This is a genomic window from Arthrobacter sp. NPDC056691, from assembly GCF_042791415.1.
Taxonomy (GTDB): domain Bacteria; phylum Actinomycetota; class Actinomycetes; order Actinomycetales; family Micrococcaceae; genus Arthrobacter.
The window spans coordinates 1-97,100 of record NZ_JBHTXX010000022.1 but is presented as its reverse complement, the minus strand read 5'-3'; the positions used below and the strand labels follow the sequence as shown (position 1 = coordinate 97,100).

General features: G+C 63.6%; 83 protein-coding genes and 3 pseudogenes. 31 read left to right on the top strand and 55 right to left on the bottom strand.

The genetic code is table 11. The features are described 5' to 3' along the window. Together ACFRAU_RS17065 and ACFRAU_RS17060 are read right to left on the bottom strand one after the other, a co-directional pair. Window positions 1-704 (bottom strand): annotated as a pseudogene (locus tag ACFRAU_RS17065) (hypothetical protein); the annotation flags it as partial. Between the two features lie 2,061 nt (window positions 705-2,765). Next, window positions 2,766-3,455, bottom strand: a complete 690-nt coding sequence (locus tag ACFRAU_RS17060; RefSeq protein WP_378000825.1) for a TetR/AcrR family transcriptional regulator C-terminal domain-containing protein — start codon at window positions 3,453-3,455, stop codon at window positions 2,766-2,768. A 216-nt stretch (window positions 3,456-3,671) separates the two neighbouring features. On the opposite strand from ACFRAU_RS17060, the gene ACFRAU_RS17055 reads away from it, so the two are divergent. Both ACFRAU_RS17055 and ACFRAU_RS17050 read left to right on the top strand, forming a co-directional pair. Further along, window positions 3,672-3,926: a hypothetical protein gene (locus tag ACFRAU_RS17055; protein ID WP_378000824.1), complete on the top strand. Its 255-nt coding sequence runs from the start codon at window positions 3,672-3,674 to the stop codon at window positions 3,924-3,926. 150 nt (window positions 3,927-4,076) lie between these two features. Further along, the gene (locus ACFRAU_RS17050) at window positions 4,077-4,361 is read left to right on the top strand and encodes a hypothetical protein (protein ID WP_378000823.1); all 285 of its coding nucleotides are present in this window, start codon (window positions 4,077-4,079) and stop codon (window positions 4,359-4,361) included. A 290-nt stretch (window positions 4,362-4,651) separates the two neighbouring features. Here ACFRAU_RS17050 and ACFRAU_RS17045 read toward each other — a convergent pair whose 3' ends face one another. The 7 genes from ACFRAU_RS17045 to ACFRAU_RS17015 all read right to left on the bottom strand — a co-directional run bounded on the left by ACFRAU_RS17045 (window position 4,652) and on the right by ACFRAU_RS17015 (window position 12,694). Beyond that, window positions 4,652-5,275, bottom strand: coding sequence for a TetR/AcrR family transcriptional regulator (locus ACFRAU_RS17045; RefSeq protein WP_378000822.1), 624 nt, complete (start codon window positions 5,273-5,275; stop codon window positions 4,652-4,654). 96 nt (window positions 5,276-5,371) lie between these two features. Then, entirely contained in the window at window positions 5,372-6,127 is a 756-nt protein-coding gene (locus ACFRAU_RS17040) for an SDR family NAD(P)-dependent oxidoreductase (RefSeq protein ID WP_378000821.1), read from the bottom strand. 86 nt (window positions 6,128-6,213) lie between these two features. After that, entirely contained in the window at window positions 6,214-8,007 is a 1,794-nt protein-coding gene (locus tag ACFRAU_RS17035; RefSeq protein ID WP_378000820.1) for a DUF5605 domain-containing protein, read from the bottom strand. A gap of 184 nt (window positions 8,008-8,191) precedes the next feature. Next, entirely contained in the window at window positions 8,192-9,169 is a 978-nt protein-coding gene (locus tag ACFRAU_RS17030; RefSeq protein WP_378000828.1) for a glycoside hydrolase family 43 protein, read from the bottom strand. 150 nt (window positions 9,170-9,319) lie between these two features. Next, window positions 9,320-10,723: a glycoside hydrolase family 43 protein gene (locus ACFRAU_RS17025; protein WP_378000819.1), complete on the bottom strand. Its 1,404-nt coding sequence runs from the start codon at window positions 10,721-10,723 to the stop codon at window positions 9,320-9,322. Between the two features lie 69 nt (window positions 10,724-10,792). Continuing rightward, on the bottom strand, window positions 10,793-12,109 hold the full coding sequence (locus ACFRAU_RS17020) for an MFS transporter (protein WP_378000818.1): 1,317 nt from the start codon (window positions 12,107-12,109) through the stop codon (window positions 10,793-10,795). Between the two features lie 201 nt (window positions 12,110-12,310). Further along, window positions 12,311-12,694, bottom strand: coding sequence for a hypothetical protein (locus ACFRAU_RS17015; protein ID WP_378000817.1), 384 nt, complete (start codon window positions 12,692-12,694; stop codon window positions 12,311-12,313). Window positions 12,695-13,460: 766 nt separating this feature from the next. On the opposite strand from ACFRAU_RS17015, the gene ACFRAU_RS17010 reads away from it, so the two are divergent. Continuing rightward, window positions 13,461-13,751 carry a Fic family protein gene (locus tag ACFRAU_RS17010; RefSeq protein WP_378000816.1) on the top strand — a complete coding sequence of 97 codons (291 nt, stop codon included), beginning with the start codon at window positions 13,461-13,463 and terminating at the stop codon, window positions 13,749-13,751. Beyond that, on the top strand, window positions 13,748-14,035 hold the full coding sequence (locus tag ACFRAU_RS17005; protein ID WP_378000815.1) for a hypothetical protein: 288 nt from the start codon (window positions 13,748-13,750) through the stop codon (window positions 14,033-14,035). Before ACFRAU_RS17010 ends, ACFRAU_RS17005 begins: the two co-directional genes overlap by 4 nt. Window positions 14,036-14,290: 255 nt before the next feature. Here ACFRAU_RS17005 and ACFRAU_RS17000 read toward each other — a convergent pair whose 3' ends face one another. From ACFRAU_RS17000 to ACFRAU_RS16960, 9 genes are all read right to left on the bottom strand, one after another. Beyond that, window positions 14,291-15,415: a Gfo/Idh/MocA family oxidoreductase gene (locus tag ACFRAU_RS17000; protein ID WP_378000814.1), complete on the bottom strand. Its 1,125-nt coding sequence runs from the start codon at window positions 15,413-15,415 to the stop codon at window positions 14,291-14,293. Between the two features lie 221 nt (window positions 15,416-15,636). Then, window positions 15,637-16,728 (bottom strand): nitrilase-related carbon-nitrogen hydrolase, encoded by a 1,092-nt coding sequence (locus ACFRAU_RS16995; RefSeq protein WP_377995589.1) that lies wholly within the window; start codon window positions 16,726-16,728, stop codon window positions 15,637-15,639. A 178-nt stretch (window positions 16,729-16,906) separates the two neighbouring features. Beyond that, window positions 16,907-17,899 carry a LacI family DNA-binding transcriptional regulator gene (locus ACFRAU_RS16990; protein WP_377995588.1) on the bottom strand — a complete coding sequence of 331 codons (993 nt, stop codon included), beginning with the start codon at window positions 17,897-17,899 and terminating at the stop codon, window positions 16,907-16,909. 149 nt (window positions 17,900-18,048) lie between these two features. Beyond that, window positions 18,049-18,762 carry a gluconate 2-dehydrogenase subunit 3 family protein gene (locus ACFRAU_RS16985; protein ID WP_378000813.1) on the bottom strand — a complete coding sequence of 238 codons (714 nt, stop codon included), beginning with the start codon at window positions 18,760-18,762 and terminating at the stop codon, window positions 18,049-18,051. Between the two features lie 36 nt (window positions 18,763-18,798). Then, window positions 18,799-20,451, bottom strand: coding sequence for a GMC family oxidoreductase (locus ACFRAU_RS16980; RefSeq protein ID WP_377995586.1), 1,653 nt, complete (start codon window positions 20,449-20,451; stop codon window positions 18,799-18,801). A 43-nt stretch (window positions 20,452-20,494) separates the two neighbouring features. Further along, window positions 20,495-21,445: an aldo/keto reductase gene (locus ACFRAU_RS16975; RefSeq protein ID WP_378000812.1), complete on the bottom strand. Its 951-nt coding sequence runs from the start codon at window positions 21,443-21,445 to the stop codon at window positions 20,495-20,497. A 62-nt stretch (window positions 21,446-21,507) separates the two neighbouring features. After that, entirely contained in the window at window positions 21,508-22,566 is a 1,059-nt protein-coding gene (locus tag ACFRAU_RS16970; RefSeq protein WP_378000811.1) for an ABC transporter permease, read from the bottom strand. A 39-nt stretch (window positions 22,567-22,605) separates the two neighbouring features. After that, window positions 22,606-24,183: a sugar ABC transporter ATP-binding protein gene (locus ACFRAU_RS16965; protein ID WP_378000810.1), complete on the bottom strand. Its 1,578-nt coding sequence runs from the start codon at window positions 24,181-24,183 to the stop codon at window positions 22,606-22,608. Window positions 24,184-24,252: 69 nt separating this feature from the next. Beyond that, complete coding sequence (locus ACFRAU_RS16960; protein WP_378000809.1) at window positions 24,253-25,344, bottom strand: sugar ABC transporter substrate-binding protein; 1,092 nt, start codon at window positions 25,342-25,344, stop codon at window positions 24,253-24,255. 366 nt (window positions 25,345-25,710) lie between these two features. Here ACFRAU_RS16960 and ACFRAU_RS16955 point away from each other — a divergent pair, with 366 nt between their 5' ends. Continuing rightward, window positions 25,711-26,748 (top strand): LacI family DNA-binding transcriptional regulator, encoded by a 1,038-nt coding sequence (locus tag ACFRAU_RS16955; protein WP_378000808.1) that lies wholly within the window; start codon window positions 25,711-25,713, stop codon window positions 26,746-26,748. Window positions 26,749-26,865: 117 nt separating this feature from the next. Here the strand turns inward: ACFRAU_RS16955 and ACFRAU_RS16950 are convergent, their stop codons facing one another. After that, window positions 26,866-27,651 (bottom strand): IclR family transcriptional regulator, encoded by a 786-nt coding sequence (locus tag ACFRAU_RS16950; protein WP_378000807.1) that lies wholly within the window; start codon window positions 27,649-27,651, stop codon window positions 26,866-26,868. A 188-nt stretch (window positions 27,652-27,839) separates the two neighbouring features. Here ACFRAU_RS16950 and ACFRAU_RS16945 point away from each other — a divergent pair, with 188 nt between their 5' ends. After that, a complete protein-coding gene (locus ACFRAU_RS16945; RefSeq protein ID WP_377995579.1) occupies window positions 27,840-28,658 on the top strand; it encodes an Asp/Glu racemase in 819 nt (272 codons plus the stop codon). A 10-nt stretch (window positions 28,659-28,668) separates the two neighbouring features. Then, entirely contained in the window at window positions 28,669-30,051 is a 1,383-nt protein-coding gene (locus ACFRAU_RS16940) for an SLC13 family permease (protein WP_378000806.1), read from the top strand. 54 nt (window positions 30,052-30,105) lie between these two features. Here the strand turns inward: ACFRAU_RS16940 and ACFRAU_RS16935 are convergent, their stop codons facing one another. The 8 genes from ACFRAU_RS16935 to ACFRAU_RS16900 all read right to left on the bottom strand — a co-directional run bounded on the left by ACFRAU_RS16935 (window position 30,106) and on the right by ACFRAU_RS16900 (window position 39,939). Beyond that, on the bottom strand, window positions 30,106-30,738 hold the full coding sequence (locus ACFRAU_RS16935; RefSeq protein ID WP_378000805.1) for a flavin reductase family protein: 633 nt from the start codon (window positions 30,736-30,738) through the stop codon (window positions 30,106-30,108). A gap of 183 nt (window positions 30,739-30,921) precedes the next feature. Next, entirely contained in the window at window positions 30,922-32,403 is a 1,482-nt protein-coding gene (locus tag ACFRAU_RS16930; RefSeq protein ID WP_378000804.1) for an NAD-dependent succinate-semialdehyde dehydrogenase, read from the bottom strand. A 346-nt stretch (window positions 32,404-32,749) separates the two neighbouring features. Next, window positions 32,750-33,349, bottom strand: coding sequence for a helix-turn-helix domain-containing protein (locus tag ACFRAU_RS16925; protein ID WP_377998082.1), 600 nt, complete (start codon window positions 33,347-33,349; stop codon window positions 32,750-32,752). A gap of 93 nt (window positions 33,350-33,442) precedes the next feature. Continuing rightward, on the bottom strand, window positions 33,443-34,438 hold the full coding sequence (locus tag ACFRAU_RS16920) for an ABC transporter permease (protein ID WP_377998081.1): 996 nt from the start codon (window positions 34,436-34,438) through the stop codon (window positions 33,443-33,445). Window positions 34,439-34,473: 35 nt separating this feature from the next. Continuing rightward, entirely contained in the window at window positions 34,474-35,970 is a 1,497-nt protein-coding gene (locus ACFRAU_RS16915) for a sugar ABC transporter ATP-binding protein (RefSeq protein ID WP_377998079.1), read from the bottom strand. Then, window positions 35,967-37,622, bottom strand: a complete 1,656-nt coding sequence (locus ACFRAU_RS16910; RefSeq protein WP_378000803.1) for an amidohydrolase — start codon at window positions 37,620-37,622, stop codon at window positions 35,967-35,969. The genes ACFRAU_RS16915 and ACFRAU_RS16910 overlap by 4 nt, the downstream gene beginning before the upstream one ends. Next, window positions 37,622-38,770, bottom strand: a complete 1,149-nt coding sequence (gene torT, locus ACFRAU_RS16905) for a TMAO reductase system periplasmic protein TorT (protein WP_378000802.1) — start codon at window positions 38,768-38,770, stop codon at window positions 37,622-37,624. Before torT ends, ACFRAU_RS16910 begins: the two co-directional genes overlap by 1 nt. Further along, window positions 38,767-39,939: an FAD-dependent oxidoreductase gene (locus tag ACFRAU_RS16900; RefSeq protein WP_378000801.1), complete on the bottom strand. Its 1,173-nt coding sequence runs from the start codon at window positions 39,937-39,939 to the stop codon at window positions 38,767-38,769. The genes torT and ACFRAU_RS16900 overlap by 4 nt, the downstream gene beginning before the upstream one ends. Window positions 39,940-41,541: 1,602 nt before the next feature. Here ACFRAU_RS16900 and ACFRAU_RS16895 point away from each other — a divergent pair. From ACFRAU_RS16895 to ACFRAU_RS16880, 4 genes are all read left to right on the top strand, one after another. Next, window positions 41,542-42,690, top strand: a complete 1,149-nt coding sequence (locus tag ACFRAU_RS16895; RefSeq protein ID WP_378000800.1) for a glutathione-independent formaldehyde dehydrogenase — start codon at window positions 41,542-41,544, stop codon at window positions 42,688-42,690. A 60-nt stretch (window positions 42,691-42,750) separates the two neighbouring features. Beyond that, window positions 42,751-43,899, top strand: a complete 1,149-nt coding sequence (locus tag ACFRAU_RS16890) for a zinc-dependent alcohol dehydrogenase (RefSeq protein WP_377998223.1) — start codon at window positions 42,751-42,753, stop codon at window positions 43,897-43,899. A gap of 14 nt (window positions 43,900-43,913) precedes the next feature. Continuing rightward, the gene (locus tag ACFRAU_RS16885; protein WP_378000799.1) at window positions 43,914-44,498 is read left to right on the top strand and encodes a hypothetical protein; all 585 of its coding nucleotides are present in this window, start codon (window positions 43,914-43,916) and stop codon (window positions 44,496-44,498) included. Between the two features lie 223 nt (window positions 44,499-44,721). Continuing rightward, a complete protein-coding gene (locus tag ACFRAU_RS16880) occupies window positions 44,722-45,351 on the top strand; it encodes a DUF1345 domain-containing protein (protein WP_377997956.1) in 630 nt (209 codons plus the stop codon). A gap of 769 nt (window positions 45,352-46,120) precedes the next feature. Here ACFRAU_RS16880 and ACFRAU_RS16875 read toward each other — a convergent pair. From ACFRAU_RS16875 to ACFRAU_RS16840, 8 genes and pseudogenes are all read right to left on the bottom strand, one after another. Continuing rightward, a complete protein-coding gene (locus ACFRAU_RS16875) occupies window positions 46,121-46,522 on the bottom strand; it encodes a hypothetical protein (protein WP_378000798.1) in 402 nt (133 codons plus the stop codon). A 324-nt stretch (window positions 46,523-46,846) separates the two neighbouring features. Further along, a complete protein-coding gene (locus ACFRAU_RS16870) occupies window positions 46,847-47,671 on the bottom strand; it encodes an EAL domain-containing protein (RefSeq protein ID WP_378000827.1) in 825 nt (274 codons plus the stop codon). A gap of 120 nt (window positions 47,672-47,791) precedes the next feature. Further along, window positions 47,792-47,842: pseudogene (locus ACFRAU_RS16865) on the bottom strand (hypothetical protein); the annotation flags it as partial. Window positions 47,843-47,858: 16 nt separating this feature from the next. After that, window positions 47,859-49,181: a diguanylate cyclase domain-containing protein gene (locus ACFRAU_RS16860; protein WP_378000797.1), complete on the bottom strand. Its 1,323-nt coding sequence runs from the start codon at window positions 49,179-49,181 to the stop codon at window positions 47,859-47,861. Window positions 49,182-50,608: 1,427 nt separating this feature from the next. Beyond that, window positions 50,609-51,661: a helix-turn-helix domain-containing protein gene (locus ACFRAU_RS16855; protein WP_378000796.1), complete on the bottom strand. Its 1,053-nt coding sequence runs from the start codon at window positions 51,659-51,661 to the stop codon at window positions 50,609-50,611. 260 nt (window positions 51,662-51,921) lie between these two features. Then, window positions 51,922-52,746, bottom strand: coding sequence for a TerC family protein (locus tag ACFRAU_RS16850; protein ID WP_378000795.1), 825 nt, complete (start codon window positions 52,744-52,746; stop codon window positions 51,922-51,924). Window positions 52,747-53,086: 340 nt separating this feature from the next. Continuing rightward, window positions 53,087-54,370: an MFS transporter gene (locus ACFRAU_RS16845; RefSeq protein ID WP_378000794.1), complete on the bottom strand. Its 1,284-nt coding sequence runs from the start codon at window positions 54,368-54,370 to the stop codon at window positions 53,087-53,089. A gap of 142 nt (window positions 54,371-54,512) precedes the next feature. After that, complete coding sequence (locus ACFRAU_RS16840; protein WP_378000793.1) at window positions 54,513-56,096, bottom strand: IclR family transcriptional regulator C-terminal domain-containing protein; 1,584 nt, start codon at window positions 56,094-56,096, stop codon at window positions 54,513-54,515. A gap of 176 nt (window positions 56,097-56,272) precedes the next feature. Between ACFRAU_RS16840 and ACFRAU_RS16835 the strand changes: the two genes are divergently transcribed. Genes ACFRAU_RS16835 through ACFRAU_RS16820 form a run of 4 tightly spaced genes read left to right on the top strand, consistent with a single transcriptional unit; the run spans window position 56,273 to window position 60,273 of the window. Next, on the top strand, window positions 56,273-57,556 hold the full coding sequence (locus ACFRAU_RS16835; RefSeq protein ID WP_378000792.1) for a Rieske 2Fe-2S domain-containing protein: 1,284 nt from the start codon (window positions 56,273-56,275) through the stop codon (window positions 57,554-57,556). A 23-nt stretch (window positions 57,557-57,579) separates the two neighbouring features. Further along, window positions 57,580-58,749, top strand: a complete 1,170-nt coding sequence (locus ACFRAU_RS16830) for a zinc-binding dehydrogenase (RefSeq protein ID WP_378000791.1) — start codon at window positions 57,580-57,582, stop codon at window positions 58,747-58,749. 29 nt (window positions 58,750-58,778) lie between these two features. Further along, window positions 58,779-59,306: a hypothetical protein gene (locus ACFRAU_RS16825; protein WP_377997966.1), complete on the top strand. Its 528-nt coding sequence runs from the start codon at window positions 58,779-58,781 to the stop codon at window positions 59,304-59,306. Next, complete coding sequence (locus ACFRAU_RS16820) at window positions 59,296-60,273, top strand: PDR/VanB family oxidoreductase (RefSeq protein ID WP_377997967.1); 978 nt, start codon at window positions 59,296-59,298, stop codon at window positions 60,271-60,273. The genes ACFRAU_RS16825 and ACFRAU_RS16820 overlap by 11 nt, the downstream gene beginning before the upstream one ends. A gap of 392 nt (window positions 60,274-60,665) precedes the next feature. On the opposite strand, the gene ACFRAU_RS16815 is transcribed toward ACFRAU_RS16820, so the two are convergent. Next, window positions 60,666-61,457: an SDR family NAD(P)-dependent oxidoreductase gene (locus tag ACFRAU_RS16815; protein WP_378000790.1), complete on the bottom strand. Its 792-nt coding sequence runs from the start codon at window positions 61,455-61,457 to the stop codon at window positions 60,666-60,668. Window positions 61,458-61,545: 88 nt separating this feature from the next. Between ACFRAU_RS16815 and ACFRAU_RS16810 the strand changes: the two genes are divergently transcribed. Continuing rightward, window positions 61,546-62,055 carry a MarR family winged helix-turn-helix transcriptional regulator gene (locus ACFRAU_RS16810; RefSeq protein ID WP_378000789.1) on the top strand — a complete coding sequence of 170 codons (510 nt, stop codon included), beginning with the start codon at window positions 61,546-61,548 and terminating at the stop codon, window positions 62,053-62,055. Between the two features lie 948 nt (window positions 62,056-63,003). On the opposite strand, the gene ACFRAU_RS16805 is transcribed toward ACFRAU_RS16810, so the two are convergent. Beyond that, window positions 63,004-63,411: a VOC family protein gene (locus tag ACFRAU_RS16805; protein ID WP_378000788.1), complete on the bottom strand. Its 408-nt coding sequence runs from the start codon at window positions 63,409-63,411 to the stop codon at window positions 63,004-63,006. 31 nt (window positions 63,412-63,442) lie between these two features. After that, the gene (locus ACFRAU_RS16800) at window positions 63,443-64,045 is read right to left on the bottom strand and encodes a TetR/AcrR family transcriptional regulator (RefSeq protein WP_378000787.1); all 603 of its coding nucleotides are present in this window, start codon (window positions 64,043-64,045) and stop codon (window positions 63,443-63,445) included. 699 nt (window positions 64,046-64,744) lie between these two features. Between ACFRAU_RS16800 and ACFRAU_RS16795 the strand changes: the two genes are divergently transcribed. The 6 genes from ACFRAU_RS16795 to ACFRAU_RS16770 all read left to right on the top strand — a co-directional run bounded on the left by ACFRAU_RS16795 (window position 64,745) and on the right by ACFRAU_RS16770 (window position 67,502). Next, the gene (locus ACFRAU_RS16795; RefSeq protein ID WP_378000786.1) at window positions 64,745-64,921 is read left to right on the top strand and encodes a hypothetical protein; all 177 of its coding nucleotides are present in this window, start codon (window positions 64,745-64,747) and stop codon (window positions 64,919-64,921) included. Window positions 64,922-65,019: 98 nt separating this feature from the next. Further along, on the top strand, window positions 65,020-65,157 hold the full coding sequence (locus ACFRAU_RS16790; RefSeq protein WP_378000785.1) for a hypothetical protein: 138 nt from the start codon (window positions 65,020-65,022) through the stop codon (window positions 65,155-65,157). Window positions 65,158-65,337: 180 nt separating this feature from the next. Beyond that, complete coding sequence (locus ACFRAU_RS16785) at window positions 65,338-66,411, top strand: LLM class flavin-dependent oxidoreductase (RefSeq protein ID WP_378000784.1); 1,074 nt, start codon at window positions 65,338-65,340, stop codon at window positions 66,409-66,411. Window positions 66,412-66,579: 168 nt separating this feature from the next. Next, on the top strand, window positions 66,580-66,864 hold the full coding sequence (locus tag ACFRAU_RS16780) for a hypothetical protein (RefSeq protein ID WP_378000783.1): 285 nt from the start codon (window positions 66,580-66,582) through the stop codon (window positions 66,862-66,864). Beyond that, window positions 66,846-67,058: a hypothetical protein gene (locus tag ACFRAU_RS16775; RefSeq protein ID WP_378000782.1), complete on the top strand. Its 213-nt coding sequence runs from the start codon at window positions 66,846-66,848 to the stop codon at window positions 67,056-67,058. The genes ACFRAU_RS16780 and ACFRAU_RS16775 overlap by 19 nt, the downstream gene beginning before the upstream one ends. Window positions 67,059-67,343: 285 nt before the next feature. After that, entirely contained in the window at window positions 67,344-67,502 is a 159-nt protein-coding gene (locus ACFRAU_RS16770) for a hypothetical protein (RefSeq protein ID WP_378000781.1), read from the top strand. 376 nt (window positions 67,503-67,878) lie between these two features. Here the strand turns inward: ACFRAU_RS16770 and ACFRAU_RS16765 are convergent, their stop codons facing one another. The 4 genes from ACFRAU_RS16765 to ACFRAU_RS16750 form a co-directional block, all read right to left on the bottom strand. After that, a complete protein-coding gene (locus ACFRAU_RS16765) occupies window positions 67,879-68,646 on the bottom strand; it encodes an ATP-binding protein (RefSeq protein WP_378000780.1) in 768 nt (255 codons plus the stop codon). Then, window positions 68,646-70,259, bottom strand: coding sequence for an IS21 family transposase (istA, locus tag ACFRAU_RS16760; protein WP_378000779.1), 1,614 nt, complete (start codon window positions 70,257-70,259; stop codon window positions 68,646-68,648). Before istA ends, ACFRAU_RS16765 begins: the two co-directional genes overlap by 1 nt. 358 nt (window positions 70,260-70,617) lie before the next feature. Next, window positions 70,618-71,607: an NAD(P)-dependent oxidoreductase gene (locus ACFRAU_RS16755; RefSeq protein ID WP_378000778.1), complete on the bottom strand. Its 990-nt coding sequence runs from the start codon at window positions 71,605-71,607 to the stop codon at window positions 70,618-70,620. 132 nt (window positions 71,608-71,739) lie between these two features. Continuing rightward, window positions 71,740-72,810: an isocitrate/isopropylmalate dehydrogenase family protein gene (locus ACFRAU_RS16750; protein WP_378000777.1), complete on the bottom strand. Its 1,071-nt coding sequence runs from the start codon at window positions 72,808-72,810 to the stop codon at window positions 71,740-71,742. Window positions 72,811-73,100: 290 nt separating this feature from the next. Here ACFRAU_RS16750 and ACFRAU_RS16745 point away from each other — a divergent pair, with 290 nt between their 5' ends. The 5 genes from ACFRAU_RS16745 to ACFRAU_RS16725 all read left to right on the top strand — a co-directional run bounded on the left by ACFRAU_RS16745 (window position 73,101) and on the right by ACFRAU_RS16725 (window position 79,155). Beyond that, window positions 73,101-74,336 carry a CaiB/BaiF CoA transferase family protein gene (locus ACFRAU_RS16745; protein ID WP_378000776.1) on the top strand — a complete coding sequence of 412 codons (1,236 nt, stop codon included), beginning with the start codon at window positions 73,101-73,103 and terminating at the stop codon, window positions 74,334-74,336. Then, window positions 74,336-75,208, top strand: a complete 873-nt coding sequence (locus tag ACFRAU_RS16740) for a hydroxymethylglutaryl-CoA lyase (protein ID WP_378000775.1) — start codon at window positions 74,336-74,338, stop codon at window positions 75,206-75,208. Before ACFRAU_RS16745 ends, ACFRAU_RS16740 begins: the two co-directional genes overlap by 1 nt. A gap of 60 nt (window positions 75,209-75,268) precedes the next feature. Further along, on the top strand, window positions 75,269-76,702 hold the full coding sequence (locus tag ACFRAU_RS16735; protein WP_378000774.1) for a 2-hydroxycarboxylate transporter family protein: 1,434 nt from the start codon (window positions 75,269-75,271) through the stop codon (window positions 76,700-76,702). Window positions 76,703-76,790: 88 nt separating this feature from the next. Next, window positions 76,791-78,482, top strand: coding sequence for a thiamine pyrophosphate-binding protein (locus ACFRAU_RS16730; RefSeq protein WP_378000773.1), 1,692 nt, complete (start codon window positions 76,791-76,793; stop codon window positions 78,480-78,482). Between the two features lie 22 nt (window positions 78,483-78,504). After that, complete coding sequence (locus ACFRAU_RS16725; protein ID WP_378000772.1) at window positions 78,505-79,155, top strand: IclR family transcriptional regulator; 651 nt, start codon at window positions 78,505-78,507, stop codon at window positions 79,153-79,155. A gap of 124 nt (window positions 79,156-79,279) precedes the next feature. On the opposite strand, the gene ACFRAU_RS16720 is transcribed toward ACFRAU_RS16725, so the two are convergent. Continuing rightward, window positions 79,280-79,450, bottom strand: a complete 171-nt coding sequence (locus ACFRAU_RS16720; protein ID WP_378000771.1) for a hypothetical protein — start codon at window positions 79,448-79,450, stop codon at window positions 79,280-79,282. Window positions 79,451-79,570: 120 nt separating this feature from the next. Further along, window positions 79,571-80,371 (bottom strand): YsnF/AvaK domain-containing protein, encoded by an 801-nt coding sequence (locus ACFRAU_RS16715; protein WP_378000770.1) that lies wholly within the window; start codon window positions 80,369-80,371, stop codon window positions 79,571-79,573. 572 nt (window positions 80,372-80,943) lie between these two features. On the opposite strand from ACFRAU_RS16715, the pseudogene ACFRAU_RS16710 reads away from it, so the two are divergent. Then, window positions 80,944-81,505, top strand: a pseudogene (locus tag ACFRAU_RS16710) (recombinase family protein); the annotation flags it as partial. Window positions 81,506-81,707: 202 nt separating this feature from the next. Here ACFRAU_RS16710 and ACFRAU_RS16705 read toward each other — a convergent pair. The 4 genes from ACFRAU_RS16705 to hisD form a co-directional block, all read right to left on the bottom strand. Continuing rightward, entirely contained in the window at window positions 81,708-82,010 is a 303-nt protein-coding gene (locus tag ACFRAU_RS16705) for a YciI-like protein (protein WP_378000769.1), read from the bottom strand. A gap of 421 nt (window positions 82,011-82,431) precedes the next feature. After that, on the bottom strand, window positions 82,432-83,397 hold the full coding sequence (locus ACFRAU_RS16700) for a 3-hydroxyacyl-CoA dehydrogenase family protein (RefSeq protein ID WP_378000768.1): 966 nt from the start codon (window positions 83,395-83,397) through the stop codon (window positions 82,432-82,434). A 54-nt stretch (window positions 83,398-83,451) separates the two neighbouring features. After that, entirely contained in the window at window positions 83,452-84,198 is a 747-nt protein-coding gene (locus ACFRAU_RS16695; protein WP_378000767.1) for an SDR family NAD(P)-dependent oxidoreductase, read from the bottom strand. 9 nt (window positions 84,199-84,207) lie between these two features. Then, the gene (gene hisD / locus ACFRAU_RS16690; protein ID WP_378000766.1) at window positions 84,208-85,554 is read right to left on the bottom strand and encodes a histidinol dehydrogenase; all 1,347 of its coding nucleotides are present in this window, start codon (window positions 85,552-85,554) and stop codon (window positions 84,208-84,210) included. A gap of 206 nt (window positions 85,555-85,760) precedes the next feature. On the opposite strand from hisD, the gene ACFRAU_RS16685 reads away from it, so the two are divergent. Continuing rightward, window positions 85,761-87,119 (top strand): MFS transporter, encoded by a 1,359-nt coding sequence (locus tag ACFRAU_RS16685; protein WP_378000765.1) that lies wholly within the window; start codon window positions 85,761-85,763, stop codon window positions 87,117-87,119. Window positions 87,120-87,269: 150 nt separating this feature from the next. Beyond that, complete coding sequence (locus tag ACFRAU_RS16680) at window positions 87,270-88,259, top strand: LacI family DNA-binding transcriptional regulator (protein ID WP_378000764.1); 990 nt, start codon at window positions 87,270-87,272, stop codon at window positions 88,257-88,259. A 189-nt stretch (window positions 88,260-88,448) separates the two neighbouring features. On the opposite strand, the gene ACFRAU_RS16675 is transcribed toward ACFRAU_RS16680, so the two are convergent. From ACFRAU_RS16675 to ACFRAU_RS16650, 6 genes are all read right to left on the bottom strand, one after another. Beyond that, on the bottom strand, window positions 88,449-89,393 hold the full coding sequence (locus ACFRAU_RS16675; protein WP_378000763.1) for an amidohydrolase family protein: 945 nt from the start codon (window positions 89,391-89,393) through the stop codon (window positions 88,449-88,451). A gap of 194 nt (window positions 89,394-89,587) precedes the next feature. After that, window positions 89,588-90,670 (bottom strand): ABC transporter permease, encoded by a 1,083-nt coding sequence (locus ACFRAU_RS16670; protein WP_378000762.1) that lies wholly within the window; start codon window positions 90,668-90,670, stop codon window positions 89,588-89,590. Next, window positions 90,667-92,172 carry a sugar ABC transporter ATP-binding protein gene (locus ACFRAU_RS16665; RefSeq protein WP_378000761.1) on the bottom strand — a complete coding sequence of 502 codons (1,506 nt, stop codon included), beginning with the start codon at window positions 92,170-92,172 and terminating at the stop codon, window positions 90,667-90,669. Before ACFRAU_RS16665 ends, ACFRAU_RS16670 begins: the two co-directional genes overlap by 4 nt. A gap of 14 nt (window positions 92,173-92,186) precedes the next feature. Then, window positions 92,187-93,245 carry a substrate-binding domain-containing protein gene (locus ACFRAU_RS16660; RefSeq protein WP_378000760.1) on the bottom strand — a complete coding sequence of 353 codons (1,059 nt, stop codon included), beginning with the start codon at window positions 93,243-93,245 and terminating at the stop codon, window positions 92,187-92,189. Window positions 93,246-93,432: 187 nt separating this feature from the next. Continuing rightward, window positions 93,433-94,368 (bottom strand): PfkB family carbohydrate kinase, encoded by a 936-nt coding sequence (locus ACFRAU_RS16655; protein WP_378000759.1) that lies wholly within the window; start codon window positions 94,366-94,368, stop codon window positions 93,433-93,435. Continuing rightward, a complete protein-coding gene (locus ACFRAU_RS16650; RefSeq protein WP_378000758.1) occupies window positions 94,369-95,331 on the bottom strand; it encodes a sugar phosphate isomerase/epimerase family protein in 963 nt (320 codons plus the stop codon). It abuts the gene before it with no gap. A 305-nt stretch (window positions 95,332-95,636) separates the two neighbouring features. Between ACFRAU_RS16650 and ACFRAU_RS16645 the strand changes: the two genes are divergently transcribed. Beyond that, a complete protein-coding gene (locus ACFRAU_RS16645) occupies window positions 95,637-96,626 on the top strand; it encodes a sugar-binding transcriptional regulator (RefSeq protein ID WP_378000757.1) in 990 nt (329 codons plus the stop codon). A 376-nt stretch (window positions 96,627-97,002) separates the two neighbouring features. Here the strand turns inward: ACFRAU_RS16645 and ACFRAU_RS16640 are convergent. Beyond that, a partial coding sequence (locus tag ACFRAU_RS16640) for a VOC family protein (RefSeq protein ID WP_378000826.1) occupies window positions 97,003-97,100 on the bottom strand: 98 nt, incomplete at its 5' end.

The following is a 97,100-nucleotide window of genomic DNA, read 5'->3' as shown; positions in this document are numbered from 1 at the left end:
GGTGTCGATGCCCTGTCAGCGTCGGAAAGACCATCGACACCCACGCCGGTCAGGCCCGTCCACGTTGCCGTCCAGGTGGTGAGGCCCGGCCCGTCATATGCCAGCGTGCCATCATCGCCTGCGGCGGCGCTGGCGCGCAACGTCCGCTTCCCGTTGAGCACGAACGATTGCTTCTTCGCCACAATCCGGGCCTGCAGCTGATCGATGGGGATCTGCCCGCCCCCGGGGGCGACGGCGGTCCCCTTCATGACGACGGTCCCGGGACCGGTCTTGGTCGCCTGCTGCGTCACCGTGACATTCGCCGTAAACGTTTCGTCACCGACACCGGGCGCCGTGAGAACCCTGACGACGTCCCCGGTGCGGATGTCCGGTGTGACGCCATCCCAGCATCCACCTCCGGGATGGTTGACTTCCACCAGACCGTCAAAGCCTGGTGTGGCCGGATCGTCCTGCGGGATGAGGTTGGCGGCCGAACCGATAACAGCGCCGCCCCGGAGCACCTGAACGGTGGCCACGTCGGTCCTGGCGTACCCGGACGCGGAAACGAAGTCCCTGACAGGAAAAACAAGGATGGAATGAGGTGCGGCCGGTACCGGGTTAATGGCGGCCGAGGCCGGCCCCGCGGCGGTTTGCACGACCGCGACGGCCAGAGCGCCGGCAGCGAGACCTGCCGCGACACGTTGACGACTTCTTTCAGATTTCATGGAAAGCTCCCCTACTAATATCCCCAGACTTCACCCGGACCGATTACCGGCCGGCCGGTGCACACCGGCTGGTGGCCCGCGGTGCAGTCAGTATCAGGACGCAACCCTGCGGAAACCTTGACGAAAACCCGGCGCATCGGCTAGGGCTTCTGCCGGGAGCAGGCGAACTCCTCGGACTTTTGGAGGCAATTCTCAGGATAAATTCTTAGCTTGGACGTCAGGCCCGCTGAACTCCAGACTTAGCGGTCCTGCCGCTAGGAAGGGCCCCCGTACCACCCTCAAAGGCCGCGGGGGCTTTTTCCTGCCCTCTTGCCGACGGATTTCAGCCCCAGCGGGTCGTGGGGGGCCGACGCTGCACTCACTGCAGGCGATCAGCGCTGACCCGGACAGTCCCGACCCAAGCGGCCCGGGCCTGCTGGCCGGCGCCGCTAACCTGGTCGGGAAGCCTGCAGAAATCTTGGCGATAGCCCGGGCGAGGGGGACCCGATCAGGCCGACTCCGCTGACAGTGGCTCGTGGCGGCAGGCCAGGTCGGTCCGACAGCCGGGCTCGGACGTGGGCCGGGTGGCGAGGGCGGCCTTCACTGGCGGACGCCAGTTCCGGGCCGCCTGTGGCCGGTCGATTTTTGAGTCCGCGCATGAAGCACGCTGCACCATTCGTTTGCTGCAGATGCAGCTGACCCGTCGTCTGCCGGATTCACCTCCACGATGTAAATGCCCACCCCAGCCACGGGAGAGGATTACGCCGAGGTGGCTAGCTGCTCCTGCGCACTCTACGGTCAGCCGGTTGCGCTACCGCAGCTCACCGGGCTGCCGGCAACCAGTGGCCCCGCCACAAAGCCTTCGTGGAAGGCCCCGCGCATGACCTCCCGTGTGTGGCAGCACTGCCAACGGAGCCAAACTCCACCGCGGCGACCCCGACGAGGCCAAAGCGACCGAATTGGACGGGGCGCCGTCCGGTTGGCGGGAGCGGCGTCGTGGACGTAAGCCGCACCAGAAGCGCGGACAAAGCTTGCGAAAACCCTGAACACCACACACTTCCCCTCAAGCAGGGGGGGTAGAACGAGGCTGCCTCCCTCACCTGGGCCCCGGATTTCACAACGTGTGCGCGGCACACTGGTCATATCACTGGAGCAAAGGTTGCCGCGAACCGCCGCTTCAGATCGCCGGGTCCGTAGCGCACTCCCCCCGTCGCAAGCGGGCCCGGCGTTGACGCTGACCCCTCGTTCGCTGTTTGAGGCGATGACACCGGCCGGCACCAGACGGAGCCGGTTTACGCCGGCGAACGGCAGTCGACCCTCCACGGCAGGCTGCATCTTAATGCTGGGCACCGCCGCCAAGTCCTCCGGCATCCACAGAACGTTGACGAACGAGTGTTCCCGGCGTACTACGGGCCGTATCAGGTCATTTGCGGGGCCGTTTCGTCACGGGCCGCCCGTTGTGAGGAGAAGGACATGGCCGTTGCAGTCATCATGGAGTTCCACGGCGCAACACTGGAGCGATACGACCAGGTCATTGAAAAATGGGACTCACGCGGGGAGGCCCGGGGCCGGCCGGCGCGCTGTCCCACTGGGTAGTCGGGACAGACTACGGAATACTCGTCACGGATGTTTGGAAGTCCCGAGAGCTCTACGATGCCTTCGCCCGGGACCAGATCGGCCCTTACAGCGCAGAAGGGGGATTCCCGACCGCCCAAAATCACTTATTACGACACCTCCAACTACTTCACTCAAGGCGCAGACGCCCGACCACCGGCCCCACCACCATCGTGCCGGGCCGACGCCGGGTTCGGCCACGCGCCGGACGGCGTGGGGGCAGTAGATGTGCACGATGAGGCGCGTCTACGTGGCGAGGCAGAGTACCGGAAGTTCGATGACAGACCCGACATGATTGACGTGCTTGGATCCGTCAATTACTGGTTTCCCGATCGAGCGCGTCCGGACTAGTCCCCCGATAGAGGCCGTCGCCAGCGGCCATCTATGTACCCGCCAGTGCTGAGGCCAGGGAACGCGCGAATCCCCCGGCATTCCGGAACGTCCCCAAAAGAGAATTTCCGAAAGCCGCTACCCGTCCTTTGGTGTCAGTCGTGCAGCGAGGCCGGAGAGTAGAATGCCCAGTCCTTCGTCCAGTTCCCGGGCTCCGTCATAGTCGGCCAGTTCCGGGGCCAGTGCCCTGAGCCACGGAAACTCCCTGGCCGGAAGGTGATACAGACCCAGCCGCAGGACCGCTTCGTTTTCATCCGGATCGACCACCAGTTCCTGCAACTCGTTGAGCAAGTGGCCGTTGAGGAATGCGTAGTACGCCCTGTACACGTGCAGGGCGTCCACGGGGGTGAAGCCGGCGTCAATCAGCAGGGCGAGGATCTGCTCCAGCGGCCGGACGCTGCCGGGCGGGCGCAGGCCCAGCGGGGTGGACAGTGGCCGGGTCACGAGCAGCGGCACGATGTTGGGGTGTTGGAGCGCGAGCCTGCGCAGGTCATGGGCCACGCCGCGCAGCGTGGCCTGCCACTCCTGTCCCTGCGGGACGGCCAGTTGGCCCAGGACGACTTCGGTCAGCCCATCCAGGAGCGCGGACCGGCTCTCGGCATACCGGTACAGGCTCATGGGGTCACGGCCGAGCTTCTGTCCCAGTCGGCGCATAGTGAGCGCCTCGAGCCCTTCAGCATCCACCAGTTCCAGGGCCGCGGAGAGCACCACCTCCCGGCTAAGCCGAGGTTTCCGGCCGGAACCGACGCTGTTGTTGTCGTTGTCCACGATGGCTGCCTGCCTCCCGGGACCGCGTCCAGAGCCGATGTTGCCCCTTACCTTCTCTACATATGAAGCCTACAATGTAGGTATACAGGCGCAAGCCCTGCCGGCCGTGTAGCGGCGATCCGGTGAACAGATTTCGGTGACACGTGCAGAGCGCCGAAGCCCGGCTGCTGTAGCCACATGGGAGCCCTACCTGCACCGGCACGAAAAGAGCCAGCCATGGCCGTTTCACAGTTCGACCAGTTCCTTCACGACGCCACCATCTGCGACCCTGACTCGGAGTCCACACTCGGGCGCGACCCGCTTTACGGGCTGTACATCAGCTGGTGCACCGTCACCCAAACCCGGCCGCGCAGGGAACGCTCATTCTGGGCGGCAATGCAGCAACGGATGGACCCCGGCCACAACAGCCTGCGCATGAGGGGGCCGGCCGCAGCAGACTACCTTCTGTCCAGCTACCCGAGCCTGGTCTGATGCCGGCGAAAATCCCGTCGGGCACCGACTACCCTGCTAACCGAAAACAGCCCCACGGGCCGCGCCCCTCGGGCACTTGGCTGCGGCACGGACGAGCACCTGCTCGCCGAATCCATCACGGTACTCGTTCAGCGCAGTGGCTCCCTGGCAGTGACCTTCAGCTGTTCCTCCTGCCGCGGCCCGCGCGTCCCGGCAACCACGGCAGAGCTCCTTGCACCGGTCCTGGCCCGCTACCTCTGTCCGGGCGACGACGTCGTTCACATCGGCGCCACCTACATTCACTGTGGAGAACCCATGACACCCTCGGACGTGGCGCGCAGGCAACTGGAGAGCCCGGTTCACACCCAACCTGGCCCGGCCGACTTCCTGGACGAGGACCTGCAAACCAAGGTTCTTCACTGCCGGTGCGGCTTCCAGATGGAACTGCCCCACTAACCAGCGCGCGCCGATACCCTGCCGGCCAACCCGGGCCCGCCGGCCGACATTGTGGGTGCGAAGCTGGTTACCTACAGCGGTTCCGCGAAGGAATCCCGCGCTGCGCGCCGGTAGAATGAGCTGGCCGCGCGCCGTCGGCAGAGTCGATACCCTGTCTGGGCCACATCGAGCCGCTTACTTGACGGAATCACGCTATCGGCGTCAAAGCTCGGGAGTGGAAGTTGTTGCGGGGGTACCTACCGCCTTCCCCGGGACGCAGGATGAATGTGCGCCGGCGGGGAGCCGCAATCTTATAGATCGACGTTTACGAAGAGCCGAAGATGGGAGCGGACTTCGGCTGCCAAACTAAAATCTGCCTCGGAGAGCAGCCACTGCGTGTGCGTTCCCTCGCGAAGCGCGTTGATGTATCGTGCGGCTTCGCGGGTCGACATCGGACCTCGAAAGAGGCCGCGGTGGTCGAGATCGTCCAGGGCTTCAGCAAGAAGGTCGAGTGCTTCAGCATGCCACTTGCGAAAGTAGCCATGAGCGGGGTGAGTGGGGCTTGTTGCTTCGGCTGTGAGTGTTGTCAGGAGGCGGACATTGGCCGGGTGCTGTTCGTCATTGGCGGCTATTGCCACGAGTCCGCGCACGAACCCCTCACCCCCTCCACTGTTGAGGTTGTGGAGGTCTCCGGCACCCTTGATCCGGTCATCGAGCAAGGCCTCAAGCAGCGCGTTCTTGTCCGGGTAGTGATGTAACAGCCCGGTGTGGGAGATCTTGGCCCGGGCTGCCACGTCCCGGAGTGACGTAGCGTTGAATCCCCGTTCGGAGAACGCTTCAGCCGCGGCCAGCAGGATTTGGGAACGTCTGAGTTCAGATGCTGCTTCCTGGATACCTCGGCGCCGTCGCACCTGTACATCGTCAGTTAAAGGCATGTCGCCCCCTTTCAAACCAATTCTATTTGTCTCTTACAGATGGTCGGCATTTCGCCGGGTGCAGAGAGCACCCAGGTTCGGCGCCAGACCAGAAACTCATAGCGCGGTGAGGCCTCCGTCGACGGTGAACAGGCCTCCGGTGGCGTAAGCGGAGTCGTCGCTTGCGAGGTAAACCATGATGCCTTCGACGTCCTGGGCGTTGCCTGGCCGGCGGAGCATGGTCGCTTCCACGAGCCCGGATCGCTGCTCAGGGTTTCTGGCGATGGTCTCCACGAGTGGGGTTTCGGTGTAGCCGGGGACTACGGTGTTCACACGGATACCGTCGGCGGCGTAGTCTGCGGCGACAACCCCGGCAAGTCCGCGCACTCCTGCCTTCGAACTGGTGTAGGCAGTGAACGTTTGTCCGCAGGCGACGACCGCGGTGGGGCTGCCGGTGCAGATGATCGAGCCGCCACGCCCCGCCATGGCTCTGACGGCGTACTTGAGCGTCAGGAACGCCCCGCGCTGATTGATTGCTACTGTCTTTTCCCACACGTCGAGGCTCAGGTCCCGCACGCGGGCGTCCCGGCCGAACAGCTGGATCCCGGCGTTGGCCACAACTATGTCTATGGGTCCCAATCGTGCGGCCTGGGCGTAGGCTGCCGCGACGCTGGCTTCATCGGCTATGTCCATGACGAGCGGGTGTGCTTCGGTGGAACCGGTATCCTCAGCAGCCTCAGTAACGCCGTGGGAGTTGATGTCCGCAAAGAAGACGGTCGCGCCCTCTGCGATGAAACGGGAAGCAACGGCACGGCCGATGCCGGATGCCGCGCCCGTGACGATCGCGGACTTGCCGTGCAGTCGCTGGACCATGGGAAACCTCCTGTTGTGTGACCCGGCACCCGGTGAGGTCGAGCGTTTGGGTTGGTCAGCCGCCGACTAGTATCAGCGGCGGGTTGCTAATTGAGAACGACGCGAAGGGCGACGAACGGCCGCCCCGGTAGATTGACTTTGGACGTTCCGGTGAATGTCTGGTCCAGTCTTTCGGTTGTCATGTTCCAGGTGTCAATCACGTCAATCGTTGCTGTCCTTCCGGGGGGGATGGCGACGGTTCGGAACACCGGCTGACTGGAACCGAAGTAGATGAGGAAGTGGTTCTCTGTCCCGCCCCATGGCGCATCCCAGTCGGAGGCCAGCGGGTTGATCCTTCCGCCGGGAACCTCACCGACGATGCGGCGGAGGAATTCCAGCCGGGCGGGGCTGGTCCCGTGGAGGGTGCCCCCCTTAGCCCACCAGATCACTTCGTCTTCCCGAAAGTAGGTTTCCCCGTGCGTGATGTAGCCGCCTCTGACGGTTGCCTCCCAGGCTCGGCGCACCAGCTCCTCTGCTGTGATATTTCCCCAGCCCTGGTCCAGGTTGCCTTCATACCCGGGCTCGTCGACGATGACCGGTTTACCCCACCGTTCGCGCCACTCGGAAACCTTCTCAGTTGACTGGCAGATATCCACTCGCTGGAGACTTGCGTGCGTCGCCCATGGGCTTTTGTAGTCCCACAGGCGCAAGCCATTGTGGATCGACAGGAGATGGTCGACGGGGTCGTTGCCCGTGACAACCTGTGCCAGCCGTTCCCAGTCGTGGTCTTCCTTGGACCACAGGAAGTCGTACTCGTTGGCAAGGGACCACCACACGTTCGGGAAGGCGGATAAGCGCCGGGTCAGGTAGGTCGCGTACCGGTCATCGGCGGAACGTCCCATGGTGGCGAACCCCCACCGCTCGTAAGGGTGGAACAGGATGACATCGGCTTGGATGCCACGCTGGCCCAGGGCGCCGATGCACTCTTCGAACCGCCGGAAGAATTCCGGGTCGAACCTTTCGAAGTCCCATCCGCCGTCCCCGTTGCGTTCAAAGGGGAAGAGCTCCGGTTCTTCGGTGTTGTACAGGTATGACTTGGGGAAAACGCCCATTCGTACCTTGTTGAAGGGCGCGTGGCTTAGGGTCTCGAGGGTAAGCGCCCGCAGGTCTGCGTGCTGATGGGTCCAGGCGTAGGCAGTGGTCCCGAGCGGTACGAAATTGCTGCCGTCCGCGTGCTCGAAATGGAAGGTGCCGGCGACGCGCACCGGGCCCGGGCTGCCGGCGGTTCCACTTACGTTGATGTCCCCTTTGATGCCGTCCAGAGTGGGCGTCGAGGAGGTGGTGGCAAAAGTCCACACGCCTTCTTCCGTGGGAAGGAACCGAATGACGTATTGTCCGTCTCCGTCGTAGAACCCGCCCACGGTCTGGGACAGGCCTGGACCGTTGACTGCGGCCGTCAGTTCGACATCGACGAAGGGGTTACCGTGGCTGGGGCCGTCGATGCGGATCTCCACCAGCTCCAAGGGCCGGACGTGGGTGGGCTGCGATACCCTGCCGGATGCCCGGGGCGTCCCAGGGCTTTCGTAGTGGGGGTCAGGAAGTACCGGAGGAACGGTGTCGCGGGGAGCGGGTTGCCGTTGGACGCTGGCAAGTGCTGCCCAGAAGTCATTGCTGTTCGAAGGATCCCGCAGTGCAGGGTTGCGCGCCGTCAGGAATGAAACCGGAAGACCCGACAGTGCGGTAAAGCCGGGGGAATCCTCGATGCCGGGGAAGGCAGACATGACGATCTCCCGCCCGGAGGGTGAGTCAAGAATTGCCCCGAGGCTGGTCTCTGGCCCGAATGCCTTGAGGAGTCCCGGGCTGCTGTGCTTGCTGGAGATGCCTTGTTCTTGCGCCGCCATCTACTCGGATCCTTGTCTTCAACTGGTCTTTATCTGTTGTGCCCATGCCTTTCATGGGCACTGGACGGTGGTCAATTGCCAGGGCTGGTGAGCGACGGGCATATGGCTTCCGACCGCACTGCCCCGGCCCCGGCTGTCGCTTGCCGGACCCTGGGCGCAAGCCCGGGCACCCGGGTGGGGTGCATCAGCGTGGTAGGCCGAACGGCCGAGGCGGCAGAGCCCCGGTTGTTGGGCCTTCGGGACTTTCACCGGCACCGCCGGACAAGGTGATGCCCTCTGAGGTGATATCGACCTCAACAAGGGTGACGCGTTCATGCGGGGTGTCATTGGGCGTGTGAAAGACGAGGCAGTTCCGCCCGCCCGCGGAAAGGATCATTCCGTGCCCGCCGTTACCGGCCCAGAGCACTTCGTCCTGCTGAACCCAGGGTCCGGTGATCAGGCCGGTGGTGGAAGTGGCGACACCGAGTGTGTAGCCGTTCTTCCCATGGCTGGACCACAGCATCCTCAGGGGTGTACCCGGCGACTGCACCACAAAGGGCCCGTCTGTGAAGCGCGGCTCCTTCGCGAGGTTCAGCCCCGGCGGCGGCTGGACTCCCTCGGGAAACCTCATCGGTTCGCTCCAGGAAGCTGACGACGCTCTAAAAAGCAGATAAGGCTCACCCGCCGGTGCCTTCAAATCGGAAGAGAGCTGCAGCGCGTACATTTCCCCATCCGAGATTCCCGCTTCTCCACCAGGGCTTCCTTCCGCGCCGCGGCCGTAGATAAGCCACGGATGACCGTCCGAATCAATGTGCAGGGTTCCATCGAGGCAGGGATCGGCGGAGGGAGTGACGGGACCGTCGCTCCAAGGCTCGAACGGTCCCGTCGGATCATCCGATACGAGCACCGCCACTCCCCGCGCACGTGCGCCTGCGGAGTCCGCGAAGGACGCGAACATGTAAAACCGGTCATCATGGGGGTGCACCTCGGGAGCCCAGAACTGGGTGTCTGACCAGAAACCGGCCGGTGGCCGGAAGGCAGGAACCGGCCCGCTCCACGTGAGGAGGTCCTCGCTGGTATAGCAATCGAACCCGGCAGCCGGCCCACCCCATGGATTTTCGTCGGTGGTTCCGTAGAGCACGAATTTCCCCGGGGGGCTTTCAAGAATGAAGGGGTCCCGCATCCGGATCTCTGCGAGGGTTATGCCCGGTGCGTGGTTCCGATGGAGTGTCTTCAGGGTCATGAGGTTCCTCGATAAGTGAAGTGGTGAAATTCGACATCGCCGCTGACGGCATACAGACCGACGACTCTGCCTGTGAAGGATTCCGTGGTCTCAAAGCACCAGTAACGGTCCGTCCAGCTCGGCAAGCTGGATCTCGTCGTGCCCGTTGGAGGCAAGGAGCCTGATGCGGTCGCCTCCCACAACAAGGGCGGCCATTGCGGCTGGGTCAGCTCCGGGGCTGCTGCTCTCAATGCGGAGTTCGATGTCGTTGCCATCAAGCTCGCCGTGCCACTCCGTGTCGATCCCCGCCAGGGCCGCCCGAGCCGTGAGGCGGGTCTTGGTGCCGTTGCCTTCGGCTTCCACGGCGAACCAGTGGGCTTCGGAGTGGCGGGCGGCCAGCCCGCCACGCCCGGCGGAAGCATTGACGCGCGTGGACACGGTTGCGTTGAGGTTGACCTGGCGACGGCCGACGAAAGTGGGCGAGGGGTCCTTGAGAGTGCTCCCGTCTCCTGTCAAAACCAGCGAACGGCCGGTGACCGGGGTCGCGATGATGTCTCGCGGATGCCGGCGCGCGCCGATCCAGCCGGGGTCGTGCAGTGCTTCCGGGTCACTGAGGTCAAAGTGTTCGGTATCGGCGGAGGCAGGCGGGTGCAGCACCGGGAGACTGGGCCGGATCCAGCCGTCGACCCACTTGGCGTCGGTGATAAAGGTTTCACGCCCCAACGGTGAGAATGACCGGGTGAATCCAAGCGGTCGTACGCCGAGCAACACCAGCGCAATGCCCCCGTCAGGAGTACTTGCGAGATCCGCGTGGCCGGTGTTTTGGATTGGACAGTCAGTGCTTCGCGCGCTAAGGATCGGGTTCGCGGTGTCCGCAACGAACGGTCCCCGCGCAGAAGAGCCACGGGCGATGCTGACGGCGTGTCCTCTCTCGGTGCCGCCTTCGGCGATGAGCAGATACCAGTACTCGCCGTGCTTGTAGAGGTGGGGACTCTCGGGGGCGTGCAGGCCGGTACCCGACCACATTGGTCGGGCCGCCTCGAGCGCTCGACCGGTGGTGAGGTCGACGGTCAGCTGCTGTATGCCGGCACCCATCTTCGCGAAGGTGACGTGAGCGACGCCCTCGTCGTCCCATGCAAGGTCCGGGTCGTATCCGTCGACGGCGGGAATTTCCACACCTTTCGACCAGGGCCCGGTCGGGCTGTCCGCGCTGTAGACGACGCAGCCGCGCGAGCCGAACATGATGGAGACGATCACGAAGAACGTTCCGTCGTGGTGGCGGATCGTGGGCGCCCACACGCCGCCCGGGGTACGCACCATCGAAAGGTCCGCTTGCTCGGCACGGGTGATCACGTGACCGATCGGTATCCAGCTGGTCAGGTCCGTGCTGCTGTACAGCGCGATGCCAGGTAAGTACTCGAACGTGGACGTCGCGAGGTAGTACAGGCCATCGGCCAGGACGACGCTCGGATCGGGATTGAATCCCGCTATGGCAGGGTTTGAAAAGTGTGACATTGCAAGGCTCTCGGTCGTAGTGGAACAGACTCGTATTGGGTTGGGGAGGAACGTCCGCCTCGAGAGGGCCTAGCGGGCCGTCCGGACGGGGAGGATCAGCAGCGCCCCGACCAGGGCCGAGACTGCTCCCGCCAGGAACAAAGACGTGAAATTTTTGGGGGTCTCAGCGGAAGCTCCAATAGTCAGGAGTGCCGGAGCCACGGCAGGGACGATAAACGAAGGCAGCTGGTTGGCGAGGTTCAGAATGCCCAAGTCTTTCGCCGGGGACTTGGGGTCCGGAAGAACCTGGGTGGCGAGAGAGATGTCTACCGCCAGGTAGACGCCCTGACCGACGGCAAGAACCGCGATAGCGATCAGGAATCCCGGGAAGGTGCTGGCCGTCGCAAGGATGCCCAGACCCGCCGCGAAGATGAGAGCCGAAACGATCACGAACGGCTTCCGTCGGCCGATGCGATCGGAGATTCTCGCCATGAGAGGGGCGAAGACCAGGGAAACACCGACCAGCACAGCAGTTCCCAGGAGAATCGCACCCCCCACTCCTTCCGGGCTGACGTGCAGATGGATGATGAGATAAAAGGCCTGATAGGCATTAATCGCCGCTATCCCGAGAAAAATGAGCAGCCGGCTGAACCAAACCCAGGCGTAGTCCGGTGCCTTAGCCGGGTTCACCCAGAAGGTGCCGAACAAATCAGAGCGGCGCAGTGCAGGCCGCTCTGAGGTCGAGATGGAACGGTCCTTCAATATGCACGCGAAGACTATTGCCCCGGCAACGCCAACAGCACCTGGCACGAGAATCATCAACGGCAGTGACCTGGAAACGGACTGGGCAAGAACGAGCCCCAGCAGTGCCCCGGCCGGCGTACCAAGGCCCAGTACCGCGGATGGGAGGCCCCGGCGCGAGGGTTCAAACTGTTCGGCAACTGTCGCGGTGGCCGCGACCACGACAGCAGAGGCACCGGTAGCCAGCACCACGTTGCCGATCGTCAGCATCGCGGTGTCCGATGCGAGCACCAGAAGCACGGATCCGCCTCCGATAAGGACCGCACCCAGGATGAGGAATGGGCGACGACGCCCAAGGCGGCCCGTGGTCCGGTCGCTGATACGGCCGAACAGCGGGTAGGCGATCAAGGTTACCAATCCGGCGGTTCCAACCGCGACCGACAAAACAGTTGTCGCATCATCCGGACTGATGCTCGCCGATTTCAGCGACAGCGTCAGGACGGCGGCCGTGAGGGCAGCCGCGAAAGTGCCGACAACTGCGAACGCCAGACCGAAAAGGTAGAGGCCGCCGGGATTTGACCAGTGCAGGGCCCGCGGGTTCTCTGCCGACAAAGTTTCAACAACGGCATCAGACTCACGTGAGCTCTGCCGGGGATAGGGGGACATCAATAAGCGCCTTTGCTGGGACGATGCGTGAGCGCCCGATTAGCGCTCTGTGCATGGACACTAGCAGGTTGCCGACCACTTGTTAAGTTAAATGCTTACAGATGTAAGATGAACCGCCAAGAGGGACGGCGCCGAAGCCGGGAGGTTGAGCGCATGGAGAAGCGTGACGGCTGAAATGGGTTCCTCTTTTCGGGGTTTAGGTCAGCTGAGCGGCCGGGTGAGGGCCGACCAGGCTGGCATATCGAGGGTCCGCGTTCGGCCGTCTTCACGTTTGACCGCGGTCTTCAGTGGCTGTGTTGTTAGGTCGGCGGTGAAGAGCAGCACCCTGAAGCCGGATGCCACCGGATAGAGCACGAGACCGGGAACGCCTCCTCCCACGTGCAGCACATCCGCACCGCGCAGTGTGGCCAGTTTTGCCAGGATCTCGAGCGCGGGCGTAGCGGCTCCTTCTGCCGTGACGAGACCTCTGGGCCCGCTGGCTTTGAAGCAGCAGATGGATTCGACGCCGGGTACCGCCAGGGCATTGATGCCGCCCAGCGGCCAGGCGGAAGTAATCTCCTCCGCCCGCAGCGGGTCAGGCGTCATTGCCTCCAGGGTAGCGGGGTCGTAGACGCCGTGGGTGGAGAGGCGTTGAAGCGTGCCTTGAGCGTCACGGGGCCGATGTGCAGTGGTTTCTGAGAAGAGGGGGTCGGAGTATACCGCCCCCCGGCAGGCGGCGTCACCGCTACTGTGGCGGCCACCGTCATCGTCATCATCGTCGGCGCTGAAGCGCGCAATCATCCATGAATAGGAGCAACAGTATTCATATTTGAGAGCTAAACCCTGAATATTAGCTTGCTTGTTCAGGGTTTCTGGAAGGACGTCATGAGCGATTGGCCGTCACACGGCAGCACGGTTATGCCATGGAAATCCCAGGGCAGGCCGCCGCGGGAGGACCGTGAATTTACCGAGGTTACGGCGTCTGTCCCTCCAAAAATCGCTGAGTGCTGGTTTGAGCCGGGCGCGAGACGATCGTTGCCCTGGAAGAGGCTGCTGTCGCTGTCGCTTCACTCGATGTAACGGCCGGTTCCAAGATGGCTGCCATCAGCGGCTTTCTTCTGCGCGGCGAGGCAGTGTCCTCCTCGAAAATCGAACAGTTGGACGCCAGCCGGAACGATTATGCCAAAGCAATGATCGGGCTCAAGGCAAGTGACAATGCCAAGTCCATGGTTGCCGCTGCCGAGGCTGTGCAGACGATGATTGCGGATGCGGGAACGACGGGCGGGATCAGGATGGAGGCCACACTCGCAGCCCATCATGCACTGATGAAGGACGACCGGTCGATGCGGTCCATGCGGGCAAGATCCGGGATGTGCAGAACTGGATCGGGGGCAGTGACTACTCCCCACACGGTGCCATCCACGTCCCGCCTCCACCAGAGCTGGTGCCGGATCTCATGGCCGATCTGATGGCCTTTTGCAACCGGACCGACGTTCCGATCATGGCCCAGGCAGCGATCGCCCACGCCCAATTCGAATCCATCCACCCCTTCACCGACGGCAATGGCCGCATCGGTCGGGCCCTGATCGGCGCGATCTCGCGGCGCCGAAGGCTGACCAAAAACACTGTCACACCTATTCCTCAGCCATGGTCGCCGACGTGAACAAGTACTTCAGCCTGGTCAATAACTACCGCGACGGGGAAGCTGATCCGTTCGTCCTGTGCCTGGCCCGATGTGCCGTCCACGCGTCCGAAGCGGCGGCGGAGTCCGTCAAAGCCCTGGACGCCCTGCCGGGTATGTGGCTGGAGCTTGCCCGCCCCAGAAAGAACTCCGCGGACGAGAAGATCATCCCGTGGCTGCTGGAAGGGCCCGTCTTCGAAGCGAAAAGTGCCGCGTACGTCGCCGGCGTCGAGGAGAGGTCCGTTACGGTGCCCTGGAGCGTTTGACCAAGGCCGGGGTCATCACCCAAATCACTACCTCGCAGAGGAACCGCGCCTGGGCGGCGACAGAGGTACTCGACGAGGTGGACAGGCTTTACGCTCGACTGGCACAAGCGGAGGTCGGCACCTGATCAAAGCGGTGAGCGCTGGCGCGCTGCCCCGCCGAAGACCCCCTTGCCCCAGTGGAAAGGACCGGAGTTGTGTCTACCCCTGGGAGCCGCTCACGTTCAGGGACGTGCAAATGCTGACCCACTCGAGCGGTTATTGGTTGACGAAATCTCCATATCGGCGAGCCTGCTCGATGATTTTGAGGACTTCAACAGCGTCGCTGGGATCAACAGGTGGAGCGCTCCCCGTTTGTAAGGCATGCGCCAGCTGCGCATAGAACTGCGGATAGTCGCCCCGGCGGGTCGGCTCATCCCGAAAGGATCCAGGCACGCCTAATGTCCCCCATGTTTCCGGGGATTCAAGACCGTATTCAGGATCGGTTGGGAGCATGCCCTCCCCCAGCGTCTTTTCCTGTCCGTCAAGTCCCCATTTCGTGTAGGCGGCCTGGGAGCCCAGGACGTGGAAACGGGGACCCAGCCGGGCAGCTCCACCGTTCATCCACAGACGGGATCGCGTTCCGGACCGGTGCAGAAGCGAGAGGAAGGCATCCTGGTCTGCATCGGACTTATCGGGACCGACATGACGGGCGGTTTCCCCGTAGACTTCGGCGACCGGGCCAAACAACTGGATGGCCTGGTCGATCAGGTGCGCGCCGAGGTCGTGGAGTATCCCCCCTCCCTCAGCCAGCAGGGCCGTGTCCCGCCAGTTCCGGAACCCATCCGGCATCCACCATTCGAAGCGGGATTCAAAGGTGCGGACGTTGCCGAGCGCTCCGTCGCGAATCAGCTGCTTGAGGGTAAGGAAATCACCATCCCACCGCCGATTCTGGAACACGGTCAGGCACCGGCCGGCCTCAGCCGCCGCGGCAATAAGCTCTTCACCATCTTCAGAGCACGGGACGAACGGTTTGTCGACGACGACATGCAGGCCCCGTTCCAGGGCTGCCTTGGCCAGCTGCTTGTGGTTGAGGGGAGGTGTGCCGATGACGACAACATCCAGGACCAGTTCCCCTTCATCTACCTTGGCAAACAGTTGCTCAGCGGTGGGAATGATCCGGGCACGCGGATAACTTGCCCGGGCAGCCATAGTCCTTTCTGGGTCTGAAGTGACGATGGCTTCCAGAACATAGGAATCGTCTGCCTGAATGAGCGGGGCATGGAAGACACGGCCGGATATCCCGAAGCCGAGAATAGCGGCCCGCAGTGAAAGCCTGTCACTTGCTGTTGCTTCTTTCGGCCCTGATTCGTGGTCTTCGCCGATCAGCGGCTGGCGGGTCATTGAGCATCCTCTTTCGGTCGGATGGTGAACACAGGCAAAGCCGCCTCCCCTTTGTCTCGGTCCGGCTTCGACCGGCGCCGGCTCCGGACGGCGAAGCCGCCGGCACGAGTGGCTTTGTATTCCATATCGTGGCGCCGCTTGCCCGGTCTCCAACGGGCATGGCCGCCATCGTGGAATTGGCCGGGGTCCACGCGACGTGTTCCCCGGCCAATTCCCCCACGTTAGGCCTTGTAGCCGGATGGCGGGGTGAGAACACCGCGTTCGATGAGCTTTTCGATATTGGCGGCCCGTGTTGAGTCTTCCCGGCCCAGCCAGCCTTCGCTCGGCGGTGCATCGAGGTACTGGTTCTTCGGGTAGATCGGGTTGTCGTAGATGACCCGGTACTGCTCGGTGCGCAGGTCCTTGAACTGGTTGTACAGGCCGTTCGCGACACGGGCGCGGCGGAGCGCCTCGATGTCGATCGTGGTGCAGACGAACGAGTCGCCCGAGGTCCAGCCCTGCTGCTTGGTCAGGATTTGCCCCCGCGGACCGACGATCATGGACTGGCCGCCGAACAGGTCCTGCATGCTTCCGTCCTCACGGACTTCGGGCCCCAGGTTCGGAGCGACGACGTACGCCGAGTTGAACATGGCGTGCGCCCGGTTCTGCAGTTCCCACATGCCGTTTTGGACGGCCGGCTCGATCAGCGTGCCCCGGATGATGATCTCGGCGCCGTTCATCGCGAGCCCACGCGGCACCTCGGGGTAGACACCCTCGTGGCAGATGGCGTAGCCGATGTTGCCGATCTCGGTCTTCGCCACCGGGAAGATGGCGTCCATTGCGTTGCCGTTTCCCTTCTTTTCAATCCACTCATCCCACACGTCGTGCGGGTTCATGTTGCCGAGCATGCCGCCTTCGTAGGCATCGCTGGTGGCCTTGTAGCGCTTGTAGATGATCTCGCCCTGCGGATCGATGATGAAGGCGACATTGAAGTGGCGGTCCGGGAAGTCCTCGTCCTTGACCATGTACAGCTCGGCAGCGATGTAGGTGTTGAGTTCCACCGCTTTTTTCGCCAGCTCGTCCGTCTCCGGCCCCGGGATCGTCACGGCAAAGTGGCGCTCCTTCTCCCGGTTCCCGGGCGTGTTGGCGATCATGCCCTGGATCGCCATTTCGGGCAGGACGACCAGCTTGACCGGAGAGCCCTCCCAGGCCCCGACCATGACTGCCGTGTCGATGAATTCGTTGATGCGTTTGACGTTGGCTACGCCGTCGCCGGGATTTTTCACATTGATGGTCCGCGGCGAAACCGCTACGACGACAAATGGATCGACCATTGTTTTTCTCTCTTTTCTCTTCTTCGAGTACCCGAGTTAGCGCTAACTCACGGTATTCCGGTTAGGTAGGGAATTGCAAGACCTGAGGTCTTTGCTTTTCAGGAGGTGGGCTAAAGCCCGTTTATGCAGGCGGGGTGTCCAGCCTGGGTATGGGTGTAGTCAGCCGGCGCGGTTGGTGTCAGCGCTGGCTTCGGGGTGATGCTGTGGTGTCGCGGAGTATGAGGCGCGGTTCCAGCAGGGGGATGTTTCCCTCTGCCTCTTCTTTGATCATGGCCAGAATGCGGGTTACAGCGATGTGGCCGATGGCTTCGAAATCGAGCTTCACCGTGGTTAATGCCGGCCGAAAGAACGGGGCCTCTTTGACATCATCGAAGCCCACAACGCTGACGTCGCCTGGTACATTGCGCCCGGCCTCGTCCATGGCCTTGATTACACCCAGCGCGAAGGGGTCGTTGGCGGCAAAGACCGCCGTAACGTCCTTCCGTGCGGCAAGTTCACGGCCGACGCGGTACCCCTCGGCGGCTGACCAGTCGGACGTTGGGAGCGGGGTCGGAACGAAGCGTCCAGCCGCCCCCAGTTCCGCTGCCCAGCCCTGGACGCGGGAGGATGTTGCCATCCAGCCCGGCGGGCCTTGGACGTGCCACACTGTTTCGTGCCCGAGGTCCAGCAGGTGGCGCACCACCATCCGTGCTCCCCGCACTTCGTCAACGGAGACGCTGGTCGGACTCGGCTGCGATCCTTGCTGGAATGTGACCACGGGAACGCCGATGTCGAGGCCCTCAAGAACCGTTATGGCATCGAGGAGAGGCGCGAGTACGATGACGCCGTCAACCGTGTCCGAGTTGATGGACTCGAAAGCGGCCCGGATATCGTCCCGGCGGAGACTTGCCAGCGTGACTAAACGCGTCGCATAGCCGTGTTGCCGGGCCTCCTCGGAAATACCGTATAAGGCCACCGTTGGCCCCAGGACCGACAGTTCGAAGCTGACAACGCCGATCGTCATGGTCCGGTTACTGGCGAGAGCCGCGGCCGCCGGGTTTCGCCGGTACCGCAGTTGTGCAATGGCCTGCTCGACCCGTTGGCGGATGTCCGGATCCACATTGGATGCCCCCCTGACAACCCGTGACACCGTCTGCTGCGACACGCCGGCGAGCCTGGCAACGTCGGACATCCGGGGGGCCTTTGACCTGGATGCCAGCCGCTCCCCACGACCGTTGGAGGTACGGGTTTCCGAGGGCGCTGGGGTCGTGGACACCACTCCATTATCCCCGGTCACCCTCGACCGGCCCCGCAGCGCGGCGCCGGTCGGCGCGTCAACTGTCACGGGCGCCGGTAGCGCAGGACTTCGGGATGCTGGTCGTATGGCCACTCTGCCCCCTCCACCATGTACTTCCGGGTCGTGTAGCTGCCGTCCATGGTTGATGCCAGCGACGGGGGCCCATCGAAGCCAATGACACCCCACCCGACGCGGTTCTCGTTGCCCCCGTACACCGGGTCGCCGTAGAACCCCTGACGGGTGTTGAGCACTAGCAGCGGGAAGAACTCCAGAAAGTCCTCGTTGACCGGTTGGTTTCCTGCCGGCGCGCCCCCAAGACCGGTCTCGGAGTGTTGCAGCGAGAATGCGTCTGGCTTCGCCGCACCCGATAGTGTCTCGAGCACCGCGTCCTGGTCCCCTGCCGGGAGTTCGATGAACTCGACGTCGGCGCGCTCCTTGGCCAGCCGGTCCAACTCCACGACGCCCTCGCGGTAAAACTCCCGGCGCTGCCTGATGCGTTCCTGCCACGCGGCCTCGTCGCGGCCCTCCATCCGGAGGAACCCGAGGCCGTCCGCGGCCGGGAAGATGAACTGCGTACCCGCCAGCATCCGGTCGATGAAGCGCACCACCGTGGCCTCACGCGCACCCGGGTGGTGGTCGGTGGGGATGATCCGGGCCGAAGCCGCTTCGATCGTCTTCCACTCGTGCTCGGTGAAGAAGACCGGGCCGTCGACGTCCCGGGTTGAGATGGGCACCGTAGCCCATTCCGCCTGTCCCATGTGAGATCTGTCCTTTCGTGTCCTGTGAAGGGTGAATCAGTTTTCGGACCAGCCGTGGCGGTCGACCTGAAGGATCCGGTCAGAGCACCGCCAGGCGTTCGCCATGATCGTCAGGGCCGGGTTGATACCGGTCGCGGTCGGGAAGAAACTCGCGTCGAAAACGTAAAGATTGGGTACCTCGTGGGAGCGGCACCAGCGGTCGACGACGGATGTTGCCGCATCATTGCCCATGCGGGCGGTGCCCAGTTCGTGGGAGGTGTTGCCCGTGATCCGCTCCATGTTGACCGGAATGACCTTCTTCGCCCCCGCGGCCTCGAGGATCTCCCCGTTTTTGGCAACCTGCCACCGTTCCTGGGCGAAGTCGTTGGAGTGGGGCGTGTGGGTAATACGGGCTACCGGCAGACCCCAGGCGTCCTTAACGTTCGGGTCAAGATCGACGCGGTTGTCCTCAACCGGCAAATCATGCAGCAAGACCCCGATCTTCATGCTGTGGTTGAAGAACTCACGGTCCGCGTCCTTGGCCGCCTGGCCCCAGGTCGGCCGGCCGGGGAAGCTCCAGTTCACGGGGTGGCCGATCATCGAAGGGAAGATCAGCGACCCCAGGATGTGGCCGCGGCTCTCATCCGTCTCGTAGAAGTCGAATGAGCACAGGCTCATGTAGTGGCCCGCCCACCCGTACAGCGGGTCGCTGACTTCACGGTCGAACAAGCCAACCGAGAAGGAGTACTGGTGGAAGGTCGCGTTCTTACCGACCATGCCGTTGCCGTTGCCGAGGCCGTCCGGGAAGAGCCCGGACTTCGACATGAGCAGCAGGCGCGGGGTCTCGATGCCGCCGCCACAGACGATCACGGCTTTCGCGTGCTGGACGAACTCGTCGCCGTCTTCGTCCTGGTAGCGGACACCGGTGGCGCGGCCGTCCTTGCCGACGAGGATCTCGCTGACATAGGAGTCGGAGCGGAGGTCATAGCGCCCGGTCGCGACCGCGTCCGGAATGAAGCTGATCAGCGTCGATGACTTGCCGCTGCCCGGGTCCGGGTACTGCTGCCAGAAGCCGTTCTCACTGAAGGGCTGGCGGCCCCGATAGGGTTCGGTCACCATGCCCTGCGGCATCGGGAAGGTGCCATGGCCGAGCTTGGACATCGCGGTGGCGAAGGTCCGCCCGATCTGGCTCAGCGGTGACGGCTTGGTCGGGTAGCCGCGGCTGCGCCAGGCCTCCCACTTGTTCGCCCCCGCCAGGCCCGACGTGCCGAACTCCCACTCAACGCGCGTGTAATACGGTTCCAGCTCGTCATAGGAGATTGGCCAGTCGACCAGGCTCGCGCCCGGAACATCACCGTGCAGGCTGCGCAGCTTGAAATCGCTCTCGGCCATGCGCGGAACCATGCCACCCCAGTGGGTGGTGCCGCCGCCGACGACCTGCGGCGTGGCGGAGAAGTTCGTGATTTCCGCCTCGACCTTATCGTTGGGGCGGTAGGTCCGCGGCTTGACCTTCGGGTCCTGCCAGATGAAGTTCCGGTTGAGGAACTTCAGCTCGTCTCCCGATGCGTGCTCGGGCTTCAGCCATGGCCCCCGTTCCAGGCCCACTACCTTCAGGCCGGCCTCGGACAGCACCTTTGCCGCGGTGGCCCCGCCGGCGCCGGCGCCGACGATGACGACATCGACCGGCTCGGGCTGCTTCTTCCTGGTCATTATTTTGGTTCCTTTCGTAAATTCCTGCTTCGCGCCCCGGCTGTCAGACCGTCACGGCTTCGATGCCGTTCCGGCCGGCGCCTGCAAGAGGCAGTAGCTGGTCCCAGAGTTCCTGCGGGATGTCATGGTTGAGCAGACCGAGGGTTTCTTCGATGCGGCTCGGGCGGGACATTCCGACGATGGTGGACGCCACGCGCTCGTCGCGCACAGAGAACTGCAGGGCAGCTGCGGCGAGTGGGACGCCGTGCTGCCCGCACAACGCTTCCATGCGCAGGACACGGTCGATGGTCGCTTGGTCGACAGGTGCGTAGCAGTAGCGCGGGACGGCCCGCGGTCCCTTGACGAGCATCCCGCCGCCGAACGGGGCGGCGTTGACAAAGGCGACGCCGCGGCGGGCTGCGTCCTCCAGGAGCGGCTCGGCGGTCTGTTCCACGAGGGTGTAGCGGTTGTGGCTGATCACGGCATCGAACGCGTCCGTCGCAAGGTACTGCAGTTCCAGATCGATGGGGCCCCCGGCGACGCCCAGGTACTGGATAACACCCTGGTCCCGGAGGTCGATGAGGGCTTCGAGCGGGCCTCCCTTGGCCACTCCCTCCTCGAACGGGATCTTCTCGGGATCGTGCAGGTAGACGAGCTGGAGCTGGTCGAGGCCGAGGCGCTCGAGGCTTTCCTCGACGGACCTGCGGACGCGGTCACCAGAGAAGTCGGTGCTGCCGGGAACCGGGTCAACCTTCGTGGCGACGACGTGTCCCTCGGGGATGCCGCCGCGCTCGGCGATCGCCCGGCCAATCCGCTCTTCACTTGCACCTCCGCCGTACTCGTTGGACGTGTCGATGAAGGTGAAGGGCCCGTCGAAGACGCGGTGGATCGTGGCGACGGCGGTGTCTTCATCGACCTCGTAACCGTACTGGGCGGGAAAGCTGCCGAGCGCACTCGTGCCGACACAGATATCGGAGACCGTCAGACCGGTGCGGCCGAAGGGGCGAATGGACATGATTCCTGCTTTCTGAAGCTGAATGGGTTGAAGGTGGGTAGGCGGGTAAATCGGCCCGGGTTCTAGGCGGCCTGGCTTCGCCGGAAATGCTTGGAGAAGAAGCCGGAGATCCTCTGGACGCCGCCTGCGCTGGAGAGGAAGACGGCGAGGATGATCACTGCGCCCTTAATCACCAGCTGCGGCTCGGAGGAGATCCCGACGAGGTTCATGATGTTGATGATGGTCGTCAGGATGAACACGCCGATCACTGCGTTCAGCGGATCGCCCTTGCCTCCCATCAGGGAGGCGCCGCCCACGACGACGGCTGCAATGGCGTCCAGTTCGTAACCTACGCCGATGAGGGAGCTTCCCTGCCGCAGCTGGGCGGCGGCGACCAGCCCTGCCAGGCCCGCCAGAACGCCGGAGATGGTGTAGGTGACGATCAGGTTCCGGGCGACCGGCAGGCCCGAAAGCCGTGAGGCCTCCGGGTTGCCGCCAATGGCGTAGAGCGAGCGGCCGAACGTCGTGTACTTGGCTACGAGGGCGGCGGCCACGGCAACGATGATGAAGATCAGAACCGGGTTGCGGATGCCGAGAAAGCTGCCGCGGGAGAAGGCCTCAATGAGCCCCTGGTCGCGGATCTCGATCAGGCTTGTTGACTGGATAATGTAGCTGAAGCCCTTGACGGCGCTCATCATGGCCAGCGTCGCGATGAACGGGGGAATATTCAACCACACGACGAGGACGCCGTTGATCAGTCCGGCAAGAGCGCAGCAGGCAAGCACGAACACGACAGACGCGCCGGCGGGCATTCCGGCCTGCAAGGTCAGTGCCGTAAGGACCGTGGACATCGCCAGGATCGAGCCTACGGAGAGGTCAATGCCGCCCGTGAGGATGACGAAGTATTGGCCGATCGCGAGCACGACGACGATCGCGGCGGCCGTAATCACGTTTTCGGCGTTGCGGAACGTCAGGAAGTCGTCCGATACGTAATAGCCGACCGCGATAATCACGAGGAGCACCAGGATGAGGTAGCTCTTTGGCAGGGCGCGCAGGGCGCTGCCCCGCAGGCGCGAGGCGATACTCGGGGATGGGGACGTGGTGTCACTGCGCTGAGGCAGGGGCGACAGGGTCCGGGACATGGTTGTTCTCCTGGATAGAAGTCTGGTGGATGGGCGCCGTCAGGCGAAGCGCTCGAGGATGGCGTTGCCGGAGGGGTCGATGTCGTCGTGGTCGAGTTCTGCGACGACTCGGCCACGGGCCAAGACGAGGACGCGATCGCACATCATCGCCTCGGTGATCTCCGAGCTCGCCACTACGACGGTTCCTCCGGCCTGCGCGAATTCGCGAATGAGCTCGTACATGTCTTCCTTAGCCCCGACGTCCACTCCGCGGGTCGGTTCGTCACACACGAGGATGCGTGATTGGCGGACAAGCCACCGGGCCAGGATGGCTTTCTGCTGGGTCCCGCCACTTAGTGTCTTCAGGGGCTGGGTCACCCCGGATACTTTCATGCCGAGGCGGTCGACCATGTCGGCCGCGGTGCTGCGTTCCCGCCGTGACTGGATCACGCTCAGCCGGCTGAACTGCGGCAGGCTGGCCAGGGTAATGTTGCCGGCCACACCCATGTCAGGGATGAAGCCGGCGGCCTTCCGGTCCTGCGGCAGCAGCCCGATCCCGCGGCGGATCGCGTCCCGCGGCGCACGGAAGTCCACCGTCCGCCCGTCGACGCTTATCTCTCCGGAGGTCCGCCGCCGCGCACCCGCAACGAGGCCAGCCAGTTCTGACTGGCCGCTGCCGATCAGCCCGGAGAGTCCGAGGACCTCGCCCTCGCGCAGTTCGAACGACACCTTGTCCACGTACCCCTGCTCCGAGAGGTCACGGGTGGAGAGGATGACCCTCTCCCGGGGGCCGGGACCGAGGCGCGGCGAGCGTTCTCCACGCAATGCCGCGTCGGCAATCGATCCTTCAAGGCTCTTCCCGACCATCGCGGTGACGACGTCGGAGGGCTTGGAGTCCGCCGTCTTCAGATCCGCGGCGTTCACACCGTCGCGCAGCACGGTCACTGCATCACAGAGCGAGAAGAGCTCATCCATACGGTGGGAAATGTACAGCAGCGTCACGCCCTGCTCCGACAGGGACCGCAGGACGGTGAAGAGCCGCTCGACATCGGGCATCGGCAACGTAGATGTCGGCTCGTCCAGCAGAAGGACCCGTGCGTCCTTGTGCAGCGCTTTGGCAAGTTCCACCGCCTGCTGCTCTGCCGTGGAGTAGCTGCCGACGGGGCGGCGCACGTCAAGGTCGAAACCCACCCGGTCCAGGGCCGCCCGTGCCTGCGCCTGCATCCGCTGCCAGTCCACCGCCGCCCCGCCGCGCAGTGGCAGCTGGCCCAGGAAAATGTTCTCGGCCACGGACAGGGAAGGAACGAGCGAGAGTTCCTGGTAGATGGTGTGAATACCAGCCTGCTGGGCATCCATTGGATCCCGGAAACGCTGGAGCTCACCACCCAGGCGGATGCCCCCGGAGTCCGGGGGTTCGGCGCCGGAAAGGATCTTGACGAGCGTGGACTTGCCGGCCCCGTTCTGCCCGGCCAACGCATGGATCGATCCGCGGCCGACGCTGAAGCTGACGCCCTTCAGCGCCTTCACGCCAGGGTAAGACTTGGTGATGCCCTCGAGTTCGAGCTCTGGGGCACTTGAAAGGGATTCTCCCGCGGTCCCGGTGGCTGATGTCACCGGTGCCTGATTGTTGGCGGACATAGATGTTCCTTATCTGGGACTTTCGGGGCCGAACGGGCCGGCTGTAGATTGCTGTCCGGGCCTGCAGGTTTAGTCCTTGGCGCGGACGTAGGTGTCGCCGGGGACGTAGTACTTGGCCGCGTCAGCGGGCGTGACCACGGTCGTATCGATGTACTTGGTCTTGCCCGGGCACTGGGACTGGTCACTCTGGGCAGCGGCAACTGCCATGCGCACGGCTGCAGCTCCCTGGTCCCACGGCTGGTTGGACGCGTCCGCCTGCAGAGGTCCCTTTGGGTTGTCCACCATCTCCTTGATGGCTCCCATGCCGCCGTCATAGCTGGCCATGATGATCCCATCCCCCCACAGGCCGGCCTGCTGCAGGCCCTGCACGATGCCGCCATGCATGACATCGCTCATGCTGTAGATGACCTTGAGGTCGGGATTGGCCGTGGCGACATCACGGATCGGCGCCAGGGCCTTGTCCGGCTTCCACTCCCCGTACTTGGTGTCAAGCTTCACGGTGGTGACGCCTGGATGCTTCTGCATGACGCTGTTCCAGCCCGTCAGGAAGCCATTGAACCGAAGGTCGCTCAGCACATCGCCCGGGAAGCCTCCAATCCCGACGATCTTGATCTTCCCCTTGTCCCCAAACTTCTCAAGTGCCCGCTGTGCAGCCACCTTGCCCGCGAGCGAACCGGTTTGCTCCTGGTCCTCCGCGACGTAGCAGAACATGTCCGGAACCAGAGACTTATCTACACTCGAATTGACTGTCACAACCGGGATGCCCGCGTCTTTCAATGCCTGAATTGACGGGCCGACCCCGATCGGGTCATTCGGATTCATGACGACGACGTCAACGCCCTTGGTGATCAGGGTTTGGACATCGGCATTTTGCCGCACAGTGTCGCCATTGGCGTCCAGGAGTTCAAGCCGCGCCCCGACCTTGCCGGCCTCAGCCTGGCCGCCCTCAACGAGGGTTTTCCACCAGTCGCTGCCGCTGATGCCGCGCTGGCTCCAGCCGATAACCAGCCCCTTGCCGGAGGCTTTCTCAGCCCCGCCGTCCGCGGCGGCGCCACCTTTGCAGCCGGCCAGCCCGAGCGTGCCGACCGTCAGGATGGAAGCACACAGTGCCGCTGTGGCAAGCCTTTTGTTTCGACGGCTTCCAGTTCCAATTCTCTGCATGAACAACACTCCCTCGTGTTCGTGACCGCCCCGACTGTGGGGCTTAGTGAGATAAGTTACAGGCTGAGTTAGCGCACTATCAAGACCTTTCCGAAAATTTGTTAGAAATAGATGGATCACTGGCTTTTCCTCCAAAAACCGCTCAAAATGGGGGAAGATCCGATGCGCTCGAGCGCGACACGCTTGGTTAAGGTGCTGATTTATCGCTAACTCGAATCACGGTTGTTCCCCTCGGTGCCGTCGAAGCGGCCCTGGCAACAAGGCAGGAAAGATGTGTTCAGATCCAGTTGGCATGACCCGGTTGAAGGAACAGGCCGGTCACGTACTGCCATGACGCCAAGCGACAGGCTTCCCGCGGAAACCGAAATGAAAAATGCAGGCAATAGCCGTGCTGAGGCACCCCACAACCGCGTATCGATTGTGGACGTCGCCGTGCTGGCAGGAGTCTCGACCCAGACCGTGTCGCGGGTTGCCAACGGGAGCCCCGAGGTGCGCGACGTCACCCGCCGGCACGTTATTGCGGCCATGAACGAGCTGGGCTACCGGCCCAACAGCGCGGCCCGGGCGCTTAAGCGCGGCAGCTTCCGGACCATCGGCGTGATCACGTTCTCGCTGTCCTCGCTGGGGAACATGCGCACCTTGGAGGCCATCGCGCTCCACGCGGCCCGGCAGGACTTCGCCATCACTCTCATCCCGGTCACCGCCCCCACCCAGGCCGGGATCCAGGGCGCGTTCTCCCGGATGGGGGAACTCGCCGTCGACGCAGTCATCGCCATCATGGAGGTCCACCTCCTGGACGCAGCGACAGTGACGCTGCCCCCGGGAGTGAAGGTCGTCGTCGTGGATTCCGACGCTGGCGAACAGTACAGCGTGGTGGACACCGACCAGGCCGACGGCGCCCACAAGGCCGTCCAGCACCTGCTGGACCTCGGGCACGAGACGGTCTGGCACGTCGCCGGCCCCGAAGAATCCTTCGCCAGCGAACGCCGCGCCGCCGCCTGGCGCACCACCCTCACCGCCGCGGGGAAGCCCGTCCCCCCGGTACTCCGCGGCGACTGGTCAGCCGACTCCGGCTACGCCGCCGGGCTCCGGCTCGCCGACGAACCCGGCTGCACCGCCGTCTTCGCCGCCAACGACCACATGGCCCTCGGCCTGCTCCGGGCCTTCCGCGAAAAAGGAAAATCCGTCCCCGAAGACATCAGCCTGGTCGGCTTCGACGACGTCCCCGAAGCCTCCTCCTACACTCCCCCGCTCACCACCGTCCACCAGAACTTCGCCGACATCGGCGAACGCTGCGTCGACAACATCCTCCAGGAACTCCGCACCCACACCACCGGACCCGGCATCACCCTCGTCCCGGCCCAACTCGTGGTCCGCCAAAGCACAGCCCACCCGAAGACATGAAATCTCGCAACCCTCGGCTTACGGGGCAGTACTTCCGCTTCCGCCAGCACCTTTGCCGGAGCAACGGCAGACAGTACACACCCAGGACAAACACCCGGGACGGCGGACAGACTGCCCCTAGTCCTTATGCGTCACATTTTGGTAGGCCAGCGCGTTGCTGGCGGCGGCGGCGGCACGCGCCACGATGGGACCCAGCCTGGGCACGTCACCGGGCGTTATGCGCTGAGTGGGAAATCCCAGTCCCAGCACACCGGCGAGCCGGCCGGTATGGTCAAAAACGGGTGCGCTGACCGATCCGACGTCTTCGTTGCGCTCACCGAAGGCTGCGTAGTAACCCTGCTCCCGGGCTGCCTGCGCCTGCGCCCGGAGTAGCTCGAGGGTGCCGGGGGTGGCAGGGGTGTAGCGGCTCAATTCCGCTTCCCCCAACGAACTCCAGGCGTCCGGGTCATACGCGAGAAAAATTTTGCCAGGAGCTCCGGCGTGAAGGGGCATCACCATTCCGACCATGAAAGGCCGCATTACCACGTGGCGGGTTTCTGCAACCGCGACCACCGTTCGGAATGCCCCGTCCCTGACGTAGAGGCATGCACTTTCGCCTGTCTCGTCGCGCAGTTGCTGCAGCACGGGCTTGACCAGCTTGACGAGGTCGAGCCCAAGGGTGCCGGGCGCGGCCCAGCGGACCATGCCGATCCCGATCCGGTACCGGTCTCCGTCCCGGTCCAGAAATCCTTCCCGGACCATGTTCTGAACGAGCCGCTGGCAGGTACTGGAGGGCAGTCCGGTCTGCCGGATGATCTGCTGGAGGGTCGGCTCGGGTTCGCCGACTGAGAAACAGTCCAGAATCTCGGCGACCTTGTGAAGCACCAGAAGAGGTGAGGAGCTTGAGCCCTGGTCCGATGACACGGTGATCCCTTCTGCCCTTATTCCGCACCCTGCGGGGATTCCATCCTAGACAGACCGGAAGCGATGATCCGGCGGCTCTCCCTGAGGCGCCGTGTGATCTGTTTGACATTCCGGCCGCTGAACCCACATCATGGGACATCAACCCGGATTGTGGGTTTTCCTGTCAGCACAACGTCGTGGAGAAAACGATGAGCACCCCTGAAGTCACCTGTGAAATTGCCGCCGAGCCCAAGCGTCCCGGCGCCTCCCGCGTCGGCCTGATCGTTCCCAGTTCGAACACCACCATGGAAACCGAGCTGCCCGAGCTCTTCCGCCGCCAGTCCGAGGCCACCGGGCACAAGTACACCTTCCACTCCGCCAGGGCGGGCATGAAGAACGTCAACCGTGAAGAGCTTCTGGCGATGGTGGGCAAGGCTGCGGGCTGCGCCGAAGCCGTGTCGGACGCCGACGTGGACGTCATCGCCTACGCCTGCCTCGTGGCTGTCATGGCGCAGGGGCCGGGAGCCCATGCCGGGTCCGAAGAGGTCATCGCCGCTGCTGCAGCCGGGAACGGGCATCCGGCACCGGTCACCAGCAGCGCCGGAGCGCTGGTACGAACCCTTCAGGAGATGGGCGTCCGGAAGGTTGCCATGATCACCCCGTACATGAAGCCGCTGACCCAGATGGTGGTCGAGTACATCGAGGGCGCCGGAATCACGGTCCTGGACGCAACCAGTCTCGAAGTAGCCGACAACCTGGCAGTCGGCTGCCTGGACCCGCAGAATCTGCCGGGTATCGCGCGTAACCTCAAGCGCGAAGGCGCGCAGGCCATTGTTCTTTCCGCCTGCGTCCAGATGCCTTCACTCCCGGCGGTCCAGGCTGTTGAAGATGAACTCGGTTTGCCGGTCATCACCGCGGCGACGGCAACGACGTACGAGATCCTGAAAGCCCTGGGGCACGCTCCGGCTATTGCGGGTGCCGGCAGCCTGCTCTCGGGAACGCGCGCCCTGACCGGCGCGACGATCTAAGCGGACCCCCATGTCCATCTCCCTTATCGCGTTCATTATCCTTGTGGCCGCCTTTGCCATCGGTTCGTTCACCAGGATCAATGCCGGACTGATTGCCCTAGTTGCCGCCTTCGGCGTCGGCACCATGCTCGTAGGCATGCCCATCAAGGAAGTCATCGGCCAGTTCCCGGCCGGCCTGTTCTTCATCCTCGTCGGCGCCACCTTGCTCTTCGCCATCGTGAGGATCAACGGCACCATCGACCTGCTCGCCTACTGGGCCGAGCGCCTCGCCGGCAACCGGAAGGTGCTCGTTCCCATCCTGATGTTCCTTCTGACCGCCGTTCTCGCCTCGGCAGGGGCCTTCACGCCGGCCGCCATCGCGATCGTCGCTCCGGTGGCCCTGGCGCTTGGTCTCCGGTTCGGCATCAGTACGCTGGCCATGGGCCTGGTCATCGTCCAGGGTGCAAACGCCGGCGCATTCTCACCGGTCAACCCCTTCGGCGTCCTCGCCAATGTCATGCTCGATGAGGCAGGAGCATCCGCCGATTCCCTGAAGCTGTACGTTTACTGCTTCGTGTTCAACGCCGTCCTCGCGGTCCTCGCTTACGTCCTTGTGCAGTGGATCATGAAACGCCGCGCTGCACGGGAAAGCGGTGATGAATCGGCCGCGACCGGAGCCGATGCCAGCCAGGACCCCGTACGTCCCGGGGCGGACCGGAGCACTGCCGGCGGCCCGGGGACCTCGGTGCTCACCGTTGCAGCACCGGCGCAGGTGGCCACCGACCCGGCTTCGCGTCAGGGCCCCATCAAGGTCGCCGCAACACCGATACGGGTCCTGACCCTGTTCGGCCTGGGAGGGTTGCTGGTATTGACGACGGTTATGGGCATCGACGTCGGAGTGGCTTCGCTCGTCGTCGCCCTGGTGCTGATCTGCGTGAAGCCAGGCGTGCAGAAGCCTGCCGTGGAGAGCATGCCCTGGTCCGCCATCATTCTGGTCACCGGTATCGTCACCTATGTGGGCCTGCTCGAAGAAATGGGAGCCCTGAAGGAACTGGAGGCAGGTATCGCCGGTTTGGGCGACAGTTCCCTTGCCGCCCTGATCGCCAGCTACGTGGTCGCGGTCGTCTCCGCCTTCGCCTCCACTACCGGCACTCTTGGAGTGATCAGTCCGATTGTCACTCCCATCGCAATGGATCCGGTGCTCTCCCCCATCGGCGTGATCACGGCGATCGCCATCAGTTCCTCCGTGGTGGACGTCAGCCCGATGTCCACCAGCGGGGCGCTGCTCATGGCCAGCGCCCAGCCCAAGGATGAGCGGATGTTCTTCCGGGCCCTGCTGCTCTGGGCGATCGCGATGATCGGTATGGTGCCGCTCCTCGTCTGGGTCATCTTCGTCCAGCTCGGCCTCGGCTAACCAACAAGCCCCGTTGCGGGGGTGCCCGGGACCATACAGGCACCCCGCAACGGCTCAGTCCTCCGAGCGGTCCTGCAGGCGGAATCCGCCAGGCCAATCGTCCCTGCGGATCCGCTTCATTTCCCTGACCGACCCCGTGGTGCCCCACTCATCGAGCCCTAACCGTGCCAGCGGCTCCAGCAGGTCGATCCGCGGGTGGCTGCCATCCAGAACGCCCGAATCAACCACGGCATGGGTGACCTCCCCGAACACCAAAACACAGTCACCGATCAGCAACGTACTGTGCAGCCGGCACTCCAGGGCCACCGGCGACTCAGCGACCCTGGCCACGCCGACAGTGCTCCCTGCTTCCCGTGTCAGGCCGGCCGCGTCGAACTCACTCACGTCCGGTGGAAAATTCGTGCCCGTGGCATTCACCTCGGCCATCAGCGCGGCAGGTGCCAGGTTCACCACAAACTCTCCCCGCGTGCGGATGTTACGCAGCGAATCCTTCTCCCCCACCGAGGTGAACTGGACGATCGGCGGATCCACTGATGCAACAGTAAAGAAGGAATGTGGAGCGAGATTGTCCACGCCCTCAGCCGACCTGCTCGAGACCCACGCAATCGGCCGGGGAACAACAACGGCTGTCAACAGCCGGTAAAAGTCCCGCGAAGACAGTTCGCCGGGATCAAAATCTTTTCGCATGACTTCAGCCTACGCAGGCAACACAACGGCGAAGGTATCCCGAAGACATTCGGGCTCGAGAGCATTCGGCTTTCCCGTCCACAGCCCATCCCGAGTCCCTCAAGGTTTGCCGAAGGTAAACGGTTGTCGGGTCGCCCCCTGCCGGAAGGTCTGCCCCCGCCGGCTGGCGGGGGCAGGGCGAAATCAGCCGGCGTAGGGGTCGGCGATGCCGATGTACTGCGTGTAGAGGTATTCCTCGATGCCCTCCAGGCCGCCTTCACGGCCCAGGCCGGACTGCTTGACGCCGCCGAAGGGTGCCGCGGCGTTGGAGACGACGCCGGCGTTCAGGCCGAGCATGCCGGTCTCGAGCCGCTCGCCCATCCGGATGCCGCGGTTCAGGTCCTTCGTGAAGACGTAGGCCACCAGCCCGTACTCCGTGTTGTTGGCCAGGCGGACGGCCTCGTCCTCGGAGGAGAAGGTGATGATGGGGGCGACGGGGCCGAAGATCTCCTCGGACAGGATCCGGGTTCCCTCGGTGACCCCCTTGAGGATGGTGGGCTGGTAGAAGTACCCGGGTCCCTCGACGGGGGCGCCGCCCACCACTGCCGTGGCGCCGGAGGCAACGGCATCGGTGACCAGCTCGTGCACCTTGTCCCGGCTCTTCGCGTCGATCAGCGGGCCGACCTTGGACTCGGGCTCGGTGCCGCGGGCGGTGGTCATCTCCTTCATCTTCGCGGCGAACTTCTCCGCGAATTCGTCGGCGACGGATTCGTGCACGATGAAGCGGTTCGCGGCGGTGCAGGCCTCACCCATGTTCCGCAGCTTAGCCAGCATGGCCCCGGCAACGGCCGCATCGACGTCGGCGTCCTCAAACACCACGAACGGGGCGTTGCCGCCCAGTTCCATCGAGGTCCGCAGGACCGTCTCGGAGGCGTCGGACAGCAGGCGGCGGCCCACCTCGGTGGAACCGGTGAAGGAGAGCTTCCGCAGCCGGGAATCCTTGACCAGCGGGCCGGTGGTGGCGCCTGCGCTGGTGGTGCTGATGACGTTCAGGACACCGGCCGGCAGGCCCGCTTCCTGCATCACGGCTGCGAACAGGTGGGAGGTCAGCGGCGTCAGGTTCGCGGGCTTGAGGACCATGGTGCAGCCGGCCGCCACCGCGGGGGCGATCTTGCGGGTGGCCATGGCCAGCGGGAAGTTCCACGGCGTGATCAGCAGGCACGGACCCACAGGCTTCTTGGTCACCAGCAGACGGGACTTGCCGTCCGGGGAGACCGAGTACCGGCCGAAGGCACGGACGGCTTCCTCAGAGAACCAGCGCAGGAACTCGGCGCCGTAGGTGACCTCGCCGCGGGCTTCGGCCAGCGGCTTGCCCATTTCCAGGGTCATCAGCAACGCGAAGTCCTCGGCGCGCTCGGTGACAAGTTCAAAAGCGCGGCGCAGGATCTCGCCACGCTCGCGCGGCGGCACCTTGGCCCAGGACTCCTGGGCGGCGGCGGCCGCGTCCAGGGCAGCGGCGCCGTCCTCGGCTGACGCGTCGGCGACGCACAGCAGGATCTTGCCAGTGGCAGGGTCCTCAACCTCAAAAGTTTCGCCCGAAACCGCCGGACGCCACTCGCCATTGATCAGCAGGCCGGTCGGAACAGCCGACAATATTTCATTTTCACGTTCTAAGGCCATGGTCATGTTTCTCCCTAATATGTCTTCTGTGGCGCCGCGTTGGCGCAGTATTTCGGTAGCAAGACCCAACGCCGGGATGGGGCAGGCCGCATGTGAAGCTCCTGCTGGATAAGATGGCGATCCCGCCGACGGGAGGGTCATGAGCCGCAGCTTCAGTACCCAAGCGTCATCTGCCCGCCGAAAACTTCACGCGGATCGCCAGCAAGGTTCCCAGCCCGGTCGGCCGCGGAGAGCCAGCCCAGTCAGCGACAGCGGATGAGGGTCGCTCCCGGCGGGAACCAGCCCAAACCCCCAGCCTGCACACACGTCAGGCACATCGTTGGTGGTCCGGGAACGGGGAACTCGCGGCAGCCTAGTGCCGGTGCGGGGCCTGTGTTGCCGAGATCCAGAGCCAGCGTGCCGGTACTGACGCCGGGTTCCGGTAAGAGTGCGGCGTTCCGGGGTCGATCAGGACGGATTCGCCCGCCTGCAGGTTGTAGACAGTTTCCCCTGATTGGAGCTCGAGTTGCCCGTCCAGCATGACGAGGCATTCCTCCTCGTCCGGGTGTGCATACGGTGCCACTCGTGAGCCCTCGCCCGGCTCCAGCACCGCCTCGATGACCTGGATCGTTTTAGCGTTCGCAGGGGTAACGAGACGGTCCCGGTAAACGCCGGACGGGTGGTTCACGAGGGTCCGGGGTGCGGGACTGGCAGCCAGATTTGTTTCATCAGATTCGGCGAGCAGCAGCGACATGGGAACATTCAGGGCCCCCGCTATCCGCAGCAGTGACGAGAAGGACGGGTTGGCCTTTTGCCGTTCGATCTGGGAGATAAACCCTTCGGAGAGCCCTGTCTGGCGCGCCAACTCGAGAAGGGTCACGTCCTTGGACCTGCGGATTCTGCGGATACTGGGGCCAGGGGACGTGGCGCCGGGGGTGCCTCCGGGGTTGACCGTCGGCTCCGCGTCTTCCATGCCGTTTACTCCTTCGCCGATTGTGCCTGCCCTGATGGCGGCTGGTCAGTATATGACCATATCAGTGGGATTGTGGTGGAACGGAGAGTGCCTTCACGCCACCCTCTTGAGCCTTTCAGCGGCTACGGCGGCGATCAGGACCATGCCAATGACCAGCTCCTGGATATAGCTGGAGACGTGGAGCAGGTTCATGCCGTTGCTGAGCACGCCCAGGAAGAGGACACCGAGTACGACACGCCACAGGACACCTTCGCCGCCGAAGAGCGACGTGCCGCCGAGCACGGCAGCGGCGATGGACAGCATCACAAAGCTTGCACCCAGCGACGCTTCTCCCGAGCCCACGCGGGCGGTGAGGAGGATGCCGGCCAGGGAAGCGAGGATGGAGCACAGGACGAAGGCCACGATGACCGTTTTCTTGACGTTGATTCCCGCCACCAGCGCCGCAGCCCGGTTGCCTCCGACGGCGTACATGTTGCGGCCCGGAGCGGTCCGGGACATAAAGACCCCTATTCCGATGGCGATTACGACACCCAGGAGCACCGGCACCGGAATCCCCAAAACGGAGGACGTGGCCAGCACGTCGGAAAAGATCATCGGAAGTCCGATGATGGGGGCGCCCTTGGAAATGATCAGGGCCAGGCCTGTCAGCACCGAGGTGGAACCGAGCGTGGCCATGAAGGATGGGACCTTCCAGAAGGCCACGATGCAGCCGTTCACCAGTCCAATCACTGCACCGAGCAGGAGCCCGGCCCCCAATCCCAGCAGGACGCTTTCGGGCCCGCCCGAGCTTGCCGCGGTCACGGAGGCCACCACCACGCTTGTCAGCGCGACGGTTGCACCGACTGACAGATCCAGCTGCGCATTGATCAGGACGATCATCTGCCCCATGGCGATGAGGAGAAGGAAAACGGACTGGCGGGCGACGTTCAGCAGATTTGAGCCGTCCACAAAGCGCGGCTCCACGATGGCAAAGACAACGCACATCAGGATCAGCAGGGCAGGCAGGAGGCCGGTGGTCAGGATGAACTGCAGGCTGCGCCGGGCGGTGGCGGGGGCTGCTGTGCGTTCTGGAGTAAGTGTTGTAGTCAAAGGTTCTGTCCTTTAAGTGATGGAAAGGGAGGAGCTCACGCCGGGGCTGCGGCGAAGAATGACCTCGCGATGTTTTCTTCGGTGATGTCGGTGCCGGCCAGGTGGGCGGCGATGCGGCCTTCGCGCATGACGTAGACCCTGTCGCTGATGCCGATGATCTCCGTCAGGTCGGAGGAGATCACCACCACGCCGTGGTCGGCGTCGGCGTAGTTGTCGATCAGGCGGTACACATCGGCCTTCGCCCCAACGTCAATTCCCACCGTCGGTTCATCGAACAGGTGGACTTTCGCCGGGCGCAGCCGGCCCCTGGCCAGAACGGCTTTTTGCTGGTTGCCACCCGAGAACTTCCCTGACGCCCGGTCAAGCTGCATGGGCCGCAGGTCCAACTCTTCGGCGATGCTGTGCGTCAGTTCATATTCCTTCTGCGTCCTCAGGAAGCCCTTCCGGGTGATCTGCGCGGGCCGGTGGGAACCCATGGTCATGGATTCGAAGAGCGGGCGGCCCAAAACAAGGCCTTCGGTCCGGCGGTCCGAAGGATAGTAGACGAGACCGCGCTCAAGCATTCCCGCCGGGGATGGCTTGGGGATCTGTTCGCCGTCGAGCTCAATGGCACCGTCCTGAACCGGGTGCAGCCCGAAACAGGCCCGGGCGAGGTCGGATTTCCCGCACCCGAGCAGGCCGGCGACGCCGACGACCTCGCCGGCGCGCACGGTCATTGAAACATCGTGCAGGGTTGCGCTTCCGAGCCCGGAAACCACGAGGAGTTCGCGGCCAGGTTCCCGTCTTGAGTGTTGGTAGAGCGAGCTCGCGGGGCGCCCGATCATTTTCTCGACGATAACGGCTTCCTCCATCGGGGCATCGAGAGTCTCGATGAATTTTCCATCTCTGAGGACCGAGACGCGGTCGGCAATGGCCTCCACTTCATGCATGCGGTGCGTGACATAGAGAATGGCGACACCTCGCCGGGCCAGCCCGGACACTATGTTCAGCAACTGCCGGCTCTCGTTCTCGCCCAACGAAGCCGTGGGTTCGTCCAGGATCAGGAGCCGTGCTTCACCCATCAGTGCCCGGGCGATCTCGATCAGCTGCTGGGAGGACCGCGGCAGGTCACCGGCACGGGCTTCCAGCGGCAGGTCTGCCCCCAATCCTGACAGGGCGTCGGCCGCGCGCTCAAGCATCTTCTTCCGGTCAACGAGGCCGGATTTAAGGGGAAGCGAACCCAGGGAGATGTTCTCGGCCACCGAAAGCTGCGGGACGATGTTCAGTTCCTGGAACACCGTCCGGATCCCGCCCTCCTCGGCGTCCCGTGGGCCGTCGAAGACTGTTTCGGTGCCGTCGAGGGCTATTGATCCTGTCGTAGCCTTGTGAACTCCGCAGAGAATCTTGATCAGCGTTGACTTGCCTGCGCCGTTCTCGCCCATGAGCGCATGGATTTCGCCGCGCCTGATCTCGAAGGAGACACCGCTGAGTGCCGTGACACCAGCAAACTTCTTGCCCACATTACGGATGGCCACTAACGGGTTGCCGGTCATGCCTTCTCACCTCCTGAATACGCCAGAACTCCATCGACATAGGTGCGTTCCACGCGGATGCTCCTCAACTCCGCTTCAGGAACGGTGTGCGGGTCCCTGTCCAGTACCACCAGGTCCGCGGCCTTTCCGGGCTCCAGGGAACCGGCCACATGGTCGAGCCCGATGGCCTTCGCCGCTTCGATGGTGTGCAGCCTGAGAGCTTGCGCCACCGAGATCGATTCCTCCGGTTCGATGTGGTTCCCCCAGTAGCTTCTTCGGGACACCGCCGACCAGATAGTGTGCAGGGGATTCGTCGCTCCCGGTTCTCCGCCCAGAGTGATGTCCGAGCTGATGACGGGCGATACGCCTTCGTGCAGCACAGTGCGCAGCGGAAGCCTTCCCGTGCTGCCCGTTGCGGGGAAAAGCATGGGCACGTAGTCACCGATGAAGTTGTGCAGGAAGCCAGGTTGCATCACGGGGATCACGTTGGCCGCGCGCCAGGACGCGATTTCTTCCACCGAGTCCAGCACGTTGCCCAGGTGCTCGATGCGCACCGGCGGGTGGTCGTGGGCGTCGCCCACGGCGAGAATTGCCTCGATCGCTTCGCGCTGCGCCCTGGTGCCATTGGTATGGATGGCGATCTGCACGTCTTTGTGGCGTGCAGTCCTGATGGCTTCCATCAGCGCGCCGCGGGAGAGATTGAGTTTGCCCCTGTATCCGGCGTGGGGGCTGTGGTCGCGGGAGTAGTCGTCGAGGCTGGCCGCATTCCGTGCCGAGTATCCCCCGTCCGCGAACACCTTGACTCCCCGGGCCCAGACCCGTCCGGGCCCGCTGCGTGAGGAAAAACCGGCCACCCAGTCGCAGGCGGCCGCGGCCGGGAGCAGCGACGGTGCCATGGCGTACAGCGCAATCCGTCCGTTGAGGCTGCCGTCCGCGACCGCCGCGTCCAGCGCCTCCACGTTGCGAGCTGATTCGGCCATTTCGCCGATTGCCGTAACGCCGTGCGCGAGGAAGTCGTTGTGGAAGGTAGCCGAATAGAAGCGCGCCAGTTCCTCGACGCTGCTTTCCGGGATCGGCAGCAGGCCGTCAATCTCCGCAACGACGCCGGTTGGCTGGCCGGCGTCGTCAAGGTGGACCACAGGGCTGCCCCACAGGCCTTCGCCGCCGGTGATGAAGCGCTCCACCTTGGCCAAGGCCAGGGCGGGGGTGTTGAGCACGGAGACGTGGCCGCCGCAGTGCAGGACAATGGGAGTCGTCTTGCTGACCGAATCCAGTTCCAGTCGGGTCGGCAGCCTGCGTTCGGCGATTTTTTGGTCGAAGAACAAGTTGCCGTAACCGATGAGCCAGTCACCCACTGCCCGGCCCGCGTTCAGCCCCGTCCGCAGGGCATCGAGAACGTCCGCGATGGTTTTGCACGCCGGTACGCGGCAGTCGATGCCCCGGTGGGTTCCGGCCGCGTACTGGGCGAAATGCACGTGCGGGTCAATGAATCCCGGAAGGATCGTGCGCCTGCCCAGGTCGTGGACGGTGACTCCGATCCGCTGCAGTTCGGCGGCATAGGCGTCGTCGCCGACGCCGGCGATCTTGCCGTTTTCGATGTAGACGACGCGCGCGTTGGGTGCCGCGGTCATGGTGACGACGTTGCCGGTCAGCGCAAAGGCAGTGGCGCCCATCACTTGCCCGCTTCAACGTTGAAAGCCGGTGACCATCCCTGAGGCGCGAAGCTTCCGGTGGCGTCGAATTCCGCGGTGTTGTCGTAACCGTCCTCCTTGGGTCCGCAGATCAGGAGGGGCTCCGGGGCGTAGCGCTGAATGTCCTTGTCCAGCGGTTTGTGCTCCAGCGTCCGCACCGCAAGGTCCACCGAGATCTTTCCGATCTGGCTGGACTGTTCCGACGGAGCGCATCTCGCCTGCCCGCGCTTGATGAGTTCAACTGCCTGCGGGGTCACGTACGTACCGTAGAGTCCGATGTCCCCGGCCTTGCCCTGCTCGGCCAGCAGCGTTGCGGCAACTTCCATGGTGATCGCCGTGCCGACAATTGCATCGATGCCAGAGTTGGCGGACAGGGTGTCCTCAACGAGCTTCAGCTGGACCTCTTTGCCGGTGTCTCCGTACTTGACATCCACGATTTCGACGGCCGAGCCTGCGACGGCTGCCTCGAAGCCCTTCCGGGACCGCTCCGTCCATCCCGCCCCGGCAGGTCCCGGCAGGAGCGCCACTTTCAGCGGCTTCTTCAGTGAAGCAAGATGGGTACCGATCATCTTGCCCATGTCCACGTAGTCCTGCAGCACGCGGGCGTCCACCTCTGCGGAGGAGACTCCGTTCCCGACGTCGACCACCGCCACACCCTTCTTCTTCGCCTTGGCGACGGCAGGGTTCAACGATTCGTTGCTGACCGCGCTCAACAGCACCGCGTTTGCGCCGGAGCTGACACAATCCTCGACTTGCGTGACCTGCTGGGCGACGTTCTCGTAGCCTCCCGCATCCGTGGTTGTGAGGGAGACGCCCAACTGCCGCGCCTGGGTGGCCTGACCATAGTTCATTCCCACCCAGGTCGGGTCCTTCAAATGGGGAAGCACGGAGCAGATGCGCCAGGGCTTGGTGACCTCGCTCCGGCTCAGGGACGTGTAGGTCCCGGGGGTGTTCGGCCCGGTGCAGCCACGGGGGTCCACTTTGGGGGACTTGCAGTTCGTCAGCAGCGCGGGTGCGGACCAGGATTCGCCGCTGACCGGCTCGGCCTCGGCGCCTGCCGTAGCGCATCCGGAGAGCAGGAGAAGTCCGGTGGCGGCCAGGGCAACAATTTTCAGTTTCTGGGTTTTCATGCGAGCACGTCTTCCCTCCGGCCGGCGGCCACGGTGTCGATGCGCTGGATCTGCCCGGCCGGAAAACGTTCGGCGGCGAAGTTGATGGATCCCTGCACCCGGCGGGACGCCGTGAGCTTCCTGACCAGGGCGGACCGCGCGTCCAGGAAACCCTTGGGCCACATGGTGCCGACCTTGCCGTAGACGCGGGAGTAGCGTTGGACTCCTTCGCTCATCTCGCGCTGGCCTTCCTGCCACGACTTGAGGGCGAAATCGATGCTGCTGCTGTTGGTAACCGAGATCGCCAGGGCGACGGCGTTGGTCATCGCAACGCAGGCCGCCTGACCCAGGTTCGGCGACATGGCGTGGGCGGCGTCCCCCACCAGTGCCGTCCGGCCGCTGTACCACTGGCTGACGTGAACGTCGTGGAAAGGCGCCCAGCGTCCTTCGGTGTCAAAGGGGATCCGCTCCAGCTGGGAGCGGAACTCCGGGAAGCTTTCGATCCACGTGGCAGCGTTGAACGGATTCTGTTCGCGGCCCGTCACGTCGTCTGCAGGGCAGCAGAGGAAAACATACGTTTCGTCCGGTGAGCACGGGATGATGCCGATGCGGCGCCCACCGTTCCACTGCTCGATGGTCTGGTGCACCGGATCGTCACCCGTCCGGGGAATAAGATGCCGCCCGCCGCCGTCACGCAGATCCACAAGTTTCCGGCGCAGGCCTAGCGAATCCCGGACCTTGGAGAACACGCCATCGGCTCCGATGGCAAGGTCAGCCTGGTACTCCTGGCCGGCGGCCGTCGTCAGCGTTCCGTTCGGAGTGGCCCATGTGACCGGCGAGTCGGTGACGATCTCAACACCCTGGCGACGGGCCGCGTTGAGAAGACTCTGGTAGAGGTGCCGCCTGCCGACGGTGTAAAGGCGGTGGTTCCGCAGCCACTCGTCCTGGAGGGTGCTGCCGTCGTGGTCCCGCAGGAACGGAACCTCAACCTTCTCGGCCCGGGAGACAACTTCCTCGTATGCCCCAATGGCTTCCAGCGCCCGCAGGCCGTTTTCCCACAGGTAGATTCCAGCCCCGATCTCCCGGAGGATGGAACCTTTTTCGTGTACCCGGACCGAACATCCGGCCGTGCCGAACGCAGCCGCGGCGGTCAGCCCCGCCAAGCCGGCACCTGCGATTTCGATATGCATGAAGATGGCTCCTTTGCCGTCCATAAGGGGTCTGCATTTCAGATCCCTTGGAGATGCTATTCACGAAAACTGTGATGAGCAATACTTTTCTTAGATCTCATCAAAGTTTCTTTAACTGCACCCGGTTGTCTTCGCGGATGAGTTGCTGTTGAACTGAGGCCGGAAACGGCTCGGCAGCGGAGCGTCTGACCGGGCGGTTCGTGTCGAGTGGGCCGCAGAAGAACCATGCCTTGCTGGTTCGGGCTGGATGACCAACCAGGGGCGCGGTTGGACACATGCACCCGGGAGTCGAATGCCGGAAATGGCCGAGTCGCCGAGTCGCCGAACCGCCGAGAAGCAACGCTCGGGCGGCCGCGGAGTGCAGGGCCATGGCCGACGGCCTCCGGATGAGTCGTTGGAGCGGCATTGTGGCAGTGAGGAGTGGCCGAAGACGTCCGGGACACTGGACGCGACTGCGTGGCGTTGGCTCGCTGGACCGCGGATACGTAAAGACCACTACGGTCCCCTAGGCGTGAGGCAGGGGCTCCGTAACGACCTCGACGCCGTCGCCCTCATGGATAAGACGCCGCCCTGCTCCGGCATCCAACCAGATCCAGAAAGCGGACCCATCGGGCATCCATTCATCGAGGACACCGTCAAGCGCGGGCCGGCCGCCGCTTTGGAGGCGGACGCGACTCCCGGCTGGCACGGTTTCCGGTCCCGCAATCCATGCGTCGCGACCCTGAAAGGTTTCGCCATCATCTGGGACGGATGCAGTGCGACCCGGAGAACCCGCAGGACTGCCTGGGAATCTTTCTCGTTCTGCCAACGGTTCGTCCTTCCTTCCGCCGATCGGTTGGACCGGAGGCGCCGGCCACTCCAAAAGAACTGTTTTGTGCGACTTGTCAGTTGACAGGCGCGGAATTGATGAGGCGGATCGAAGCCCGTCACGCGCCGCACGTTATGTTCCGCCCGGAGGGGATTGGGGGGCGCCACTCCGGGCGGAACTGAAACAAAGTATCAAACAGTTAGCCCACAAACAATTCGAGTACGAATCGAAAGGGGGTTCTGCCAAAAACCCCTGGGGTAGTAGGACGAGGCTTCCGGCCGGCACGGCTGACCGAGCCCGTCCGCACGGCGAAGCACAGCCGTGCTCATCTGCTTTCTGGCGCGGTAATTCGTGAACCGGGCCTGGGCGTTGCTTGCCCTCGACCCGGTCGTAATGGGTGGCTACCTCCACGTGTCGCTCGGCTATTGGGGCTTCGTCGTGCTGACCTGTCTCGCCCGCGGCGAACGGGGCGCCATCGGTCCCGGACAGCCCCAACCCAAGGGAGCCTTTGGGCGCGTTTTTCTGCAGCAGTTCATGCTGCCCCTCGACATTCTTAGTAAGGGTGCTTAGCATTGAGGCTCGGTAGCTACCTATTTCGCGACGGGGCTGGCCAGCCGGGTTTTCCAGGGCAGCCGGCCGCCTTAAATCCTCGGGCCTCCCGCCCCTTGGGGTGGACTCAGAGGTCCTATACGAATCCCACTACCCTGCGGCTCGCATACGCGTACCTCGACGACGTGCGCCCTGGCGGCACTTGTGCGTGGCCTGCAAGGTTGGCATAGGAAGAGAGCGGAACAATGAAGGCAGTAGTTTACAAAGGACCGAACGACGTCAGCGTCGAGGAGATCCCCGACGCCAAAATAGAGCACCCCGCCGACGTGCTGGTTCGCATAACCTCAGCGAACATTTGCGGCTCGGACCTGCACATGTACGAGGGCCGCACCAGTTTTGAACCCGGACGCTCCTTCGGACACGAAAACCTCGGCGAGGTGGTGGAGACTGGCCCCGCGGTGAGCAAAGTGAAAGTGGGCGATCGTGTGGTGCTGCCGTTCAACATCGCCTGCGGATTCTGCAAAAACTGCGATCGTGGCTTCACGAACTACTGTCTGACCATGCAGCCTGAACCCCAGCTCGCAGGCGCAGCCTACGGGTTCGCGGACATGGGCCCGTACCAGGGCGGACAGGCCGAGTACCTGCGCGTGCCGTACGCGGATTTCAACTGCCTGCGCCTGGGCGAGGACTCCGTGGAGAAAGAACTCGACTACGTCATGGTCGCCGATATCTTCCCCACCGGCTGGCATGCCACCGAGCTGGCCGGGGTGTACCCGGGGGACTCCGTGGTCATCTACGGTGCAGGACCGGTCGGACTCATGGCCGCCTACTCAGCGATTATCAAAGGCGCTGGAAAGGTCATGGTGGTGGACCGCCAGAATGACCGCCTGAAGCTGGCGGAACAGATCGGTGCCATCCCCGTGAATGACTCGGAGGTCGACCCGGTGGAGTTCGTCAAGGACCAGACCATGGGATTCGGCGCAGACCGCGGCTGCGAATGCGTCGGCTACCAGGCGCACGATCCAGGCGGTAACGAACATCCCAACATGACCCTGAACCGGCTCGTGGACTCCGTCCGTTTCGTCGGTGGCCTGGGCGTGGTTGGTGTCTTCCTGCCCCAGGACCCCGGAGCCCCCGACAAACTCGCCCAGCAGGGCCAGGTCGCCTTCGACTACGGAAACTACTGGTTCAAAGGACAAACGATGGGCTCAGGCCAATGCCCGGTCAAGAAGTACAACCGCGCCCTGCGCGATCTCATCGCCGGCGGAAAGGCCAGCCCCTCCTTCATCGTCAGCCACGAGCTGCCGCTGGATAAGGCCCCCGACGGCTACAGGAACTTCGACAACCGCGAAGACGGATGGACAAAAGTCGTCCTCCACCCGGCCGGGGTCTGAGCGAGCCCGGAGAGGAGAAATTTTCATGTCGAAACGAGCGACTTCCAGGACGTGGTCCTGATGCGCGCCATGGTGTACCGAGGCCCGTACAAAGTCCGGGTCGAAGAGAAAGACATTCCGATCATCGAGCACCCGAACGACGCGATCGTGCGGGTCAGCAAGGGCGCCATTTGCGGGTCCGACCTGCACCTCTACCACGGCATGATGCCCGACACGCGGGTCGGCATGACGTTTGGGCACGAGTTCGTGGGCACCGTGCATGAGGTGGGATCGTCCGTGCAGAACCTGGCGGCGGGCGACCGGGTGATGGTGCCGTTCAACGTGTACTGCGGTTCCTGCTACTTCTGCTCCCGCGGCCTGTACTCCAACTGCCACAACGTCAATCCGAACGCGACGGCGGTGGGCGGCATCTACGGTTACTCGCACACCTGCGGGGGTTACGACGGCGGCCAGGCCGAGTTCGTGCGCGTCCCGTTCGCCGACGTCGGACCCTCGAAGATTCCCGACTGGCTGGACGAAGAGGACGCGGTGCTACTCACAGATGCACTGCCCACCGGCTACTTCGGCGCCCAGCTCGGGGACATCGCCGAAGGCGACACCGTGGTGGTGTTCGGCGCCGGACCGGTGGGACTGTTCGCCGCCAAGTCCGCCTGGCTGATGGGCGCCGGGCGGGTGATCGTGATCGACCACCTGGAGTACAGGCTGGAAAAGGCAAGGTCCTTCGCGCACGCCGAAACGCACAACTTTACCGAGTACGACGACATCGTGGTGCACCTGAAGAAGGAGACCGACTACCTGGGCGCCGACGTCGTCATTGACGCCGTCGGAGCCGAAGCGGACGGCAATTTCCTCCAGCACGTCACCAGCAGCAAGTTCAAACTGCAGGGCGGCTCCCCTATCGCCCTGAACTGGGCCATCGACTCCGTCCGCAAGGGCGGCACCGTGTCCGTGGTGGGCGCCTACGGCCCGATCTTCAGCGCCGTGAAGTTCGGCGACGCCATGAATAAGGGCCTGACGCTGCGGATGAATCAATGCCCGGTCAAACGCCAGTGGCCGCGCCTCTTCGAGCACATCCGCAACGGCTACCTGAAACCCAGCGACATCGTCACGCACCGTATTCCGCTGGAACACATCGCCGAGGGCTACCACATCTTCTCGGCCAAGCTGGACAACATCATCAAGCCGCTCGTTGTTGCCGGCCATTCCTGAAGGGAGACCGCACCATGACTCAGACAGCCACACCATATATCTCCGGTAAACGTATCCCGCCGAAGTCCGCGGAAGAACTGCGGACCCAGATCCCGGGCTGGGGCGCGGACCTCGACCCGGCCGACCGGCCCTCCTACCCCCGCGAGCAACCCGGCATAGAAACCGGCGCGCGTTGGGACTTCCCCGAACGCCAGCCGGAGAAATGGCCGCGGGAACGGTCCGTCGAGCACGCCTTCCTCACCCCCGTTTTCGGGACTTCCACTCCTCCTGCCGGGGTCTCCGGCGCCATCAGGAAGTACGCCTACAAGTACAGCGAGGGCCGGGCCGCGCACTGGCTGCTGCTCATCGCCGCGGACCGGGTCGACGCCGGGGAACACCACCTGAAGTCCTTGGTCACCCTCCGCCCCGACAACCCCGTCACCGAAACCGGGGTCCTCACAGAGTTCTCCGCCCACGGTGTCCGCTCCCGGTTCGGACAAAAACGCGCGGACGTCAACCACCAGTGGATCGACCCGGTTGTCGTCGCCGGCCCCTGGGTACTGGCGGGCCTAGGGGCCGTAGCCGCATTCAGGGCCCTGCGAAAACACCGCACAGCCTGACACCCGTTCCGCCACCGCGGCGGAAGGCAGGCGTTAACAGCACCAACGTGCGCCGCAATTCCTGCCGCGGTGACCGATGCGAAGTGGGCACCGCGGCTGGAGTCCCTGAATACAAGGGAATCCGTAGGTCCTGAGATATTCCGTGATGTTGAGATTCGCTCTGACCCAAACAGCGGACCATCGGCCCGTCACGGTCAATCGAGTCTGGAGGGCAGCTTCTTCAATGTCGCACATTGATCACAAGGCTCTGATTTCGGCCATCATCGGTCTAGTTATCGCACTCGTTCCGGCGCTGCTCGGTGCTCCCGAACTCGCGCCCTTGATCGGATGGTCTGTCGCCGGCTGCGTCTTCCTGATCTGGGCGTGGACAAAGGCGTGGCCCGCTGGACCGGAGGCTACGGGTGAACTCGCCCGCCATGAAGGTCGATCTCGACGGCTCGTTGACTCCCTCATCATCGGCGCGACGTTCGTCAGTCTCGTGGCGGTCGTCTTTGCATTGATCCGCAGCCAGCAGAAGGATTTCATCGGCGTGGCCGCGGCGATCCTGGCGGCTCTCGGCGTGGTGCTCGCCTGGGCTCTGGTCAACACTGTCTACGCCTTCAAGTACGCTCGGATGTACTACCACGACGACCGCCATCGCTTCCGCTTCAACCAGGACGAGGACCCGTCGTACAGCGACTTTGCCTACGCAGCATTCTCAATCGGCATGTCATACAACGCGGGCAATGTGAACGAGTCATCCACTCCCTCCCGCAGGATCGCCTTGGGGCACGCTCTGCTCTCTTACTTCTTCGCCACCTTCGTCGTCGCAGTGGCGATCAACCTCGTCGTCAGCCTCGGCCAGTCCAGTTGACTAGGACACGGGCTGGGTTTCGGTCCTCACTCACGCTACCCCTATCCAGCGCGACTCTGCGTGCCACTACCCAGGAGACAGGTAGAGCGCGACCAATGATATTGGGGAATGCCAAATTACAGCTATCACCGGCTCGAAGTTGAGGGCTGGCGGGAACTGGTCGAAGCGACAGCATTACTTGCTCCACGCGGAAAACCACGATGACTCCATCCGAGGAACCGCCGCAGTCGTTGGTCAATACAGTGGCTCGTGCAGAAGGATCCCGACGGCCGCCGGATGTTCCAGCACAGCGATGGATACAAAACCCTGCTCGACGTGTTTGCCGCCAAGAACCCGTAACACCCCCATCAGAAGCAGCGCCGGTGCCTTCTTGCACTACTAACTTTGGGGTGCCCTGGCCAGGGAGGCAGCGACCTTCGCTTGGGTTTCTGCTCCCTTGGGGTAAACCCGATCGCTACCTGAAGGAATAACCATTATCGGCGTTGGAAAAAATTGGCGAACAGTGCCCGCAAAAGGGCCATTTCCTCTCTCGACGTCGCGGCGTTTCCTCAAACAGACTCCGGAAATCAGATTTGAACGACCAGTGCGGCGGAGCCGATTTCCTTTTCGGCCTGGACCCGGCCGGTATCTCGTTGCCGGGGAATACAATCAGGCCTGCAGCGAGGACCTAGCCCAGGTTGCCCAGGGCTGTGGCTGGAAGATGCGGATGACGGATCCGACCGCTGCGACGATGGCGGACAACCGGGTCAGCAAGGCGCCGTTTATTGACTCACCACGGCCTGTATTTTCTGGGAACCAGGCTCGCGAGCGAGGCCAGGCCGCTGATGTGGCACAGCACCCCCACGAAGCCGGCGATCCCGTCACTTATCGGGCCTGTTGTGAGAACGACGCCGACGCTGAGAGCGATTACGCCGCCGCCTAGGCGCCACGCGCGGTTCGCCTTCAGGTTCGATTCGTATCTCGAAACCCCATATTTCCGCCGCTCTCCACCACGGTTTCCCGACGGGTTGGGATCAGTCCGAGTGGGTCCCTCAACGACGCGGCCTACTTCGTCCACCCATCGGCCCGTTCCTACTTCCGGGCATTGCGCGTGCACGCTCTCGTCGACCGCGGCGAAGTCTGCCGGGTAGCCACGGTAGCTGATCTGCGAGAGGCTGACGTCGAAGTCCACCTAGCCATCCGCCCAGTATGCGTCATAACGGACCAGGCGCACCGGGCGGTGCAGCCACTTTGATGGTCTGATGAACGCCGTCGCGCGAACGGCGACGGGCTGATCTGCGGCTGCGGGCATGAATCGATAGTTACACATCTGCTTCCGGAGGCCTGTCCTGTAACCGTTGAGCAGGCGAGAGCGGTCCTAGGTCGGATGCAGCGTTTCATAACCCTTGTGTCCCGAAACCCTATCCTTCTGCGAGATGGAATTACCGCCCGCGGCGGGGGTAGACAGTTCCGGCGTACGTCGTGCCGTTCGGTGGCCCCACTCATTCTCCCCGCCTCAGCCGATGCTGTCGCTGATCTCCTGAGCCGGCCCGGCGTCTTGGAGCGCGTGGCCTCGGGGAAGGGGCCGCGGGGTCCGGTTGCTGAGCCAGGCGTCCATCTGCTCGGCAGGGATGGGTCGTGACATGAGGTAGCCCTGTGCCAGATCACAGCCGTAGTCCGTGAGTCTCCGGAGCGTTTCTTTGTCTTCCACGCCCTCTGCGGTCATTTCCAGGCCCAGGCTGTGTGCCATGTCGATGGTTGAGGCCACCAACGCCGTTGCGCGGGCGTCGTCCATCATGGTGAGGATGAAGGACTTGTCGAGTTTGAGCTCGTCGATGGGCAGTTCCCGCAGGTAGGACAAGGAGCTGTATCCCTTGCCGAAGTCATCCACGGCGATCCTGACGCCCATGTTCTTCAGGGCGGCAAGCACGGTGCGGGCCCGGTCGCGGTCGGCCACCAGGACGTCCTCGGTGATTTCGACGATGAGCGCGGACGGGGACAGCCCGCGGGCTATGGTCATAGCTGCGACCTGGTTCGGCAGTTTGGAGTCCATGATTGAGCTGGCTGAAAGATTGACTGCCACGGAAAGAGGCTGGTCCCGGGATGCCCAGACTGCGGCCTGGTCCAGAGCCTTCGCCAAGACGACGCCGGTCAGGGCCGGCATCAGGCCCGCTTCGTCAAAGCGTTTTAGGAAGGCGTCCGGCTGCAGCAGTCCCAGGACCGGATGTTCCCAGCGCACAAGCGCTTCCGCGCTGCGGACTTCTCCTGTTGCAAGGTTGATTTTCGGTTGGAAATGCAGGGTCAGCTGGTTGTCCCGGAGGGCCTCATTTAGTTCCTGCACCGTGTGGCACTGGCTGGATCCCGGTCCCGCGTCCCCATCCGAATACACTGCGTGCCCACTGCGCGTGGACTTAGCGGTGTACATTGCCATGTCAGCTTTGCGCAGCAGCAGGCTCAGGTCCCCTCCATGCCCCGGAAACAGCGAAATTCCTATGCTCGCGTTGACCTGCACGGTTATCCCGCCCAGGTCATACGGGTCTGCCAGTGTTTCGCGGAGCTTTTAACGCGACCGCTTGGGCTTCATGAGGCACGCAGTCGTTGATGTGGACGACAAACTCGTCACCGCCCATACGCGTCAGCAGATCGGCCGGCGCCAGTTGCCCGGACAGGCGCGAAGCTACCTGCTGCAGGAGCCGATCGCCCACGTCGTGGCCGAGCCCGTCGTTAATCTCCTTGAATTTATCCAGGTCCAGCAGCAGCACTGCGCTGGGCCGGCCGGCTGCGGTTGCCAGGCGTCCGGGCAGCTCACCGTACAGGGCACGCCGGTTGGGAAGCCCTGTCAGTTCATCCGTCCGTGCCTGACGGGTCGCGTCCAGCAACCGGATTCTCTGCCGGAATACCATCGGCAGCGCAGCCAGCGCCAGCGTGAGGCTTGCCAGGACCACGGCCAGCACCGTGACCTGCTGTTGTGTGGCCAGGATCAGGACTCCCAGACCCGCAAGTGTGGCAAGAGCCGGCACAGCCTGCACCGGTATCTCCCGGCTGCGTCTCATGGCTGGTGCGCCGCTTCGGCTCTGAACCACGGTCCAGCAGGCGATCAGCGCAGCGCCGAGCGCCCAAGCGGCGTCCAGCGGCGTCCCTACGACATAAAGATCGTTGAGTTCCAACAGGGCGTGCACGATGTCGGCCCCGGTGTGGATCAGGAGCCCCAGGACCAGCAGTCCCCACCCACGGCCCACGTTTCGTCCTGCCGTGGCCGCTATGGCGATAGTGGCGGCGACGAGCAGCAAATCCATCAAGGGGTACGCTGCGCCGAGGACCGCCGCACCAGAGTGTGGCCCCTCAAACGCCGAACTCAACACAGGGTCCAGAACGACCGCGAGAAAGGCCGCGGCCCCGGACCCTCCGACGACACTGTCCAGGATCACAGGGCCTGCCATGTCCCGCATTTGGCGCCTCACCGTAGCAACCAGGGCCGCGAACATCAGGAGATAAAACCCGACGTAGCCGATGTCCGCAGGGGAAGGCAGTGGTACGTTCTCACCGGCGGCCGAGACCACCACGTAGTAGATGGTCCCGGCAGCGTGGCACGACAGCGCGAAGGCTGCCAGGACGATCTCCGGCCGCTGGCCCTTCAAGCGGTGCACCATGAGCCACCCGACTGCCGCAGGCAGGACTACCGCCGGCAGGCCCAGCACCCCGTCAACAAAGAAGCTGAAATCTTTCGTGCCCCGGAGAATCACCCCTGCCGCGTATGCGGCGGCAGCGACAAGAAGGGCACCACATATGAACCAAACATCCCGGCCCCAGCTGCGCCGGCCGCGGGACCCCACGGCCGTGTCACCGTGCATCAACCCTCAACCCATCCATCCCGGCCTCCGCATATAGAGGTGTAAGGCCGCCTCCAGTCGCCACGGAGTCTGAGCCGGAATTAGTGCATCCAAGCACCGCGCAAGCAATCACATCTTGCGGAAAGCGGGACATCTGGCCATGGATGCAGCCAGTGAAAAGCCCCGGCCGCACACCCCGGTTGTCACGCACGCCTTGCCCAACTGTCACGGTCCGGGGCAGAAGCGACGATATTTACAACGTCACTCATATGTACACTGCGCCTGCCCGCTCCATTATCGAGCCAGATCCAAAACGATGAACCATCTGGCATCCACTCATCAATGACGCCACTCCCAATATGATGGCCGTGGCTGAACAGATCCACATGGCTTCCCTCCGGAATGAACTCAAATGCAGCTTTCATGGATTCAGGATCTTGGCTTCCAGTCACGAGTGAGGTATCCCCATCTCGCATGATTCCCGCGTCAGCCCATAGGGCACATCGGCGCTCACGGCCACGCTGAAGGACCCAGCAGAATGCCGCGTTACCAGGATGCCATGCCTGCCCTCATTCATGGCGTCCCCCTGGAGTAACTCGACGGCTCTTCCCAGGTCCTCGTTGACCAACCGCGGCTTGTCCCCCGTGACGTAGTACACACCGGTCTCCATGGCCATGATCACTCTGCCGTACCGCCCTCTCTCATGCTGGGGAGTTGGTGCCACGATGTCCGCCTCAATTCGAGGCCTTACCGAACCCGCGGGTCACTAGTCGCTAGTTGCATGCCTAAATCCTGCCCAACCACGTCTGACCCCGATGAGAGGTAAAACGCTATCGTTCCCGTTCCGGCTACCACCATCGGCGGCTCTCTAAAATCCTACGGCTGGTGACGCCGGGAGCGCCGGGCGGCACCTTTCAGTTCGTGCAATCTTTGAACCATAATGAGGCCGCTCGTGCAATTCATTGGCATAACCACTGCCAGGAAGCGGCCACGCACCAACCGCGCCCTGTTTCCCACTGTGCTTGGAGCGGCGGGTCTTCCGTGCCAATCCCCTGGGCCGGCCGGTTCCGCAATTGTCGAAGGGGTGTGGCGAAGGCTGGACGAGGCCAAAGACATTGCGCGGACTGGCCGGATGCGGAACGTGTGGCGCCGGAGCGGCTGGCCAGGAGAATCCGCCCCGCGTTGGCGATCTGCTCATGCATCGTGCCGGTCAATGCGGAGAGTTTGACGACGTCGCCGTGGCCGAGCGTTGCGGCCGCATACTGCTCAGCGTGGATAGGAAGTCACAAGTCCAGGAGATGGCCCGATCCCGGCCAGCGCTCCCGATGAAGCCCGGTTGCAGACATCCGCAACCGGGTCAAAGCATGGAACGCCCCCGTTTCCGTGGCGGGGAGGGGACTTCGAGCAGTCGCGGGCAGCGCCGCCGCGCAAAATGCCAGGCATCCGCTCTAAGTCCCGATCAGTTTCCTGAGCTCATGCGCGCGGCTTCGCAGTGCTTCGGGATTCTCCTGCACGTCCCTTAGCGAGGAGCCAGTGCACTCTTTGACGGCACGCCGCATGGCTTGCAGGGTCTTGAATCCGCTGGCCTCTGCCATGCCCGCCAGGGAACGTCTCCGGGAGTTGGGGTCAGTGAGGAGATCGAGTGCCTCCAGGGTCCGGAGCATCCGGATGTACCCCTTCACGGGCAGATATTCATCTTCGAAGAGGTAGTACAGGGCTCGGCGGGAAAGGAACGAGTAAGCCACCACAGCGTCCACATCAAGGTCTTGGTTTCTGTAGTTCCTGTGGATGAACTTCTTGATCGCCGCCAGGCGTGCCGGTTTGAGGTCGCCCGCGGCGGGTTCTTCCAGCAAGGAACTGATCAGGGCCACCATCATGGACCTGGCCACCGGCCCGAGCCGGTGTACCGCCCGCTCAATTCCCGTGCGCTGCCAGTCCGACAACCAGGGAAGAAGCAATCCCCGGACCATCGGGTTCTCCCGGACGTCGGTCATTCTCTGCAGCCGTTTTACTGACTTTTCGTCCAGGCCAAGCAGGCTACGATCGATGTTGAGCTGCACCGTGGCCAATCCGGCGGGCGCGGTGAATCCGCCGCCGGAAGAAAGATCCAGGAACCTTACCGTGCCAGGAGAGATCACTTCTGAGCGTCCCGAGAAGTTGAATTCGGCCGATGAAGCCTTGAAATGGACAAGCCTTATGTCGCCGGAACATGAATCCCGGTTCCAGTAGCCAGCCACTGGCTCGTTGACGAGCTCGACAATGCTGAAACCAGGACCACACAGCGTTGAAGCGGTTGGATTGAAATTACGGCGCACCGGGCTGTCGACTTTTTCAAGCCGCATGGGAGTATCAACTGCAGTGCCGTACCAGGTGCGCCAGTGTTCAAACCGCTCTTCCGGATTCAGCCGGGCCGGAACGCCGTAGCGTCGGATCTGCCCACCTTGCAGTTCCTCCGGACCCAGCCCGCCAGCGTCATCGGCGGAGGCAACGATGTATCCCATGGAACCTTCCCGCTGTGAAGAACGAAAACCCCGGCTTTGATCTGCAGGGACAGCCTGTCCAGTATTACTTCACCCGGGGGGACCTCCGGCGGCGGTCCCCCCGGCAGGCATTCGGGGGTACACCCGCCGGGAGGATGAGAGAAAACTATCAAACCATTCGCCGACAAACAATTCGTGCGCAAACCATGGGAGATGGGCACATCACTCCTGCGCAGAACCGCCTGATTAAACACGGAAGATGCCCACCTCCCGTGTTCGGCCTATCCGAGGCCTGCAGGTTCCTGGTGACCGTCGCCGTCGACGATCCGGCCGGTCACGGGCTTGCGGGAGAGGCAGACTTCCCCGGCTTCGGGGCCGGTTGATGTGGCAGCGGCGATGGCTTCGTGGTCATCGGCTTTGGAGTAGGCGTGGCGGAGGTGGACCGGTTCGATGGGTTCGCCTGAAAGTTTTTCCTGGCGTCGTTTGTAGGTCAGGTTCAGGGCTTCGACGATGATCGCGAAGGCCATCGGGCCGTAGATCAGGGCCTTATCGATCTTGACCTCGAAACCGTCGGCAATGAGGAACGTTCCGATCAGCACCAGGAAGGCCAGGGCCAGCATCTTTACGGTGGGGTGCCGGTTCACGAAGGAGAAAATGAACTTCGCGGAGAACAGCATGACGCTGAACGAGAGCAGGACCGCGGCGACTATGACCAGGAGGTTGTCGACCATGCCGACGGCGGTGATGACCGAATCGAAGGAAAACACCATGTCCAGCAGGATGATCTGGGTCAGCACGGCACCAAACGTCACGCTGCTAACCCGGCCCGGGCCGTGGGACTCGCGTCCTTCGAGTTTTTCATGGATCTCGGTGACCGCCTTGTAGACCAGGAAAAGGCCGCCGAAAATCAGGATCAGGTCCCTGCCTGAAAAACCCTTCCCGAAGAGTTCGAACAGATCGTTTGTCAGGCTGATGATCCATGACGCAGCGAACAGCAGCACGACCCGCATCAGCATCCCCAGGGTCAGGCCAAGGTTGCGGGCTTTGGCCTGCTGCTCCACGGGCAGCTTGCTGGCCAGGATCGAGATGAAGATGACATTGTCCACCCCCAAAAACTATTTCCAGCACGAAAAGCGTAACGAAAGCAACGGCAAGGTCCGGTGTCAGTTCAAATGCTAAGTCCACTTACGAAGTGTAACCGACGTTATTTCCTGGAACAGGAACGGGGCAAATTCCGGTTGCCGGAATCTCGATTATCGGAGTTGGGAAATCAACCGAAGTGGCGGGAAAGCCGCCTTGCCATGCGAATTGCGGACGCTGACCGCCGTGGTCGCGAAAATGGATGGTCGAGCGGGAAAGGGACAATGCAAGCCCGGCAAAGCGCCGACCCTGACCAGCACATTTGCTTATCAAAGGACTTGGTCAGGGCCGGCGCTGAGCGGGTTGCTAAGCAGCGTTTTCCGCGGTCTGGGCTTCTGCTTCGGCCTTTACGGCGATTTCCACGTCGTCAGGGCGTTCGTTGACGAAGTACATGATGATCATGCCGAGGAAGGGTCCTGCTGCGAGCGTGATCAGGGCTGCCATGAAGGAGTTGTCGGAGGCGGCGAAGACGGCGCCGACCGCCAAGGGGACAAGGACGCTTCCGATCTGCCACATGGCGTTGGTCATTCCGGCGGCGCTGCCGACGACGCGGCTGCTCACGAGCCGCGGTACGAGGGCCACGATGAGCGGAAGGTAGCAGTAGGCGCCGAGTCCGAGCAGCGGGGCAGCGATGAAAAAGGCGACGGCGTTGTCCAGCAGGCCGAAGACGACGAGCATGACGGAGAAGCAGCCGAGCACCACCATGGCGGGAACCCTGCGGGCGCCGTTGAATTTGTCGGCGATCCAGCCGATGAGGGGCTTGCCCAGGACGCCGAGGGTTGCGTAGATGGCCACGATGCCGCCAGCGACCATGGGGTCTATGCCGTGCCCTTTGATCATGAGGGCATTGGACCAGGTGATGAAGCCGTAGGTTCCCCAAAAGCCGCCGAACCCGGCAAGGGCCAGAAGAAGAAGGTTTTTGTTGCGCGCCAGTTCGAGGAGGACAGACCGGCCTTCTGCGCGGTGGGTGGCCTTGGAGACGACCGGGCCAAGCCTCAACATGGTATAGCAGACGACGCCGGCGGCGATGGAAATGCCTCCAAAAAGCAGATAGGAGGCGTGCCAGGAGTAGTGCTCAATGAGGTAGGGGACGGCGGTGTTTGCCACGACGACCCCGAGGGAAGTCGCGGAAGTGTAGATCCCCATGGCTTTGCCGAGCTCCTCGGGACGGAACCAGCTGGAGATCAACTTGATGCCCGCGGCATATTCTGCCCCGGCGAAGAGGCCAATGACAGCCTGGACGGCCATTCCGATCCACGCGGACGTCGTGGAGCCGAAAAACATCATGAAGGCTCCGGCGCCTACCAGGGACACGGAAATGAGGAGGCGGCCGCCGAGCTTATCTGTGAGGAATCCGCTTCCGGCGTTCGAAACGACGTATCCGATGTAGTAGAAGGTGGCGAAAAGGCCCAGGCTCGCCAGCGGCACGCCGAGGTCTTCTTCAATGAAGATGGATGCCGGACCCCAGGTCGAGCGGTCAACGGAGGTCATGGTGAAGGCGAGCCAGCAAAGCAGAAGTACCAGCCAGCGATAGGGGCTCTTGGATTGATCAATGGCGCTGGAGATTCGGGCAGGGCCGAGAGTAGTCATGTGTATCCCATTCTGAGGGGGCGTCGTTGCCGCGGGACATCGCGAAAACAAGAATTTGGGTGTGATGAATATAACCACCCTCGGCGACGGAAAGCAACGCATTTTGTCCGCATGGTGCCATATTGCGCGTAAAACGGACGTTCTAGATGTTGAGGCCGTCCCTCAAATCCGTGATGAACTCGTCAGCGGCGTCCCTTAGCGGGGGGAGGAAGTTCCTGGTCATGTCCCGGTCAGGGATAGTGGCCTCGTGGACTGAGGCGCTAATGGCGGCCACAACCTCGCCTCGGCGGTTTCGAAGGGGGACTGCGACGGCGCGTATTCCCGCTTCGAGCAATTGGTCAACGTAGCTCCAGCCTTGCTCACGAACGGTCGCCAGTGTGGCGTCGAGGTCTGCAAGACCGTTGGTTGCCGCGTTTCTGCCCGCGGAACTCCTGGCGTCTTTGAGGGCGTCGGGGGGCAGGAGGGACAGGAGAACCTGGCCCAGGGCCGTGCGCTCTGCCGGAACCCGGGTGCCGGGGCGAATGTTCACTATCAAGGGACTGGGTGCGCTGGCCCTGGCTACGTAGCGCAGGTCCATGCCGTCCAGAACGCCGATCGAAACCGAGGCTCCGAGCTTTCGCGCCAATGCTTCGAGGCGGGGTTTGGCCACGTCCGCGAGCGAAAGCCGGGACAGTAGGGAGTATCCCAGCTCCAGGACCAGGGGGGTCGGGGTGTAACTGCGCCCCTGCTGTTCGAGGTAGCCAAGTGAGGCCAGGGTCAGCACGAAGCGACGCGCTGCCGAGCGCGGGAGCCGGCACCGCTCGGATATCTGTGCCAGGTTCATGGCCGGATGACCTTCATCGAAGGCGGTGAGAATGCACAACCCCCGTTCCACCGACTGGATGACATCCGATGGACGCACCTCGGGGCGGGTGGGGGCCGCGGGTGCCATCAGGGACCTGCCGGGGGCTTCCCCGGAAGCCGGCCAGAGGGCGGCCGCAGTCCGTTGCGCGGCGGATTGGAGACGCGGAACGAAGTCGCTCTCGAGTACTTGGATGTTCACGCGCGTGGCGTGCGCGGCAATGTTCAGGGCGGCGACGATCCGGCCCTCCGGGTCATGCAGGGGAACGGCCACTGACCGGATTCCCGGGGTCAGCTCCTGATCGGCCACCGTCCAGCCACGCATACGCGCTTCCCCGATCCGCTCCCTCACGTAGTCCGGATCGAAACCAGGTCCGGGCTCAACCGCCGAAAGGTAGTCCTCGAGTTCGTCGGGAGCGAGGTCGCCCAGCAGGACACGCCCGGTGGCCGTGCCGTGTGCGTCGACGCTGGTGCCGACCGTGATGTTTGCGGTGACGATCCTGTCGGCGGCCACGCGGGCGGTGTAATACACGCGGCGCTTGTGGAGCACCGTCAGGGAGGCTGTTTCCCCAACCGCCTGGACGAGCTCGTCCAGATGCGGGAGGGCGGCATCGGGCAGTGGGTTGCTGCGAAGGTAGGCGTCCCCTATCGCGAGTACCCCTGGGACCAGCCTGTACCCCTCCGCTGACAGGCCCGCGTAGCCCAGGTACTCCAACGTCAGGGCGAACCTGCGCGCCGCAGTGCGCGTAATACCAACCAGCGATGCCACGTCCGCGACGGAGAGGGCCTCTTCCCGCGCACTGAATGCCCTGAGGACCGACAGGCCCCGCTCCAGAGAGTCCACATAGTCCGGGTCTGTGGCCGCGAGCTCTGCGGCGACCGGCATTGATGCATTCACACTCTCGAATCTAGACCATCGCCCGTCCGGCCAGTGGAGGTGCGCCGCCGCGCACTGCTTGACCGACGAAAGAAACCCATGCAACACTTCATTGACCGAATAGCGCGCAAACGCGCGGCAAACGGACATCACGAAGATTGCGACCTACATAGGAAGGCCCCACAGTGCTCACTACAGAACAGAACGTCCTGCTGACCCGGACCGGCCCGGAAACACCCATGGGCCGCCTGTTCCGGCGTTATTGGTTCCCCGCCCTCCTCGCCGGAGAACTCCCCGGGGCGGACTGCCCCCCGGTGCGCGTCCAGCTCCTGGGCGAGAAACTCATAGCCTTCCGGGACACTTCCGGCCGGCTGGGCCTGCTGGACGAGTTCTGCGCACACCGGACCGCTTCCCTGTACTTCGGCCGCAATGAGGAAAACGGCCTCCGGTGCGCCTACCACGGGTGGAAGTACGACGTGGAGGGCAACCTGACGGACATGCCGTCCGAGCCTGAAGACTCCAAGTTCAAATGCCGGATCAGGCAGAAGTCATATCCCCTCGTGGAACGGGGAGGCGTGCTCTGGGCATACATGGGTTCCTCGGAGCAGATGCCCGACCTGCCGGAGCTTGAGTGGGCCCTGCTCGGTGATGGGCAGCGCTTCATTTCCAAGCGCCTTCAGGAAACCAATTACCTTCAGGCCATGGAGGGCGGCATCGACTCCAGCCACGTTTCCTTCGCCCACCGCTTCAACCTCGACGACGACCCCATGCACTCCGGAACGGCCGGCAATGAGTACATCAAGGCGGACACCCGCCCGAAGTTCGAGGTCGCCGAAAGCGACGGCGGCCTGCTGATCGGAGCCCGGCGCAACGCGAACGAGGAGGAGTTCTACTGGCGCATCACCCAGTGGATCATGCCCTTCTACACGATCATTCCCCCCTTCGGCACCCACAACCCCATGGGCGGCCACGCCTGGGTCCCGATCGACGACACCACCTGCTGGGCCTGGTCCTGGAACTACCACCCGACCCGCGACCTGCGCGAGGACGAACTCGAGCAGATGCGTAACGGCGACGGCATCCACGCCAAATACATCCCCGGAACCTATCGGACCCTCGCCAACAAAGACAACGACTACCTCATGGACCGCGAGGCCCAGAAGCAGAACAAAACCTTCTCGGGCATCGAGGGCATCGCCGCGCAGGACTTCTCCCTGCAGGAAAGCATGGGCGACATGGCGGACCGCACCAAGGAGCGGTTGGGCACCTCCGACGCCGCCATCATCCTGGCGCGGCGCCGCCTGCTCGCAGCACTGGACTCCATGGAGGACGAGGCCCTCCCGGGCCTCGACACCGCAGACCAGCGTGTCCGCTCGACGTCCGTGCTGCTCCCCAAGGACGTGCCATTCCACGAGGGTGCCCAGCAGGCCATCCAGGTAGTCCCGGGAACCGACTTCGTATCCATCTAGACCGAACCAACCAGGAGTTCCGCATGAAAGAGCACAGTTCCATGGTTGTGTCTTCGGACCCGGCCGCGATGCTGGCAGCGCCCCTTCCCGATGCCGTCAGGGCCGCTGTCTCGTTGCCTGATTCGACCACCACGGTCCAGGCGATGGACCCGGGACTGGCCACGAACGCCGCAGGCTGGCTCAAGGTGGAATCCTCCGCGCTGTGCGGGACCGACCTGGACCTGTACCAGCAGGGCCTGGGCCATCCCACAGTGATGGGCCACCACGTCATTGGCGAAATCGTCTCCATCACCCCGGTCATGCAGTGGTCGTGGGACGTCGAGGTCGGCGACAGGGTGGCCCTGGAGGAATACCTGCCCTGCGGGCGGGCCACCTGCGCTGCCTGCCTGCAGCCGGACATGTACCGTTTCTGCCCGGACGCGGATCTGTGGGGCGGGCAGCGCCGGGTAGGAATGCTGGGACTCCATGAGGGTTCCGGTCTTCACGGCGGCAACGCGGAATACATGGAACTGTCAGCCCGGACAGTGCTGCACAAGCTGCCCCGGGACCTGGACCCGAACCTCGCCGCGTGGACCCAACCCTTCGCCAACACGGTTGATTGGGTCATTAACATCGGTGGCGCCACGAGTGGCTCGCGCGTCGCCATCATCGGACCGGGCTACCACGGCATCGCCGCCGTGGCGGCCGCCAGGGCATCCGGCGCACACGAGATCGTCGTGCTCGGACGCAACTCGCGCACCAGCCGGGACCGCCTGGAGATCGCAGAGGCCATGGGCGCCTCCATCGTCGTCAACGATGACGCCTCATCAACTTCGACGGCCTTGGGCCGGCACGGCAAGGCCACCGGATTCGATGTCATCGTCGATACGGTCGGCCTTGGTGGACCAGCCCTCCAAACCACGGAACACCTCCGGAAACTGGGACGTCTGGTCCTGGCCGGACTCGGGGACACCCCCGTAGCAGAAGTGAACCTGAAGACCCTGGTGCGGGGGGCGTCCGGCGTCGTCGGCGTACGCGGCCGTTCGCCGCAGGCCCTCACCAGGAGCATCGAACTCCTTGCCGCCGGAAACATCGGCCTGGAACACGTGCCCAGTATTGAGGTCGGGCTCGACGGCGTCGACGAACTCTTCCGAACTTTGCTGGACCGGTCAGGGCCCAGCAGTCCGCACGTCGTCGTTCGACCTTCGCTCTGAACAGCGACAACCCAAGCTAAGGAGAACCCATGACACATCTAACGTCGCGCGCCTACTATAAGGCCCGCATCCTGCTCGTCCCCCTCGGGCCCTCGGGCGCGGCACTCGTCTCGTCAATGGCCGGCGCCGGCCTGCGGGAAGTCCTGGTCGCGGCACCGGCAAACCATCCCGACGGTGCACTCCTCCGGGCCATCGACGAAACCGGGACCCGCCTCGCCACAGAAACCCTCAGCGACCTCGCGGCCAGCACAGACATGATGGTATTCCTCGGATCCCGGCTCGAAGAGGTTCCGGACAGTTTCGTTCAGGCCATCGCCACTGCCGGGCGGAACCAGGGAACCCTTCTCGCGGGCGTCCTGGTCAGCGTCGGCGGCTGGGATTCCGAACCCGGTTCGACATCCATGACCGTGCTCCGCCGTGAACTCGACATGCTCGTCACCGTGCGAAAAACAGACCTCGCGCGCGACTTCATCGAAGTCCTCAAAGGCGGAACCAGGGAAGCCATTCCCGGCAAACTCTTCCAGCACCCCACTACCGGAGCCAGCCATGTCCACTGACACCTTTGACCTCGTTGTGACGGGCATGCGCCAGGAATCCGCAGGTGTCATGTCCCTCGAACTGGCCCCGCCGGACGGCAGCACACTGCCCGAATGGCAGCCCGGCGCCCACGTGGACATTGTCCTCCCCTCGGGCCTGGTGCGGCAGTACAGCCTGTGCTCTGACCCCCGGAACCTCCGGAAATACCGTCTCGCAGTCCTTCGCGAGACCGATGGGCGCGGAGGGTCCGAGGAACTCCACTCCGGGACCCGGCTCGGCACAACACTGACAGCGCGCGGACCACGCAACCATTTCAGTATCGAGGATGGTGCCGCCCACTACCTCCTGGTCGCAGGGGGGATCGGCATCACTCCCATCCTGGCCATGGCACGGGAACTCATGGCAGCAGGCAAAAGCACCCGACTCATCTACTGCGGATCCAGCCGCCAAACCATGGCGTTCATCGACGAACTCCAGGAGACCATGGGAGACTCCCTGGCGCTTTACCCCCGGGACGAGCGAGGCCGCGCCGATCTGGTCACCGAGATCACGAACGCGCCCGCCGGAACAGCCGTATACGCCTGCGGACCGGAACGGCTCCTGACCGACCTTCAAAACGCGACCGCCGCCACACTGGGCGCCGACGCCTTCCACGCGGAACGCTTCTCCGCAGCCAAGCCGCCCACCGGCACCGAGGAAATATCGGAAGCAGCGGCAGACGCCGCCTTTGAAATTGAACTGCGGCAATCCGGCTGCACGCTTGTCGTTCCACCGGAAAAGTCCGTTCTGGATGTCGTGCTCGAAGTGAACCCCTCTTTCATGTCCTCCTGCGAAGAAGGATTCTGCGGTACCTGCGAAACAAAAGTCCTCGAAGGCGACGTCGACCACCGCGACACCATCCTCTCCGAAAAGGAACGGGCCAGGAACGACACCATGTTCATATGCGTCAGCCGCTCCAAATGCCCCAAACTCGTTCTGGACGCCTAGAGTCCCGTCGCGCGTTATTCGCACACCGCAGGCCCGCCGCCGACCTGTCCCTGTACGCCTCCTTGCCGGCGGTCACGCTACGACCATGCCCGTCTTTTGGCCGCTTACCTACCCCGGCAACCGCACTCTGCGCGGACTGAAGGCTGGCGTACAGGGGCTTGGCATTCACGCACATCAACAAAATCGCAGGAAACTCAGCTCGATTCTGGAGCACGGGATTCCGGCAGAGGACGCCACGGGCGGCGTCCTAGTGCAGCCCGTCAGGCTCTTGATCAGAAAAAAGGCGGTCGTTTTGCAACGCTGGATGCCGCCCCGGCGGGTGTGGCTGAGCGCCCACGACCCGGTCAGCGGTGCTTTCGCACTGCTGTGTCGCGAGGCAGTTCGTCCGCCGCTCAGAGCATTGTGGGCAGTACTCCGCCGTCAGCCCGCACGGCAGCTCCGTTCGTGGCAGAGGAGAGCGGGCTCGCCAGGTAGACGATGAGGTTGGCGATTTCGTCAGGCTCGATGAAGCGCTCAAGGAGCGAGGTTTTGTTCCCGCCAATGATGGCGGCCTTCAGATCTTCTGTGGCGAAGCCCTGCGCTTCGGCGATGTCGCGGACAGTATTGGCGACGCCGTTTGAGTAGGTCGGGCCGCCCAGGATTGTGTTGACCGTCACGCCGGTACCTCGGGTGAGCTTGGCCAGGCCGTTACCCAGGGCGAGCATCCCTGCTTTGGTCACGCCGTAATGCGTCATGTCAGCGGGTATGTTTACTCCGGATTCGCTGCCTATGAAGATGATCCGGCCCCAGCCTTCGTCGACCATTCCCGGCAGCAGGTGCCGGGACAGGCGGACTCCGCTCATCACGTTCACCTCAAAATAGTGCGCCCAGTCCTCGTCGGATATTTCGGCGAAAGGCTTCAGCTCGAAGAGGCCGACGTTGTTGACCAGAATGTCGACACCGCCGAGCGTAGCGAGCAGGCGCTGCACCTGGGTGGCCTCCGTGAAGTCCGCCGCGATGCCCGCCACGCTCCCTCCGGGCACCTCGGCTTCAAGGTCCTTCACCGCCTGTTTGACCCGGCTGTCCTCTCGGCCGTTGATAACCACCGCTGCGCCCTCCCGTAGAAGTGCCTTCGCGATCGAATACCCGATTCCCTGTGTTGAGCCGCTAATGAAGGCGCGTTTGTTTGCCAGCTGCATATCCATGGTCGTAACCCTTACTTTTACTTGCTCAGTCAAGCAAAAGTAGTCGCAGCTTGCTTGCCCAGTCAAGTAAAACCTGTAGCCTGTGGGGATGAGTGATTCCACCACATCGATCCGTCTTGAAGGGGATGACCTAGCGACATGGGCGGCCCTTGCGACGGTACTGGAGTGGTTGCCGCCCGCCCTCGACGCCGCACTAGTTCGCGACTTCGATCTCACGCACTTCGAGTACGGCATCCTGTTCGCACTGGCTCACGCGCCGGAGCACGCGCTGAGGATGACCGTTCTGGCCAGTTATGCCAACAGCTCCCTCTCGCGGCTGTCCCGGGCCATTTCGCGGGTTGAAGGCAGGGGCCTGGTACAGCGCTCTCGGGACCCCTTGGATGGGCGGTCTACCCTGGCCACCCTGACCGAGGCCGGGCTTGAGATGCTCGAAAAGGCCAACCCCGTACAAGCCCGGACGGTCACCGAATTAGTCCTCGAACCGCTCACAAACGCCCAACGGCGTCACCTCCGCGAGATCAGTATGCGGATCCAACGAGCCATCCGGGAGCAGGAGGGGTGGCAGCCACCCACCACGGCCCTTCCCGTCCGACTCTGATTAGCGAGTCGAGCGGGACCCAGGCCCGGGACGGGTTGGCGGCCGAGGGAAGAGGTCTTCTTCCTCCGGCCCGGCCGTGCCTTTCGCCCCTTGCGGTAAGGGGCTCTTGGGATGACGGAATCCCCATTGTCGGCGGTCAAGGACGAGTAGAAGTAGATGAGGGACCCCGTTGTCCGTTCTCATCTCAGCTGTCAGTTTTCTCAGCCGAGGTGTCAGTCGACGGATTTTGGGCATTTCTGAGTCAAGTTGTCAGCTGGCGCTTGCCCTTGCTGTGCCGACCACGACGTTGGCCGGGCCCGGTGCAAACCCTTGACTGGTTTACGGAACTGACAACATGCATGAGAAAGAACCCGCCAGGAGCTGTCTCATCCAACCTGTCAGTTTCTATGTCGCCACTGACAGCTACCTTGAGAACGGACACCCGTCTCACTCACCACTGAAGCACGTGAGTCCTGCTGGTTCATCTGGCCGCGAACCCAGGGCGCCCAGGTTTTGGCGCTGCTTGCCCACATCCGCGACATCCGAAACCCTGCGGACCTGCCTCCCTACAAGAACGGTCAAACGTCAGGGAACCGCACATCGATAGCTGGTCTTGGCCCCGCCTCGTGTCGTGGAGAGGCTTCTTCGCGAACCGGCTCCAAAATCCGCAGCCGCACGAGGCTGCTGATGGTGCTGTTTCATCCTCGCCAGTGCGGCTGCTTTGGCCTGGATCTCATGACGAAGGACCCGGGACGCGGTCTACCCCAGAAGAGGCGTGACTATTGGAAGGTCAAACGGAGAGTGCAATTCACGAACGCCAACGCTCAATGCAGGATCTACGCCCAGGGCGACCCATCCTGGGTTTGCCTATCCTCTTCCTGCCGGCCGCCACTGCTGTCGCCCCGAGCGATCGACTGAGACCTGGCGGGACGGCTTAACGGTCCTTCAGAGGGCGTTGTCGGCGGCGGGTCAGTCGGCTCCGATGATCCAGGTGGTGCCGAATCGGTCGGTGAGCATGCCGTAGAGGGGGGCAAAGGCGCTTGGGCCCAGGCCGGTCAATACGGTCCCGCCATCTGCGAGGCGGTGCCACTGCTCTTTGATCTCGGCTTGGTCGTCGCCGTGCAGCGTGAGATAGAAGGGATTTCTCCCGGCCTCGTAGGGCTTGGCGGTCTGGACATCGTATGCCATCAGTCGGAAGCCGTTCGGTGCGGTCAGCTGCCCGAAGGCGACGGCGTCGGCCTGGGCGGGGTCCTGGACCTGGTGTGTGTCTGCGTAGGTTGCGGCGGCGACTTCACCGCCGAACACGGTTTGGTAGAAATCCAGCGCCTGTCGTGCCTGGCCGCGGAAGTTGAGGTGCGGGGTTACGGAAACAGTCATGACTGGGCTCCTTTTGAACTGGTGTCGGGGGTCAGCTTCGTCCACGCAGTGCGGGGAGGACGATGTCGTCAATGAGACGGATGGCGAACGCTTTGGTGATCGGTTCATGTTGCACGGCGATGCGGTAGAGGCACATGGTGGGGATCACCGTCGCGAGTGTCTCGATGTCGCCGCTGGGGTATTCACCGCGGGCGACAGCGCGGCGAAGGAGGGATCGGCTGACCTCGACCCACGGCTCGAGACCTGCGCCGGCGGTCAGAGCGGCCAGCTCAGGTTCCGTGCGGCCTGCGTCGGCGAGCGTGCTCATGACGTCGATCCGGAGCTGCTGCTCCTCCGCGGACATCGGGACGATGGTCGCTAACAGGTCATCGCGGAGATTACCGGTGTCAGGAAGTACGGCGCTGCCGGCATCGACGCTGCCGAGGTGTGCAACCGCGGCGATCGCGAGGGCGATCTTGGTTGGCCACCGCCGGTACACCGTAGCGCGGACGGTGCCCGCACGAGCCGCGACCGCGTCCACCGTGGTGGCCTCGTAGCCGAGTTCAGCCAGGAGTGACAGGGTTGCATCCAGGATGGCCGCATCGCGTGAGCGGTCGAGTTTCCTCCCCGGCGGGAGACGAGTAGTGCTGCTCATACCCGTAACGATACGCTGGAGTATCGATATGCACAAGTATCTGATTGCCCAGGGTGCAGTGCGAATCGTGGCCGCGCGGACGCCGGAACCGCCCTCGATCGAGACGGCGATACAAGGAATATAAAGGCTTTAGAAACTGCATAGCCGCGTAAACGGTGGCAGTGAAGAATCCGTTCAGGTCGACTGCGGGTGCCCGGCCTCCGCTTCTTATTGGCCGTGCTGACATGCTTCAGGACTTCGCCGAGAGCGTCGACAATGGGCCCGGGGCCGCGAGGTTTTGCTGTCCATCTTCACGGGTCCCCGCGGCATCGGCAAGACGGCAATGCCAGGGGAAATCGAAGACGAAGCGCTCGAGCATGGCTGGGTTGTCATCTTCGAGGCGGCCACCGCGTGGGCGTGGTGCAGGCCTGGTTTACAGGGCATGAACCCCCGACTGGACGATGCTCCACGTGCCAGGCTTTTGCGTGAGGCACGGACAGATGAGGCGGCACAGGCGGTCCTGGCCGCGGCCCGCGCTTTCACGGCAGCCCATCCCCGCTGATTCCCTGCCCCTCCCGGAATCGCGCGCGGCTCCTGTTGCTGCGAACCGGACGTGTCCGGGCCGCGGATTCACGGCAAACGCGCGGCTGGGTCCCCCGAATTTCCCACCCTGGCCGGCTACCTTGAGTGCGTCACAGAAGTCAGCCCCGGGAGGGCATCATGGCGGAAAAATTTGACCGGGCAGGCGGAGGCAGGACCTCGGTGCGGCCGGGATCGGCAGTGTCCTTTTGGGTTGTGATCGGCGTGGCCGTCGCGGTCGTCGTCGCGTCGTTCTGGTACACCATCGCGGTCTTCGCCCCACCGCTGATCGCAGCGGTGAGGGACGCGTTCTTCTAAATAACCTGATGGGTGCCCGCCCCCGGCCACCGGAACCGGTGGTCGCGGGGGCCGCCCCTCTTGGTCGCCGTACGATGCCCGGACAAAAGGGGCACCAGGTGACTCACGTCTGCTGCCACCACGTCGGTGCAGATGGTGTTCCGGACCTCGCCCCGGCCATCGGGGAGGTGACCTTCAGGCTGACGATTGCCTTTGCTGGCCGCTTCCGCGTCGCCGTCAGCCAGTGCCCTCATTGAGTAATCCCTTCGCCGCCGTTTCCTCTGCCTCGAAGCCCGGGAGGAATCTCCCTAAAGCAGATGACCATTGATATTTGCCCATGCCTATGACAAAGGTTCACGTCCCGTCATGGTGAAAAGAACCGCCCGGTGCGGGGGCATATTCTGAGACAGATCCGCACGCCGTCCTGAAGGATGCCCATGCCCGACCGCCCACGTCCCTTGCGCAAGCTTGGATTCCTCACCATTGGCCTGTTCGATCCGGCGGATCCCGCCCCGGGCCACGAATCCACGTTGCAGATCATCGAACTTGGCGAGCGGCTCGGATTCGACAGTGCCTGGCTGCGCCACCGCCATCTGCAGTTCGGCATCTCCTCCCCCGTTGCGGTGATGGCCGCAGCCAGCCAGCGCACCTCCCGGATCGAGCTTGGAACCGCGGTGACCCCGCTGGGCTGGGAAAACCCCTTGCGCCTGGCCGAGGACCTGGCCACCGTGGATCTCCTGGCCGGGGGACGGATCAACCCGGGGCTGAGCGTGGGGGAACCGATGCACTACGACACGGTCAAGCACAGCCTGTACCCGGATTCCTCGGAGTCGGAGGACTTCAGCTATGCCCGCGTGGACCGGCTCGCGCGTCTGATCGCCGGGGAAACGGTGCGGGACTTTTCCGGCAAACAAGGCGTAGTCGAGGAATTCTCCGGCCGCGTCGAGCCGCACTCACCCGGGCTGCGGGACCGCCTTTGGTATGGGGCGGCCAGCAGGAAGTCGGCCGTCTGGGCCGGGGCGAACGGCTTCAACCTGCTCTCCAGCAGCGTGGTCTTCCCCGAAACTGGCCAGGAACCGGACTTTGCCCGGATTCAGCAATCGCAGATCCGTGCCTACCGTGAGGCCGCCGCGACCTCAGCACAAGCGCAGGGACCGGCCCGGGTGTCGCAGGGCCTGGTGGTGATCCCGACCGATTCGGCTTCGCAGGATCAGCGGGAGAAGTACCAGCGGTACGTCGATGAACGCACTCCCCGCACACGGGCGCCGCAGGGGCCAAAGGGCATGCTGTTCGCCCCGGATCTCATTGGCACCAGCGAGGAAATCGCCGAACAGCTCTACGCGCACGCAGGATTCCAGGAAGTCAACGAAGTGGCGTTCGCACTGCCCTTCAGCTTTGACCACGAGGATTACATCCAGATCCTCACCGACATCGCCGGCAGATTGGGTCCGGCCCTGGGATGGACGCCCGCCGGGAGCCGGTCCGCCCCGGATGGGCCGGCCCCCACATAGGACAACGCCGAGGGCATGCGGCGGGTGCCGGTTCCGTCGTCGGACGCTGCTACCGGGTAAGTACCTCGGGGTGAGCCCCGTCGCCAGGCATGGCAGTCAGGTGCGTTAGCGCGACAGGTGATCTATGGGGCGCGATAGGTTGGGGCAGAACCGGACAGGAAGATGCCCATGGGTTACGCCCACTACTTCCCAGGCCTTACGGCCACCGCCGACGTCATCGCCGATGCCAGGAAGATCATCGAAGCCTCCACGGTAACCATCTGCGGCCCGGCCGGCCAGGGACCGCCAATCCTGAACGAAAAGGACGGAATCCGACTGAACGGCTTCAAGGCTGCCGGGGAGGCCTACGAGACCTTTCACCTGCGCGGCATCAAAGCGCCGCCCACCCCGACATGTGCACGTTCTGCACGACAGAGAACCGGCCCTACGACGTCGTGGTCACCGCCATCCTGATCGCCGCGGCGGTCCGGTCTCCGGGCTCCACCACCGGCACCATTCGCAGCGACGGCCGGTGGGACAACTGGGCTGCCGGCGTGGACCTTTTCGAGGAGACAGTGCGCCTGCTGACCGAGGACGAGAAAATCGCGCTGGAACTCGACGCGGAGGCCATGCGCCCAGCGCCTACCCCACACACCGACAGTTCCTAAGAGTCACAGCAACCGTGGCCGAATACCGCGCCGTGTCCCACCAGCGCTTCTCCGCCTGGCGACAATGAAGCCGTCCTCAGCGAGAACGGATAACGCTACCCTCACAGAGCCCCAACAGTCATGCAGCCAGCCGGACGCCCTGCCATGAACAGTCGTGGAAGCAAAAACAGGCAACGGCACAGCACGCGACAGGTTCCTCCCAACCCGGAGAAGGTCATGCAGTTCCACCAAAGGCCGACCATGAACGAGCAGAACAGTCCACCACAACCGAAAAGGAGGAGCGAGATGAACAACCAACATCGAGCAGAAAAGAAATTTTCCGCCGAACGTTCTCAGATCATGTTGGCCAACCCAACAACGTCTATGAACAGGTACCAAAGAGCAAACACTCCAGCACAAGAACCAGGCAAGGAGGCAACCGGCCACACCACCAGCCGCCAATAAAAAAGGCCCCCGAAGGGGCCCTTCACAACACAACATGTGCACCAGTCAGAGGCTAAAAAGCCCCTGAACAGGGAAAACACTGTGCCCGAGGTGGGACTCGAACCGGGCGACGCTGGCCGCGCTTTTCTGTACGGGGCAAACCACGGGCTGGGACTCAGCGATGGTCATGGCTTACGGCCTCCTTCGAACATCTCATGGTCAGAACAATCATTGAGACCATGATCAGAACCCTCGCCAGCCGAATAAGGCTTATCGTTCTGTGGCAGATAGCTTCTGTTGGTACTGCTGGTCTGGGTAGTTGGTACTGAGGTTCTGGGAACTTGGTACCGGCCCTTCGCTGGTCTGCTCGGGGCCGGCACCATGTCCTGGGTGGTGTCTATTCCCAGTGGTCCGGCTGGGCACGGGCCCTGTCGTCCCGGAGCTGTCGCATGTCCACATCGCCGAGGTTGAGTTGGCGGGCGTTGTTGGCCAGCCGGTTCACGATCGAGTCCGCGGCCACCCGGTCCGGTAGGGCCTCGACCCAGTAGGCCGGACCGGACTGCGACGCGATGAGCGTGGGCAGGCGATGTTCCCGGTTGGCCAGGACCGCGAAGAGGTCGTTGGCCGCTTCGGGGTCGATGCCCACGGTGAGGAAGTCATCGATGACCAGCAGATCCACGTCCGAGAGCTCGTTGAGCAGCTTCTGGTGGCCGATGCCGTCACCGCGGGCGATGACCAGTCGGCGGGCGAGGTCGTCCATCCGGGTGTAGGCGACGGTGTGTCCGCTCTGGCAGGCGGCGATCCCGATCGCGCAGGCCAGGTAGGTCTTGCCGCCACCGGTCGGGGAGATGACCAGCAGGTTCGTGGGGTCCTGGCGCCATTGGTGGGCGGCGTAGCGCTTCATCCGGACCGGGGTGATCCCGCGTCCTTCCTGGTAGTTGATCTCGGCGACCGAGGCTTGCGGGATGGGGAACCTTGCGGCCCGGATGAGCTTGTCGATCCGGTGGGCCCGGCGCTGTTGGAGTGCGTCGTCCACCGCGGTGAGGAAGATCTGCTCGGGAGTGAGCTCGTCATTGGCCTCGTCGGTGACCAGTTCCTCGAACCGCACGGCCAGGTGCGCGATGCGCAGGGTCCGGAATTTCTCGTGGTCCTCGCTGGTAAACATCAGCCCTGGCCTCCCTGTCCGCCGCGCCGGTAGTGCTCGGCCGAGCGCACATGCACCGCCGCCCCGATGCCTGCGCCGGGATCGGCGCCGCCGGCGGGTTTGCGGGTGGCCGCCGCCGGTGTGATTGTTCTGGGCTTCTTGGTGTCGGAGTCAATGGTGGCCATGATCCGCTTGATCGTGCTGTAGGTTCCCGGGCCCTGACCGGTGTCGAGCAGGACCTGACAGGCTGCCTCCAGACGGGCCTTGTTCCGCTTGCCCAGGGACTCCAGGATGTTCTGGCAGTCCAGATAGCCTTGGGCCTCCACAGTGTGCCGGTCGATGATCCCGGCGATGACCGCCTCCGTGGCCGGCCCGAAACCCCGCGCCCGGTCCGTGAACCACCGCTTGGACCACAGCCCGTCGATACCCCGGTGCCGGGTCGGGGCATGCCCGGCATCGGTCGAATACTGGCCCTTCCGGCCCTGCCGTCGGACATGCTCACAAATCACCTGGTCCCCGTCGAAGACGGTCACCGTCGTGGACGTGACCCGGACCCGCAGCAGCTGCCCGGCATAGGTGTAGGGCACCGAGTAATGCTGGGAATCGCAGCTGACGTGGTAATTCCGTCCGACCTTGAGCTGCTTCCATTCCACCGAGTCGAACCCGTCGGCCGGCAGCGCCTGGAGCAGGCCGGACTTATCGGCGGTGAACCGTTCCCACCGGGTGCAGCCATCGGCCCGGGGAATCCGCTCGTTGATCTCGACCAGCCGGGCCCCGATCGCCTCGTTCAGGGCCTGCACCGTGGTGAAAACCTCCTCGGCCAGATAACCGATCACCCGCTTGTTCACCACGTTCACCGCCGACTCGGCCGCGGCCTTATCGCGAGGTCGTTTCGCCCTGGCCGGCACGATCCCCGTCGAATAGTGCTCGGCCAGCTGCTGGTACCGGGCGTTGAGCACCCGGGCCGACTCGCCCCGCTTCGGCCGATGGGTCGACGTCGCCGGATTGTCCGGGACCACCAGCTGCGGAACCCCACCATAGAACGAGAAAGCCGCCACATGGGCGGCAATCCAGGACGCCGATGTCATGTCCGTGTACCCATGGCAGAACACCGCCCCGGAATACGGCAGCACCGCCACGAACAGATACACCCCGGTCACCTCCCCGGTGACCGCGTCCACCACTTCCAGGGTGTCCCCGGCCCAGTCCACCAGCATCGCCCGGCCCGGCTCGTGGCGCAGTGTCGCCACGACATCGGTCACGCGGGCATGCTCGGCGAACAGGGCGCAATACTGTGAATACCCGTACTTCTTCCCGCCGTTCGCGGTGCCCGAAGCCAAATACCTGCTCCAGGCCTGCTGAAGGGTGAAATGCCGGTTCTCCCTCATCGAGGCCAGCACCCGATCAAAATCCGGGCGTTCGTATGCCTCCGTGACCCTCTTACGGCCATCGGGAAACAACCTCGCGATCTCCTGCGGGGACATCGCCCCGACCTGCCCGGCCGTGAAGCCGTAAGCCGCGATCATCTTCTTCGCCGCAGCCACGTCACGGCGTGAACACCCCGCCCTCGCGACGATCTCGTCATAGCTGCGACCAGCAACGGCCAGGGTCATAATGGCCTTGAAATCGGCCATGCTGCCTCCTCACATAGGAAAAGGCGGCGCCCAATGCACCGCCTCACCCACAGCGCAGCACCCACAGGCCACGACAGTACCAACTCACCGGAACAGCAGTACCAACAACCCGGAACGCCAGTACCAACTAACGCTATCTGCCAGTTCTGCACAGCGGCAACGTAAGGCATCGATATTTGCTGCTGTCAGAGGTAGCCATGGACGCCGTCAAATGGCTAACCAGATGGCTTGGGGCGCACTCCGAGTGCGCGCCAAGGGGCCGCCGAACATGACGTCGAAGCATGACCGGCACCTGGTGGATCAAATTTCCTGCACACGCCAGTTCGATCCCGCGCAGAAAGCGCAGAAATACGGGCACTTAGGGGGCCACGGCGCTCATCGCCCGCTTCGACGCCGTGACAACCCCACTCGGAATGTCACCGCGCAGGACTGCGTCGAAGTTCTGCCATACGGTAGCGATCCGGCGCTGGACGTTTTCCCAGCCGACGCCTGCCATGTGAGGGGTGCAGACCACGTGTTCCATATTGACCAGCTCGCTGGCGGTGTCCAACGGCTCCTTCTCGTAAACATCAAGCCCGGCCCCCGTGATGCGCCGCTCGCGCAGGCTTTCGATGAGTGCGTCCTGGTCCACGACTTCGCCGCGGCCGACGTTGACCAGAACGCCGCCCCGCTTCATCAGGGCAAGCTCGTCGCGCCCGATCAACTTGTTTGATTGCGCATTGAGCGGAAGGCTCAGGCAGACGACGTCGGATACCGCCATCAGCTCCTCCAACGGGACGGGTCGGGCGGGGATCATTTCCGAAACGGTCAGCGGGATCTCAGCATTGTCATAGAAAACCACGTTGGCGCCAAAGCCGTGGTGAACGATCTTGCCGACCCAGCGTCCGATGTTCCCCAGCCCGACAATGCCGACTGTCTTGTTGTAAAGCTCGGAATAGGACGTCTCATCCAGGTCTTCGCGCCATTTTCCCTCGCGCAGCAGCTGCGTGGAGGCAGGAATCCGGCGCAGCACCGTCAGCATCAGCGTAAGCGCGTGCTCGGCGACCGAGATGGAATGGGTCTTCATCTGGGCCACCGGAACACCCAGGTCGTCCAGGACGTCGAGCGGGAGCTGTCCGTAGCCGGAACTCATGTATTGAATAAACTGCACGTTCGTTGCAGCCCGGAACACCTCTTCGGGAACATCGACGCCGGAGATAAGGAAGTCCGCGTCGGCGGCTTCACGGCAGATCTCCGAAAGATCTGCCTCTAGCGGCATCACTTTCACTTCGAAGCCCTCCGGCGTCGAATCCAGGAGACGGTCGATGTAATCCTTCAGTGGATTTACGAATAGAACCTTGTAGGTCATCTGTCCGCATCTTTCTTGGGTCAATGTCTGTCGACGGCGACATGACAGTCTGCTGAGCAGGGCACGAGGTGCCTGCGAAGGGTTATTCGCCCGTCACGGGGGCGGCCGGTGTGCCGGCCGCCCGCCTGTGAGTTATGCCGGCAAGGCTTTTACGACGGTGTCGAGTACGTCCTGAGTTGCGGCTGTTCCTCCCAGGTCGCGTGCCAGGGGTCCTGTTGCCAGTGCTGCCTTTACTGCGCTCTGAATGTTTTGTGCTGCATGGGTGCAGAGGTCGTCGCCGTGTCGCTCGCCCAGCCATTCCAGCATCATGGCGGCGGAGAGGATCATCGCGGTTGGGTTTGCGATTCCCTTGCCCGCTATGTCCGGGGCGCTGCCGTGGGACGGCTGGAACACGCCATGGGTGAGGCTGACGTCGGCAGAGGGTGCTACGCCAAGGCCGCCGACGAGGCCGGCTGCGATCTCCGAAACGATGTCGCCGAAAATGTTCTCAGAGACGACGACGTCGTACCGTTCCGGGTCCGTCACCATGTACATCGATCCTGCGTCGATGTAGTACTTTGCACTTCCGATATCGGAGTTTTTGGCGGCGACTTCGTCGAACACTTTCTCCATGAGGACGTTGCTGCGCAGGGCATTGGATTTATGCAGCAATGTCACGTGCCCCGGGGTTCCCCGCTTGCGGCGCGTCCGCGCCTGGGAAAATGCGACGTCGAAAAGCTTCTCGCAGGTGGCCCGGGTGATGGTCATGCGGTCGCTGGCACTCTCGTCACTGTGCTCATGGTGGTCGGCCAGGCCGGCGAACATCCCTTCGGACGTTTCACGGATGACGAGCATGTCAACGTTCTTCGCCTTGACGGGGCTCTCGACTCCCGGAAAAAGCCGGACCGGCCGCAGGCTTGAAAAGAGCCCGTAGTGGGCGCGCATTTCAACCTGTGCGCCCAGTTCGAGTCCTTCCGGGCCGCGGACGTCCGGCAGACCCATCGCGCCGAACAGTACAGCGTCCTGTTTGCCGATCTCGTCCATGTCGGCAACGGTGATTTTTCTTCCGGTACGCCGGTACAGGTCGGCACTGAAGTCGTAGAACGTGTAGTTGAGGTTCAGCCCGTATCGGGTTTCGCATTCCTTCAGTACGGACAGAGCCGCTTCAACGACCTCAGGTCCGATTCCGTCTCCGGGGATGACGGCGATGTCATAGTGAGCCATGATTTTCCTGCCTTGCTGATCACGAGCGCTTCCGCGCAGCTTGGTCACCCGGGGTCGAAAGCTTTGCCTCTAGCGGCAACTTCCACCCGGAAATCCCACCAAGTGGGAAGATCTATTTGCTAAGTGGGAAGACGATAGCAGCGGACTCTGCTGCCCACAAGATGCCTCACGCCTGTTGCGCGGCTCACATTGCCCTGCTATCGTCTATCCGCTCGCTGGCAAGCATCTCCCACTGGGTGGGAAATTGATGCTCCGGGATCTTTGCACTCAATGATGCAGGCAGGAAGAACATGACGCAGGAACTTGATTTTGAGGGAAACTCCCTCCCGCTCCAGGGCATCCGTGTACTGGAGCTCGGCAGCTTCATCGCCGCGCCGTTCGCAGGACGTCTTTTCGGCGACTTCGGTGCCGAGGTCATCAAGATCGAAAAGCCCGAGGGCGGGGACGAGCTCCGTGACTGGAGAAAGACCCGCGGCAGCACGTCCATGCTGTTCCGGACCATTGCCCGGAACAAGAAATCTGTTGCCCTGGATCTGCGCTCGGAAGCCGGCCGCGAGGCGGCCAAAAAGATCGCTGCCCACTGCGACGTGGTGATCGAGAACTTCCGGCCCGGCACACTCGAGAAATGGGGCCTGGGCCCCGAAGTCCTCCAGGAACTCAACCCGGACCTGGTCATGGTGCGCATCTCCGGATACGGACAGACCGGGCCCTACAAGAATCGCGCAGGCTTCGGCAGCTCCGCCGAGTCCTTCGGCGGCCTCCGTTATGTCACAGGCGAGCCGGACCGCCCGGCGGGCCGCGCGGCCGCCAGTATGGGCGATACCGTGGCCGGCCTCTACGGCGTGATTGGAGCCCTGATGCTCATGCTGCAGAAGGCCCGCGGGCTGGACACCGGCAGCTCCAAGATCGTGGACGTCGCCCTTTACGAAGGCGTCTTCAGCCTCCTGGAATCGCTAGTCCCGGACTACGACGCCTACGGCATGGTCCGCAAACGCACCGGCGGTGCCCTGCCCGGTGTCGTACCCACCGGTTCATACCTCTGCCAGGACAACCTCGAAGTGGTCATCGGGGGCAACTCGAACTCCGTGTTCGTCCGGCTTATGCGGGCCATCGGCCGCGACGACCTAGCAGAGGACGAAACCCTCCTCACTACCGAGGCCCGCGGCGCGCGCGAAGAGGAGCTCAACGGTGCCATCTCCGCCTGGACCGGCAGCATGCCGCTCACCGAGGTCCTCGACAAGCTGGACGATGCCGGAGTCCCTGCAGGGCCGGTCTACGACGCGCCCAGCATCGCGGTGGACAAGCACTACCTGGCCCGCGACATGATCCAGACACACGAGGTAGTGGTCGACGACGAGCCCGAGCTGATCCGGTTCCCGGGCGTTGTCCCGAAGATGCCCGGCCACCAGGGGCAGGTCAACTGGGTCGGTCCCGAGTTGGGCCAGCACACGAATGAGGTGCTGCAGGAGCTTGCCGGCATGGACGCCGAGCAGATCGAGGTCCTGGGACTGCAGGAGGTGCGCTGATGCAGGTCGAAATCACTGATGTCTTCCTGCGCGACGGGCTGCAGGACGAACCGGTCATCGTCTCCATGGCCCACAAGCTGGAAATCGCCGAGGCCCTCATCGCAGCCGGACTCAAACGCATCGAGGCCGCCTCCTTCGTGAACCCGAAGCGGGTGCCCCAAATGGCCGATGCCGCGGACGTCATCTCGTCCCTGCCGGCAGTGGAGGGAGTCCGCTACACGAGCCTCGCCCTCAACGGTAAGGGCATCGAACGGGCAGTAGATGCCGGCGCTACTGACATCCAGGTGGTCACCTCGGCCAGCCAGGCGCACAGCAACGCCAACGCCGGACAGGCCATCGAGGACGCCCTCGCCGGCATCGGCGCCACCGTCGCCCGTTACCCGCAGACCCGCTTCTTCGCGGGCATCTCCACGGCCTTCACCTGCCCCTTCGAAGGCAGCATCGACCCCGGTCACCTGCTACGCCTGGTGCGCGCCTTCAAGGACATGGGCATCAAAGACATCGGCCTGGCCGACACCCTGGGCACCACGCCCACCGAAAAGGTGCTGGCCAACCTGGCCCACGTGCGGGACTCGGAGCCGCACCTGACGTACTACCTCCACCTGCACAACGCCCACGGCCAGGCCTTGGCGACGGTGGGCGCTGCAGTAAGTGCCGGCGTCGTCCGTTTCGACGCCGCCGTGGGCGGATTCGGTGGCTGCCCCTTCGCTCCCGGTGCCCACGGCAATGTCGCCACCGAAGAGCTCGTCAAGTACCTGCACGACGCCGGCCACGTAACCGGCATCGACGAGGACGGCCTCACCGAAGCGGTCCGCCTCGCCCGGGAGATCGTCTCGCACTCCCCCGCGGTCCTGCTTGATCCCGCCCGCTAAGCACGCCACAAAACACGCCACCCCCCATAACAATTCCTACTTACCGTTCTGGAGACGATGATGTCTACAAGCCCACGCACCACGGAATCCACCACTGAATCAACGGACATGGCCATGAGCGAGACCAGTCCCGGCCCAGCCGGAGGCACCCAACACCCCGTCACGAAAACAGTCGGAGCACGCCCCGGTACCCACTACCCCGGCCGGCTCGGGTTGCGCATCGCCAGCATCCCCGCTCCCCTCTACTTCATCCTCGCCGCGCTGGTCCTGGCGGCCGCCCTTACCGGAAACCTTCCGGACACCATGGTGGCCGGCTTCGCTACCACCATCCTCCTGGGCGGGCTCTTCATCTGGATCGGCAACCTCTTCCCGGTGGTCCGTGACTTCGGGCTGCCGACCATCCTCTGCACATTCGCCCCCGCCACCCTGGCCTTCTTCGGCGTCATGCCTGAAAACCTCGTCACCGTCGTGCAGAACTTCATCGATGGCCACGGCTTCCTGGACTTCTTCGTGATTGGCATCATCGCCGGCTCCATCCTGGGCATGCCCCGGGCGCTGCTGCTCAAGGCAGGACCCCGCTTCGCGGTACCTGTCGTGGGTTGCCTGATCGCCACCTTCGTCCTGGTGGGACTGCTCGGACTGGTGACGGGCTTCGGATTCGTCCAGGGCATCCTCTTCATTGCCGCCCCGATCATGGCCGGCGGCCTGGGTGTCGGAGCGCTGCCGATGTCCAAAATGTACGGCTCCGCAACCGGAACCGATTCCGCCGCGTTCATGGGCGACCTGATGTCCGCCGTCGTCATGGCCAACGTGGTGTGCATCCTCATCGCGGGCATCTACAACGGCCTGGGCAAGCGCAAGAAGCAGCTCTTCGTCGGCTTCAACGGCCACGGCCAGCTGATGCGGATCAAGGGCCGGTCGGACGAACTCACCCTGCCTCCCAAGCGCGACACTTCCTCCTTCATCGCCCTGGGCAAGGGCCTTCTCATCGCCGGCAGCCTTTTCATCTTCGGCAACCTGATGGCCGCGCTCGTTCCCGGACTGCACCCCTACGCGTGGGCCATCATCGCAGCCGCCGCGGTCAAGATCTTCGGGCTCTTGCCCAAGGACGTGGAGGAATCCACCGCCGACTGGGGCGACCTGATCGGCGCCGTCCTGGTACCGGCTCTGCTGGTCGGCGTCAGCCTGACCTACATCGAGATCCAGGACGTGCTCGCTTCGCTGAGCAACCCGCTGTTCATCCTGCTCACCGTCTGCACCGTCGTCATCGCGACCCTGACCTCCGGGGTCCTCGGCTGGCTGGTGAAGTTCAACTTCGTCGAAGCCTCCATCACACCCGGGCTGGTCATGGCCGATACAGGCGGCAGCGGCGACGTGTCCGTGCTCAGCGCGGCCAACCGCATGCACCTGATGCCCTTCGCTGCCCTCACCAACAGGCTCGGTGGAGCGCTGGTGCTCTTCGTCACTTCCCTGATCGTGCCGTTCCTCACCTGACCGGCTTTACCTCTACTACAGCAATGACGACGGCGGTGCCCCCATCGCGGGCGGGGCACCGCCATGCCACTCACCGATAAGGACCTCCATGACCAGCACCAGCACCGAAATCCTGTCAACCGGGACAACCCGACTTCCGGATGAAGGCCACGTGGCCGCTATCATCGCGGACGTCGTGGCAGAGCGTGCCGGGCACCTGTTCGGCCTGATGGGCAATGGCAACGTCCACTTGATCAGCCGGCTGACGCGCCGCAGCTTTCCCTTCACCTCCGCCCGCCACGAATCGGCAACAGTTGCAATGGCCGACGGATATTACCGGGCAACCGGAAACATCGCAGCAGCGACCACCACCTACGGCGCCGGGTTCGCCAACGCCTACACCACCCTCGCCGAAGCCCGGATTGCCCGCATCCCCCTTGTCCTGGTCGTGGGCGACGCGCCCTCCACCGGCCCCCGGCCCTTCGACATCGACCAGGCCAAAGCAGCAGAGGCCGCCGGAGTGGTCACGCTCGTGGCCGGCTCCGGCAACGCAGACGCCATCACCCACCGCGCCTTCGACCTGGCACTGCAGACCGTCCAACCGGTGGTCCTGGCCATCCCCTACGACCTGGCTACGGCCCCGCCCTCGGTGCCCCAGCCCCTCGAGCCATTGCTCGCCAAACCAGCTTGGCCCGCCGACCCAGCAGACCTGGACCGGGTGGCTGAGCTTCTCGCTGTCGGCAAGCGGCCACTGATCCTGGGCGGGCGAGGCATGCTCATGGCCGACGCCGTGGCGCCACTTCTCCAGCTCGGGGACCGCCTCGGCGCGCTCTTCATGACCTCGCTCATGGCAGCCAACGCATTCAACAGCCCTTGGGATCTGGGCATCGCAGGCGGCTTCACCAGGCTTCACCGCCTGGACATCGGCCGTCAAGCAGACGTGGTCCTGGTGGTGGGCGCCAGCCAAAACCTGTTCCAGACCCGCTATGGCACCCTGTTCCCCGCGGACACAAAAATCATCCGGATCGATAACGAACCGGACACGGGCAACCTGCCATCCGCAGAGTACATTCGGGCGGACATCCGCCCATTCGTCGACGGCCTGCTGGAACGCGTCCCCGCGGCCACGACAACAACATGGCGCGACAATGCCCCTGAAGTAGCAAGCCCGGAGTTCCGCTCGTCCCTGCCCACTGAAAACCCCGAGGAGTTTGGCCCGGACGGGCGGCTGAACCCACGCGCAGTCGTCGCAGCCCTGGACGGAATCCTGCCCGCGGAACGGTCCGTGGTGATGGACGGCGGGCACTTCATCGGCTGGGCACCCATGTACCTTTCAGTGCCGGATCCCCACGCCATGGTCTTCGTCGGTACCGCATTCCAATCCATCGGGATGGGTTTCGGATCTGGCGCCGGTGTCTCCGTTGCCCGTCCTGACCGGACGACTGTACTGGTCAGTGGCGACGGTGGCGGTCTGATGGGCCTCGCCGACTTCGAAACGTTCATCCGCGCCACCCGCAGAGGTGTCGTAATCGTGCTCAACGACTCGGCCTACGGTGCAGAGCTGCACCAGTACGCGGCCAAAGGGTTGCACGATCAGGCGATGTTGATTGACGAAGTGGACTTCGCCGCGGTCGGCCGCGCCCTTGGCACTTCGGGCGTGAAAGTCCGCACCCTGGCAGACCTGCAGAAACTCCAAGAGTGGCTAAACACCAATGATGAAGGAGTTTTCGTCCTGGACGTAGCCATCTCACAGAAGGTCGTGGCCGAATTCATGGCAGAATCTGTGGCCGCCAAAGGCTAGTCCAGCGTCATAGGCTTTTCATATGCCGACTCCTGAAACCAACGGAAGCAACCGCACCCTCGAGCGCGCCGCAGCCATCCTTGATGCCGTAGGCCGGTCAGCCGTGTCAGCCAGCGAACTGTCCCGGAAGACCGGCCTCTCGGTGTCCACGGCGCACCGCCTGGCCCTGCAAATGGTGGATTACGGATTCCTGCGCCGCACCGAAAGCGGCACCTTCCGGCTGGGCGACCGGTTCATCCGATCGGCGTTGGAAAACGCCGGCTTGCCCGTCCTCCAGGAACTGCGGGACCGGACCGGCGAAACCGCGCAGCTATGGGTGCGCCGGGGAGATGAACGCGTTTGCCTGCTCAGCGCGGACAGCCAGCATGAACTCCGCGCGATTCTGCCCGTGGGTTCACGGCTGCCCCTCCCCCAAGGTTCCAGCGGCAGACTGTTGGCAGCCGACGACGACGCCGTTGCCGAGTTGGCTGCAGTTGGCTGGATCGAGTCCGTCGGTGCCCGAACACCAGGACTGGGATCGATAAGCGCTCCGGTACAGACTGACGAGGGAATTATCGCCGCCGTCTGCCTTGCCATGCCGCTGGCGCGAGTGAATAAGTCGCCGGGACAGGACTTCGGCAACCAGGTTATGCAGGCAGCCAAGAAAATTGCCGAAGCGGTGGAACCAAGATAATTCGCTGTGGCTGTCTCTGCGAAGCGAATCTCCACGGTCATATAAGTCGGAGGAAGGTTAGTTGACGGAATATCCCTTATCAGCGTTCAAGCGGGACGAATAGGACAGATGTGAGAACCCCGTCTCAGCGCTTCAATACAGCCACGATGCGTGGTTCAGGAGTATGGGTCTGCGATATGTTGTCACGTAGCCCTTGAATAGCGTTCCAGTACAGCTTGCTTTGGATCAGCATGAGCTGCTCGCGGGACATTCCTGTTGCCGCACGGAAGTCGAGGATTTCCTTGGCGTTGCACATGGCTGCCCGGTCTTGCTTTGATCTGCCGGAGCAGGTTTCCAGCGGTGACCGCAATTTGTGGGCATGAGAAGCCGGGGCGGGCGCTCAGGGACTGCCCGCCCCGGCTGTCCTGTGGGTGGGCTAGCGGCGGGTGTCGCCGTCGGTTTCGATGCGTTCCTTGCGGACCTCTTCGTCGACGGTGACCTCGTCGGTCACGGTGTCCGTTTCGAGGCGTACCCGCTCCACCGGAACGGTTTCCTTATCCACGACGGGCCGTTCCTCGTGGAGGGTGACTTCGTGTTCCTCGTCGCTCAGGTCCGGGCCCGACATTGCGGCGGCCCGGTTGGCGTCCGTGATGGGTTCGCGTTCGATCCGGACTTCCTCGCGCCGGACCGGCACGGTCTGCGTGACGTTTTCGGTGGTGACGTATTTGCGCAGCCGGGCCCGGCCAGTGGCCTGCCGTTCGGTACCGACGTTCAGCCGCTCCTCCGAGCGGGTCATGGCATCATCGGTGGTCGGCCCGGAGGTGTCGTGGCCCACGGCGCCGCTCGCGTCGGTGTCATACCCGGCGCCGGTTGTGGCCGTGTCATCGAAGTCCCGGCCGGTGTCCGTGTAGCTCCGTCCACCGTTGAACTGGTAGTGCTCGTACAGCCGGTCTTCCTCGGACGGCTCCAGATGGCCGTCGGTGTCCACCCGCGGGGCATCCTTGACCTGGTCCTTGGTGTAAGGAACGACGAGATCGTCGCCTTCGACGCGGGAGCCTTCGAGCGGGACGAAGGATTCGGAGGTGCCGAAGAGGCCGGTCCTGGCCGTGGCCCACGTGGGCTGGCCGCTGTCATCATCTGCGTAGATCTGCCCGATGGAGCCGATCTTGTGCCCGTCAGTGGACAGGATGTTTCCGCTGCGGCTGAGCAGATCGTCGATATGTTCCTTAGCGAGCATGGTGTCTCCTTGGATGTCGATGTTCGATGTCTTTCGGAAGGGGCGGCCACCCGTGTCGGGCCAGTTCCTGTGGCCCATGGCATATAACCTAAGCATGCTTACTACTTGCCGGTCAAGGATATCTTTCAGCTCCCGCCGTGCCGTCAGGATGGGCTGCCTTCGAGGCATCCGGACGGGATAACCGGCTAAGACAACTCGACGTGCGCATCGGGCGTCCGGTTCTATGCCGCCGTTCTTCACGGGACAGGCCGGCGGGAATTCCACTGCCTCGTGCTTGTTCCCCCCGTAGTTGGGTAAAGCACCGTTGTCGCTAGTGGCTGCATCATCGATATAGGCTGCAGCGAAGCAATCTCCCCGTATCTCGTCGTGCGCTCCTCCCGTAGGCGGCAGGATCCTGCGGCGTAAGAGTTTGGGAACAGCTGTTTGGCGAACAGTTTCAGGCAAGCGAGTCCTGACTGTTCTTGTCAGGTTGGCTACACCCCAACCTGACGTTGATGATGTTCTGGTCTCTTGACGTGTTTCCGAAAAAGGCCTAGAACTCAATCCGACTGGTTGATGTCTTGGAGGCACCGGTGACGGGACAGCGAATGGGGTACGTGCGTGTCAGCACGCTGGACCAGAACGAGAAACGCCAGCTCGACGGCCAGGTTTCTTGACCGGGTCTTCACAGACAAAGCCTCAGGCCGGGACACGTCCATACCGCAATTGGCCGAGCTGCTGCGGTTCGCCCGCGACGGGGACACCGTGGTCGTGCACAGCATGGACCGGCTCGCCCGCAACCTCGATGACCTGCGTGCACTTGTCCAGAGCCTCACCCGAAAGGGCGTGCGGGTGGAGTTCGTCAAGGAACAGTTGGTCTTCACTGGGGAGGACTCCCCATGGCCAACCTCATGCTCTCTGTCATGGGTGCCTTCGCCGAATTTGAACGCGCACCGATCAGGGAGCGGCAGCCGGAAGGCATTGCGCTGGCCAAGCAGCGCGGCGCCTACAAAGGCCGGAAGAAAACCCTCACTCCGGAACGGGCGGCCGAGCTGGTGCGGCGGGCGGACAACGGCATCTCCCAGTCTGTCCTCGCCAGCGACTACGGCATCAGCCGGGAAACTGTGTACCAGTTACCTGCGCCAGGCCAAGCTTTCCCGAACCCTCCCTTCAGCCGATTGCTCAAGGTCTGGTCCGGCCTACTCGAGCGCGGCGACGAGGTGCCTCCGTTGGGAAGCAGCTGTGCGCTCCGGACATTTCCCGGTCGGGGTGCCTGGACAACCGTTTCGCTACCCTCGACCAGTCGTGAATCCATAAGCCGGTCCGGATCAGGCTCGTACGTCTGATTTGCTGAGATTTAGGGCCGAACGGGTGTGGCTGCATCCCTTCCTACAACGGTCGTCCACGGGCGAGCGGTCCAAGACGTCACGACGCCACCGGTGACGTATGGATCGGCGGCCGCAAACGCTCTTGCAGCCCCGAGTGCGTTCTCGCCGGTGAAGATCAGCAACCCGCTGAACGGCCCGTCACCAACGGCTCCACCAAGCAGAAGCTCTCCCCGCTCGACTGCTTCCCACGCCGCCCTGAGGTGATCTGAGCGATGCGCTTCGCGGGTTTGAAGGTAGTTGTCTTCGTAGGTGTATTCAAGCACGGCGTGCATTCTTGTTAGTCCATTTCCTATTGGAGGGGAGCGCTGCTGGCAACTTAACACGGGTCTCATCGAACGCCAAACGAACGACAGTTTCAGTCGACGGGTGTCTAGACGTGGAGGTCGAATACGTCGGAGGCTGTTCCCTGTTCGAGGGCGGCAGTGATCACCTCAGGGATGGCAGTGCGGCTCGTTCCCCCGGTGGAAGGGAGTCCAAGGTATAGGAACTGACGCGATGGGCTGCGATGATCCGTCCAGCGACAACCGGTGCACAATCCGGCCGGCGCAGGGCGAATGTGCCACAAGCTATGGCACATCTGCGAAGGGCAGCCACTGCCGGTGTCGGTCAGGCTAACGGAATGACCATTATCGGCAGACTTCACGTCGGCCATGCCGCCGGCGCCGTGGTTGATCGGCGGTTTCACGTAGGGAGTTATAGCCCTGGTGCCGCACCGAGTTGTGCGCGGAGGTGTGAAAGGCGGGCGTAGGCGTTGTCCCGGTATGCCAGGAGTGCAGGCCTGTCTGCGGGATCGATGTCCAGGAAGCCTTGTCCGCTCTTTAGCCCTAGGTTGCCGTTTTTGACGGTGGCGGTGAGGGTTTCCGGGACGGCGAAGCGTTCTCCGTAGGCCTTTTCGAGGGTGCGGTAGGAGGATTCGTACACGTCCAGCCCGGCCATGTCCCCGATCGCGAAGGGACCGAAGAGCGCCAGACGGAATCCGAAGGTGTTGCTCACGACGGCGTCGATCTGTTCGGGGGTGGCTGCGCCGTCGTCAACGATCTGGGCTGCTTCCTTGTACAGGGCAAACTGGAGCCGGTTGGCGACGAATCCGGGCGTGTCAGCCACCCTGGCGGGGGTCTTGCCCAGGGCACGGATAAGCTCTTCGGCGAGGTTGAGGACGTCGGGGTCGGTGTCGGGGCCGGGGATGAGTTCAACGCCGGGGATGAACGGGGCGGGATTCATCCAGTGGACGCCGAGGAACCGCTCCGGGGTGTCCACAGATTGGGCCAGTTCTCCGATGGGGATCGCGGAGGTATTCGTGCCGATAACTGCCCGGGGCAGTGCAGCGGCCGAAATCCGCCGGAGGATGGCGGCCTTCAGGGCGGGTTCTTCCGGAACGGCCTCGGCGATGTAGTCCGCCGCCACCACGGCTTCCTCGATGCTGCCGGCTGCGGTCAGGTTTCCCTCGATGGTCTGGGCGGCGCCGTCCGGGAACAGCCCGTGCGCCTCGAAGCCGCGGGCTTGTTCGATGAGCCTGGCGCGTGCGCGCTCGGCCGTGTCGCCGTCGACGTCGCCAAGGGCCACTTTGTAGCCGTGCGAGGCCAGCACCTGGGCGATTCCGCCGCCCATATAGCCTGAGCCAACAACGGCCGTGGTTGTAATCGTGTCAGTACTTGCCATGAGTATGCTCCTGGGAAAGAGGGTGGGGCGCGCGGGACTGATGGGCCGGCCGGATCAGCGGATGGTGTAGCCGCCGTCGATGGCCAGCGTGTGGCCGGTGATCATTGAGGCAGCGTCGCTGAGCAGGAAAGCCACCGCGCCCGCGATGTCTTCTGGTTCGCCGAACCGTCCGATGGGGATTCTGGAGAGGAGTTCGGCGGCCCAGTCCGGCCTGCTTAGGGTTGATGCGGTCAGTTCCGTGCGGACGAAGGTCGGTGCGACGGCGTTCACGCGGATTCCCGCCGCAGCCCATTCCAGGGCCAGGATTTTGGTCAGGTGGATCAGGCCGGCCTTGCTGGAGCCGTAGGCTGCCCGTTCCTCGATGCCGACGATTCCTGCCTGCGATGCGACATTGACGATGGCGCCGGGCGTCCCCCGGTCCACCCAGTGCCTGGCGATGGCGGTGGTCAGGAAGAAGCTGCCTTTGAGGTTGGTGTCAAAGACGGTGTCCCAGTCATCGGCGGTCAGTTCCAGCGCAGGCTTGGGCACGTTGACCCCGGCGTTGTTGACGAGCAGATCAATGCCACCGCTTTCCTGCAGTAGGGAATCAGTGAATTGCCGGATCGTAGTTGTTTCGGTGATGTCGACCGGGAGTGCTGGAGTGCCGTAGCGTTCGCTGATCTGGCGGGCGGTTTCGGTGTCGCGGCTGGTTCCGTAGACGGTGGCGCCGGACTCGGCAAGGCCGTCGGCGATGGCCTTGCCGAGCCCGCGGGCTGCTCCGGTGACCAGTGCTTTCTTGCCGTCGAGGCGGAAATTGGGCACCTGTGGTCCTTAGCTGCCGAAGGTGTGGTCCGACCAGGGCAGGGAGGTTCCGCGGTACTTGGCGGCCCTGACGTCTCCGGAGCGGGCGTGGCCCTCGAACCGTTCGACCCTGGACGCGCGGCCGCAGAGTTCGCCGAAGAAGGCGCTGGATTCGGTGTTGGTCACTTCCTGGTAGGTGACGGTGCGCAGGTATTTGCCGACCCAGAGGCCGCCGGTGTAGCGGGCGGCGCCGCGGGTAGGCAGGACGTGGTTGGTGCCGATGACCTTGTCGCCGTAGGAGACGCAGGTTCCTTCGCCGAGAAACAGTGCGCCGTAGTCGTGCATCTTCTCCAAGGCTTCGCGGGGGTTTTGGGTGAGGATCTGCACGTGCTCGTAGGCGTACTCGTCAGCCAGCGCGTATGCCTCGTCAAGAGTCTCGACGATGTGGACTGCACCCCAGTCGCGCCATGCCGCTGCGGCGTAGTCACGGGTGGGCATGTCCACGAGGATCGTGTCGATGTGCTCGATGACCTTCCGGCCGAGGTCCTCGCTGGTGGTGATCAGGACGGCCGGTGAGTCGGGGCCGTGTTCGGCCTGGGAGAGGAGGTCGACGGCGACGATGAACGGGTCGGCGTGTTCGTCGGCCACAATCAGGACTTCGGTGGGGCCGGCGAAGAGGTCGATGCCTACCTCGCCGAAGAGCTGACGCTTGGCTTCGGCGACGAAGGCGTTTCCGGGGCCGGCCAGCATGTTGACCGGCTTGATGGTTTCGGTGCCGATGGCTAGGGCCGCTACCGCCTGGATGCCGCCGAGCAGGTAGATCTCGTCGGCCCCGGCCAGGTACATGGCTGCGACGGTGGCGTCCGGGACCTCGCCCTGGATCAGCGGGGTGCAGGCGGCGACGCGTTCCACGCCGGCGACCTTGGCGGTGATGATGGTCATGTGGGCGCTGGCCAGGAGCGGATACTTGCCGCCCGGGATGTAGGCTCCTGCGGCCTGGACCGGGACGTTCTTCTGGCCCAGGAACACGCCGGGCATGGTTTCGATTTCGAAGTCGGTCAGGGACTCACGCTGCTTCTGCGCCATGACGCGGACCTGTTCCTGAACGAACTTGATGTCCTCAATCGTCCGCTCCGGAACCCGGGCCATGATCTCGTCGAGCTGCTCCGGGCTGAGCAGGAACGATTCCGGCGCGTGCTTGTCAAACTTCTCGGAATATTCCCGGACGGCCGCGTCACCGCGTTCGCGGATATCGGCGATGACACCTTCCACTGTCGCGCGGACCTCCGGGGTACTCCCCCGGGACACGCTGTTCCGTGCCGGTTCCTTCAGCATCGTGGACTTCACGGCCGAGCCGATTTCGTTTGTAACCGTCATCAGGATTACCTTTCCATCTTCATTGATGGGCGACCTCTGGAGCGCCCGGGACCAGGCCAACCGGCCTGCATGATCACCGAGTGTATACGTATACATTTCTCTCATGCAAGGGGTTGTGCGGCCCTTTGCATACGTATACACTCGCTTCAACGAGGCAGCCGGTGTGGCTGCGCTCACTGTCCGGTCGAAGACGAAGGAGTCTCTGAATGAGCACCCCCGCGACAACAGCAACCGCAGCTCCACCCGCCATTGATCCGAAAATGCGCCGCAAGGCCCTCGTTTCATCCGTGCTGGGCAGCTGCATCGAGTGGTACGACTTCTATGTCTATGGAGTCGCGGCCGCCATCATCCTCAACAGCCAGTTCTTCCCGCAGGCGAGCCCGTTCGTCGGCATCCTGCTCTCCTTCAGCACCTATGCCATCGGCTTCGCGGCCCGCCCCATCGGCGGCATCATCTTCGCCCACTTCGGCGACCGCCTGGGCCGGAAGAAAATGCTCATGATGACTCTCGGCCTGATGGGCGGCGGCACGTTCCTCATCGGCTGTCTGCCCAACTTCGCCACCATCGGCATCGCCGCCCCAATTCTGCTGGTCCTCCTGCGCATCGTGCAGGGCATCGGGGTCGGCGGCGAGTGGGGCGGGGCCGCGCTCATGGCAACCGAGTTCGCCCCGGCGAAACGGCGGGGGTTCTTCGGCTCCTGGCCGCAGATCGGCGTGCCGGCCGGAACGCTGCTGGCCAACGGTGCGTTCTACATCATGGGTTATCTGATCTCACCGGAGGCCTTTGTGGCCTGGGGGTGGCGCATCCCCTTCCTGGTCTCGATCCTGCTGGTTGTGCTGTCCTTCTACATCCGCAGCAAGGTCGACGAATCCCCCGCCTTCGAAGAGATCAAGCGCAAGGGTGAGATCGAGAAGATGCCGGTGGTCAAGGTCATCAGGACCCGTCCGCTGACCATCCTGAAGGTCATCATGATGCGGTTCGCCGAGAACGCGAACTACTACATTTACACCACCTTCCTGCTCGCCTACGGTCCCGCAGTTTTGCTGGAAAAGAACAGCATTCTGCTGGCAACCATGATCATGGCCGGCCTGGGCGTCTTCTCGATTCCGTTCTGGGGCTGGGTCTCGGACCGTTGGGGACGCCGCTACACCGTCATCGCCGGAGCAATGACCATGCTGCTGATGGCGTTCCCCTTCTTCTGGGCAGTGCAGACCGGTGACTTCTTCATGGTTCTGCTTGTGCTCATCCTGACCTGCAACGTCGGCCGTGACCTCTGCTACTCAGTGGAACCGGCCTACTTCACCGAGCTCTTCGAACCCAAACTGCGCTACTCCGGAGCCTCAGTCGGCCCGCAGGTCGCAGCGGTCTTCGCCGGGGGTTTCGCACCGCTGATCGCCACGGCACTCATCGGCCCCGACTTCGACCGCTACTGGCTGGTCGGGCTCTACATGGTGGTGACCTCGATCATCACCATCGCCGGCGCACTCTGGTCACCCGAAACAGCACCCCGCGTCCGGCTCCGCAAGGGCATGAGCGCCGAATACGACCCAACCACCGGCCGGTAACCCGGCCAGGCTCCCCTGCCCGGCCGTCGGCGCCCTCCACGATACGGTGGGGGCCAGCGGCCGGGCATTGGCTACCCTGAAATCACGAACAGCAACAAAGACGGTGCCAGCCCGGCGCCAAACACCACGACCTACAGGAGGACATCCACGATGGTAACCAGCCGTGACGTGGCAGAACTGGCCGGCGTCTCCCAAGCCACCGTGTCCCGGGTCATGTCCTCCCCCGCCAAGCTGTCCCCCGCCACCAAGGCGCGTGTTCAGGCAGCCATGGAAACCCTCGGCTACGTCCCCCACGCCGGAGCCCAGGCCATGAAAACCCGGCGCACGAACACCATCGGAGTCGTCGTTGCGGACCTCACCAACCCCTTCTACCCCGAGGTCCTCGATGAACTGAGCCGCGAGCTGGACGCCGCCGGGTTCCGCGCCGTCATATGGAACGCCGGCGGCGGCAGCCACCACGACGCGCTCAAAGCCATCCGGGAACACTCCGTTGACGGCGTCATCTTCACCACCGCCACCGAAGACTCAGTCGAGCTCCAGGCAGCCATCGAAAAAAACAGCCAGATCGTCCTGATCAACCGCGTCGTCGAAGGCCTGGACTGCGACCAGGTCACCAGCAACAACACCGAAGGAGGCGCAGCCGTCGCGGACTACCTCCTGGCCCACGGCAAAACCCGCGTCGCCTTCATCGGCGGCGCACCAAACGCCAGCACCTCGCGCGAACGCGGGCAGGGATTCCTCGGCCGCATGGCCGACCAGGGCCACTCCGTGCCGGAGGACTTCCGTTTCCAAGGCGGGTTCTCCCACGACATCAGCGCCCAGGTCATGAACCGACTGCTCTCCCGCGCCGACCGCCCCCAAGCGGTCTTCTGCGCGAACGACCACATGGCGTTCGGCGCCCTGGACGCCCTCCGCGCGGGCCACCTCCAGCCCCGCGACTGCTGGGTCATCGGCTACGACGACGTCGATATGGCCGCCTGGGACTCCTTCAGCCTCACCACCGTCCGGCAACCCAGCCGCGAAATGGCCCGCGTCGGAGCGAAAATGCTCATCGACCGCATCACCACACCAGGACGGCCGCCCCGACGCGTAAACTTCCCCTGCGACCTCATCGTCCGCGGAAGCACAGAACGCGCCTGACCACCAAAAACGGGATGGGGGAAGAAGGCGCTGACCACAATTTCAGCCTCCACACCCGAAGCATAAAAGTGCCACTCCCCGTTGGTGCTGATGGCGGGGATTACATCAGGTTAAGTTAGAGCTGGGTATCAGTTATCGCGCAATGCCGCCGGACAACGCTCGTGGAATCATGAATTCCGGGTGGAATTACTAGGTCGGCGCAGTGGTTCCGTGCGGCACCGGTTTGCCTGTTGTGGGCTCTGGTGGGATGCGGTAGGTTCGCCGCGCTGTTTCGGCAAACAGGTCACGGCGTTCGCGCTCTGGCATGGTGCCGGTTATTTCGTCGAAGGCCGTGTAGAGAGCGTTGAAGCTGGAGTAGAGGCTGTCGACCGGGAAGTTACTTCCGAACATGGTGCGGTGTGGGCCGAACGCGTCGATGGTTTCGAGGATGATGGGTCGGATTGATTGTGTCGTCCAGGAGTGGTCATTTGTTCCGAGCGCGGAAATTTTGGTGACCACGTTGGGCTGCTTGGCGAGTTTTTGCATACCGGTCCGCCAGTGCCGGAGGGACTCCGGGTCGCGGTGTATGGGCATTCCGGCGTGGTCCAGGATGATGGAGGTGTCCGGATGGTTGGCGGCCAGTTGTGCTGCCTGGTCCAGCTGGTCGGGGAAGACCTGGAGGTCGAAGGACAGCCCGAGGGAGGCAAGGTGCGAGAAGCCTTTCAGCCAGCCCGGGTCGGTGATCAGATCCGGGCGTGAGATGTGGGTGTAACGGGGATCCGGGTGCCAGTTGAGGATGTCGCGGATCCCCCGGACCGAGGGGACTGCGGCGAGGCGTTCCAGGTGGGACAGCACTCCTGGCCCGGCCAGGGAGGCTTTGGCCACTTGAACCGATGGCACGCCGCTGGTGTCGTGAACGTTCTGGATCCAGTCAGCTTCCCAGAGCGGATCGGCGGCACCGTTTTCGACGTGAACGGATCCCGCGAGAGTGAATCCTGTGGTGTCCGCGAGGTAGTCCTCAATGAGGTAGTTTCGCCGGAGCGGACGGTCATCCCCGTGGTATCGGAACGGCTCTGCCGGACCTTGGAGCCATGGGTATGAGCGGGAGAAGTCGCACAGGTGGTGATGGGCGTCGATGATGTCGAAATCGAGCACTGGGAGCTCCTCATTTCCGGACGCTTGTCCGCGGCTCGGCTGTTGCCTGCGGGAGAGCGGATTAGGTGTCGGCAGCACGGTGAAACTGGAGCGCGACGGCGGGAGGGGCGGCAGCGGTGTCGTCCGCTGCCGCCCGTGCCATTGATGCTCGATGCGTGGGCATCTTCCTGGGTCCGGTCACCGCCAGGGGTCTGTCAGGCAGTTGCCGTTGCCTCCTTTTTGGGGGGTGATTTTTTCTTGAATAGCGGCCAGCCTTTGCTGCCCTGGTCCAGTGCCACGGCGATGACGACGACGAGGCCGGTGACGATCTGCTCGTAGAAGCTCGGGACGTTGAGCAGGACCAGACCGTTGGTGAGCGCCCCAAGGATCAATGCTCCCACCAGGGTCCCGGCAATGCGTCCCTCACCGCCCATGAGGTTGGCTCCGCCGATCACCGCGGAGGCGATGGCGGTCAGCAGGTACGGGCTGCCGGCGTCGGTTTGGGCTGCGTTAATACGGGCGACGATGACCAGGCCGCCGACGCCGGCCAGCACCCCGGAGAGGGCGTAGACGGCGATTTTCACCCTGTCGACGCGGACACCGGAGAGCCACGCTGTTTCTTCGCTGCCGCCGGTGGCGATGACGTTCTGCCCGAAGACTGTCCGGCGGAGCAGCAGCCAGCAGAGTATGGCGAGGACTGCCACGAGGATGACCGCGACCGGGATGCCGCCGACGTAGCTGTTGAGCATGAAGACGAAGTCCCTGGGGACGTTGTAGACAGGCCGGCCGTTGGTGACCACGTAGGCGAAGCCCTGGTAAATGCTCATTGTTCCGAGGGTGGCGATGAACGGGGGCAGCTTGAGTTTCGTGATGAGCAACCCGTTGACGGCGCCGCAGACGAGGCCGGTGCCGATGCCGGCGAGCAGGGCGAGGAATGGCGAGGTTCCGGCGTTGACCATGAGCGTGGCGGAGACGATGCCGACGAAGCTCGCGATTGAACCGACGGCGAGGTCGATGCCGCCGGTGATGATGACGAACGTGATGCCAAGCCCGATGATGGCGTTGACGCTGGCTGAGACGGCGATGTCCCGCAGGTTCCCGGAGGTGAGGAAGTTCGGGTTCAGCAGCCCGAAGATCAGGAAGATGACGACCGCGGCGATGTAGATGCCGAGTGCCTGGAGGTTCAGTGCCGGCAGGGTGCGTGGTTTTTTGCTTGCGGCAGCGTCGGGGCGTCGGTTCAGAGGCGTCTTCCGGCTGTCTTCGCCCGCGTCGTTCTTGGGCAGGGTGGGATGGCTCATGTCGTTGTTCTTTCTGCGATGCCCATGGCGTTGGCCACGAGGCTGTGTTCATTGATGTCGTCGCCGGTGTGCTCGGAGACGAACTGACCCTGGCGCATCACCTTAACCCGGTCGCTGAGGGAGATGATTTCCGGCAGGTCGGATGAGACGACGATCACCGCGCTTCCGGCCTTCGCCAGGGCGTCGATGAGTTCGTAGATTTCGACTTTGCCGCCGACGTCCACGCCCTTGGTGGGCTCATCGAAGAGGAATACTTTGGTGTTGCGCCACGTCCACTTGGCGATGACGATCTTTTGCTGGTTGCCGCCGGAGAACTGGCGGGCGTTGAGGCGCACGTTCGCCGGCCGGAGAGACATCCGCGCCGCGGCCTCTTCCGCAGCCGCGATCTGTTTCCGGACGCTGATGAGCGGGCCAAAGCCGTTGAACTGCCTGTCCGCGGTGATGGCGACGTTGAAATAGGCGGGAACCTGCAAGACCAGCCCCTGGTGCTTGCGTTCTTCGGGAATGAACGCGATACCGGCGTTTCTGCTGTCCCTTGGGGAGCGGATCTTCCGCTTTTTCCCGTCAACGCTTACCGTCCCGGTGCTGCCCTTGTCGGCCCTGATGATGGCCCGCAGGAACTCGGTGCGGCCCGAGCCGACCAGCCCGGCGATCCCCAACACTTCCCCGGCCCGCACCTCCACGGAGAGTGGTCCGCCACCGGTGGGGTGGCTGACGTCCGAAGCAGAAAACAGAACCGGGGCGTCTGGCTGGACGGGGTGCTGCCGTTTGAACGACAGCAGCTCCCGGCCGACCATGTTCCGTACGATGTCCTGTTCCGAGGTCTCCACGATCGGCTTGGTGTAGTTGACGGTGCCATCGCGCAGGACCACGACCTTATCGGAGACGCTCATGACCTCGGGCATCTTGTGGGAAACGTAGATGATGCCTACCCCGCGGGTGTGCGCGATTTCCCGTACCCGGTTCAGGACGCCTTCGACGTTATGTTCCAGCATGCTGGTGGTAGGTTCGTCGAGGGCCACGATCTTTGCGCCGAACGCCAGGGCCCGGGCGATCGTCAGGGCGTGGCGCTGGGCGGGACTCAGACCCCGGACCGGGGATTTGGCGTTGAGTGGGAACCCCATTTGGGCGACGTCAGCCAGTGCCTGGTCGACGTGGGTGCCGGCGTCCCGTCGTTCGCGTGCTGTGCGGCCGAGCACGAGGTTCTGCTCCACCGACAGCTGCGGCACAATGGCGGGTTCCTGGTGGGCGATCCTCACCCCGTCAGCCAGAGCCTGGCGGGGTGAGAAGTGTTGCCGTTGGGTGCCGTCGATGATGACGGACCCATGGTCCGGGGCGAGGGAGCCGCCGAGGATGGCGAGCAGTGTGCTTTTGCCCGCCCCGTTTTCTCCGGCCAAGGTGCAGATTTCTCCGCGTTCCAGAGTGAAGCTCACGTCGTTCAGGGCTCGGACTCCGGGGAATGATTTCGCGATGTTCTGCAGTTCCAGCAGCGGTGCAGCCATGGTCCGTACCATCCCTACGGCATGCCGGTCGCGTACTGACCGACATTCTTCGAATCAATGATGAAGGCGGGAACGTCGACCCAGCCGGGAACCTTCTTGCCGGCCAACAGCCACAGCGCCGCGTCCACGCCGCTGGCGCCTTCGGTTACGGGCTGCTCGCTGACCGTGGCGGTCATGTTGCCGGCCTGGATTTCCTTTTTCGCCTGGGGAATGCCGTCGGTTCCCACGAGCAGTACCTTTCCGGTGAGGTTCTTCGCGGCGATGGCTGCGGCGACGCCAAGGGCCATGCCGTCGTTCTGGGAGTAGAACGCCTTGATGTCAGGGTTGGCCGTGAGCATCGCGGCCGCAATCTCCTGGGCCTTGGTTTGATCCCACTTTGCTGTCTGGGATGCGACCAGCTGCAGGTTGGAATGCTTGGTGAGGCCGTTCTTGAAGCCTTCTCCGCGGTTCAGGGCGTTGGATGATCCCGGGTCGCCTTCGATCATGGCGACCTTGCCGCCGTCGGGGAGTTTGGTGGCGATGTAGTCAGCAGCTGTGGCTCCGATAGTCTGCGCGTCGGGACCGACGTAAACGCTTCCGGGAACGTTGCCCTTGGCATCGTTGAGGATGATGACGGGCATTTTCTTGGCCAGGGCGTCCGTGAAGACCGTGTCCAGGCCTGTCGCTGAGATGGGCGAGGCAAGGAGGGCGCTGCAGCCTTGGTTGGCGGCGCTCTTGGCCTTGTCCAGCTGCTCGGTGATGGAGGACTCGTCGGTCACATCGAAGGTCTGGTACTTCACTCCCAGCTTCTTCGCCTCGGCTTCGAAGCCGTCGCGTTCGAACCCCCAGAACTCGTTGGACAGCGTCCGGGTGATGTAGCAAAGCTTGGCATCGGCTGAACCTGACGGGTCGCCGAGGCTGGCCTTGACGTCCTTGATGGGTGTCTTGGCCGAGGCGTCAACGAGGCTTGCCAGGTCAGCGGACTGGCCCGACTGTCCCGTGGACCCTTCAGGGGTGGCACTGCACGCGGCGAGCAATGCTACTGCTGCCGTGGCGGCAGCGATCTGGGTGGCCGCCTTGGGAAGTTTGTTCATGATCTGTATTCCTTTCGTCTTTGGAAGGCCCGCCGGGGCGGGATTCATGCTCTTGACGGGCGCAGCCCTTCCTGAGGGGAAACGGCGCCATTATTCGTCATGGGGTTACTGTGCGTTTGGTGTTGGTCGTGTCCGCAGCCAGGGCTGTTCTCCGACGCCTGGCGGGGGCTGGCTGTTGGGCTGGCTGTTATGAGACTTTGGCGAGGGGAACGCCGATGGCTTTCTCGATGTGCCGGATGTCATCGGATGTGAGGAAGGACTCGGGACGCCCGCAGACGAGCCGTCCGGCCTCGTTGGCAGCCCGGAGGCTGACGGAGAACGGGTGGTCGTTCGCCATCGCGAGGACCATCGCCGCAAGGAAGCTGTCCCCAGCCCCGATGGAGTTCACGATTTGGGTCGGTTCGACCTTTTCCTGCAGGAAATCGTTCCCGTCCAGAGCCACAACGCCGCCCTCGCCCAGTGTCAGGACCGGCGTCTTGGCACCGGCCTCCCGCAGGGCCGTCAGCAGCAGCCGTTCGTCCGTCTCTGCCGGGACGTCCAGTACGTGGCAGGCCTCGCTGCGGTTCAGGACCACGACGTCGGCCAGCCGGAGAAGTGATCTCGCTCCGGCGTGCACCGGGGAGAGGTTCAGGACCACGGTCGTGCCCAGTTCCCGAAACCGGGTGGCCGCGTGTCTTACTACGGGAAGTGGGACCTCGAGGTTCAGAACCACAAACGCCGGAGGTTCGTGGCCATCGAGGAAGGCATCGACGTCGGCGGCCGAGAACTTCCCGTTGGCTCCCGGGACAACGACGGTGTCGTATTCACCCTCGGGATTGACCCGAACGTGGCCAACACCGGTGTGAATCCGGTCATCGCTGATGACTCCTTCGGTGCTGATGCCGCGTGCCTGGAGGGTCCCCATGATGAAACTGCCGAGGTCATCCGATCCGACCCGTCCCACGAGCGTGACGGCCGCCGGATCCAGGGACGCGATGCTCATGGCGGCGTTCAGGCTCTTGCCGCCGGCAGCCATTTCGAAGTTGGACCCGGTCGCATAGCTCGCCGCGCTCCCCTGTTCGCCGACGTAGGCGATGAGGTCCGCGTTCAGCGAGCCGACCACGCAGATACTGGTTGAACCCACCTAGACACCCACGGCTTTCGACCAGAGAACAGAAGATGAGTGCAGCGCGTCGCCCTGGGGCAGGTCCGGGTGGTCGCGGACGAGTTCGCGGGCCATGTCGATGATGGTCCCCATCCGCTCGATGTTCATTTCGCATTCGGAGACGGGGTTTTCCCGTACCGGGTCGGTGTCGAAGTAGAAGGTTCCCTCGTAGCCCTCCCGAAGAAGGTAGTACACGAGTTCCAGCGTCTCCGGGAAGTGGATCGACGCTACCACGAGGCCATCGTCAGCCACGCCGTGCGAATCGTTGAGCTGGAGTCCGAACAGCTTCTGTTCCCGCAGGCACATGGCGGCGGACTGCGCCGGGTTCTCCCGGGCCATCAGCAGGTGGCCGAAGTCCAGGGTCACGCCGAGGTTCGGGCGGTCACAGTCCTTGATGAGGTTCATGACGGCGCCGGTGGTGTTCAGGATGGTGCGTCCGCGCGGCTCGGCGGGCTTGTATTCGATCGAGATGCGGATGTCCTGGTCGACGTCGGCGACGGCCTGCAGGCTCTCGACCATCCAGTTCCAGGACTTCATGTAGTCCATCTGCAAAGGGTATTCGTACCCGTCATGGGCCGGCCACAGCAGTACGTGGTCGGAGCCGAATTCCCGGCACAGGCTGATAGCTTCCTTGACCATTCCCACTGCTGCCTCCCGTAGCGCGGGATCGGGGTTGGTGAAACCTCCGTTGGCGAACTGGGGCGCCGGCCAGCGAAGCTGGATACCCCGGACGTCCAGGCCGGCCTTGTCCAGGGCCGCCTTGATGTCCTCAACTGAGTGCTGGCCGAAGTGCTCCGGGTAGTTCAGCTCGAGTGAAGTCAGTCCCTTCACGCTGCCCGCGAGGGCGATCAGGTCGATCACGGAATCTTCGCCGCTGGGGTATTTCCTGCCCTTGCCCAAGGCAAAGGAATTGAGGCGCGTGGAGTACTTGATGTCGGTCATTATTGTGTTCGCTTTCGATCGTGAAGGCCATTGGCCCACGGGGAACTGCGATCGAAATTCCTGACGGAACTTCGGCTCTGAAGTTGGGCTGGTGTTGGAAGTCTATGAGCCTCATGGCCTCGGAAAGGCACTAGATTGGGCGCAAGGCAGTAGAATTTTTCAGCACTGAATATTGATTCAAGATGCCTTATTCAACGCTTGAACACGGTGCGGGCCACGCACCGCCAGAGGACTTGCACGCAAAGCGGGTTGAGGAAGAATTCACCCATGCATAAATATTCAAAGACAGATGAAAGTGACGAATTATGACGCAGATCACAGGGCCTTCGTCCTTGTTGTCGGTGAGCACGGAGCAGCTCAGGCTGTTCACCAAGATCGCCGTGCTGTATCACGAGGAAGGGATGTCGCAGGGCGAGATTTCCGAGAGGTTGAACCTCTCCCAGGCACGGGTTTCCCGCTACCTCAAGAACGCCGTAGAACTCGGCATCGTGCGGACATCGATAGTCCAGCCCGCTGGAATCTATGTCGGGCTCGAGAAAGCGCTCGAGGAGAAGTACAAACTCCGCGAAGTCGTAGTGGTCGATGTCATGGACGGCGCCTCATTGGGAATGAGATTGGGCTCATCTGCAGCTACCTACCTCGAAACCACAATCGACGCCGACGACTATGTTGGAATCTCCTCATGGAGCACAACGCTCCTGCACACCGTCGAAGCGATGCGCTCACGGCCGCGAAAAATCGCCAATGAAGTCATCCAACTTATCGGAGGTGTCGGCAGCCAACAGGCTCAACTGCAGGCCACACGCCTCGTCTCCCACCTTGCAGAACTGACCTCGGCCAAGCCCTACTACATGGCCTGCCCCGGCCTCGTGGCCAACCCGCAAATCCGTGAGGCATTCCTCGGAGACCCGGCCGTGAAAGCGTCCATTGAGGCCTGGGACCGTCTGACCACGCTGCTGGTGGGCATCGGGACGTTCCCGGCGTCCCCGCTGTGGCAGGCCAGTGGGAACGCCCTCAGCAGAGCCGAGGAGAAAGAACTTTCCCGGGCCGGCGCCGTCGGAGAGATATGCTTGCGCTTCTTCGACATCAACGGCCAGCCCATGAAACCCGCCATCGAAGAGCGCATGATCTCCATCGAAGCCGAAGCCATGATGCGCATACCCCGCCGCATCGGCGTCGCCGGAGGCATGCGCAAACTGAACGCCATCCGAGGCGCCATCACAGGAGGATGGATCAACGTCCTGATAACGGACGCCGACGTCGCCAGACAACTTCTCGAACCGCCACAGCTCTAGGTGACCGCTGACACTCAGTGCCCACGTCGCGACTGACAGCTACATTTAGAATGAACACTCCCGTCGCACGACGATTCCGGCTCTATTGCGAGTCATCGCGCTTCCACCCAAGACGGCGACGGGCTCGCGCTTTGTTCATCCGAGGAATGCTTACGGCCTCGATTGTGGTGCCCGTAGGGAGACCATAGTGTCCCAGCGGCCATCTCCTACGTCGACTCCGGTGCACTTCAGCACCCAGGAGTAACCCCTATCCCCGTCGAGGACGTCGCCTCAGCCCACCGCTGGATTTTTCAGCGGTGGTGCGTGATGTTGAAGCGTCGCCAACCACCAGAGGGGGCTTGGGACCGACGGCAACGATTCACATCGCAGACAGGTCTTAGGAGGTCGGGCGCGAGAATAGATTCACGAGGTTGCCATCAGGATCGCGGAACAGGGTGGACGTGTTTCCCCACGGCATCGTGGTTGGCTCGAGAA

Bases quoted from the DNA above. Each gene is read 5' to 3' on its own strand.
- ACFRAU_RS17055 (WP_378000824.1), top strand. From the start codon at position 3,672: ATGGCCGTTTCACAGTTCGACCAGTTCCTTCACGACGCCACCATCTGC.
- ACFRAU_RS17045 (WP_378000822.1), bottom strand. From the start codon at position 5,275: ATGCCTTTAACTGACGATGTACAGGTGCGACGGCGCCGAGGTATCCAG.
- ACFRAU_RS17040 (WP_378000821.1), bottom strand. From the start codon at position 6,127: ATGGTCCAGCGACTGCACGGCAAGTCCGCGATCGTCACGGGCGCGGCA.
- ACFRAU_RS17035 (WP_378000820.1), bottom strand. From the start codon at position 8,007: ATGGCGGCGCAAGAACAAGGCATCTCCAGCAAGCACAGCAGCCCGGGA.
- ACFRAU_RS17030 (WP_378000828.1), bottom strand. From the start codon at position 9,169: ATGCGGGACCCCTTCATTCTTGAAAGCCCCCCGGGGAAATTCGTGCTC.
- ACFRAU_RS17025 (WP_378000819.1), bottom strand. From the start codon at position 10,723: ATGTCACACTTTTCAAACCCTGCCATAGCGGGATTCAATCCCGATCCG.
- ACFRAU_RS17020 (WP_378000818.1), bottom strand. From the start codon at position 12,109: ATGTCCCCCTATCCCCGGCAGAGCTCACGTGAGTCTGATGCCGTTGTT.
- ACFRAU_RS17015 (WP_378000817.1), bottom strand. From the start codon at position 12,694: ATGACGCCTGACCCGCTGCGGGCGGAGGAGATTACTTCCGCCTGGCCG.
- ACFRAU_RS17000 (WP_378000814.1), bottom strand. From the start codon at position 15,415: ATGACCCGCCAGCCGCTGATCGGCGAAGACCACGAATCAGGGCCGAAA.
- ACFRAU_RS16995 (WP_377995589.1), bottom strand. From the start codon at position 16,728: ATGGTCGATCCATTTGTCGTCGTAGCGGTTTCGCCGCGGACCATCAAT.
- ACFRAU_RS16990 (WP_377995588.1), bottom strand. From the start codon at position 17,899: ATGTCCGACGTTGCCAGGCTCGCCGGCGTGTCGCAGCAGACGGTGTCA.
- ACFRAU_RS16985 (WP_378000813.1), bottom strand. From the start codon at position 18,762: ATGGGACAGGCGGAATGGGCTACGGTGCCCATCTCAACCCGGGACGTC.
- ACFRAU_RS16980 (WP_377995586.1), bottom strand. From the start codon at position 20,451: ATGACCAGGAAGAAGCAGCCCGAGCCGGTCGATGTCGTCATCGTCGGC.
- ACFRAU_RS16975 (WP_378000812.1), bottom strand. From the start codon at position 21,445: ATGTCCATTCGCCCCTTCGGCCGCACCGGTCTGACGGTCTCCGATATC.
- ACFRAU_RS16970 (WP_378000811.1), bottom strand. From the start codon at position 22,566: ATGTCCCGGACCCTGTCGCCCCTGCCTCAGCGCAGTGACACCACGTCC.
- ACFRAU_RS16965 (WP_378000810.1), bottom strand. From the start codon at position 24,183: ATGTCCGCCAACAATCAGGCACCGGTGACATCAGCCACCGGGACCGCG.
- ACFRAU_RS16960 (WP_378000809.1), bottom strand. From the start codon at position 25,344: ATGCAGAGAATTGGAACTGGAAGCCGTCGAAACAAAAGGCTTGCCACA.
- ACFRAU_RS16955 (WP_378000808.1), top strand. From the start codon at position 25,711: ATGAAAAATGCAGGCAATAGCCGTGCTGAGGCACCCCACAACCGCGTA.
- ACFRAU_RS16945 (WP_377995579.1), top strand. From the start codon at position 27,840: ATGAGCACCCCTGAAGTCACCTGTGAAATTGCCGCCGAGCCCAAGCGT.
- ACFRAU_RS16940 (WP_378000806.1), top strand. From the start codon at position 28,669: ATGTCCATCTCCCTTATCGCGTTCATTATCCTTGTGGCCGCCTTTGCC.
- ACFRAU_RS16935 (WP_378000805.1), bottom strand. From the start codon at position 30,738: ATGCGAAAAGATTTTGATCCCGGCGAACTGTCTTCGCGGGACTTTTAC.
- ACFRAU_RS16930 (WP_378000804.1), bottom strand. From the start codon at position 32,403: ATGACCATGGCCTTAGAACGTGAAAATGAAATATTGTCGGCTGTTCCG.
- ACFRAU_RS16925 (WP_377998082.1), bottom strand. From the start codon at position 33,349: ATGGAAGACGCGGAGCCGACGGTCAACCCCGGAGGCACCCCCGGCGCC.
- ACFRAU_RS16915 (WP_377998079.1), bottom strand. From the start codon at position 35,970: ATGACCGGCAACCCGTTAGTGGCCATCCGTAATGTGGGCAAGAAGTTT.
- ACFRAU_RS16910 (WP_378000803.1), bottom strand. From the start codon at position 37,622: ATGGGCGCCACTGCCTTTGCGCTGACCGGCAACGTCGTCACCATGACC.
- torT (WP_378000802.1), bottom strand. From the start codon at position 38,770: ATGAAAACCCAGAAACTGAAAATTGTTGCCCTGGCCGCCACCGGACTT.
- ACFRAU_RS16900 (WP_378000801.1), bottom strand. From the start codon at position 39,939: ATGCATATCGAAATCGCAGGTGCCGGCTTGGCGGGGCTGACCGCCGCG.
- ACFRAU_RS16895 (WP_378000800.1), top strand. From the start codon at position 41,542: ATGAAGGCAGTAGTTTACAAAGGACCGAACGACGTCAGCGTCGAGGAG.
- ACFRAU_RS16890 (WP_377998223.1), top strand. From the start codon at position 42,751: ATGCGCGCCATGGTGTACCGAGGCCCGTACAAAGTCCGGGTCGAAGAG.
- ACFRAU_RS16885 (WP_378000799.1), top strand. From the start codon at position 43,914: ATGACTCAGACAGCCACACCATATATCTCCGGTAAACGTATCCCGCCG.
- ACFRAU_RS16880 (WP_377997956.1), top strand. From the start codon at position 44,722: ATGTCGCACATTGATCACAAGGCTCTGATTTCGGCCATCATCGGTCTA.
- ACFRAU_RS16860 (WP_378000797.1), bottom strand. From the start codon at position 49,181: ATGCACGGTGACACGGCCGTGGGGTCCCGCGGCCGGCGCAGCTGGGGC.
- ACFRAU_RS16855 (WP_378000796.1), bottom strand. From the start codon at position 51,661: ATGGGATACATCGTTGCCTCCGCCGATGACGCTGGCGGGCTGGGTCCG.
- ACFRAU_RS16845 (WP_378000794.1), bottom strand. From the start codon at position 54,370: ATGACTACTCTCGGCCCTGCCCGAATCTCCAGCGCCATTGATCAATCC.
- ACFRAU_RS16840 (WP_378000793.1), bottom strand. From the start codon at position 56,096: ATGCCGGTCGCCGCAGAGCTCGCGGCCACAGACCCGGACTATGTGGAC.
- ACFRAU_RS16830 (WP_378000791.1), top strand. From the start codon at position 57,580: ATGAAAGAGCACAGTTCCATGGTTGTGTCTTCGGACCCGGCCGCGATG.
- ACFRAU_RS16825 (WP_377997966.1), top strand. From the start codon at position 58,779: ATGACACATCTAACGTCGCGCGCCTACTATAAGGCCCGCATCCTGCTC.
- ACFRAU_RS16820 (WP_377997967.1), top strand. From the start codon at position 59,296: ATGTCCACTGACACCTTTGACCTCGTTGTGACGGGCATGCGCCAGGAA.
- ACFRAU_RS16815 (WP_378000790.1), bottom strand. From the start codon at position 61,457: ATGGATATGCAGCTGGCAAACAAACGCGCCTTCATTAGCGGCTCAACA.
- ACFRAU_RS16810 (WP_378000789.1), top strand. From the start codon at position 61,546: ATGAGTGATTCCACCACATCGATCCGTCTTGAAGGGGATGACCTAGCG.
- ACFRAU_RS16805 (WP_378000788.1), bottom strand. From the start codon at position 63,411: ATGACTGTTTCCGTAACCCCGCACCTCAACTTCCGCGGCCAGGCACGA.
- ACFRAU_RS16800 (WP_378000787.1), bottom strand. From the start codon at position 64,045: ATGAGCAGCACTACTCGTCTCCCGCCGGGGAGGAAACTCGACCGCTCA.
- ACFRAU_RS16795 (WP_378000786.1), top strand. From the start codon at position 64,745: ATGGCGGAAAAATTTGACCGGGCAGGCGGAGGCAGGACCTCGGTGCGG.
- ACFRAU_RS16785 (WP_378000784.1), top strand. From the start codon at position 65,338: ATGCCCGACCGCCCACGTCCCTTGCGCAAGCTTGGATTCCTCACCATT.
- ACFRAU_RS16780 (WP_378000783.1), top strand. From the start codon at position 66,580: ATGGGTTACGCCCACTACTTCCCAGGCCTTACGGCCACCGCCGACGTC.
- ACFRAU_RS16770 (WP_378000781.1), top strand. From the start codon at position 67,344: ATGAACAACCAACATCGAGCAGAAAAGAAATTTTCCGCCGAACGTTCT.
- ACFRAU_RS16765 (WP_378000780.1), bottom strand. From the start codon at position 68,646: ATGTTTACCAGCGAGGACCACGAGAAATTCCGGACCCTGCGCATCGCG.
- istA (WP_378000779.1), bottom strand. From the start codon at position 70,259: ATGGCCGATTTCAAGGCCATTATGACCCTGGCCGTTGCTGGTCGCAGC.
- ACFRAU_RS16755 (WP_378000778.1), bottom strand. From the start codon at position 71,607: ATGACCTACAAGGTTCTATTCGTAAATCCACTGAAGGATTACATCGAC.
- ACFRAU_RS16750 (WP_378000777.1), bottom strand. From the start codon at position 72,810: ATGGCTCACTATGACATCGCCGTCATCCCCGGAGACGGAATCGGACCT.
- ACFRAU_RS16745 (WP_378000776.1), top strand. From the start codon at position 73,101: ATGACGCAGGAACTTGATTTTGAGGGAAACTCCCTCCCGCTCCAGGGC.
- ACFRAU_RS16740 (WP_378000775.1), top strand. From the start codon at position 74,336: ATGCAGGTCGAAATCACTGATGTCTTCCTGCGCGACGGGCTGCAGGAC.
- ACFRAU_RS16735 (WP_378000774.1), top strand. From the start codon at position 75,269: ATGTCTACAAGCCCACGCACCACGGAATCCACCACTGAATCAACGGAC.
- ACFRAU_RS16730 (WP_378000773.1), top strand. From the start codon at position 76,791: ATGACCAGCACCAGCACCGAAATCCTGTCAACCGGGACAACCCGACTT.
- ACFRAU_RS16725 (WP_378000772.1), top strand. From the start codon at position 78,505: ATGCCGACTCCTGAAACCAACGGAAGCAACCGCACCCTCGAGCGCGCC.
- ACFRAU_RS16720 (WP_378000771.1), bottom strand. From the start codon at position 79,450: ATGTGCAACGCCAAGGAAATCCTCGACTTCCGTGCGGCAACAGGAATG.
- ACFRAU_RS16715 (WP_378000770.1), bottom strand. From the start codon at position 80,371: ATGCTCGCTAAGGAACATATCGACGATCTGCTCAGCCGCAGCGGAAAC.
- ACFRAU_RS16705 (WP_378000769.1), bottom strand. From the start codon at position 82,010: ATGCACGCCGTGCTTGAATACACCTACGAAGACAACTACCTTCAAACC.
- ACFRAU_RS16700 (WP_378000768.1), bottom strand. From the start codon at position 83,397: ATGGCAAGTACTGACACGATTACAACCACGGCCGTTGTTGGCTCAGGC.
- hisD (WP_378000766.1), bottom strand. From the start codon at position 85,554: ATGACGGTTACAAACGAAATCGGCTCGGCCGTGAAGTCCACGATGCTG.
- ACFRAU_RS16685 (WP_378000765.1), top strand. From the start codon at position 85,761: ATGAGCACCCCCGCGACAACAGCAACCGCAGCTCCACCCGCCATTGAT.
- ACFRAU_RS16680 (WP_378000764.1), top strand. From the start codon at position 87,270: ATGGTAACCAGCCGTGACGTGGCAGAACTGGCCGGCGTCTCCCAAGCC.
- ACFRAU_RS16670 (WP_378000762.1), bottom strand. From the start codon at position 90,670: ATGAGCCATCCCACCCTGCCCAAGAACGACGCGGGCGAAGACAGCCGG.
- ACFRAU_RS16665 (WP_378000761.1), bottom strand. From the start codon at position 92,172: ATGGCTGCACCGCTGCTGGAACTGCAGAACATCGCGAAATCATTCCCC.
- ACFRAU_RS16660 (WP_378000760.1), bottom strand. From the start codon at position 93,245: ATGAACAAACTTCCCAAGGCGGCCACCCAGATCGCTGCCGCCACGGCA.
- ACFRAU_RS16650 (WP_378000758.1), bottom strand. From the start codon at position 95,331: ATGACCGACATCAAGTACTCCACGCGCCTCAATTCCTTTGCCTTGGGC.
- ACFRAU_RS16645 (WP_378000757.1), top strand. From the start codon at position 95,637: ATGACGCAGATCACAGGGCCTTCGTCCTTGTTGTCGGTGAGCACGGAG.